At 67.0% G+C, this 111,944-nt stretch carries 110 protein-coding genes and 2 pseudogenes (1 of these 112 running past the window's edge); 47 read left to right on the top strand and 65 right to left on the bottom strand.

Going from position 1 to position 111,944, the window contains the following annotated elements; translation table 11 throughout:
- The 9 genes from BMY25_RS01330 to BMY25_RS01290 form a co-directional block, all read left to right on the top strand.
- Positions 1-493, top strand: the end of a protein-coding gene (locus BMY25_RS01330) for an L-threonylcarbamoyladenylate synthase (protein ID WP_092494782.1). 503 nt of this gene lie to the left of the window's left edge; 493 of the gene's 996 nt are visible here — the last part of the coding sequence; the start codon falls outside the window, past its left edge; it ends in the stop codon at positions 491-493.
- Positions 494-533: 40 nt separating this feature from the next.
- On the top strand, positions 534-1,457 hold the full coding sequence (locus BMY25_RS01325; RefSeq protein ID WP_238858080.1) for a histone deacetylase family protein: 924 nt from the start codon (positions 534-536) through the stop codon (positions 1,455-1,457).
- A gap of 9 nt (positions 1,458-1,466) precedes the next feature.
- Positions 1,467-1,718 (top strand): exodeoxyribonuclease VII small subunit, encoded by a 252-nt coding sequence (locus BMY25_RS01320; RefSeq protein ID WP_092494781.1) that lies wholly within the window; start codon positions 1,467-1,469, stop codon positions 1,716-1,718.
- Between the two features lie 20 nt (positions 1,719-1,738).
- Entirely contained in the window at positions 1,739-2,698 is a 960-nt protein-coding gene (locus BMY25_RS01315; protein WP_092494780.1) for a pirin family protein, read from the top strand.
- Between the two features lie 110 nt (positions 2,699-2,808).
- Positions 2,809-3,042, top strand: coding sequence for a hypothetical protein (locus BMY25_RS01310; protein ID WP_092494779.1), 234 nt, complete (start codon positions 2,809-2,811; stop codon positions 3,040-3,042).
- Positions 3,039-3,668 (top strand): SCO family protein, encoded by a 630-nt coding sequence (locus tag BMY25_RS01305; RefSeq protein ID WP_092494778.1) that lies wholly within the window; start codon positions 3,039-3,041, stop codon positions 3,666-3,668. The genes BMY25_RS01310 and BMY25_RS01305 overlap by 4 nt, the downstream gene beginning before the upstream one ends.
- Positions 3,669-3,705: 37 nt before the next feature.
- The gene (locus tag BMY25_RS01300; RefSeq protein WP_238858079.1) at positions 3,706-4,446 is read left to right on the top strand and encodes a TlyA family RNA methyltransferase; all 741 of its coding nucleotides are present in this window, start codon (positions 3,706-3,708) and stop codon (positions 4,444-4,446) included.
- Complete coding sequence (locus tag BMY25_RS01295; RefSeq protein ID WP_092494777.1) at positions 4,439-5,668, top strand: class I SAM-dependent RNA methyltransferase; 1,230 nt, start codon at positions 4,439-4,441, stop codon at positions 5,666-5,668. The genes BMY25_RS01300 and BMY25_RS01295 overlap by 8 nt, the downstream gene beginning before the upstream one ends.
- Positions 5,669-5,724: 56 nt before the next feature.
- A complete protein-coding gene (locus BMY25_RS01290; protein WP_092494776.1) occupies positions 5,725-6,795 on the top strand; it encodes a class I SAM-dependent methyltransferase in 1,071 nt (356 codons plus the stop codon).
- A gap of 38 nt (positions 6,796-6,833) precedes the next feature.
- On the opposite strand, the gene aroC is transcribed toward BMY25_RS01290, so the two are convergent.
- From aroC to ygfZ, 5 genes are read right to left on the bottom strand one after another with little or no spacing between them, the layout of a single operon-like run.
- Positions 6,834-7,937: a chorismate synthase gene (gene aroC, locus BMY25_RS01285; RefSeq protein ID WP_092494775.1), complete on the bottom strand. Its 1,104-nt coding sequence runs from the start codon at positions 7,935-7,937 to the stop codon at positions 6,834-6,836.
- Positions 7,938-7,991: 54 nt separating this feature from the next.
- Positions 7,992-8,573 (bottom strand): histidine phosphatase family protein, encoded by a 582-nt coding sequence (locus tag BMY25_RS01280; RefSeq protein WP_177176647.1) that lies wholly within the window; start codon positions 8,571-8,573, stop codon positions 7,992-7,994.
- Positions 8,574-8,605: 32 nt separating this feature from the next.
- Positions 8,606-9,124: a tyrosine phosphatase family protein gene (locus BMY25_RS01275; RefSeq protein WP_092495141.1), complete on the bottom strand. Its 519-nt coding sequence runs from the start codon at positions 9,122-9,124 to the stop codon at positions 8,606-8,608.
- 29 nt (positions 9,125-9,153) lie between these two features.
- On the bottom strand, positions 9,154-9,768 hold the full coding sequence (locus BMY25_RS01270; protein ID WP_092494773.1) for a YfbR-like 5'-deoxynucleotidase: 615 nt from the start codon (positions 9,766-9,768) through the stop codon (positions 9,154-9,156).
- 1 nt (position 9,769) lies between these two features.
- Positions 9,770-10,609: a CAF17-like 4Fe-4S cluster assembly/insertion protein YgfZ gene (ygfZ, locus tag BMY25_RS01265; protein ID WP_092494772.1), complete on the bottom strand. Its 840-nt coding sequence runs from the start codon at positions 10,607-10,609 to the stop codon at positions 9,770-9,772.
- Positions 10,610-10,742: 133 nt separating this feature from the next.
- Here ygfZ and BMY25_RS01260 point away from each other — a divergent pair, with 133 nt between their 5' ends.
- A complete protein-coding gene (locus tag BMY25_RS01260) occupies positions 10,743-12,194 on the top strand; it encodes a flippase (protein WP_092494771.1) in 1,452 nt (483 codons plus the stop codon).
- 33 nt (positions 12,195-12,227) lie between these two features.
- On the opposite strand, the gene BMY25_RS01255 is transcribed toward BMY25_RS01260, so the two are convergent.
- The 4 genes from BMY25_RS01255 to BMY25_RS01240 form a co-directional block, all read right to left on the bottom strand.
- Complete coding sequence (locus BMY25_RS01255; protein ID WP_092494770.1) at positions 12,228-13,073, bottom strand: hypothetical protein; 846 nt, start codon at positions 13,071-13,073, stop codon at positions 12,228-12,230.
- Between the two features lie 124 nt (positions 13,074-13,197).
- Complete coding sequence (locus tag BMY25_RS01250; RefSeq protein ID WP_238858078.1) at positions 13,198-13,455, bottom strand: hypothetical protein; 258 nt, start codon at positions 13,453-13,455, stop codon at positions 13,198-13,200.
- 137 nt (positions 13,456-13,592) lie between these two features.
- Positions 13,593-14,075 (bottom strand): TIGR02301 family protein, encoded by a 483-nt coding sequence (locus BMY25_RS01245; protein WP_177176646.1) that lies wholly within the window; start codon positions 14,073-14,075, stop codon positions 13,593-13,595.
- Between the two features lie 44 nt (positions 14,076-14,119).
- Positions 14,120-14,551: an NUDIX domain-containing protein gene (locus BMY25_RS01240; protein WP_092494767.1), complete on the bottom strand. Its 432-nt coding sequence runs from the start codon at positions 14,549-14,551 to the stop codon at positions 14,120-14,122.
- A gap of 57 nt (positions 14,552-14,608) precedes the next feature.
- Here BMY25_RS01240 and BMY25_RS01235 point away from each other — a divergent pair, with 57 nt between their 5' ends.
- The 4 genes from BMY25_RS01235 (at position 14,609) to BMY25_RS21015 (ending at position 20,685) form a co-directional block, all read left to right on the top strand.
- On the top strand, positions 14,609-15,340 hold the full coding sequence (locus tag BMY25_RS01235; RefSeq protein WP_092494766.1) for an SOS response-associated peptidase: 732 nt from the start codon (positions 14,609-14,611) through the stop codon (positions 15,338-15,340).
- A gap of 141 nt (positions 15,341-15,481) precedes the next feature.
- Complete coding sequence (fabI, locus tag BMY25_RS01230; protein WP_092494765.1) at positions 15,482-16,300, top strand: enoyl-ACP reductase FabI; 819 nt, start codon at positions 15,482-15,484, stop codon at positions 16,298-16,300.
- Between the two features lie 213 nt (positions 16,301-16,513).
- Positions 16,514-19,204, top strand: a complete 2,691-nt coding sequence (ppdK, locus tag BMY25_RS01225) for a pyruvate, phosphate dikinase (protein ID WP_092494764.1) — start codon at positions 16,514-16,516, stop codon at positions 19,202-19,204.
- 269 nt (positions 19,205-19,473) lie between these two features.
- Positions 19,474-20,685, top strand: coding sequence for a cell wall hydrolase (locus BMY25_RS21015; protein WP_143061849.1), 1,212 nt, complete (start codon positions 19,474-19,476; stop codon positions 20,683-20,685).
- A 42-nt stretch (positions 20,686-20,727) separates the two neighbouring features.
- Here BMY25_RS21015 and BMY25_RS01215 read toward each other — a convergent pair whose 3' ends face one another.
- Entirely contained in the window at positions 20,728-22,296 is a 1,569-nt protein-coding gene (locus tag BMY25_RS01215; RefSeq protein WP_092494763.1) for an SDR family oxidoreductase, read from the bottom strand.
- Between the two features lie 104 nt (positions 22,297-22,400).
- Positions 22,401-24,527: a glycine--tRNA ligase subunit beta gene (glyS, locus tag BMY25_RS01210; RefSeq protein WP_092495139.1), complete on the bottom strand. Its 2,127-nt coding sequence runs from the start codon at positions 24,525-24,527 to the stop codon at positions 22,401-22,403.
- A 174-nt stretch (positions 24,528-24,701) separates the two neighbouring features.
- Here glyS and BMY25_RS01205 point away from each other — a divergent pair, with 174 nt between their 5' ends.
- Positions 24,702-26,282, top strand: a complete 1,581-nt coding sequence (locus BMY25_RS01205) for a putative bifunctional diguanylate cyclase/phosphodiesterase (RefSeq protein WP_177176645.1) — start codon at positions 24,702-24,704, stop codon at positions 26,280-26,282.
- Between the two features lie 72 nt (positions 26,283-26,354).
- On the opposite strand, the gene BMY25_RS01200 is transcribed toward BMY25_RS01205, so the two are convergent.
- From BMY25_RS01200 to BMY25_RS01185, 4 genes are all read right to left on the bottom strand, one after another.
- Positions 26,355-27,284 carry a glycine--tRNA ligase subunit alpha gene (locus tag BMY25_RS01200; RefSeq protein ID WP_092494761.1) on the bottom strand — a complete coding sequence of 310 codons (930 nt, stop codon included), beginning with the start codon at positions 27,282-27,284 and terminating at the stop codon, positions 26,355-26,357.
- 169 nt (positions 27,285-27,453) lie between these two features.
- Complete coding sequence (locus tag BMY25_RS01195; protein WP_092494760.1) at positions 27,454-28,326, bottom strand: 4-(cytidine 5'-diphospho)-2-C-methyl-D-erythritol kinase; 873 nt, start codon at positions 28,324-28,326, stop codon at positions 27,454-27,456.
- Between the two features lie 12 nt (positions 28,327-28,338).
- Positions 28,339-30,129, bottom strand: coding sequence for a tetratricopeptide repeat protein (locus BMY25_RS01190; protein WP_177176644.1), 1,791 nt, complete (start codon positions 30,127-30,129; stop codon positions 28,339-28,341).
- A gap of 128 nt (positions 30,130-30,257) precedes the next feature.
- The gene (locus tag BMY25_RS01185; protein WP_092494758.1) at positions 30,258-31,274 is read right to left on the bottom strand and encodes a polyprenyl synthetase family protein; all 1,017 of its coding nucleotides are present in this window, start codon (positions 31,272-31,274) and stop codon (positions 30,258-30,260) included.
- Between the two features lie 135 nt (positions 31,275-31,409).
- On the opposite strand from BMY25_RS01185, the gene BMY25_RS01180 reads away from it, so the two are divergent.
- From BMY25_RS01180 to BMY25_RS20660, 4 genes are read left to right on the top strand one after another with little or no spacing between them, the layout of a single operon-like run.
- The gene (locus tag BMY25_RS01180; RefSeq protein ID WP_092494757.1) at positions 31,410-31,643 is read left to right on the top strand and encodes a putative signal transducing protein; all 234 of its coding nucleotides are present in this window, start codon (positions 31,410-31,412) and stop codon (positions 31,641-31,643) included.
- Positions 31,640-32,416 carry a tRNA1(Val) (adenine(37)-N6)-methyltransferase gene (locus tag BMY25_RS01175; protein ID WP_092494756.1) on the top strand — a complete coding sequence of 259 codons (777 nt, stop codon included), beginning with the start codon at positions 31,640-31,642 and terminating at the stop codon, positions 32,414-32,416. The genes BMY25_RS01180 and BMY25_RS01175 overlap by 4 nt, the downstream gene beginning before the upstream one ends.
- Positions 32,417-32,456: 40 nt before the next feature.
- Positions 32,457-33,350, top strand: coding sequence for a S49 family peptidase (locus tag BMY25_RS01170; protein WP_092494755.1), 894 nt, complete (start codon positions 32,457-32,459; stop codon positions 33,348-33,350).
- 10 nt (positions 33,351-33,360) lie between these two features.
- Positions 33,361-33,534: a hypothetical protein gene (locus BMY25_RS20660; RefSeq protein ID WP_177176643.1), complete on the top strand. Its 174-nt coding sequence runs from the start codon at positions 33,361-33,363 to the stop codon at positions 33,532-33,534.
- Positions 33,535-33,537: 3 nt separating this feature from the next.
- Here the strand turns inward: BMY25_RS20660 and BMY25_RS01165 are convergent, their stop codons facing one another.
- On the bottom strand, positions 33,538-33,852 hold the full coding sequence (locus BMY25_RS01165) for a hypothetical protein (protein WP_238858077.1): 315 nt from the start codon (positions 33,850-33,852) through the stop codon (positions 33,538-33,540).
- A 10-nt stretch (positions 33,853-33,862) separates the two neighbouring features.
- On the bottom strand, positions 33,863-35,539 hold the full coding sequence (locus BMY25_RS01160; RefSeq protein ID WP_092494754.1) for an electron transfer flavoprotein-ubiquinone oxidoreductase: 1,677 nt from the start codon (positions 35,537-35,539) through the stop codon (positions 33,863-33,865).
- A gap of 149 nt (positions 35,540-35,688) precedes the next feature.
- On the opposite strand from BMY25_RS01160, the gene BMY25_RS01155 reads away from it, so the two are divergent.
- The 3 genes from BMY25_RS01155 to moaB all read left to right on the top strand — a co-directional run bounded on the left by BMY25_RS01155 (position 35,689) and on the right by moaB (position 38,514).
- Entirely contained in the window at positions 35,689-36,600 is a 912-nt protein-coding gene (locus BMY25_RS01155; protein WP_092494753.1) for a uracil-DNA glycosylase, read from the top strand.
- A gap of 91 nt (positions 36,601-36,691) precedes the next feature.
- Entirely contained in the window at positions 36,692-37,927 is a 1,236-nt protein-coding gene (locus BMY25_RS01150) for an MFS transporter (RefSeq protein ID WP_177176642.1), read from the top strand.
- Between the two features lie 29 nt (positions 37,928-37,956).
- A complete protein-coding gene (gene moaB, locus BMY25_RS01145) occupies positions 37,957-38,514 on the top strand; it encodes a molybdenum cofactor biosynthesis protein B (protein ID WP_092494751.1) in 558 nt (185 codons plus the stop codon).
- On the opposite strand, the gene BMY25_RS01140 is transcribed toward moaB, so the two are convergent.
- Positions 38,504-38,998 carry a hypothetical protein gene (locus tag BMY25_RS01140; protein WP_143061848.1) on the bottom strand — a complete coding sequence of 165 codons (495 nt, stop codon included), beginning with the start codon at positions 38,996-38,998 and terminating at the stop codon, positions 38,504-38,506. The two genes, moaB and BMY25_RS01140, sit on opposite strands and share 11 nt — an antisense overlap.
- A gap of 99 nt (positions 38,999-39,097) precedes the next feature.
- Here BMY25_RS01140 and BMY25_RS01135 point away from each other — a divergent pair, with 99 nt between their 5' ends.
- Both BMY25_RS01135 and rnhB read left to right on the top strand, forming a co-directional pair.
- A complete protein-coding gene (locus tag BMY25_RS01135) occupies positions 39,098-40,261 on the top strand; it encodes a PA0069 family radical SAM protein (RefSeq protein ID WP_143061847.1) in 1,164 nt (387 codons plus the stop codon).
- A 44-nt stretch (positions 40,262-40,305) separates the two neighbouring features.
- Positions 40,306-40,998 carry a ribonuclease HII gene (rnhB, locus tag BMY25_RS01130; protein WP_092494749.1) on the top strand — a complete coding sequence of 231 codons (693 nt, stop codon included), beginning with the start codon at positions 40,306-40,308 and terminating at the stop codon, positions 40,996-40,998.
- Between the two features lie 239 nt (positions 40,999-41,237).
- On the opposite strand, the gene BMY25_RS01125 is transcribed toward rnhB, so the two are convergent.
- From BMY25_RS01125 to BMY25_RS01090, 8 genes are all read right to left on the bottom strand, one after another.
- A complete protein-coding gene (locus BMY25_RS01125; protein WP_092494748.1) occupies positions 41,238-41,732 on the bottom strand; it encodes a F0F1 ATP synthase subunit B family protein in 495 nt (164 codons plus the stop codon).
- A complete protein-coding gene (locus tag BMY25_RS01120; protein WP_177176641.1) occupies positions 41,729-42,331 on the bottom strand; it encodes a F0F1 ATP synthase subunit B in 603 nt (200 codons plus the stop codon). Before BMY25_RS01120 ends, BMY25_RS01125 begins: the two co-directional genes overlap by 4 nt.
- A gap of 66 nt (positions 42,332-42,397) precedes the next feature.
- Positions 42,398-42,625 carry a F0F1 ATP synthase subunit C gene (locus BMY25_RS01115; protein WP_092494746.1) on the bottom strand — a complete coding sequence of 76 codons (228 nt, stop codon included), beginning with the start codon at positions 42,623-42,625 and terminating at the stop codon, positions 42,398-42,400.
- Positions 42,626-42,675: 50 nt separating this feature from the next.
- Positions 42,676-43,437, bottom strand: coding sequence for a F0F1 ATP synthase subunit A (locus tag BMY25_RS01110; protein WP_092494745.1), 762 nt, complete (start codon positions 43,435-43,437; stop codon positions 42,676-42,678).
- Positions 43,438-43,497: 60 nt separating this feature from the next.
- The gene (locus BMY25_RS01105; protein WP_092494744.1) at positions 43,498-43,881 is read right to left on the bottom strand and encodes an AtpZ/AtpI family protein; all 384 of its coding nucleotides are present in this window, start codon (positions 43,879-43,881) and stop codon (positions 43,498-43,500) included.
- Positions 43,882-44,064: 183 nt separating this feature from the next.
- On the bottom strand, positions 44,065-47,526 hold the full coding sequence (locus BMY25_RS01100; protein WP_092494743.1) for an AAA family ATPase: 3,462 nt from the start codon (positions 47,524-47,526) through the stop codon (positions 44,065-44,067).
- Between the two features lie 36 nt (positions 47,527-47,562).
- Positions 47,563-48,294: a DsbA family protein gene (locus tag BMY25_RS01095; protein ID WP_177176640.1), complete on the bottom strand. Its 732-nt coding sequence runs from the start codon at positions 48,292-48,294 to the stop codon at positions 47,563-47,565.
- A 104-nt stretch (positions 48,295-48,398) separates the two neighbouring features.
- On the bottom strand, positions 48,399-48,860 hold the full coding sequence (locus tag BMY25_RS01090) for a DUF721 domain-containing protein (RefSeq protein ID WP_092494741.1): 462 nt from the start codon (positions 48,858-48,860) through the stop codon (positions 48,399-48,401).
- Positions 48,861-48,924: 64 nt separating this feature from the next.
- Here BMY25_RS01090 and mutY point away from each other — a divergent pair, with 64 nt between their 5' ends.
- Both mutY and BMY25_RS01080 read left to right on the top strand, forming a co-directional pair.
- Entirely contained in the window at positions 48,925-50,097 is a 1,173-nt protein-coding gene (mutY, locus tag BMY25_RS01085) for an A/G-specific adenine glycosylase (RefSeq protein ID WP_092494740.1), read from the top strand.
- Positions 50,094-50,705, top strand: a complete 612-nt coding sequence (locus BMY25_RS01080) for an HAD family hydrolase (RefSeq protein WP_092494739.1) — start codon at positions 50,094-50,096, stop codon at positions 50,703-50,705. The genes mutY and BMY25_RS01080 overlap by 4 nt, the downstream gene beginning before the upstream one ends.
- A 378-nt stretch (positions 50,706-51,083) precedes the next feature.
- Here BMY25_RS01080 and BMY25_RS01075 read toward each other — a convergent pair whose 3' ends face one another.
- On the bottom strand, positions 51,084-52,211 hold the full coding sequence (locus BMY25_RS01075; protein ID WP_092494738.1) for a site-specific DNA-methyltransferase: 1,128 nt from the start codon (positions 52,209-52,211) through the stop codon (positions 51,084-51,086).
- Between the two features lie 154 nt (positions 52,212-52,365).
- On the opposite strand from BMY25_RS01075, the gene BMY25_RS01070 reads away from it, so the two are divergent.
- Positions 52,366-53,016, top strand: coding sequence for a hypothetical protein (locus BMY25_RS01070; protein ID WP_092494737.1), 651 nt, complete (start codon positions 52,366-52,368; stop codon positions 53,014-53,016).
- Positions 53,017-53,105: 89 nt separating this feature from the next.
- Here BMY25_RS01070 and BMY25_RS01065 read toward each other — a convergent pair whose 3' ends face one another.
- The 4 genes from BMY25_RS01065 to BMY25_RS01050 all read right to left on the bottom strand — a co-directional run bounded on the left by BMY25_RS01065 (position 53,106) and on the right by BMY25_RS01050 (position 55,116).
- Positions 53,106-53,498: a winged helix-turn-helix transcriptional regulator gene (locus tag BMY25_RS01065; RefSeq protein ID WP_092494736.1), complete on the bottom strand. Its 393-nt coding sequence runs from the start codon at positions 53,496-53,498 to the stop codon at positions 53,106-53,108.
- 177 nt (positions 53,499-53,675) lie between these two features.
- Positions 53,676-54,206 carry a 2'-5' RNA ligase family protein gene (locus BMY25_RS01060; RefSeq protein ID WP_238858075.1) on the bottom strand — a complete coding sequence of 177 codons (531 nt, stop codon included), beginning with the start codon at positions 54,204-54,206 and terminating at the stop codon, positions 53,676-53,678.
- Positions 54,185-54,865, bottom strand: coding sequence for an HAD family hydrolase (locus tag BMY25_RS01055; RefSeq protein WP_092494735.1), 681 nt, complete (start codon positions 54,863-54,865; stop codon positions 54,185-54,187). Before BMY25_RS01055 ends, BMY25_RS01060 begins: the two co-directional genes overlap by 22 nt.
- A 44-nt stretch (positions 54,866-54,909) precedes the next feature.
- Complete coding sequence (locus BMY25_RS01050; RefSeq protein WP_238858074.1) at positions 54,910-55,116, bottom strand: hypothetical protein; 207 nt, start codon at positions 55,114-55,116, stop codon at positions 54,910-54,912.
- A 159-nt stretch (positions 55,117-55,275) separates the two neighbouring features.
- Between BMY25_RS01050 and thrC the strand changes: the two genes are divergently transcribed.
- The 4 genes from thrC to BMY25_RS21335 all read left to right on the top strand — a co-directional run bounded on the left by thrC (position 55,276) and on the right by BMY25_RS21335 (position 61,527).
- Positions 55,276-56,679, top strand: a complete 1,404-nt coding sequence (thrC, locus tag BMY25_RS01045; RefSeq protein WP_092494734.1) for a threonine synthase — start codon at positions 55,276-55,278, stop codon at positions 56,677-56,679.
- 7 nt (positions 56,680-56,686) lie between these two features.
- Positions 56,687-57,982 carry a M16 family metallopeptidase gene (locus BMY25_RS01040; RefSeq protein WP_092494733.1) on the top strand — a complete coding sequence of 432 codons (1,296 nt, stop codon included), beginning with the start codon at positions 56,687-56,689 and terminating at the stop codon, positions 57,980-57,982.
- A gap of 3 nt (positions 57,983-57,985) precedes the next feature.
- A complete protein-coding gene (locus BMY25_RS01035; RefSeq protein ID WP_092494732.1) occupies positions 57,986-58,570 on the top strand; it encodes a GNAT family N-acetyltransferase in 585 nt (194 codons plus the stop codon).
- A 95-nt stretch (positions 58,571-58,665) separates the two neighbouring features.
- The gene (locus BMY25_RS21335; RefSeq protein ID WP_304529028.1) at positions 58,666-61,527 is read left to right on the top strand and encodes an EAL domain-containing protein; all 2,862 of its coding nucleotides are present in this window, start codon (positions 58,666-58,668) and stop codon (positions 61,525-61,527) included.
- Between the two features lie 35 nt (positions 61,528-61,562).
- On the opposite strand, the gene BMY25_RS01025 is transcribed toward BMY25_RS21335, so the two are convergent.
- Positions 61,563-62,162, bottom strand: coding sequence for a YqgE/AlgH family protein (locus BMY25_RS01025; protein ID WP_092494731.1), 600 nt, complete (start codon positions 62,160-62,162; stop codon positions 61,563-61,565).
- A 118-nt stretch (positions 62,163-62,280) separates the two neighbouring features.
- On the opposite strand from BMY25_RS01025, the gene BMY25_RS01020 reads away from it, so the two are divergent.
- The gene (locus BMY25_RS01020; RefSeq protein ID WP_092494730.1) at positions 62,281-63,123 is read left to right on the top strand and encodes a protein-disulfide reductase DsbD domain-containing protein; all 843 of its coding nucleotides are present in this window, start codon (positions 62,281-62,283) and stop codon (positions 63,121-63,123) included.
- A gap of 5 nt (positions 63,124-63,128) precedes the next feature.
- Here the strand turns inward: BMY25_RS01020 and rnhA are convergent, their stop codons facing one another.
- The 11 genes from rnhA to coxB all read right to left on the bottom strand — a co-directional run bounded on the left by rnhA (position 63,129) and on the right by coxB (position 72,141).
- Positions 63,129-63,596: a ribonuclease HI gene (gene rnhA, locus BMY25_RS01015; protein WP_092494729.1), complete on the bottom strand. Its 468-nt coding sequence runs from the start codon at positions 63,594-63,596 to the stop codon at positions 63,129-63,131.
- On the bottom strand, positions 63,597-64,562 hold the full coding sequence (locus tag BMY25_RS01010) for a homoserine kinase (RefSeq protein ID WP_092494728.1): 966 nt from the start codon (positions 64,560-64,562) through the stop codon (positions 63,597-63,599).
- 1 nt (position 64,563) lies between these two features.
- Positions 64,564-65,526, bottom strand: coding sequence for a 4-hydroxy-3-methylbut-2-enyl diphosphate reductase (gene ispH / locus BMY25_RS01005; protein ID WP_092494727.1), 963 nt, complete (start codon positions 65,524-65,526; stop codon positions 64,564-64,566).
- A gap of 32 nt (positions 65,527-65,558) precedes the next feature.
- Entirely contained in the window at positions 65,559-66,308 is a 750-nt protein-coding gene (locus BMY25_RS01000; RefSeq protein ID WP_092494726.1) for an SURF1 family protein, read from the bottom strand.
- Positions 66,305-66,700, bottom strand: a complete 396-nt coding sequence (locus BMY25_RS00995) for a DUF983 domain-containing protein (RefSeq protein ID WP_092494725.1) — start codon at positions 66,698-66,700, stop codon at positions 66,305-66,307. The genes BMY25_RS01000 and BMY25_RS00995 overlap by 4 nt, the downstream gene beginning before the upstream one ends.
- A 57-nt stretch (positions 66,701-66,757) precedes the next feature.
- Positions 66,758-67,597, bottom strand: a complete 840-nt coding sequence (locus BMY25_RS00990; protein WP_092494724.1) for a cytochrome c oxidase subunit 3 — start codon at positions 67,595-67,597, stop codon at positions 66,758-66,760.
- Between the two features lie 50 nt (positions 67,598-67,647).
- Positions 67,648-68,256, bottom strand: coding sequence for a cytochrome c oxidase assembly protein (locus BMY25_RS00985; protein WP_092494723.1), 609 nt, complete (start codon positions 68,254-68,256; stop codon positions 67,648-67,650).
- Positions 68,257-68,269: 13 nt separating this feature from the next.
- Positions 68,270-68,437, bottom strand: coding sequence for a hypothetical protein (locus BMY25_RS21510; protein ID WP_487312989.1), 168 nt, complete (start codon positions 68,435-68,437; stop codon positions 68,270-68,272).
- Between the two features lie 3 nt (positions 68,438-68,440).
- Positions 68,441-69,364, bottom strand: a complete 924-nt coding sequence (locus BMY25_RS00980) for a heme o synthase (RefSeq protein WP_092494722.1) — start codon at positions 69,362-69,364, stop codon at positions 68,441-68,443.
- A 182-nt stretch (positions 69,365-69,546) separates the two neighbouring features.
- Positions 69,547-71,193, bottom strand: coding sequence for a cytochrome c oxidase subunit I (gene ctaD, locus BMY25_RS00975; protein ID WP_092494721.1), 1,647 nt, complete (start codon positions 71,191-71,193; stop codon positions 69,547-69,549).
- A 33-nt stretch (positions 71,194-71,226) separates the two neighbouring features.
- Positions 71,227-72,141, bottom strand: coding sequence for a cytochrome c oxidase subunit II (gene coxB, locus BMY25_RS00970; protein ID WP_092495133.1), 915 nt, complete (start codon positions 72,139-72,141; stop codon positions 71,227-71,229).
- A gap of 320 nt (positions 72,142-72,461) precedes the next feature.
- On the opposite strand from coxB, the gene BMY25_RS00965 reads away from it, so the two are divergent.
- The 3 genes from BMY25_RS00965 (at position 72,462) to BMY25_RS00955 (ending at position 75,289) form a co-directional block, all read left to right on the top strand.
- A complete protein-coding gene (locus BMY25_RS00965) occupies positions 72,462-72,953 on the top strand; it encodes an invasion associated locus B family protein (RefSeq protein WP_428976930.1) in 492 nt (163 codons plus the stop codon).
- A gap of 131 nt (positions 72,954-73,084) precedes the next feature.
- Positions 73,085-74,983, top strand: a complete 1,899-nt coding sequence (locus tag BMY25_RS00960) for a monovalent cation:proton antiporter-2 (CPA2) family protein (protein ID WP_092494719.1) — start codon at positions 73,085-73,087, stop codon at positions 74,981-74,983.
- A gap of 69 nt (positions 74,984-75,052) precedes the next feature.
- Positions 75,053-75,289, top strand: a complete 237-nt coding sequence (locus tag BMY25_RS00955) for a DUF2093 domain-containing protein (RefSeq protein ID WP_092494718.1) — start codon at positions 75,053-75,055, stop codon at positions 75,287-75,289.
- Positions 75,290-75,423: 134 nt separating this feature from the next.
- Here the strand turns inward: BMY25_RS00955 and lpxK are convergent, their stop codons facing one another.
- From lpxK to BMY25_RS00930, 5 genes are all read right to left on the bottom strand, one after another.
- Positions 75,424-76,440 carry a tetraacyldisaccharide 4'-kinase gene (lpxK, locus tag BMY25_RS00950; protein WP_177176628.1) on the bottom strand — a complete coding sequence of 339 codons (1,017 nt, stop codon included), beginning with the start codon at positions 76,438-76,440 and terminating at the stop codon, positions 75,424-75,426.
- Positions 76,424-77,761, bottom strand: coding sequence for a 3-deoxy-D-manno-octulosonic acid transferase (locus tag BMY25_RS00945; RefSeq protein ID WP_238858073.1), 1,338 nt, complete (start codon positions 77,759-77,761; stop codon positions 76,424-76,426). Before BMY25_RS00945 ends, lpxK begins: the two co-directional genes overlap by 17 nt.
- Entirely contained in the window at positions 77,758-78,489 is a 732-nt protein-coding gene (locus BMY25_RS00940) for a lysophospholipid acyltransferase family protein (RefSeq protein ID WP_143061845.1), read from the bottom strand. The genes BMY25_RS00945 and BMY25_RS00940 overlap by 4 nt, the downstream gene beginning before the upstream one ends.
- A 184-nt stretch (positions 78,490-78,673) precedes the next feature.
- Entirely contained in the window at positions 78,674-78,922 is a 249-nt protein-coding gene (locus tag BMY25_RS00935; protein WP_092494715.1) for a DUF4170 domain-containing protein, read from the bottom strand.
- A 19-nt stretch (positions 78,923-78,941) separates the two neighbouring features.
- On the bottom strand, positions 78,942-79,754 hold the full coding sequence (locus BMY25_RS00930; protein ID WP_092494714.1) for a 3'(2'),5'-bisphosphate nucleotidase CysQ: 813 nt from the start codon (positions 79,752-79,754) through the stop codon (positions 78,942-78,944).
- Positions 79,755-79,934: 180 nt separating this feature from the next.
- Here BMY25_RS00930 and BMY25_RS00925 point away from each other — a divergent pair, with 180 nt between their 5' ends.
- The gene (locus BMY25_RS00925) at positions 79,935-80,465 is read left to right on the top strand and encodes a DUF6101 family protein (protein WP_092494713.1); all 531 of its coding nucleotides are present in this window, start codon (positions 79,935-79,937) and stop codon (positions 80,463-80,465) included.
- A 15-nt stretch (positions 80,466-80,480) separates the two neighbouring features.
- On the opposite strand, the gene ubiA is transcribed toward BMY25_RS00925, so the two are convergent.
- Positions 80,481-81,434: a 4-hydroxybenzoate octaprenyltransferase gene (ubiA, locus tag BMY25_RS00920; RefSeq protein WP_092494712.1), complete on the bottom strand. Its 954-nt coding sequence runs from the start codon at positions 81,432-81,434 to the stop codon at positions 80,481-80,483.
- A 58-nt stretch (positions 81,435-81,492) separates the two neighbouring features.
- The gene (locus BMY25_RS00915) at positions 81,493-81,945 is read right to left on the bottom strand and encodes a nucleoside deaminase (protein ID WP_092494711.1); all 453 of its coding nucleotides are present in this window, start codon (positions 81,943-81,945) and stop codon (positions 81,493-81,495) included.
- 54 nt (positions 81,946-81,999) lie between these two features.
- Between BMY25_RS00915 and BMY25_RS00910 the strand changes: the two genes are divergently transcribed.
- Both BMY25_RS00910 and rsmD read left to right on the top strand, forming a co-directional pair.
- Entirely contained in the window at positions 82,000-83,808 is a 1,809-nt protein-coding gene (locus BMY25_RS00910; protein WP_092495131.1) for a pseudouridine synthase, read from the top strand.
- Positions 83,783-84,352 carry a 16S rRNA (guanine(966)-N(2))-methyltransferase RsmD gene (rsmD, locus tag BMY25_RS00905; RefSeq protein WP_092495130.1) on the top strand — a complete coding sequence of 190 codons (570 nt, stop codon included), beginning with the start codon at positions 83,783-83,785 and terminating at the stop codon, positions 84,350-84,352. Before BMY25_RS00910 ends, rsmD begins: the two co-directional genes overlap by 26 nt.
- Here the strand turns inward: rsmD and mutL are convergent.
- The 6 genes from mutL to BMY25_RS00875 form a co-directional block, all read right to left on the bottom strand.
- Entirely contained in the window at positions 84,349-86,229 is a 1,881-nt protein-coding gene (gene mutL, locus BMY25_RS00900; RefSeq protein ID WP_092494710.1) for a DNA mismatch repair endonuclease MutL, read from the bottom strand. The genes rsmD and mutL overlap by 4 nt on opposite strands.
- 127 nt (positions 86,230-86,356) lie before the next feature.
- Positions 86,357-86,968, bottom strand: coding sequence for a hypothetical protein (locus tag BMY25_RS00895; protein ID WP_092494709.1), 612 nt, complete (start codon positions 86,966-86,968; stop codon positions 86,357-86,359).
- Between the two features lie 124 nt (positions 86,969-87,092).
- Positions 87,093-87,593, bottom strand: coding sequence for a signal peptidase II (lspA, locus tag BMY25_RS00890; protein WP_092494708.1), 501 nt, complete (start codon positions 87,591-87,593; stop codon positions 87,093-87,095).
- Entirely contained in the window at positions 87,590-90,514 is a 2,925-nt protein-coding gene (ileS, locus tag BMY25_RS00885; protein ID WP_092494707.1) for an isoleucine--tRNA ligase, read from the bottom strand. The genes lspA and ileS overlap by 4 nt, the downstream gene beginning before the upstream one ends.
- 249 nt (positions 90,515-90,763) lie before the next feature.
- Positions 90,764-91,774 carry a bifunctional riboflavin kinase/FAD synthetase gene (locus tag BMY25_RS00880; RefSeq protein WP_092494706.1) on the bottom strand — a complete coding sequence of 337 codons (1,011 nt, stop codon included), beginning with the start codon at positions 91,772-91,774 and terminating at the stop codon, positions 90,764-90,766.
- 119 nt (positions 91,775-91,893) lie between these two features.
- Positions 91,894-92,739, bottom strand: a complete 846-nt coding sequence (locus BMY25_RS00875) for a TIGR01459 family HAD-type hydrolase (protein WP_092494705.1) — start codon at positions 92,737-92,739, stop codon at positions 91,894-91,896.
- A 180-nt stretch (positions 92,740-92,919) separates the two neighbouring features.
- Between BMY25_RS00875 and BMY25_RS00870 the strand changes: the two genes are divergently transcribed.
- The 3 genes from BMY25_RS00870 to BMY25_RS00860 all read left to right on the top strand — a co-directional run bounded on the left by BMY25_RS00870 (position 92,920) and on the right by BMY25_RS00860 (position 96,199).
- Positions 92,920-94,326, top strand: a complete 1,407-nt coding sequence (locus tag BMY25_RS00870) for a M16 family metallopeptidase (RefSeq protein ID WP_092494704.1) — start codon at positions 92,920-92,922, stop codon at positions 94,324-94,326.
- Between the two features lie 44 nt (positions 94,327-94,370).
- Positions 94,371-95,645, top strand: a complete 1,275-nt coding sequence (locus tag BMY25_RS00865) for a M16 family metallopeptidase (RefSeq protein ID WP_092494703.1) — start codon at positions 94,371-94,373, stop codon at positions 95,643-95,645.
- Positions 95,646-95,737: 92 nt separating this feature from the next.
- A complete protein-coding gene (locus tag BMY25_RS00860; protein WP_092494702.1) occupies positions 95,738-96,199 on the top strand; it encodes an SAM-dependent methyltransferase in 462 nt (153 codons plus the stop codon).
- Positions 96,200-96,334: 135 nt separating this feature from the next.
- Here BMY25_RS00860 and wrbA read toward each other — a convergent pair whose 3' ends face one another.
- Positions 96,335-96,934 carry an NAD(P)H:quinone oxidoreductase gene (wrbA, locus tag BMY25_RS00855; RefSeq protein WP_092494701.1) on the bottom strand — a complete coding sequence of 200 codons (600 nt, stop codon included), beginning with the start codon at positions 96,932-96,934 and terminating at the stop codon, positions 96,335-96,337.
- 262 nt (positions 96,935-97,196) lie between these two features.
- Between wrbA and groES the strand changes: the two genes are divergently transcribed.
- The 3 genes from groES to BMY25_RS00840 all read left to right on the top strand — a co-directional run bounded on the left by groES (position 97,197) and on the right by BMY25_RS00840 (position 99,790).
- Positions 97,197-97,484: a co-chaperone GroES gene (gene groES / locus BMY25_RS00850; protein WP_092494700.1), complete on the top strand. Its 288-nt coding sequence runs from the start codon at positions 97,197-97,199 to the stop codon at positions 97,482-97,484.
- Between the two features lie 53 nt (positions 97,485-97,537).
- Positions 97,538-99,181, top strand: coding sequence for a chaperonin GroEL (gene groL / locus BMY25_RS00845; RefSeq protein ID WP_092494699.1), 1,644 nt, complete (start codon positions 97,538-97,540; stop codon positions 99,179-99,181).
- A gap of 117 nt (positions 99,182-99,298) precedes the next feature.
- Complete coding sequence (locus BMY25_RS00840; protein ID WP_238858072.1) at positions 99,299-99,790, top strand: DoxX family protein; 492 nt, start codon at positions 99,299-99,301, stop codon at positions 99,788-99,790.
- Positions 99,791-99,899: 109 nt separating this feature from the next.
- Here BMY25_RS00840 and hisG read toward each other — a convergent pair.
- From hisG to BMY25_RS00820, 4 genes and pseudogenes are all read right to left on the bottom strand, one after another.
- Positions 99,900-100,601: pseudogene (hisG, locus tag BMY25_RS00835) on the bottom strand (ATP phosphoribosyltransferase); the annotation flags it as partial.
- Entirely contained in the window at positions 100,598-101,737 is a 1,140-nt protein-coding gene (locus BMY25_RS00830; protein WP_092494697.1) for an ATP phosphoribosyltransferase regulatory subunit, read from the bottom strand. The pseudogene hisG and the gene BMY25_RS00830, both read right to left, overlap by 4 nt.
- A 7-nt stretch (positions 101,738-101,744) precedes the next feature.
- Positions 101,745-103,325, bottom strand: coding sequence for a histidine--tRNA ligase (hisS, locus tag BMY25_RS00825; protein WP_092495128.1), 1,581 nt, complete (start codon positions 103,323-103,325; stop codon positions 101,745-101,747).
- Between the two features lie 108 nt (positions 103,326-103,433).
- Positions 103,434-104,072, bottom strand: coding sequence for a DNA-3-methyladenine glycosylase I (locus BMY25_RS00820; protein WP_092494696.1), 639 nt, complete (start codon positions 104,070-104,072; stop codon positions 103,434-103,436).
- Between the two features lie 151 nt (positions 104,073-104,223).
- On the opposite strand from BMY25_RS00820, the gene BMY25_RS00815 reads away from it, so the two are divergent.
- The gene (locus tag BMY25_RS00815; RefSeq protein WP_238858071.1) at positions 104,224-105,147 is read left to right on the top strand and encodes a L,D-transpeptidase; all 924 of its coding nucleotides are present in this window, start codon (positions 104,224-104,226) and stop codon (positions 105,145-105,147) included.
- 43 nt (positions 105,148-105,190) lie between these two features.
- Here the strand turns inward: BMY25_RS00815 and BMY25_RS00810 are convergent.
- Positions 105,191-105,669: pseudogene (locus BMY25_RS00810) on the bottom strand (MarR family winged helix-turn-helix transcriptional regulator).
- Between BMY25_RS00810 and BMY25_RS00805 the strand changes: the two are divergent.
- Complete coding sequence (locus BMY25_RS00805) at positions 105,580-106,350, top strand: quinone oxidoreductase family protein (RefSeq protein ID WP_143061844.1); 771 nt, start codon at positions 105,580-105,582, stop codon at positions 106,348-106,350. The pseudogene BMY25_RS00810 and the gene BMY25_RS00805 sit on opposite strands and share 90 nt — an antisense overlap.
- On the opposite strand, the gene BMY25_RS00800 is transcribed toward BMY25_RS00805, so the two are convergent.
- Both BMY25_RS00800 and BMY25_RS00795 read right to left on the bottom strand, forming a co-directional pair.
- Positions 106,347-107,486, bottom strand: a complete 1,140-nt coding sequence (locus tag BMY25_RS00800; RefSeq protein WP_092494694.1) for an AI-2E family transporter — start codon at positions 107,484-107,486, stop codon at positions 106,347-106,349. The genes BMY25_RS00805 and BMY25_RS00800 overlap by 4 nt on opposite strands.
- Positions 107,487-107,592: 106 nt before the next feature.
- Positions 107,593-109,803, bottom strand: coding sequence for a malate synthase G (locus tag BMY25_RS00795; protein WP_092494693.1), 2,211 nt, complete (start codon positions 109,801-109,803; stop codon positions 107,593-107,595).
- Positions 109,804-109,958: 155 nt separating this feature from the next.
- Here BMY25_RS00795 and BMY25_RS00790 point away from each other — a divergent pair, with 155 nt between their 5' ends.
- Complete coding sequence (locus BMY25_RS00790) at positions 109,959-110,285, top strand: hypothetical protein (RefSeq protein ID WP_092494692.1); 327 nt, start codon at positions 109,959-109,961, stop codon at positions 110,283-110,285.
- Between the two features lie 48 nt (positions 110,286-110,333).
- Here the strand turns inward: BMY25_RS00790 and xseA are convergent, their stop codons facing one another.
- Complete coding sequence (gene xseA, locus BMY25_RS00785; protein WP_092495126.1) at positions 110,334-111,887, bottom strand: exodeoxyribonuclease VII large subunit; 1,554 nt, start codon at positions 111,885-111,887, stop codon at positions 110,334-110,336.
- Between the last annotated feature and the right edge of the window lie 57 nt (positions 111,888-111,944).

Below are 111,944 nucleotides of genomic sequence, written 5' to 3'. Positions count from 1 at the left end.
CGTCTCGCTGGTGATCGATGCAGGCCCCTGCCCGGTCGGCGTGGAATCCACCATCGTCTCGCTGCTTGAGGACGCGCCGCGCCTGCTGCGGCCGGGCGGCGTCGCGGCGGAAGACATCGAGGCGCATCTCGGCCGGCCGCTCCTGCGCAAGGCGCCGGGCGCGACGATCCAGGCGCCGGGCATGCTGGCCAGCCATTATGCCCCGCGCGTTCCCGTCCGGCTGGAGGCGCGGAACGTGGAGCCCGGCGAGGCCCTGCTCGCGTTCGGCCCGGCTCCCCTCCCCGGTCAGGAGAAAGCCTCGGCGACGCTGAACCTCAGCGCGAGCGGCGACCTCGTGGAAGCGGCGGCCCGGCTCTTCGACGGGCTGGCGGAACTCGATTCCGTCGATCCGGTTGCTATCGCGGTCATGCCGATCCCGCAGCACGGGCTGGGCGAAGCCATCAATGACAGGCTGATGCGGGCCGCCGCACCGCGCCCGGAAAGGGAAATTTGATGGCAGACGCGCTTCGCACGAACCGGCCCGGAGTTCAGCCGTGACCCTGCTTCTGCATCATGCCGCCTTTCTGGAGCACCTGACCCCGGCCGGTCATCCCGAGCGGCCGGATCGCATGCGCGCGCTGCACGATGCGCTCGACCACGAGGATTTCTCCGGCCTCCTGCGGGAGGAAGCGCCGGAAGCCGACCTTGCGGTCGCCGAATTCGTCCACGCAGCAGATTACGTCGCCCGCATTCGCGACCGCATCCCCGACAGCGGGCTGGTGGCGCTCTCAGCCGACACGAACCTTTCGCCGGGAACGCTGGAAGCGCTGCTGCGCGGCATGGGCGCGGCGCTTCGCGCGGTGGACGCCGTCGCGAAGCGGGAGGTGGCGAATGCCTTCGTCGCGAGCCGGCCGCCGGGTCACCATGCCGAGGTCTCGGAAGCTATGGGCTTCTGCCTCTTCAACAATGCCGCCATCGCCGCCCGATATGCGCAGAAAACCTACGGCATCGAGCGCGTGGCCATCGTCGACTGGGACGTGCATCACGGCAACGGCACGCAGGACATCTTCTGGTCCGACGCGTCCGTGCTTTATGCCTCCACGCACGAAATGCCGCTTTTCCCCGGCACGGGGGCGCTGGGCGAGACGGGCATCGGCAACATCTTCAATGCGCCGCTGGTTGCCGGCGACGACGGCAGCCGCTTCCGCGAGGCCTTTCGCGAGCGCATCCTGCCGGCCGTGCGCAATTTCGGCCCCGATCTCGTCCTGATTTCTGCCGGTTTCGATGCGCACCATCGCGATCCACTCGCCAATCTCGAACTGGTCGAGGACGATTTCGCCTGGGCGACCGGCAAGCTCATGGATGAGGCCGACCGCTCGGCCGATGGCCGCCTCGTCTCGTTGCTGGAGGGAGGCTATGATCTGCAGGGTCTCGCCTCGTCCGCGGCGGCCCATATCCGCCAGCTCATGGCGGCATAGGAGAGAGTTTTGTCCGAAAACGCGACCGCCGAAGTGGCGACCCTGTCATTCGAGAACGCTCTCAAGGAGCTGGAATCCATCGTGACGCGGCTGGAGCGCGGCGACGTTCCGCTGGAAGAATCCATCGCGATCTACGAACGCGGCGAAGCGCTGAAACAGCGCTGCGATTCGCTGCTGAAGCAGGCGGAAGAGCGCGTGGAAAAGATCCGCACCGGTCCGAACGGCCGCGCGGTAGGCGCAGAGCCGTTCGACGCGGAGTAGACACCGACGGGGGCAAGCGAATGAGCGGGGAAGCCACAGACGACCCGATCGCCGGCAACGCCGCCTCCTGCGAGGCGGTGGAAACCGTGATCGTGCCCCGCACCAGCGAGATCGGCGGCTTCGAGGTCCGACGCGCTTTGCCCTCCGTCGGCAAGCGCATGGTCGGCCCGTTCGTGTTCTTCGACCAGATGGGGCCTTGCGAGTTCCTGCTGGGCGCGGGCCTCGATGTCAGCCCGCATCCCCATATCGGACTTGCCACCGTCACCTATCTCTTCGACGGCGAGATCCTGCACCGAGATTCCATCGGCACGGAGCAGGTGATCCGGCCGGGCGACGTGAACTGGATGACGGCCGGGCGCGGCGTCGCGCATTCGGAACGCACGCCGGAGGGCCTTCGCGCCGCGCCGGGCTCCGTCTTCGGCATCCAGACCTGGGTCGCCCTGCCGGAAGGCGCGGAGGAAAACGCCCCGGCCTTCAGCCATCACGGCGCCGGCGAGCTGCCGGTCATCAGCGACCGGGGGACCGAGGTTCGGCTGATCACGGGATCCCTGTATGGCGCGACCTCGCCGGTCCGCACCTATTCCGAAACGATCTATGCCGACGCCGCGCTTCGGGCCGGGCACAGCCTGCCGCTCGATCCGTCCTTCGAGGAACGCGCGATCTATGTGCTGTCCGGCGAGATAGAGATCGCCGGCGACCGGTTCGAGGCGCCCCGCCTGCTCGTGTTCCGGCCGGGCGACCGGATCACGATCCGGGCCGTCACGGATTCGCGCCTGCTGATCCTCGGCGGCGCCCCCCTGGAAAGCCGCCGCTACATCTGGTGGAACTTCGTTTCTTCCCGCCGCGAACGGATCGAGGACGCGCGCGAAGCCTGGAAGGCCGGCCGCTTCGATCTCGTGCAGGGCGAGGCGCCGGACGATTTCGTGCCCGCTCCCGAAGGTCCTGCCTTTCGCATCCCGGCCCGCGTGAACTATCCTTGAGGGACGCAAGCCATGAGGGGCGTGACCAAAAAGCACGCGGCGACGGGGGATCTGCCCATAAGCCGCCGCAACCTTTAGGCAGGAGAAGGATGTCGCCTGGAGAACCTGACATGCGCCTGCTACTGCCCGTCACCCTCGCCGTCGCCTTGACGATCACGGCCGCGGTGTCGCTCGTCCGCGGGGCCGTCACCTCAGCCGATCCGCTTCCGCGCGGCGAGGAAGACATTTCGTTCAACATGGCCGTGATGCGGCCCGCGCTCCCGGAAAGCGTCTGCCGGCTGGAGCGCGTGCGGATGGATGACAATGGCATGCTGCAGATCCGTGGGGGAATGCTGAAGATATGAACAGCTACCGAGCCGTTCGCGTCGGCCTGTGGGTGCTGATCGTCCTGACCGTGATCGCTTCCGCCGGCATGTTCATCGGCGGCTATATGGGCATGACCCGGCAGGGGCCGCCCCAGAACGACCAGGACGCGCAGGCAACGAAGATCCAGCCGTTTTCCAAGCCGTTCCAACTCGTCGACCAGGATGGCAAGCCGGTCGACCAGTCGATCCTGCAGGGCAAGCCGACCGCCCTCTTCTTCGGCTACACCCACTGCCCCGACGTCTGTCCCGCCACGCTGTCGGAGATGACGATCTGGGCCGACAAGCTCGGCACCGACGCCGACAAGCTGCAATTCGTCTTCGTCACCGTCGATCCAGAGCGCGACACGCCCGCCGTGCTGAAGGAGTACCTGACGGCGTTCGGCGGCAAGGTCACCGCGCTTTCCGGCGAGCCCGACAAGGTGCGAGCCATGCTCGACCAGTCCCGCGTTTATTACAAGAAAGTGCCGGACCAGAGCGGCGGCTACAGCATGGACCACACCGCCTCCGTGTTCCTGCTCGATGCCGAGGGCAGCCTCGTCGGCACGATCGTGCATGACGAGAAAGATGACACGGCGGTCGCCAAGCTGAAGCGGCTCGTGGCATAGACCTCCCTGCCGCGCTGCTCGCGGACGGGGATACCGATTGGAAAAGCTTAGACTGGACGAGGCATTGGTCGCCGGGGGACTGGCGCCCAGCCGCTCGCGGGCACGCGACATGATCCTGCGCGAGACGGTGCGGGTGGATGGCGCGACCGTTTCGCGTCCGAGCCAGCGCGTCGGCGCCGATGCGGCCCTCACGGTAGACGATCCCGGGCAGCATTATGTTTCGCGCGCCGCGCTGAAGCTCGTCGCCGGGCTCGATACTTTCGGCTTCTCGCCCGAGGGGCTTTCCATGCTCGACCTGGGAGCCTCCACCGGCGGCTTCACGCAGGTGCTGCTGGAGCGGGGCGCCCAGTCCGTGGTGGCCGTGGATGTGGGGCACGACCAGATGCATCCGCTGATCGCCGGCGATCCGAGGGTTCTCGTCAAGGACGGCATCAATGCCCGCGCCCTCGTAGCGGAGGATCTCGAAGATCATCCGGTGCAGGCGCTCGTGTCGGACGTCAGCTTCATTTCGCTGAAGCTCGTGCTGCCTCCGGCCCTGGCGATGGCCAAGCCCGGCGCCTGGGCCGTGCTACTCGTGAAGCCGCAGTTCGAGGTCGGTCGCGACGGCGTCGGCAAGGGTGGCATCGTCCGCGACCCCGCCGCCGGCGAAGCCGCTCTGGCGGAAATGGCGCGCTGGATCGGCGAAGAGCAGGGTTGGCGCGTCGTCGGCACCGCGCCCTCCCCGATCAGCGGCGGCGACGGAAACAACGAATACCTGCTTGGAGCGGTAAATGCCTGAGATCCTGACGGTCGAGACTATCGGCCACCGTGGCGACGGCATTGCGCAGGGCGCGCGTGGGCCGGTCTATGTGCCTTTCTCGCTGCCGGGCGAGCGTATCTCGGCGGAGGTGAAGGGCGACCGCGCCAGGATCCTCGATATCGTCGAGCCGAGCCCCGACCGCGTCGCCCCGATCTGCAAGCATTTCGGCATTTGCGGAAATTGCGCGCTGCAGATGATGCCGCTGGAGCAGACGCGCGACCTGAAGCGCAGCTTCGTGCAGGATTCGCTGGATCAGCAGAAGATCGAGGTCGAGGCGGCCCCCACGATCGGGGTGCGCGTCGACAGCCGCCGCCGCGTGGTGCTGACGGTCGCGCAGGTCGAGGGCAAGCTGGTGATGGGCTATCACCGTCGCCTCTCCAACGAGATCTTCAACGTCGAGGAGTGCCCGGTCGCGGTTCCCGCCATCCAGGCGAAGCTCGGGGATCTGCGCACGCTTGTCGGCAAGCTCGGGCTCGGGCGCAAACCGGCGCGGATCAACGTGCTGGCCACCGATAACGGCCTCGACGTTTCCGTGACCGAGGCTCCGAAGGTGCCGTCCAGGCTGGTGAGCACGCTGTTGCAGGCGACGCAGGCGGCGGACTTTGCCCGGCTCACGGTGAATGGCGAGATGATCGCCACCTTCGCCGAGCCGATGCTGATGATTGCCGGCACGCCGATGGTGACCCCGCCCGGCGCCTTTATCCAGGCCTCGGCGGAAGCCGAAGCGGTCATGATCGACCTGATGCTGCCGCACCTTGCCGGTTCCAAGCGGGTCGCGGATCTCTTTGCCGGGTTCGGCACCTTCTCGCTGGCGCTCGCCCGCACCGCCGCCGTTCGCGCGGTGGAAAGCAGCCCCGTGGCGCTCGCGGCCCTTGGCGACGCGATCCGCCGTGCCCAGGGGCTGAAGGCGATCGAGACGGAGCGGCGCGACCTCTTCGAATTTCCCGTGCAGGTGAAGGAGCTGAAGGGCTTCGACGGGGCCGTCTTCGACCCGCCGCGCGTCGGCGCCAGGGAGCAGGCGGCGGTGCTTGCCGGCTCCAAGCTGCCCCGCATCGCGGCGGTCTCCTGCAATCCCGCCTCCTTCGCCCGCGATGCACGCGTGCTGATCGACGGCGGCTACCGGCTGGAGCGCGTGGTGCCGATCGATCAGTTCGTCTATTCCGCCGAGACGGAGGTCATCGGCCTCTTCTTGCGGAATTGAAGCGCGCGACCGTTGCCGGCCTTGAAAGGCGCGGGTAGGGGACCAACGTAGATCCGATGGCCGATACGAATTTCGAGCGCTGGGCGACGCGCCTTTCCTTCGCCGCCCGACAGGGAAGCCGGGTCGCGTGGTATGCGGGACAGGGCGTCGCGATGCGGCGCATGGTCCGGCGGATCGACAAGGAGGCGCCGGACCAGCGGCCGAAGATCCGGCCGCCCACAACGCCCGTGCCCAACCTCCAGCGCCTGCTTCGCGACGTCGCGGCGCTGATGAAGCGCGACCTCGCCAATGTCGAGGCGGGGCTCTATCCCATGCCGCAGGACGAGGAAGGCGGCCTCGCCGGTCTTCTTGCCCGCAGCCGCGCCTTTTTCCGCGACGTGCCGGAAGTGGCGCGCCGACGCCGCACCGGGGCGCATCAGGAGGTGCACGAAGAGGCGCCGGGCAACCGGCCCCGCTATTATCTCCAGAACTTCCACTTCCAGAGCGGCGGCTGGATGACGGAGGAATCGGCGGAGATCTACGACACCCAGGTGGAGGTGCTGTTCAACGGCGCCGCCAACGCCATGCGCCGGCAGGCGCTGGTGCCGCTGGCGGAAGCCATTCGGGGCCGCGACCAGCGGAAAATGGCCTTTGCCGACATCGCCTGCGGCACGGGTTCGTTCATGGCGCAGGTGCGTCGCGCCTTTCCCCGCCTGCCCTCGCTGGCCATCGACTTGTCGGAGCCCTACGTGCAGGAAGCCGGGCGGCGGGTCGGCCGGGCGCCGCGCGCCCACGGCGTGGTCGCCAAGGCGGAGTCCCTGCCGCTTGCCGATGCCAGCCTCGACATGGCGAGTTGCATCTATCTCTTCCACGAGCTGCCGCCCAAGGTGCGGCGCGAGGTGGCCCGCGAGATCGGCCGCGTCATCCGGCCGGGCGGTCTCTTCGTCTTCGTGGAATCGCTGCAGACCGGCGACAATCCCGCTTATGACGGGCTGCTGGAGCTCTTCCCCCAGCTGTTCCACGAGCCCTATTACACGAGCTATCTCGGCGAAGATCTGGAAGCGATCTTCGGCGAGGCCGGTTTCACGCTGGAAAGCTCGACCAACGCCTTCTTCTCGAAAGTCGTGACGTTCCGTCGAGCGGGCTGAGTCCCACAGGCGCCCTCGGCCCGAGCCGAGGGCCTCGATCAGGCGAGCGCGTCGGCGCCGGTCTGGCCGCGATTGCGGAGGTAATGGTCGGCCAGCACGATGGCGAGCATGGCCTCGCCCACCGGCACGGCGCGAATGCCGACGCAGGGATCGTGGCGGCCCTTGGTCATGACGTCCACGTCGTCGCCGCTCCGGGTCACGCTGCGCATCGACGTCAGCATGGATGAGGTCGGCTTCACCGCGAAGCGCGCCACGACCGGCTGGCCGGTGGAGATGCCACCCAGCACGCCCCCGGCATGGTTGGAAAGGAAGAGCGGCTTGCCGTCATTGCCCATCCGCATCTCGTCGGCATTGTCCTCGCCGCGAATGCTCCCGGCCTCGAAACCGTTGCCGATCTCCACGCCCTTGACCGCGTTGATCGACATCATCGCGGCGGCGATGTCCGCGTCGAGCTTGCCGTAGATCGGCTCGCCGAGGCCCACCGGCACGCCTTCGGCGATCACCTCCACCACGGCTCCGACCGAAGAGCCCGCCTTGCGGATTCCGTCGAGGTAATCGGCCCAGCGCTCCGCCATGACCGCGTCCGGGCAGAAGAACGGATTGTTGCCCACTTCATCCCAGCTCCAGCGATTACGGTCGATCTCGTGCTCGCCGATGCGCACCAGTGCGCCCCGGACCGTGACGCCCTTCAGGATCTTGCGGGCGATCGCACCGGCCGCTACGCGCATCGCCGTTTCGCGCGCCGAGGAACGCCCGCCGCCGCGATAGTCCCGCACCCCGTATTTGGCGTCGTAGGTGTAGTCCGCGTGTCCCGGCCGGTAGCGCTCGCGAATGTCGGAGTAGTCCTTGGAGCGCTGATCGACATTCTCGATAAGCAGCGAGATGGAGGTGCCGGTCGTCACCGGGCCGCCGGTCTTGTCATCCTCGAAGACGCCGGACAGGATGCGGACCTGGTCCGGCTCCTGCCGCTGCGTGGTGAAGCGCGACTGGCCGGGACGGCGGCGGTCGAGCTCCACCTGGATTTCCGCTTCCGTCAGCGAAATTCCGGGCGGGCAGCCATCGACCACGCAGCCGATCGAAGGCCCGTGGCTTTCGCCCCAGGTGGTGACGCGGAAGAGATGGCCGAAGCTGTTGTGAGACATGGAGACCGCCGGAAAACTGCCGTCTTCTAGGCAGCCATTCCGGCGCGGTCAAACCTAGATCGTAGCGACCTGCCGCGCGGTGAAGACAAGGATGCGGTCCTGCGGCGCGTAAAGGAAGGGCACGGCATCCGTCGACATGCCGCCGATCAGGTGCAGCAGCACGCGCATGATGCCGCCATGGGCAGCCACGATCGTCGGGCCGTGGAGCTCGGAAAGCCACGCGGCGACGCGGTCGGAGAGCATGGAATAGCTTTCGCCCCCGGGATGCTGGAAGAGCCACTTCTCCTGGTCGCGGCGCTTCATCCGCTCCGGCTCATGCTCGAAGAGATGGGGAAGCGTCATGCCTTCCCACTCGCCATAGGTGATCTCGCGCAGGCGATCGTCGGTGCGGAACGCCTGGTCCGGCCGTCCGGCTTCGCGAAGCGCGATCCGCATGGTCTCCGACGCCCGGTCCAGCGGCGAGGCCCAGAAATCCCAGTCCCGCTGGCCGATGAGCGAGGCCAGAGCGCGGCCGTTCCGCGCCGCCTGCCGCCGGCCCATGGCGTTCAGCGGAATGTCGCGATGGCCCTGCAGCTTGCCGCCCCGGTTCCATTCGGTCTCGCCATGGCGAACAAAGATCAGCGGCAGGTGCTTCAAGGGAGGTCTCCGGCAATCGTTCTGTTGGAAAATCAGGCTTCGTCGAGGGCGAGGGAAAACACCGTGCCTTCGAAGGCGGAGGCGCCGCGCCCGATGCTTTCGATGGCGGCGATCATCCGGCCGTCGCGGCCGAGCAACCGGTCGGCATGGGCCACCAGCAGGGCGTTGGGTGTCGCCTGCGGCGAGCGCTGGCGCAGCCGCGCCGCGACCACCCGCTCGTCGAGATCCGGCCGGAGCGCGCAATAGGCGATATAGGCGCTGGCGGTAGACCTGCTGATGCCCGCCCAGCAATGAATCACGACCGGCGCCTTGCGGTCCCAGCGTTCGATGAAGTCCAGGAGCTCCCGCACATGCTCTTCCGCCGGCAGGATCATGCCGTCCATCGCTTCCACGATGTCGTTGAAGCCAAGCAGGAGATGATTCTCCTTCGGCACCGCGCGCGGCACGTCCTTCAGGGTTTCCCGGTTGATCAGCGTCACGATGTGACTGGCGCCGGTCTCCTTCACGAGATCGGCGACGCGGCCGAGCGGGCAGACATAGATGGCGCTCATCGGAAACTCCTCGCGTCCCGCCGGATCGGTCATGGCTCTGCGGCAACCAGCGCGGCGAACCGGTCCAGATAGAGCGATTCGGCGGATTTCGCAGGCCAGGGATCCAGAAGATCGCCGATTTCCGCCTCCCCCACCCCATCCGGATTGCCGAAGAGGCGAACGGCCTCCGTGCTGGCGAAGCCGGCGAGCCGCACCGCTTCCCAATAAGCGGAAATCCGGTCGGCCTTCTTGATCCGCCTGGTCAGCTCCGCCGAAATCTGCGTCGGCAGGCCGTAGCGGATATGAATCGCGGCCAGCAGCCGCCGCTCCACCGCCTTGTAGTCCTCGCCCAGCACCGCCTTGAAGGGCGAGATCATGTCGCCGATGACGTATTCCGGCGCGTCATGCAGCATGGCGGCGAGCTTCGCCATCCGGCTCGCGGTGGGATCGCGGAGCGACAGGATGCGCTCCACCACCAGCGAATGCTGCGCGACGGAGAAGGCGTGGTCGCCCGAGGTCTGCCCGTTCCAGCGGGCGACGCGGGCAAGACCGTGCGCGATATCGGCGATCTCGATGTCGAAGGGCGAGGGATCGAGAAGATCCAGCCGCCGGCCGGAAAGCATGCGCTGCCAGGCGCGCGGCGGCGCGCCGCGACGGTCCGACATCTCAGCTTTCCGAAGCGTCGGACGGCGGAAACACGTAGGTCGCCCATGGCGGCAGCGCGACGGTGACCTCTTCCGGGCCGATGCGGACGGGAAGCCCCGCCTCCAGCGCGTCGCGAAGCCGGTCGAGGCGCACGAGGCCGATCCCCTTGCCCTCGCTGGACGAACCCAGCCGGCCAAGCGGCCGCTCGCCGGCGACGATCTCCGCCCCGGCTTCGGGCAATGGCCAGTTGGCATGGATGCTGACGATGCGGCGGCGCGCCGTTCCGCGATGGCGCATGCGGCTCACGACTTCCTGGCCGATATAGCAGCCCTTGTCGAAGGCCACGCCATCCAGCGAATCCATCGCCGCGTCGTGGGGGAAGGTGTCGCCGAACTCGAAATCCAGGCCGCCTTCGGGAATGGTCAGCGCGACGCGGTGCTCATGATAGTCGTCGGCGCCGGCGTTGGCCTCGACCGAGCCCACAGGCGCGATCCAGCGAGCGCCCAGCGCTTCCAGCCGGGGATCGGCCGGCCGCCCGGCCTCATCCCCGTCCCAGGCGGTGAAGACGGCCAGATCGGGCGCGGCGGCGATTTCCACCTTGGCGCGGAGCCGATACATGCCGAGCCGCTTCGCCAGCGCTTCCGCCACGTCCGCCCGGCAGTCCAGCGCATAGCCCCTCTGGTGCTTGTGGGCGACGAAGTCGAACAGGATCTTGCCCTGCGGCGAGAGCAGCGCGCCATAGGCGGCGCCGCGCTGATCCGCATCGTCCATGTCCTGCGTCAGGATGTTCTGGAGAAAGGCGTGGGCATCCTCTCCGCTGATGAGGATCACGGCACGATCGTCGAGTTGGGCCACGGGCATGAGTGGAATCTCTCGGTCTGAAACGGAGGCATGGGCCACACGGAACCGTGCGGATGCCCCTGAGATGTGATTACGCGATCTTAAGTCCAAAGGTCTATGCACGGGTGAGCGGAATGACCGCGCGGAGTTCCTGTTGAGCGCTTCCCCCGGTCATCCCGCCGGACACCGACCCAGCCGGCTGCGACGCGGTTTCGCGCAGGCCCGGGCCTTCCTGTCGCAGACGGACGAGCGCGCGGTGGCGCGTCGATCCTCCGCGCTCGCCTTCGGCATCCGCCTGAGCAACGCCGCGCTCGCCTATATCGCCCAGCTCGTGCTCGCCCGGCTGATGGGCAGCTACGAATATGGCATCTTCGCCTATATCTGGGCCTGGTTCCTGGTCTTCGCGTCGCTCTCCACGCTTGGCTTCTCCGATTCGCCGGTGCGCTACATCCCGCAAATGCGCGAGCACGGCGAGATGAACCATCTGCGCGGCTTCCTGCGTGCGGGACCGCTGATCGTGCTGGCGGCTTCGATCGGTTCGGCGGCGCTGATCGAGATCGGGCTCCTGGTCGGTCATCCCTGGATCGACGGGGTTTATTTCGCGCCCATGACCATCATGGCGCTGGCCCTCCCCTTCGGCTGTTTGCAGGGCTTCTTCGAGGGTGTCGGACGCAGCTATTTCTGGACCGTTCCGGCGCTCTTCCCGACCTATATCCTGCGCCACCTGCTGCTCATGCTGGGCATGATCGCCGTGGTCTGGACCGGCTTCGCGCCGACGTCCGTGAACGCGCTCTTCTGCCTGCTCGGCACACTGGTGATCTCCTCGGTCTACCAGACCTTCGCGATCACCGGCCGGGTGAGGCGGACGGTGCCCGTGGGCCCCCGCGAGTTCCGGGTCCGCTCCTGGATCGGCGGCTCCATCCCCTTCTCGGTGATGTACGGAGCCTCGCAGCTCTTCACCTTTTCCGACGTGATCGTGCTGTCCTTCTTCGTCAGCCCGGCGGAGATCGCGGTCTATTTCGCGGCGACCCGCATCATGCAGGTGACGCAGCTCATCCCCTATGCCGCGACGATCGGCACGGCCCACGTCTTTTCCGCCCTGCATGCGCGCGGCGACCGGGAGGGCCTGCAACGCATCGTGCGCGAGGTGAGCTTCTTCACCTTCGCGCTGGCCTTCGTGGTGACCGGCATCCTGGCGCTGGGCGGCCACTGGCTGCTCGCCATGTTCGGCCGGGAGTTCACGCCCGGCTATCCCGCGCTGGCGATCCTGGCGCTCGGCATGATCGCCCGCGTGGCGGCGGGGCCGGCCGAGGATCTCCTCAACATGACCGGACACGGCCGCTTTTCCGCCTGGACGGCGGTGGGCGCGGTGGTGCTGAACCTCGCGCTGAACTTCGCCCTCGTCATCCCTTTCGGCATCGAAGGCTCGGCGCTCGCGACGTCGCTGGCTATCGCCATCCGCGCGGTGTGGCTGACCTTCGCGGTGCGCCGGCTGGTCGGGGTCGAAACGTCGATCTTTTCCTCCCGCCCTTCCCTTTCCGCGCTCCGCCGCCGCTTCGCCAAGCCATCGGGCGACGGCTTCGCGGAAGAACGGCCGGCTGATTAGGACCGTCCGTCGGGAGGCGGGCGAAGCCGCTCCTCAGTCGCCGGCGAGAAAGAAGCGCCACGTCCCGTCGGGGCTGATGCCGACGCGAAAGAAGGTGTAGTTGCCGTAGGACTTCATCTCGTCATAGTCGGACGAGGTCAGGATGGTGAAGAGCTCCACCATCTGCGGCGGCGTCAGCTTGTCCAGCGGATAGTGCGAGAAGTACGGCCAGACGAACACATCCTGCGGCAGGCCGGCATCCACATGGACGAAGCCGCTGCGCAGGATGCCCAGCATGATCGCCAGGATCTCGCGGCCCTGCGGATCGCCCGACAGGCTCTTGAGGTACTCGATGGGATCGCCCACCTCGTCGAAGGACACGGCCGGCGGCTCCGACTGCTTCTGCATCAGCGGACGCAGCTTCTCGATATCGCCAGACTGCGCGGCCTCCACGAGTTCCTGCCACGTCTTGCGCACGGGATCGGGCATGTCGGTCTGCGCGCGCAGGATCGGCGGCGGGGCGGCCTTGCCGGCGTCCGTTCCATCGGCCTGGTCGGGCGTGGTCGCGGAAGGAGCGGCCGGAGCGACGGGTGGCGTGGCCGCAGCCTTGCCCGAGCCGTCAGGCGTGGCGGCATTGCCGGATGACAGAGCGGGAGCCGGCTGCGTCGGCGTCGGCTTGGCCGGCGGGGTCGCGCTGTCCTTGCCCTCGTCGGGGCCTTCGTCGCCGTTGTCGTCATCGGCCTGCGGATTGGCATTGCCGGAACCGGTCACGCTGTCGGCCGCCGGAGCGGTCTGCGCCAGAACGGTTCCCGCGACCGCGGCGGCGGAAGCCACACCGACCAGCGGGGAGGAACCGAGGAAAAGCAGGGCAAGCGCCGCGACAACCGGCTTGGACAACATCGGACTTCCTCGATCGCTGGAATAATTAAGCGCCGACCGGCTTCGGCCCCGCCCGGCCAAGATGCCGGCCTTCGATTGTGGCCTTCGGCTCCGGCCCTTCGATACTGGCCTACGAATCCGGGCCTTAGTTCAGGACCGTTGGGGTCGTGAACTCGCCGCAGGAGATCCGCTCCGGCAGGCGCGCGGCGAACTGCACCACGGCGGCCTCGCCGTACATGTCGATCAGATCGTTGAACGCGGCAAACAGCGCGACATGGGCCAAAAGCTCGGGATCGATGCCATCCTCGATGGCGTCGCGCCAGACTTCGGCGAAGCGGGCATAGACTTCCCGCTTCTGGGAGCCGAGCTCCTCTTCCTCGATGTGTTCGGCCTGTTCCGTCACGAATCGTTCCCGTGTTGCGCCCCGCGCCGGGGTTATCATGCGTGCCAGGGCACCTTACAGGATAATGAACCGATAGTTAATCGGCTTCCCGCGCTTCCTTGCGGTGACGCCGGCGCCTGTTGGGCTCCGACGGCTCTCTATTGGGCGTAGCGCGAGCGGAGCTCGGTGGAGAGTTTCTGCCCCTCCGCCAGGTAGAGTTCCATGGCCCGTTCGGCCGAAGGCGTACAGGTGCGATAGACGGCGTTGTAGGTCTCGAAGCCATAATTGAAGCTGGAGATCAGCCGCGCGCGCTCGGCCGCCTGTGGCTTCTCGCCATCCAGGAGCGCCTGCATCCGGTCGCGCCAGCTTACGGGTTCGTCGACCTTGCAGATGCCGCCGAGGAAGTGCAGCGCGCCCAGGATCTCGGAAAGGCGGAGCAGAGATTTCTCGTAGGCCGGCGGCGGCGGCTCCGCAGGGGGTGGGGGCGGCGGAGCGGGCGTGGCCGGAGCCGCCGGCTTTCCCGAACTTCCCTTGCCGCTGCCGGCCGCGATGGCCACCGCCGGAACTCCGACGGCAAGCCAGCCGGCCAGAAGAGAGGCCAGAATCTTGGTCGGGAGCCGGAGCGCGCTTGGCATGAGCATGGCGGATCTCTGCGCCGGGACGGCACCTGCCCGCAAGAGGAACTTCATGGCCCCCCGCCCGGCAAGCCGGGGCACAGGGCCTGGATCGCGCGCGCGATCCAGCCGGTCGCGCCCGGCGTGGTCCTGAGCCCCCCGACGAGGCCGAATGGCACCAGCGCCACCTCGCGCGCATCGTCGGCAGCGACCGCCTCCCCCGCCGGCAGCGCGCCGGCAAAGACGTCGAGCCACAGGGCCGAGCGCTCGGGCAGTGGCTGGAAACGCCCGATCGGAACGATGTCGCCGGCGACGAGCCCCGTCTCTTCCCGAAGCTCACGCCGCGACGCCGCTTCCGCGCTTTCGCCCGCCTCCACATGACCGCCGGGAAAGCTCCAGAGTTCATCGAAGGGCGGCTTGCCGCGCCGGACCATCAGGACGGCCTGGCTCGAAAGCAGGATGAGGCTGGCGCCCACGAGCCGGCCTGCGTCATTCTGAGGCATCTTGCATTCCAGGCGCGTTGCCCATCTCGTGTGCGAAACCTGTTCCGGAAAGCGATTATGTGCGGACGATACGCGCTGGTCACCAACATGGAAGCGCTTCGCCGCATCTTTGCCGTGGAGCCCTTCGACGAACGGCTCGTCCCGCCGCGCTACAACATCGCGCCGACGCAGCCGATTTCGATCGTCGCGCTCTGGGAGCGCCGGCGCAGGCTGATGCCGGTGCGCTGGGGCCTGATCCCCGCCTGGAGCAAGCAGCCGGACGAGATGCGGGTGCTCTTCAACGCCCGCGCCGACGGGATCACCGAAAAACCCGCCTTTCGCAACGCCATCCGTCGCCGCCGTTGTCTGGTGCCCGCCTCCGGCTTCTACGAATGGCAGGCGCTCGGGATCAAGGCCGGCGCCTCGCAGAAGCAGCCGTTCTGGATCCGCCGCGACGACGAGGAACTCGTCGCCTTTGCCGGGATCTGGGAAACCTGGTGCGGGGCGGACGGCAGCGAGATCGACACGGCCGCCATCGTCACGACGGACGCCAATGCCGCGCTTAGCGGCATCCATCACCGCATGCCGGTGATCATCGCGCCGGAGGATTTCGACGCCTGGCTTTCCTCCGAACTGGACACCGACGCGGCGCTTCGCCTGCTCCGGCCCGCTCCGGACGACGCGCTTTCCTGCGTTCCCGTCTCCGCTCGCGTCAACGCGGCCGTCAATGAGGGGCCCGATCTGTGGACGCGCGAGGAGCCGAAAATCGCCCCCGCGTCTCGCGAACCGGTCCAGCAGAGCTTTTTCTAGCAATTTTATGCAACGCTTTCGGATGAGTTGCACCGATCGCGTCCTGCTTGTGGCCGAGCGGCTTGATGGGCCGCCCCTCTCATGTCATTACCGGCCGAAGGCTCCGGACTCCGCCGGGTGACGTAAGATAAGGTTTTTTGGATGAACGCCGGAAGCGGGATCATGCGCGGCAAACGCGGTCTGGTGATGGGTATTGCCAACAACCGGTCGATTGCCTGGGGAATCGCGAAGGCAGCGCGTGACGCCGGCGCGGAACTGGCGCTGACCTATCAGGGCGATGCGCTCAAGAAGCGGGTGGAGCCGCTGGCGGCCGAACTCGACGCACTGGTCGTCGGCCATTGCGACGTCACCGACGCCGCCTCGATGGACGCCGTCTTCGCCGAAGTGGAGAAGCATTGGGGCAAGCTGGACTTCCTGGTCCACGCCATCGCCTTTTCCGACAAGGACGAACTGACCGGCCGCTACATCGACACCAGCGAAGCCAACTTCACCAAGTCGATGCAGATTTCCTGCTATTCGCTGACGGCGCTCGCCCGCCGCGCCGAGCCGCTGATGAAGGAGGGCGGCTCCATCCTGACGCTCACCTATTACGGCGCGGAAAAGGTGATGCCGCACTACAACGTCATGGGCGTCGCCAAGGCCGCGCTCGAGGCGAGCGTGAAGTACCTGGCGGTGGATCTCGGCCCCTCCGCGATCCGCGTCAACGCCATCTCCGCCGGCCCGATCAAGACGCTGGCCGCCTCCGGCATCGGCGATTTCCGCTACATCCTGAAGTGGAACGAGTACAACGCGCCGCTGCGCCGCACGGTTTCCATCGAGGATGTCGGCCAGTCCGCGCTTTATCTCCTGTCCGACATGGGCAAGGGCGTCACCGGCGAGATCCACCATGTGGATGCGGGCTACCACGTCGTCGGCATGAAGGCCGTCGACGCGCCGGATATCTCCGTCGTCAAGGACTGATCTACCGCTTCGCCGGAGGATCTACTTCTCCGGCGAAGGTTAATTTGTTCAGAAGACGAATAAATCGGCCCGGCGGCTTAAGTCTTGCCGGGTGACTTTCACGCTGTAGACTCTTCCCGGAACATTTCGTCGGCTTACCGCATTGTGCATTGCACAACGAGGTAAGTCTCGCGGCTGGGCATCTCCCCGCCGTGCGGAGACCGGGAGAGTGCCGTGGGGAAGTGGGTCTATACGTTCGGTGACGGCGCGGCGGAGGGCTCCGCCGCGATGCGCGATCTCCTGGGCGGCAAGGGCGCGAACCTGGCGGAAATGGCGAGCCTCGGCCTGCCGGTGCCCCCGGGCTTCACGATCAGCACCGAAGTCTGCACCTGGTTCTATGCCCACGAGCGCGCCTATCCCGACGATCTCCGCGGCCAGATCGCCGCCGCACTCGAAGAAGTCGGCCGCATAGCCGGCCGCCGTTTCGGCGATCCCGCGGCACCCCTCCTCGTTTCCGTCCGCTCCGGCGCCCGCGCCTCCATGCCGGGCATGATGGATACGGTTCTGAACCTCGGGTTGAACGACGAAACCGTCCACAGCATCGCAGAGATGGCGGACGCGCGTTTCGCGTGGGATTCCTACCGCCGCTTCATCCAGATGTATGGCGACGTGGTGCTTGGCGTCGACCACGGCGAGTTCGAGGCGATCCTGGAGATCGAGCGCGAGCGTCGCGGGCTGGAGCAGGATACCGACATGGCGGCGGAGGACTGGCAGCAGGTCGTCGCCCGCTACAAGGAAATGATCGAGGAAACGCTGGGCGCGCCTTTCCCGCAGGATCCGGTGGAGCAACTGCGCGGCGCGATCGGCGCGGTCTTCGGCTCCTGGATGAATTCGCGCGCCGTGACCTACCGCAGGCTGCATGACATTCCGCAGGAATGGGGCACGGCCGTCACCGTGCAGGCCATGGTCTTCGGCAACATGGGCGCGACCTCGGCCACCGGTGTCGCCTTCACCCGCAATCCCTCTACCGGCGAACGGGAGCTCTATGGCGAGTTCCTGGTCAACGCGCAGGGCGAGGATGTCGTGTCGGGTATCCGCACGCCGCAGGAGCTGACCGAGCAGGCACGGATCGCCGCCGCCTCGCCCGGCCCCTCGCTGGAAGCGCTGATGCCGGAGGCTTTCGCGGGCTTCCTCGATGTCGCGCGGCGGCTGGAAGCGCATTATCGCGACATGCAGGACATGGAGTTCACCATCGAGAATGGGAAACTCTGGATGCTGCAGACCCGCTCGGGCAAGCGAACCGCACGGGCGGCGCTGAAGATCGCCGTGGACATGGCGGCGGAAGGGCTGATCAGCCGAGAAGAGGCGATCGACCGGGTCGAGCCCGCATCTCTCGACCAGCTTCTCCACCCGACGCTGGATCCCGACGCCCATCGCGACGTCATCACGCGCGGCCTGCCCGCCTCCCCCGGCGCCGCGGCGGGCGAGATCGTCTTCACCTCGGCCGAAGCGGAGCGGCTGTCCGCCGCCGGGCGGAGCACGATCCTGGTTCGCGCCGAAACGAGCCCGGAGGACATCCAGGGCATGGTGGCGGCGCGCGGCGTCGTCACCTCGCGCGGCGGCATGACCAGCCATGCGGCCGTGGTCGCGCGCGGCATGGGCAAGCCCTGCGTCTGCGGCGCCGGCGCGATGCGGATCGACGTCAGATCCGGCACCATGACTGTCGGCGGCCGGGTCTTCCATGCCGGCGACCCGGTCACCATCGACGGCGGCACCGGCGAGATCATGGCCGGCTATGTCGAGATGATCCAGCCGGCGCTCAGCGGCGATTTCGGCGAGCTCATGGGCTGGGCGGACGACGTGCGCCGTCTCCGTATCCGCGCCAACGCCGAGACGGCGGGCGATGCGCGCACCGCTCGCGAATTCGGCGCGGAGGGCATCGGCCTCTGCCGGACGGAACACATGTTCTTCGAGGGCGACCGCATCCTGTCCGTCCGCGAGATGATCCTGGCGGACTCGACGGAAGGACGCAGCGCCGCGCTGTCGCGGCTCCTCCCGATGCAGCGCAAGGACTTCGCCGATCTCTTCCGGATCATGCGCGGCCTGCCCGTCACGATCCGGCTGCTCGATCCGCCGCTGCACGAGTTCCTGCCGCATACGGACGCGGAGATCGCCGAGGTTGCCGCCAGCATGGGCGTGACGGAAGCGGCGCTTCGCGGGCGCGTCATCGCGCTGACGGAGAGCAATCCGATGCTCGGCCATCGCGGGTGCCGCCTGCTCATCACCTATCCCGAGATCCCCACCATGCAGGCGCGCGCGATCCTGGAGGCGGCGGCCGACGTCTCGGCGGAGACAGGCGAGCCGATCGCGCCGGAGATCATGGTGCCGCTGGTCGCGATGAAAACCGAGCTTGACCGCGTGCGGAAGCTGATCGACCAGGCGGCGGACGCCATCGCCGTGGAGCGCGGCGCCCGCCCGGCCTATAGCGTCGGCACGATGATCGAACTGCCGCGCGCCGCCTTGCGCGCTCACGAGATCGCCGAAAGCGCGGAGTTCTTTTCCTTCGGCACCAACGACCTCACCCAGACGACCTTCGGCATCTCGCGCGACGACGCGGCGTCCTTCCTGGAAGCGTATCGGGACCTCAATCTGCTGGAGGCCGATCCCTTCCGCACGCTCGACGCAGAGGGGGTGGGTGTCCTGATTCGGGTCGCAGCGAACGAGGGGCGCAAGGTTCGTCCGGACATCAAGCTTGGTGTCTGCGGCGAGCATGGCGGCGATCCCGCCTCGGTGCTGTTTTGCGAGAAGATCGGGCTTGATTACGTATCCTGCTCGCCCTACCGGGTGCCCATCGCCCGTCTGGCCGCGGCACAGGCCGCCCTGGCGACCGCGCGGGAGGCCCGGACAGTGGGAGAAGCCGGCTAAGTGATTACAAAGATTTTACAAAGTTGCCGCGCAGTCCAAATCTCGCCCCATTAACACTGGTAAACACACCCTCGTTGCGAGCGGCGACGCCCTGGGGGGCACCATTAACCGCTTATCAACCATGATTTGATTCAGTGGCCTCTGTCGAACGCATGGCCTTCTTTTCGCCATGCGCCTTGCAGTCCGCCAGTCACGAGGGGCGTATCCGCGTAATGGGTCGAATGAAGCCGCAAAGACGTGTGCTCGGAACGCTTCCGGCGATTGGCTTCATGGCCCTTGCTGTAACGGCAACAACGACGACCGCGACTTCGTTCCACGACAGGCCGGATTTTTCCGGCGATGGCGCTCCGGCCAGGCGGCTCGCCGCCGATCTGCAACTGATCTCGGTCGACACGCCCTCCGCGACACTGGCCCGCTTCGAAGACGCGATCCGCGCCCGCACCGCCCGGTCGCGGGTGGAGATGGCGGACAACAACGTCAACCGCGCCGGCAAGTCGGACCTGCAGATCACGCGCAACGCCCGCGTCGGCTTCCGCAACGGCATTCCATCCGCCGGCCAGGTTTTCGACCTGAAGAGCATCTTCTCCAACCAGACCGACGACAAGGCGCTGCCGCGCGTCTCCTTCGCGATCCCCGACGCCGATTTCCGTTCCACGCTGGTCGCCTTTTCCAGCTTCGTGCCGAGCGCCGACCCGGCCTCCGATGCGCCGGTTCGCGTCGCCAGGGCCAGCATCGGCACCCCACCGGCCTCCATCCCCTGGGTCGCCTCGGCGAAGACCGCCGGCGCGCCCGTCGTGCTGGCCAAGGGTGACCGCCCGGCGGCGATCCTCGCCAAGGCCGACGCCGAGGCACCGGTGCTCGCCTATGCCAACCCGGAATCGGAAATCCAGGCGCCCTTCTCCGCCGTGATGCGCGGCTCCGACGAGGCGGCCAGCGCCAACGGCGTCGCCGTTCCGCTCGACCGGCCCGACAAGACCGTGCTGACCGCCTGGCTTGACGGCCGCAGCATGGCGCAGTTCGATCCCAACTATCATGACTGGACGTCGACGGTGCTGCCGGCCAGCGTGCACGAGCCGGAGGAGCAGGCCTGCCTCGCCCGCGGCGTGTATTTCGAAGCGCGGGGCGAGTCGGAGGAAGGTCAGGCGGCGGTTGCGCAGGTGATCCTGAACCGCGTCAAGAACCCCGCTTATCCCAACACGATCTGCGAAGTGGTCTACCAGAACGCCGAATGGCGCGACCACTGCCAGTTCTCATTCGCATGCGACGGCGATCGCAAGCGCATCTACGACTTTGGCGCCTGGCAGACGGCGCAGCGCGTGGCCGAGGAAGTCACCGACGGCAAGACGTGGATCGCCGACGTCGGCGATTCCACCCACTACCATGCCGTCTACGTGAAGCCGCGCTGGGCCCGCACCATGGAGAAGATGGACAAGATCGGCCGTCACGTCTTCTACCGGACGCTGGGCGGCGGCTGGTCCTGAGACCAGCCGGTCACTTTCACCCTTCGACCTGAGGCCTTCGGTTCAGCCGAAGAGGCCGGTCCGCTCGGTGGCCTTGCGGGCCTTGCGGGACCCTTCCGCCCAACGCTTCTCGAACCATGACCGATCCGGCACCTGCTTGGCAGCCTTCTCGGCGCGGCGGGAACCCTCTTCCCAGCGCTTCGCGAACCACGACGTGTCCGGCACGTGGCTGGCGAGCTTGTGCGCGTCGCGTGAACCTGCGGCCCAACGCTTCGCAAACCACGACTTGTCCGGCAGCTGCTCGGCCGCCTTGCGGCCCTGGCGTTTGAGATCCGAGGCGGTGGACTGCATGTCCGACACGCTCGGGATGTAGCTGGCGACCGTGGAGGCACTCGGGATGTAGGACGCGAGCGTCGAGCGGCTCGGCAGCTGCGACTTCACCGTCGAGGCGCTCGGCAGCGCGGAACGGACATCGTGGGCGCTGGGCAGATGCGAGCGAACGTCTCGGGCGCTCGGCACATAGGAACGCAGCGTCGAGCTGTCAGGGATGTAGGAGGCGAGCGTGGAACGGTCGGGCAACTGCCTGCCGAGCTGCCGCATCGTCTTTGCCGAAACCAGCGGTCGCGACGACGAGCGGCTCCGCAGCACCAGGCCGGTGACGACCAGCGCGCCCACGGCGAGACCCAGCGCGGTCAACGTCGGGTGCATCTCCATGGTCGTGTAGACGCTGGTCTTGCGGATCTGCGGATAGTCGCTGCGTTCGCTGCCATCCGCCCCGCCCTTGTAGAGCGAGCGATCCTGCACGCCGGGAGCGGGCTTGTTGGTCTTCTGCGCGGAAGGCATGGTGCGCGAGCCCATCCAGTCGCTGAACTTCGGCATCAGGCCGGCCATCGCCTTCATCATGCGGCCGCCGCCGCCCACCATCATGTCGCGCACGTCGTGCTCGGCGGCATAAACGATGGTGTCGGCCACGATCTGCACGTCATAGACGACCGGCGGCAGCGTCGGTTCCTTGTCCATGTAGTTCTTGGCGTGGTCCTTGAACGGCGTGCCGATGCTGGTGGGCTTGATCAGCGTGATGGAGATCGGCAGGCGCTCGTGCTTCACTTCCATGCGCAGGGCGTCGGTGAAGCCGGCCACCGCGTGCTTGGAAGCGGAATACATGCCCTGCAGCGGGATGGAGACATCGCTGGCGACGCTGCCGAGGTTGATCAGCTTGCCGCCGCCGCGCTGGCGGAAATGCTCCACCGCCGCGCGCGAGCCATAGACGAGGCCCCAGAAATTCGTTTCGAACAGGCGGCGGAGATCCTCCGTGGAGGTTTCCTCGATGGTGCCGAAGATCGACACGCCGGCATTGTTGATCCAGGTGTCGTAATGGCCGAACTCGCCGATCGCGGCGGTGGACGCGGCCTTTACCTGCCCCTCGTCTCCCACATCGGCCACCACGTAGATCGCCTCGCCGCCCTTGGCGCGGATCTCCTGCGTGATTTCCTTCAGCGTTTCCTCGCTGCGCGCGACCAGGACGAGCTTGGCGCCCTTTTCCGCCGCCGTCCGGGCCGTCGCCAGACCGATACCGCTCGTCGCTCCCGTGATGACGATGACCTGGTCGGCGACTTTCTTCAGCTTGGACATGGACGGCTCCTCGGACAGGGAATGGCTGTTGGAGGAGCTAACGGTGAAGCGACGGTTCGGTTGCGGCGCTCAGGTCTCGCGGGGAACCTGAGCGCCGCCTCGTCCTACCCTTCGATGCGGGAGAAGTCGGCAACCGTCAGCGTCGCCTGCCGCAGCCGGTCGAGAAGCTTCAATCGGTTCAGGCGGATCGCCGGATCGTCGGTATTGACCGTCACCTTGTCGAAGAAGGCATCCACCACCGGGCGAAGCTTCGCCAGCGCGCTCATCGCGCCCTCGAAGTTCTCATGCTCCACGTCGGCGCGGGCGGCACGCTCCTCCACGCTCAGCGCCTCATAGAGCCGCTTTTCTTCCGGCAGGCCCGCTTCGGCGATCAGCTTGCCGTCCGGCTCGCCGCCGAAGGCGCCCTCGCCGTCCTTCTTTTCTTCGGCGCGCAGAATATTGGCGGCGCGGCGATAGCCGGTGAGAAGGTTCCTGCCGTCCTCCGTATCGAGGAAGCGACCGAGCGCCTCAACGCGGCGGACGATCATCAGAAGATCGTCCTGCCCCGGTAGCGCAAAGACGGCATCGATCAGATCGTGCCGGGCACCCTCGTCGCGGAGATAGACCTTGAGGCGGTCGGCGAAGAAGGAGAGGAGATCGCGGGCCGCTTCGGGCGTCTGCTTGTCGGCGGCGAGGGTGAGAAGCGGCAGCTTGCGCTCGGCTCCGAGCAAAATGCGGATCACGCCCAGCGCCGCGCGGCGAAGCGCGAAGGGATCCTTGGATCCCGTCGGCTTCTCGTCGATGGCCCAGAAGCCCATCAGCGTGTCGAGCTTGTCGGCCAATGCCACGGCGACCGAAACAGGCTCCGTCGGCACGGCATCGCCCGGCCCCTGCGGCTTGTAATGGTCACGCACGGCATCGGCGATGGCGGCCTTTTCGCCCTGCGCCGTTGCGTAGTAGCGGCCCATCACCCCCTGCAGTTCCGGGAATTCGCCGACCATGCCGGTGCCGAGATCGGCCTTTGCAAGGCGGGCGGCGCGCTCCGCATCGTCGGCATCGGCTCCGACCACGGGAGCGAGTTCTCGCGCCAGCGCCGCGATGCGCTCCACGCGCGCCGCCTGCGTGCCGAGCTTCTCGTGGAACGTCACGGTCTGAAGCTTCTTCGCCCAGTCTTCCAGCCGGGTCGCCTGATCCTGCTCCCAGAAGAAGCGGGCATCGGAAAGCCGGGCGGCGATGACGCGCTGGTTTCCGGCGATGATTTCCTGGCCGCCGTCACGCGCCTCGATGTTGGAGGTCAGCAGGAACTTGTTGGTGAGCCTTCCAGTGGCGGGATCGCGCAGCACGAAGCATTTCTGGTTGGCGCGGATCGTCAGCCGGATCACCTCGTCGGGGATCGCGAGGAAAGCCGGATCGAACGTGCCCATCAGCACGACCGGCCACTCGACAAGCCCCGCCACCTCGTCCAGTAGCGCCTTGTCTTCCACGACTTCCAGCCCCTGCGCGAAGGCGAGGTTCCTGGCCTCCGTCTCGATGATCGCCTTGCGCCGTTCGGCATCGAGCACGACCTTGGCGCGCTCAAGGCTCGGCTGGTAATCGTCGAAGCGGCGGATGCGGATCGGCTCGCCCGACGACATGAAGCGGTGGCCGAAGGTCAGATTGCCGGAGGTCACGCCGCCGATCTCGACGGGAATGATCGTCGGCTCCTCGGTGTCCGGCCCGAAGGTGCAGAGGATGGAGCGGAGCGGCCGCACCCAGCGCAGCGTGTTCGGTCCTTCCGCGTCAGGCCCCGCATAGGGGGTGTCCTTCGGCGCGGACCGCTCGCCCCAGCGCATGGTCTTCGGCCAGGGAAAGCCGCGGATCACCTCCGGCACGAGGTCGGCGATGATCTCCTCGGCACGGCGGCCGGGTTTGTTGATGATCGCGACGTAGAACTCGCCCTTCTTCGGATCGGACTGGATCTGGGCCTGCTCGATCGAGGTGAGGCCCGCACCGCGCAGGAAGCCTTCCAGCGCCTTTTCCGGCGAGCCCACGCGCGGACCCTTGCGCTCCTCGCGCACATCGGCGGAGCGGGCCGTGACGCCTTGCACCGTCAGCGCCAGCCGCCGCGGCGTGGAGAAGGCCTTGGCACCCTCATAGGTCAACCCGGCATTCACCAGACCGTCCGTCACCATGCGGCGCAGATCGTCGGCGGCTTTCTCCTGCATGCGCGCAGGAATTTCTTCGGAAAACAGTTCGAGCAGCAGTTCAGGCATCTTCACCTCGCAGCGTTGCCATACAAAGCGCGGCCGCACTTGTCACGCTCTCGCCTGTTCATCCTTCCTCAACCAATCCGGGAATAGTGATGGAACGGGCGCATAGGGCAGAAGCGCCTGCTTGGGGGCGGCATGTCTTTGGCGACGGAGTTTCAGGATCTGCGGCAGGCGCGCATGTCCCGGCGCCTGTACCTCGATCTCGTGATTATCTTCGGCGCGGCCGCCTTGCTTCGGCTGTGGTTGCTGCGCAGCGACGTCGCCCCGACGTTTTCCGGACTGGCCGGCGAACGCCGTTTGCTCGGCTTCAACGAGCTCGTCCTGACGCTCTGCTTCATCAGCGCGGCCTTTCTCGTCTTCGCCATCCGCTGCATCCGGCGGCAGCGCGCCGAACTGACGCTTCGCGTCGCGGCCGAACTGCATGCCCGCCAGATGGCCTGCCATGACAGTCTGACCGGCCTTGCGAACCGGCGCCACTTCGAGGACGTGCTGAACGCCAAGTTCGCCGCCGGCGAACTCGAAGGGCCCGCGGCCCTCTACACGCTGGATCTCACCGGTTTCCGTTCCATCAACGAAGTCTTCGGTCATGCCGTCGGCGACGAGATCCTCCGGATCATGGCCCGGCGGCTCAACCGCTTCTCCGACGAGGCGACCCTGATCGCCCGGCTCGGCAGCAAGGAATTCTCCCTGCTCTGCCCCGGCCTCGGCAACCGCCACCAGGCCGAGGACCTCGCCAAGCGCATTATCGGCCGGCTGGAAGACCCGGTGCTGATCGGCTCCACCCGGCACGAGGTCGGCACGGCCCTGGGCATCGTGATGCTGCCCTCGACCAACGCCGCAGTCGGCACGGCCAAGAGCGACGTGGCCGCTCAGGAAGCGCTTCGCCGCTCCGAGATCGCGCTGCATGAGGCGCGGCTGGAGATGAAATCCGGCATCTGTTTCTATGACGACGAGATGGACGCAGCGCTGCAGGAACGCGCCGCCCTGCAGGAATATCTGCAGGAGGCGATCGGCACCGACGGGATCGTCCCGCATTTCCAGGCGGTCGTGGAGCTTTCCACCGGCTCTATCGTCAAATTCGAATCGCTCGCCCGCTGGCAACATCCGACGCTGGGCGAGATCCCGGCCGCCCGCTTCATCGCGCTGGCGGAGGATTGCGGCCTAATCGGCCCGCTGACGGAAGATCTCCTGCGCCGGGCCTGCGAGGAAGCGCGGCACTGGCCGTCGCATGTGAAGCTTTCGGTGAACCTTTCACCGGTGCTGCTGCGCGACCGGACGATCGGCCTGCGCTTCCTGCGTATCCTTGGTGAAAGCGGCCTCGCCCCGAACCGGCTGGAGCTGGAAGTGACGGAGCGCGTCTTCGTCCGCAACATCGACAGCGCTCGCGGCATCCTCGACGATTTTCGCGCCGCCGGCATCCACATCTCGCTCGACGATTTCGGCACCGGCTACGCCACCCTGTCGCAGCTGCAGAACTTCCCCTTCGACGGGCTGAAGATCGACCGCAGCTTCGTGCAGACCATGAGCGGCAGCAATGACAGCGCGGCGATCGTCGGCGCCATCCTGAGCCTCGGGCGGGGTCTCGGCCTCACCGTCACGGCGGAAGGCATCGAGGCGGTAGACCAGCAGCAGGCGCTGCTTCTCGATGGCTGTGCGCTCGGCCAGGGCTATCTTTTCAGCCGCGCCGTCAACGCGTCGGAAGCCCGCGCGCTGGTGCTGGCGCAGACTGCCGAAAAGGCCACGGCTCAGGTCGTCTGACCGGCCCGGCTTCAGCGCCCGAAAGGCGGCCCGGAAGGGCGGGCCGGACCAACTCCTCCCCTTTGACGTCCCTCAGGCCGCCTTCTCGACGACGGTGTGGCCGCCGGCGTCCGTCTGCAGCCAAGCCGCGCCGCAGGCCCGCGCCAGCGTGCGGACGCGCAGGATGTAGCTCTGCCGCTCGGTGACGGAGATCACGCCGCGCGCATCCAGCAGGTTGAAGCGATGGCTCGCCTTGATGCATTGGTCGTAGGCCGGCAGCACCATGCGATGCAGGCCGCCCTCGCGCTCCGGCTTGCCGGCTTCCAAGAGCGCCATGCATTCGCGCTCGGCATCCTCGAAGTGGCGAAGCAGCATCTCCGTCGAGGCGTGATCGAAATTGTGGCGCGAGAATTCCTGCTCGGCCTGCAGGAAGACATCGCCGTAGCTGACCTTTTCCGCGCCTTCCCGGCCGTTGAAGTTCAGGTCGTAGATGCTGTCCACCCCCTGCACATACATGGCGAGACGCTCCAGACCATAGGTCAGCTCGCCCGAGACAGGCGCGCACTCGAAACCCGCGACCTGCTGGAAATAGGTGAACTGCGACACCTCCATGCCGTCGCACCAGCATTCCCAGCCGAGGCCCCAGGCGCCGAGCGTCGGGCTTTCCCAATCGTCCTCGACGAAGCGGATGTCGTGCAACGCCGGATCGATGCCGATAGCGGCGAGCGAACCGAGATACAGGTCCTGCAGCTCCGGAGGAGACGGCTTCAAAATGACCTGAAACTGATAATAATGCTGCAGCCGGTTCGGATTCTCGCCGTAACGGCCATCCGTGGGTCGACGCGACGGCTGCACATAGGCGGCCTTCCACGGACGCGGACCGAGCGAACGCAGGGTCGTTCCCGGATGGAACGTGCCGGCGCCCACTTCCATGTCGTAGGGCTGCAGAATCACGCAGCCATAGTCCGCCCAATAACGCTGCAGCGTCAGGATCAGGCCCTGGAAGGACCGGCGCGGGTCCATATGGCTCGGAATGTCGGAAAGGCTCGAACCGCTCAAGGCAGACCCCGGTCAGAATTTCGGAGTTTGGGTGCCATGCCGGGTTGCCGGGGTCAAGACAATCCCCGCCCCGGGCCGGTTTCGATGTCACCGTCCCGACAAGAAGCGGCGTCGCCGACCGGGCACCCGGTCCTCAGGAAGCGAGCGTCGCCCGCACCCACCAGTCAGGATAAGCACAGCCGATTTCCACGGCGGCCGCCCGAGCCTGATCCATGTCCGGATAAATCCCGAAACAGCCGGCTCCCGAGCCGGACATGCGCGCGAGCGCGCAGCCGGATGTCGCCGCGATGGCATCGAGCGCATCGGAAATCGCCGGCTCCAGCGAGCGGGCCACCGGCTCCAGATCGTTGCGGGTGCCTGAGAGATAATCGACGACGGCCGCGGGTGTCCTGAGCCAATCCGCCCCGAGCTTCGGCAGAGGCGGGTTGCTCCGCTCCGTCAGCGCGCGAAACACCGCCGGCGTGGAGACGGATCGTCCCGGCCAGACCAGCAGCATCGACAACGGCGGCATGCCCGGAACGGCCTCGATCGCATCGCCGACGCCGCCGGCCAGCAACGCGCGGGAATGGACGCACATCGCGATATCGGCCCCCAGAGGCGCGCCGATTCCGGCGAGTTCCCGGTTGGAGAGACCGAGATCCCAGAGCGTGTTCAGCGCGATCAGTACCGTTGCCGCGTCGGCCGAACCGCCGCCGAAACCGGTGCCGGCGGGGATCTCCTTGGAAAGCGCGATCGCGGCACCTCGGCCGCCATTTCCCGCCGCACGGTCCAGCGCCAGAGCGGCACGCCAGCCGAGGTTTTCCGGGCCGCCCGGCGCATGGGCGGCGAAGGGGCCGCTGACCTCAAGCGACAGCGTGTCGGCGCGCGATACGGAAACCGCGTCGCCCAGATCGGCGAAGACGACGAGGCTTTCGAGATCGTGGTAGCCGTCCGGGCGCTGCGCGGTGACGTGCAGCGCAAGGTTGATCTTGGCGGCGGCAAGCCACCTTGCGGGAAGCGCAGGCAAGATCGGATGGGATCAGATCTTGTCGGGCGCCGGGGGCGCGTCCGCCGAAGCCTTGCCGGGCGCCGGCTGGGATTGCTGCGGCGGCGTGGCGGGCTGTCCCTGCGGAGCCGGGTCGGCATCCTTCTCGATCAGCTGTCGCGCGGCGATCTTCCGGTTGATCAGCGCGAGGTCCGGCTCCTTGGCGCCGAGGTCGCGCGCGTGACGCCACTGGAACTGCGCCTCCAGCACCCGGCCCGTCTTCCAGTAGGCATCGCCCAGATGGTCGTTGATCGTCGGATCCTCCGGCCGGAGGGCGACCGCGTTCTCCAGCTGCTCCACCGCTTCCGGATAGCGCCCGAGCTTGTAGAAGGCCCAGCCCAGGCTATCCACGATGAAGCCGTCCTTGGGGCGAAGCTCCACGGCCTTGCGGATCATGTCGAGCGCCGGCTGCATGTTCAGGCCGCGATCAACCCAGGAATAGCCGAGATAGTTCAGGACCAGCGGCTGGTCGGGAAAGAGCTCCAGCGCCTTCTTGAAATCCGCCTCGGCCTTCGGCCATTGATTGTCCCGCTCGTAGTCGATGCCGCGGAAATAGAAGATCGTCCAGTCCGGCTTGCCGGGATTGGGGATCTTGGAAATCGCGGAGCTGTAGAGATCGGCCGATTCCTTGAAGCGCTCGTGGCTGCGCAGCATGTTGCCGAAGGCGATGCGCGCCTGGATGTCGTCCGGATTGCGCTCGATGGATGCCTTGAAGGCGGTCTCCGCCTCCCCGGCCTTGTCCATCTGGTCCAGCGCCAGCGCCGCGCGCAGCAGGCCCAGCGAGCGGAAGGGCTCGGCCGGATCGACGCTTTCAAGCAGCTTGATGCCGGTATCGCCATTGCCATTGTCGACGAGCAGGCTGCCCAGCGTCACGGCGGCGAGGCCGTCGGAAGCATTGGGGTCGAGATGCATGGCGAGGCGCAGGAACAGGGTCGGCACCTCGATGCCGCCATCGTCGCCCAGCGCCGCGCCGATTCCCGCCAGCACTTCCGCCGCGCCTTGCGCCGGCGTGCCCACGGAGGGCTTCACGGGCTTGCCGGACTTGATCTCGGCCAGCGTGGCGGTGGCCAGCGGATTGTCGGGGAAGCGCGTCAGATATTCGTCCAGCACCTGCACCGCCTCGTCGCGGCGGTTCAACTGCGCCAGCACGCGCGCGTAGCCCTCGGTGATGCGTACGGCGTTCTGGTCGGCGTCACGCGCCTGCTTCAGGAGCTTGAGCGCATCCTCGCTGCGGCCGGCCAGCGTCGCGATATAGGAGGAATGAAGCAGCTTGAAGGGCTCGAACCATGCCTCCCCCTTGAGGCTCTGGATGCGGGCCAGCGCCTGGTCGGTGTTGCCACGCCCGAAATCGGCCCAGGCGTTCAGCAGCCCCTTGGTGAGCTCGCCCAGCGCATCCGTGCCCTTCGTCCCGAGCACGAGCTGCGCATCCGGATACTTGCCTTCCTTGAAGTCGGCGACGGCGAGCACGAGGCGCGCGGCGCGACTGTCGGGCGCACGGCGCAGCATCGTGTCGGCATAACGTTGCGCATCGGCCATCTCACCGGTGGAGGCGCTGAGAACCAGCGCACGCTCCAGGAATAGGAGATCGTCGGGGTCCTGATGCAGCGAGCGCTGATAGAAGAAGGATGCCTTGTCGAGATCCTTCTCCGCATCGGCATTCAGCGCGGACAGGAAATCGCCGGCCAGCGTTTCCTCGCCGAAATCTTCGGTGACGACGGTGGCGGCGTGGGCCGCATGGCCGAGCAGCAGTACGGCGAGGGCAATGGCCGGCACTGAACGGCCCATTCGCATCCCCCTCATGACGCGTCCCATTCTTTTTCCGCTCCGCTGCATTTGATCAGAACAATAGCTTCAGAAGGCCGTGGGGCAACAGCCCCTTGGCCTGAGGGTCACCCGACCGGGGTGTGCACCCATCAATGGGCACGCTCGATGGAGAACCGGACGGCCTCCAGAAGGGCGGACTTGCTGGCCGATTCCGGCAGCCAGGCGAGCGCATCGGTGGCCATCGCGCCATAATGGCGCGCCCGCTCGATCGTGTCGGCAATCGCCTTGGTACGGTCGAGAAGAGAGATGGCCCGCTCAAGGTCGCCCTCCTCGATGGAGCCCTCGATCAGGCTGCGCTGCCAGAACGCACGATCGTCGGCGGTGCCGCGCCGATAGGCGAGCACGATCGGCAGCGTCACCTTGCCCTCGCGGAAGTCGTCGCCGACATTCTTGCCGAGCTGCGCCGACGTGCCGCCGTAATCCAGCGCGTCGTCGATGAGCTGGAAGGCGATGCCCAGATTGGCGCCGTAGGAGCGGAAGGCGGCGCGCACGGAACGGTCGGACCCGGCGAGGATGGGGCCGACTTCCGCCGCGGCGGAAAAGAGCGCCGCCGTCTTGCCGCGGATCACGTCGAGATATTCGTCTTCGGTCGTGTCGGTGTTCTTGGCCGTGCCGAGCTGCAGGACCTCGCCCTCGGCGATCGTGCAGGCGGCGGTGGAAAGCACGTCCAGCGCTTCCAGCGAGCCGACCTCGACCATCATCTTGAAAGCCTGGCCCAGCAGGAAATCTCCGACCAGCACGCTTTCCTGGTTGCCCCAGACGAGCCGCGCCGTCTGCTTGCCGCGCCGCGTGTTGCTTTCGTCCACCACGTCGTCATGGAACAGCGTGGCGGTGTGCATGAACTCCACGGCCGTCGCGAGCTTCACCGCGGCATCCGCCGGCGCATCGCAGGCCTGGGCCGCGGCAATGGTCAGCATCGGGCGCAGGCGCTTGCCGCCGGAATCGATTAGGTAGCGCGCCACTTCGGGGATGAGCTTGACGTCGGAGCCGGTCTTTTCGACGGCGATCCGGTTCACCTCTGCCATGCCGGCAGCGGTGACCTTCAGCAGCGGCTCGATGGAGGCGCGACGTTCCTCGGAATCCTCGAAAGACAACACTACTCCCACACCAATTCTCCTTCGAGGCGACCCTCGGACCCGGCATCGGCGACATAAACAGCATAAAGAGGGTCAAGGGTGCAAATGTTGCGTCCAAAGGCTAAACGCACTTCGCCGCACCCCTTCTCCCGACTAGGCTTGCTCATGGACGAACTTCTGCGCACCAACGATCCGGTTCTCTTGTCCTTCATTCAGGCCCTGCTTGCCGAAGCCGGTATCCGCTTCGCCGTCGCGGACCAGAATATGAGCATCGTCGAGGGCTCGCTCGGCGTGATCCCGCGCCGCTGCCTCGTCGCCCGGGATGAGCTTCCGCGCGCCCGCCGGATCCTCGAGGAAGCCGGCCTCGCCGCCGAACTGCCCGCGGCGCGACGGGAATGAAGCCCGTCGATTCGGGCGATACCACGACCGACGCCTTCCTGGGCGGCCGTGTGCGCCTGCTGCAACCCCGGCGGGGCCACCGCGTCGGTCTCGACGCGGCGTTGTTGCAGGCCCTAGTTCCGGCTGAAACGGAAGGCCTCCTCGTCGATCTCGGCACGGGAGTGGGCGCCATCGCCTTTTCGCTGGCCGCGCGCCTCTCCCACGCGAAAGTGATCGGGGTGGAAAACAATCCGGCGATGATCGCGCTCGGCCGCGCCGCGCTCGACCTGCCGGAAAATGCGGGATTCGCCGGCCGCGTCACCCTTCTTGAAGGTGACGTCACGGCGCGAAGGCCGGAACGGGAAACCTACGGGCTGGCCGATGGCGGCGCGTGCTGGGTCCTCATGAACCCGCCCTTTGCGATGCCGGACGAGGGCCGCGTCTCACCCGATCCGCACCGCGCCGCCGCGCATGTGGGCGACGCCGACACGCTGGCGAACTGGATCCGAACCGCATCCGGCCTGCTGGGCCAGGGTGGCCGGCTCGGCATCGTTCATCGGGCCGATGCCCTGCCGCGGCTCCTGCAGGCGCTGGGTCAGGGCTGGGGCGCCATCGCGGTCATTGCCGTGCATCCGCATGCCGACGAGCCGGCCAACCGCGTTCTGGTGACGGCCACCAAGGGCAATCGCGCCCCCTTCCGCCTCGCGCCACCGCTGGTGCTGCACGAGAGCGACGGCAGATGGACGGAAGCCGCCGGGCCGGTGCTGGCCGGCGAGGCTTCGTTAACGCTGTAGAGCGCGGGACTAGCCAAAGCCGCACCGGGGCGTCATCTTCATGAGAAGAAACGAGATTTCGGAAGGACTTGGCGTGCAGGACGGCTTTTGGCAGCGGGTGAGATCGTGGTTTCCGGGCGGCAAGGATGCGCCCGTCATCCCCGTGGTCCGGCTTTCCGGCACGATCGGACAGGGCGGGCGTTTCCGTGCGGGCCTGACGCTGCAAGGCACGGCGGCGACGCTGAAGAAGGCCTTCGACATCAAGTCCGCCCCCTGCGTCGCCATCATCATCGATTCGCCCGGCGGTTCGCCGGTGCAGTCGCACCTGATCTACCGCCGCATCCGCGCGCTGGCGGAGGAAAAGGAAAAGGGCGTTCTGATCTTCGTGGAGGACGTGTGCGCCTCCGGCGGATACATGATCGCCTGCGCCGGCGACGAGATCATCGTGGACCCGGCCTCCATCGTCGGCTCCATCGGCGTGGTTTCCGCCGGCTTCGGCTTTGTCGGAGCGATCGGGAAGCTCGGCATCGAGCGGCGCGTCTACACGTCCGGCGAAAGCAAGGTGATCCTCGATCCCTTCCAGCCGGAAAAGGCGGAAGACGTGCAGCGCCTCAAGGCGATCCAGGAAGAGGTGCACGACATGTTCATCGACCTCGTGCGATCGCGCCGCGGCGACGTGCTGGCCAACAATCCCGATATCTTCTCCGGCATGTTCTGGTCGGGCCGCACCGCCGTCTCATTGGGCCTCGCCGACCGGACTGGCGACATGCGCACCGTGCTGCACGAGCGCTTCGGCAAGAAGGCCCGGCTGAAGGTCATCGGCTCGGAAAAGGGTTTCCTCGCCCGCCGCCTCGGCCTTTCCTCCGGTGCCCCCGCCATGGCCGGGCAGGCTCTCGCGGACGGCTTCGTCACGGAACTGGAAGAGCGGGCCAGCCGTTCGCGCTTCGGTCTGTAGAGGAGGAACCATGCCCCAGTTCATCCTGCTTGGCGTCATCGTCGCCGGCGGCGCCTACGCCTGGAAGGCGCTGAAACGCGAGATGACGCGAGTCGACCGCGAGATGACCAGCGTGCGCGAGCGGCCGACCGACACGCTGGAACTCGACCCGGCCACCGGCCGCTACACGCCGAAGAAGCGCTGAGGCTTACGCCTCTTCCGCCTCATCCTCGGTCGCCAGGTGTTCGGCACCGATCGCCTGATAGAGTTCCACCAGCGCTTCGTGCGCCCGGTATGCCAGCTGGTACCATTCGGAGTTCAGCGCCACCGCCGGGTGCGACATCAGATTGTCCGAGACGGACTGCAGCTCGATCGATGAGACATGCAGCGCCTCGTGGCAGCCGAAGGTGCCGGGACCGTACCGCTCCTGCAGGGCGGACACGTCCGGCACTTCCAGATCCTCCAGGATTCCCTCCACGGTGACGATCCTGAAGCCTTCGATTTCCTGATCCGTCGTTTCCACGACATCCCCCTCACATGTTCGGATAGACCGGCCCCTCGCCGCCTTGCGGCGGCACCCAGGTTATGTTGGCGTTCGGATCCTTGATATCGCACGTCTTGCAGTGGACGCAGTTCTGCGCGTTGATCACGAAGCGCGGCTGGCTCGCCTCCTCCACCCACTCGTAGACGCCGGCCGGGCAGTATCTCTGCGACGGCCCGGCATAGATGTCGTGCTCGCTGGTCTTCTGGATCACCGGATCGGCGACGCGCAGATGCACCGGCTCGTCTTCCGCGTGATTGGTGTTGGAGAGATAGACCGAGGAAAGCCGGTCGAAGGTGAGCACGCCGTCGGGCCTGGGATAGTCGATCGGCTTGCACTGGCTGGCGGGCTTCAGCGTCGCGCTGTCCGGCTTGCCGTGCTTCATCGTGCCGAACGGCGAGAAGCCGAAGATCTCGCCCAGCCGCATGTCGAGGCCGCCGAGCGCGATGCCGGCGAAGCTGCCGAAGCGCGACCAGAGCGGTTTGACGTTGCGCACCGGCTTCAGGTCCGCCCCGATCTCCGAGGTGCGCCAGCCCGCGTCGTAGCCGGTGAGTTCGTCCTGCGCCCGTCCTTCCGCGATCGCCGCCGCCGCATGCTCGGCGGCCATCATGCCGGAGAACATGGCGTTGTGCGTGCCCTTGATGCGCGGCACGTTGAGGAAGCCGGCCGAGCAGCCGAGCAGCGCGCCGCCGGGGAACACCAGCTTCGGCACGCTCTGCCAACCGCCTTCCGCGATGACGCGCGCGCCATACGAGATCCGCCGCCCGCCCTCGAAGAGGTCGCGCACCGCCGGATGCGTCTTGAAACGCTGGAATTCCTCGAAGGGCGAAAGATAGGGATTGGCATAATCGAGGTGGACGACGAAGCCGACCGCCACCTGATTGTCTTCCAGGTGATAGATGAAGGAGCCGCCGCCCGTGCGGGCATCGAGCGGCCAGCCGAAGGAATGCTCGACGCGGCCGAGCCGGTGGCGCGCCGGATCGACTTCCCAGAGTTCCTTGAGGCCCAGGCCGAACTTCGGCGCGTCGCGGCCCTCGTCGAGGCCGTAGCGGGCGATCAGCGTCTTGGCGAGCGAGCCGCGCGCGCCTTCCGCGATCAGCACGTATTTGCCGAGAAGCGCCATGCCGCGCGCATAGTCCGGCCCGGGCTCGCCCTTGCGGCGCACGCCCATGTCGCCGGTGGCCACACCGGTCACGCGGCCCTCCGCATCCGTCAGGATCTCGGCACCGGCAAAGCCCGGATAGATTTCCACGCCCAGCGCTTCCGCCTTGGTCGCGAGCCAGCGGCAGACATTGCCCAGAGAAACGATGTAATTGCCGTGGTTCCCCATCAGCCGCGGCATCAGCGCGTTGGGCAGGCGCACCGAGCCGGAACGCCGGAGAAAGGTGAAGCGGTCCTCGGTGACGGCCGTCCTGATCGGCGTCTCCTCGGTTCGCCATTCCGGCAGCAGACGATCGAGCGCGACGGGGTCGATCACCGCGCCGGACAGGATGTGCGCACCGACTTCCGCGCCCTTTTCCAGCACGACCACGGATAGGGTCTCGTCGAGCTGCTTCAGCCGGATCGCGGCGGCGAGACCGGCCGGGCCCGCCCCGACGATCACCACGTCGAATTCCATGCTTTCGCGCTCCGGAAGCTCGGCGCCCGCGTGCTGTTCGTTCTCGCTCATCCGCTCTGCCTGCCGGGGCAGGCTCCTTTCTTGCTGCCCGAGGGTTAGGGGCTCCGCGCTTGCCTGTCCACCGCCCGGCTTTCCAAGCTCGCGCGGAATCGGAGCAAGAACCCTTCACCCGGACGGCCAGATGTGGAACATGGCGCTCCATGTCGGACCAGCAGGCTCAAGTGCGCGAGGCTTTGGCCGCCCTTCTCGAATTCTATCGGGATGCGGGCGTCGACATCGCGCTGGCCGAAGAGGCGCTGGACCGCCTCGCATTGCAGCCAGAGCACGAACGGGAACCCGCGCCTGAACCTGGCCTGGAGCGCGGAGAACCGGAGCGCCGGTTCCCTGATCGTGCCCCTTCCCCCGCTGGCGAACCCCGGCCATCGGCCCCTCGCTCCGAGCCACAGCGGGCAGCTCAGCCGGCCGCCGTCCCCGTCTTCCAGACCGGTTCCGTCACCGTTCCTTCCGAGGCGGCGGCGGAGGATGCGCGAGAAGCTGCCCGTTCCGCCGCGAGCCTGGAGGCCCTGCGCGAGACGCTCGCCCGCTTCGAGGCCTGCAATCTCCGCCACACCGCCACCAATCTCGTCTTTTCGGACGGCAATCCGCAAGGCCGCGTCATGTTCGTGGGCGAAGCTCCGGGGCTGGAGGAAGACCTGCAGGGCAAGCCCTTCGTCGGGCGCTCCGGCCAGCTTCTCGACCGCATGCTGGCCGCCATCGGGCTCGACCGCGAGAAGGTCTACATCGCCAACGTCATTCCCTGGCGGCCGCCGGGCAACCGGACGCCGACCCCGCAGGAAACCGAGATCTGCCGCCCCTTCATCCAGCGCCAGATCGAGCTCGTGAACCCGGAGTTCCTGGTTCTGCTCGGCGGCGCCTCGGCCAAGCAATTGCTGGAAACCAGCGAAGGCATCCTGCGGCTGCGCGGCAAGTGGAAGACCTATCGCGCCGGCGACCGCGAGATCCCGGCGCTGGCGACGCTCCATCCCGCCTATCTCCTCCGCCAGCCGCTGCAGAAGCGACTTGCCTGGCGCGACCTTCTGACGCTGAGGGCGGCTTTGGAACAACAAAGCTGATCTGGCGTCAAAAGCGTCATCGTGTGACCGCAATCCGGGCAGAAGGATCGCTTGTTCCCTCTGATTCGACCTTCTTCCCGGAGTGCCCCTCGTGGCCGCACAGCTCCTGCCGATCTTTGCCCTTCTCGTCAGCACCACCTTTCTTCTGATCGGCAACGGACTGCACGGCCTGCTGCTGCCCCTACGCGGCACGGCCGATGCCTTCACCACGACGCAACTCGGCCTGCTCGGCGCGGGCTATGCCGTCGGCTTCGTTGCCGGCTGCATCCTCACGCCGCAGATCGTGCGCCGCGTCGGCCATGTCCGCGCTTTCGGCGCCGCCGCTTCCTGCGCTTCCGTGGTGGTCCTGCTGAACGGCATGCTGGTCCAGCCGGAGCTCTGGATCGCGCTCCGCGTCGTCTCCGGCTTCTGCATGGCCGCCTCCTTCATGATCATCGAGAGCTGGCTGAACGAGCGCGCCAGCAATGCCAGCCGCGGCACCATCTTCGGCCTCTACCTCACGGTGAACTACGTCGCCGTCATGGGCGGGCAGTTCCTGGTCGCCGCTTCCGATCACCGCACCATGATGCCCTTCATGCTGGGCGCTATCGCCTTCTCGCTGGCCGTCGTGCCGACCTCGCTCAGCAAGGCCGCCTCGCCCAAGCCGCTGGAAGCGGTGAAGATCGACCTCCGCCGGCTGCATCGGGTGTCGCCCGTTGCGGTCGTCACCGTGCTGCTCGTCGGCCTCGTCAACGGCGCGTTCGGCACGCTGGCCCCCGTCTTCGGCGCGCAGGTCGGGCTTTCCACCACCCTGATCGCCACAATGATGGGCGTCGCCATCGTTGCCGGCGCCGTCATGCAATTGCCGGTCGGCCGCTTTTCCGACAGGCTCGACCGGCGCACCGTGATCGCGGCCGGCAGCATGGGCGCCGCATTTTCCGGCCTGCTGATCCTGCTGGTGCGGCCCGATGCGCCATGGCTGCTGCTGGCGCTGGTCGGGATCTACGGGGCGCTGAGCTACCCTCTTTACGGGCTGGCGATCTCGCATGCCAACGACCTGGCCAAGGGCGAGAATTTCATCGGCACCTCGGCCGCCATGCTGCTTCTCTACGGCATCGGCACCATCATCGGCCCGGTGGTGGCGAGCTGGGCTATGTCGACCATTTCGCCCTTCGGTCTTTTCGCCGTGACGGCGGGCGGCCATGGCGCGATGGCGCTCTACACGGTCTATCGCACCTATCGCCGCCCCGCGGCCCTTTCGGACCAGCCGGGAAGCCCCATATTCCTCGGCACCTACAACCGGCTGTCCCGCCTCTTAAACCGTCCCACCTCCCGCTTCGGCGCGTGAGGGAAGCGGGCAACATCAACGGAGCCAGAGTGTCGAAAACGGATCCCGCCCGGAGCTTCATCCCCGTCCGCATCGCCGTGCTCACGGTGTCCGACACGCGGAACCGGGAGAACGACAAGTCCGGCGACACGCTCACCGCGCGCATCCGCGACGCCGGCCACATCCTCGCCGATCGCGCGATCTGCCGGGACGACGTGCCCGCCATCCAGGAGATCGTGCGGGACTGGATCGCCAATCCGGAAGTCGACGTGGTGATTTCCACCGGCGGGACCGGCTTTACCGGCCGGGATGTCACCCCGGACGCGGTGGAAGCGCTCTTCGACAAGCGAATGGACGGCTTTTCCGCCATCTTCCACCGCGTGTCCTTCGACAAGATCGGCACCTCGACGATCCAGTCGCGCGCCACGGCAGGTCTCGCCGGCACGACCTTTATCTTCGCCCTGCCCGGCTCGCCCGGCGCCTGCCGCGACGCCTGGGACGGTATCCTGAAGCAGCAGTTCGACTACCGGCACATGCCCTGCAATTTCGTGGAAATCATGCCGCGTCTCGACGAACACCTGAAGCGCGGCGCGTCCGTCAGGTCCTGACCCGCGCGGGATAGCGGCTGATCCGCACCGGCAGTCGCCGCGCGCGGACCTTGCGCGCGAGGCGGCCCAGGTCTTCCGCCTGCCGCGCCGACGCAATTGCCGCGGCCCGCTCGATCAGCAGACCCTGAGCGAGCCCCCTGCGGCCCGGGACCACTCGCCGGAACACGCCGCCTTCGAGCCGGAAGCAGCCGGGGCCGCGCCCGTCCTCCAGCCAGTGCCGGACACTATCCACCCAACCCGGCTCCAGCCTTGACCCGGCCTCGAGCAGAAGGATCCACGGCGCCCGCGTCGCCGCGATGATCTCGGCGGGACGCGCGCCCGTGAGCAAGGCCGCACCGGCGGCGCTGGCGACCTCGGCGATTTCGGCTCTCTCCGCCGCCTGCACGATCAGTGCGTCCGACACGGCGCCTTCCACGACAGCCGGCACGAAGCCCGCCAGCGTACGCGCCAGCGCTTCGGGGTCTTCCGTACTCTGAAGGATCAAACTGATCATTCCGGCATTGATAATGGGTCAGGGACAAAAAACCAGAGTAACAACGCTGTTGTTCTTGCTTTGTTCTGTATCTTGACCTATGTCTGGATCATGCTTCACGAACGCAGCACCGACGCGTATCCGATGACCGCCCGGCAGGCGCCCGCCAGCTTCCGGGGCAGACGCGCCGGTCCGCCCGGTGAGCCCGACATCCTGCAGGAACAGCGACGCGGACGCGGAGCGCAGACGAATCTCTCCGGTCGCTATGAGACCGAGGAGAGGGAAACCCTCGACGACGGCTGGAACTCGCTCGACGACCTGCCGCCGATCAGGACCGTCGTTCAGGTGGAACGCGCGAAGCGCATCATCACGCGCAACAATTCACCGGACATTTCGTTCGACCGCTCGATCAATCCCTATCGCGGCTGTGAGCACGGCTGCTCCTACTGCTTCGCCCGGCCGACCCACGCCAATATGGGCCTGTCGCCGGGGCTGGACTTCGAATCCAGGCTCTTCGTGAAGCCCGATGCCGCGCGGCTCCTGGAGAAGGAGCTTGGCGAGCCCGGCTACGATCCGCGCACGATCGCGATCGGCACCAACACCGATCCCTACCAGCCGATCGAGCGGCAGTACCGGTTGATGCGCGAGATCCTGCAGGTGCTTTCCGACGCCAACCACCCCGTCGGCATCGTCACGAAGTCGGCGCTCGTGACGCGCGACATCGATATTCTCGCGCCGATGGCGGAACGCGGGCTGGCCAAGGTCGCGCTGTCGCTGACATCGCTCGACCGCAAGCTCGCCCGCGCCATGGAGCCGCGCGCCTCCACGCCCGCAAAGCGGCTGGAGGCTATGAAGGAGCTTTCCGAAGCCGGCATTCCCGTCACAGTGATGACGGCGCCGGTCATCCCGGCGCTCAACGACATGGAACTGGAGCGCCTGCTGGAGGCAGCCTACGTTTCGGGCGCGCGCAACGCCGGCTACGTACTCCTTCGCCTGCCGCTGGAGGTCAGCCCCATCTTCCAGGAATGGCTGCAGGCGAACTATCCCGACCGTGCCACCCATGTCATGTCGGTGATGCGCTCCATGCGCGACGGCAAGGATTACGATGCCAGCTGGGGCAAGCGGATGAGGGGGGCCGGCCCCTATGCCTGGTCCATCGGGCGGCGCTTCGAGCTCGCTTCCAAGCGCCTCGGCTTCAACAAGGAACGGCATCCTCTGCGGACCGACCTCTTCAAGGCGCCCGTGCCCGTTGGCGGGCAATTGTCCCTGATCTGAACGGTCGCATTGCCCGGTGCAGGCTCCGGCGCTATCCGGGTGGCATGGTTGCAGCAGCCGAATCACTTGCCCAATCTCGAGCGAACCCGCATTTCCACGTGGAACTCGGCCTACACGCCGATGGCTTCCGCAGGGTGGCCGGCATCGACGAGGCGGGGCGCGGCCCTCTCGCCGGACCTGTCGTGGCGGCCGCCGTCGTGCTCGATCCGCGCTGCATTCCGCCGGGTCTGGCCGATTCCAAGCTCCTGAAGCACGAGCAGCGGGAAGCCTTGTTCGCGGCGATCTGTGACTGCGCCGACATCTCCTTCGCCTTCGGCTGCGTTTCCACGGTGGACCGCATCAACATTCGGGAAGCGACGCTCGCCGCCATGCGACGCGCCCTGAAGGGCCTCTCCCATCGCGCCGACATGGCGATCATCGACGGCCGCGACGTGCCGAAACGCCTCGGCGTGGACGCCCGGGCCATCATCGATGGAGACGCGATCTGCCTTTCGATCGCAGCCGCCTCGATCATCGCCAAGGTCATTCGCGACCGGCTGATGACCCGCTGCGACACGATCTACGAGGGCTACGGCCTGGCCTCGCACAAGGGCTACTCCACCAAGGCGCACCAGAGCGCGCTGACGACGCTCGGCCCCACGCCCCTGCACCGGCGCAGCTTCGCCCCAGTCAGGGCCTGTTTCGAAAAGATGGAGCCGGTGCTGGTTCCGGAAGAGCCGACGCTTCTCTTCGCCTGAGGACGGCCGCGCCGCATCTCCCAGACTGAAACGCCCCGTTCACGCCTTCCTTTCGGTGCTGGCCGCGACTGAGCTATTCGGTGAGGCCCCGGCAGCAAGCCGCCCGGCTAGCCTCGGATAGGTCCGACTAGCCTCGGCTAGGTCCGAGCCGCGTCGCGCACATCCGCCCAAACAAAAAACCGCCCCGTCGCGAGACGGAGCGGTTCGGATAGAACTTACCGGCAGGTGGGCCGGAAGCGTCAGTTCAGGTTCGTGCCGACGGCAGCGATGGAATTGTCGATGAGCTGGGTGCCAACAGGACCCTGGGCCTTCTCGGCAACGATGCTGGCGGCTGCCTGCGCGGCGAGATCCACGGCACGGCTGCGAACTTCGGCGATCGCCTGCGATTCCGCCTGTGCGATCCGCTGCTCGACGGCACGCGTGCGACGCTCCACGTATTCCGCCATCTTGGTCTGCGCCTCGGCTGCAAGGGCGGCGGCTTCGCGCTGCGCCTGCTCGACGAGGTTGCGGGCCTCGATCTCGGCCTGCTCGCGCCGGCGCTGGTACTCCGCCAGAAGCTGTTGAGCTTCCTCACGCAGACGCTGCGCCTCGTTCAGCTGGTCCCGGATCTTCGCCGAGCGATCGTCCAGGGCCTTGTTCATCTTGCCCGGGATCTTCATGAAGACCAGGATGCCGATGAAGACCACGAGGCCCATCAGGGCCCAGAATGTGGCCCATGCGGTTGCGCTGTTCATGCTCCGCTTCCTTTCGCAGCCGAACTCGCGACGGCACGCTTGGCTTCCTCGGCGGTGATGTTGCCGCCGATTAGCACGGAGACGAGAGCCTCCGTGGCGTCGCGGGCAATGGCATCCACGTCACCGAGCGCACGGCCCTTGATCTCGGCAATTCGCGCTTCAGCCACTTCGAGACGGCCGGCGAGGTCACCCTCGGCGCGCTTGCGGTCTGCCTCGGAGGCGGCTTTCGCCTGATCGCGGGCTTCCTGGGCGATGGTCTGCGCGCGGCGGCGCGCATCGGCCAGAGACTGTTCATAAGCCGCAACGGCGGCGTCGGATTCCTGCTTCAGCCGGGCAGCCTCGGCAAAATCCTTCTGGAGCCGATCCTGGCGATCCTCGATCACCTTGCCGACGCGCGGCAGCGCCACGCGGCTCATCACAATGTAGAGTGCGATGAAGGTGATCACCAGCCACAGGATCTGTGACGGGAAGGTCGAGGCATCGAACGGCGGAAAGGCCGCGTGATGGCCCGCTTCGGCCGCGGTGCTCTCGTGCGTCACAGGAGCCGCCGTGGTGTTTCCCGGGACGGCGCCCGGTTCCGTGTTCGTGGATGTCTCCACCTGAGTCTCCAAAATCGGCCCGCCACCGGAAAGACCGGTGGCGGAAATCAACCCAAAACTTCGGTCTTAGACGGCGAAGATCAGGAGCAGCGCGATCAGCAGCGAGAAGATGCCCAGAGCTTCCGTGACGGCGAAGCCGAACACGAGGCGGCCGAACTGGCTGTCGGCAGCGGACGGGTTGCGCAGGGCGCCTGACAGGTAGCTACCGAAGATGTTGCCGAGAGCGACAGCAGCGCCACCCATTCCGAGACAGGCGATACCAGCACCGATAAAGGCAGCGGCTTGGGGATCCATGGTTTAACTCCTTCAAAGATCAAGTTGGATTGATTACGAGCCGGCGACCATCAGTGAGACGGATGGAGCGCGTCGTTCAGGTACATGCAGGTCAGGATGGCGAACACATAGGCCTGCAGGAAAGCAACCAGCACTTCCAGTGCGGTGAGCGCGACGGTCATCAGGAACGGCAGCACCGCTCCGGCCGTGCCGAGCGCGCCGGCAGCGCTGAGGGTCACGACAAAGCCGGCGAAAACCTTCAGCGTGATATGACCTGCCAGCATGTTGGCGAAGAGACGGACGGACAGGCTGACCGGCCGCGACAGGAACGAGATGACCTCGATAGGCAGCACGATCGGGATCAGATAGCCGGGAACGCCGGCGGGCACGAACAGGCCGAGGAACTTCGCGCCGTTCTTGTAGAAGCCGTAGATGATGACGGTCAGGATCACGGACAAAGCCAAGCCGAACGTCACGATGATCTGGCTGGTGATCGTGTAGAAATAAGGGATCAGGCCGAGGAGGTTGCCGACCAGCACGAACATGAACAGCGAGAAGACGAAGGGGAAGAACTTCATCGCCTCGGGGCCAGCGGCCTCGCGCAGCATGTTGGCGATGAACTCGTAGGCGATCTCGCCCAGCGACTGCAGGCGGCCCGGAATCACCGCGCGGCGGCTGGAAGCCAGCAGCATGAAGGCGATGACCAGCAGCACCACGACTACCATGAAGAGGCCGGAATTCGTGAATCCGAGATGGATGCGGCCGAAATTGCCGAGACCGAAGATGTCGTGGATCCCGAACTGGTGAACCGGGTCGACCTTGTTCGATTCCACTGCTTGGGCGACTGCTTCGTCCACGCTCTCAACCCTCTTTCAGCCCCGAAGGGCATCCGTTCAGTGCGGCTTGCCGCCGCCATGCCCGTCCGCGTCAGCGGACGATTGCGTCAAATTCGATGCCGACCGGATGGCGTTGACCACGCCGGCAGCAAAACCGAGCAGAAGGAAAATCACCAGACCCCAAGGCGCAGTGCCCGCCAGCCTGTCGACCCCCCATCCGAGGCCGGCACCTACCAGAACACCCGCCACGAACTCGCTCGCCAGTCGATAGGCGGCGCCGTAGCTGGCCGAACCGGTCTCTCGCGACCTGGCGACTTCCGCATGTTCACGACGCTCCACGTCGAGCGTCTGCGAGAGCCGTTCCAGCCGCCGGGCCAGATCAGCGTCGGAAGAACGGGCCCCTTCCCCTGCGCCGTCAGCCTGCCCCTGTTCCCTGTTCATCCGAGCATCCCTAAAGAGCCCCGAAACGGGAGCGGCCAGTGCGTCGCGCGAAAGCGATCCTTCCGAAACCGCCGGCACCATAGTTTCGCCCAGAACGGCTGTCAAGCAGAAGAGCCTCCCACCTAAGTCTCTGATTCCGCTCAGGATTAACCACCCTGTAGAAAATGGGCGGGATAGACCGGTTCAACTTGCTTCCCGAAAGGCTTCCGCGGTCTCGAGGTCAACCGAGACCAGCTGGGAGACGCCCCGCTCCGCCATGGTGACGCCGAACAGGCGATCCATGTGGGCCATGGTGATCGGGTTGTGCGTGATCACCAGGAAGCGGGTCTCGGTGCGCTTGCGCATGTCCTCCAGAAGCGCGCAGAATCGCTCGACATTCGCGTCGTCCAAAGGCGCGTCCACCTCGTCCAGCACGCAGAGCGGGGACGGATTGGTGAGGAAGACGGCGAAGATCAGCGACATGGCCGTCAGCGCCTGCTCGCCGCCGGAGAGCAGCGTCATGATCTGGGGCTTCTTGCCGGGCGGGCGGGCGATGATCTCCAGTCCCGCGTCCAGCGGGTCGTCCGATTCCGTCAGCGCGAGTTCCGCCGTGCCGCCGCCGAAGAGATGGGTGAAGAGGCTGCGGAAGTGGGCGTCCACCTCGGTGAAGGCGGCGAGCAGACGTTCGCGCCCCTCGCGGTTGAGATCCTGAATTCCCTGGCGCAGACGCCGGATCGCGGCTTCCACATCGCCGCGTTCGCTGGTCATGGTGGCAAGCCGCGTGTCGATTTCGGCCGCTTCTTCCTCGGCACGAAGATTGACGATGCCGAGCTTCTCGCGCTCGCTCTTCAGCCGCTCGATACGGGCTTCCAGCCCGGCGGGCTCCGGCAGCGGCGCGCTGTCGTGCCTGAGGTCTGCGATGGCCGCCAGTTCCTGCGGCGCCTTGCCGAAGGCGCCGTGGATCTGCGCCGTGATCTCATCGCGGCGCTGGCGGGCCGATTCCGCCCGCTCCTCGTCGCGGGCTCGCTTTTCGCGCGCTCGCGAGAGGTTTTCCAGCGCTTCCCGCGCTTTCTCCACCGCCTGCTTATGCGCCTTCTCGGCGTTGTTCGCGGCTTCCGAGGCGAGCTGGGCCGCAAGCTCCGCCGTGCCGGTTTCCGTCAGGAGCTTCCGCCGGCGCTCGTCGAAGAGCTCGGGCTCGCGGTCGAGCGTGAAGATCTCGGTGTCCAGACCGGTCAGGCGCTCGGTGAGTTCGGCAACGCGCGTGGTGGCGCGCGCGACCCGCTGCTTCCAGCGCTCCCGGTCGGCCGCGAGATCGCCAAGACGGCGCTCCGCCACCCGGTCTTCACCGGTAAGGCGGTCGAGCGCCAGCCGCGCCTCGCCGGCCTTGAGCCGAAGTTGTTCGACCTGGGACAAGGCGGCACGGCGCGCCTCCTCCAGGGCCGGGGTTTCAGGCGTGGCGTCCAGCGCCTCGCGCGCCGTTGCGAGATCGGCTTCCGCGCGGGCGGTATCGGCTTCGATGCGGGCAAGCGCGGCGGCAAGCGCCGAGAGACGCTCCCCGAAGCGGCCTGCGCGGCGCTCGGCCTCCGCCAGATGGGCCCGCGCGGCGTCGAGAGCCTGACGCGCCGAACGCGACGCGTTGCGGTTTTCCTGTTCGCCCCGCTCGGCAGAGGCGCGCGCCTGACGCGCGGCTTCGAACGCCTCGCCGGCCTCCTTGACCTTGTCCTGGGCAGAGCGGATTTCGCCGATCAACGCGGAAAGCCGGTTCTTTTGTTCAAGCCGTCTCGCCGCGGCGGTCGGCGCCCCCGCGCGGACACGGAAGCCGTCCCAGCGCCAGAGCCCCCCCTCGCGCGAAACGAGCCGCTGCCCGGGCCAGAGCTGCTCGACCAGCGCCTCGGCCTGAGCGTCGTCGATCACCGCCACCTGCTTCAGGCGGCGCGCCAGCACATCCGGGCCGCGGACATGATCGGCCAGACAATCGGTATCCGCCGGCAGATTGCGGTCGAGCCACCCCTTGGCGACCGGGCCCCAATGGCTCGGCGCGGCGGGATCGAGCGAGGCTTCCAGGTCGTCGCCGAGGGCCGCGACAAGAGCCTGTTCATAACCCTCGTCGACGTCGAGCGCATCGATCACCGGCGCGAAGCGGCCGGGACGCTCGGCTTCCAGCATGCGCGACAGGGTCCGGGCTTCCGTCTGCAGCGCGGCAAGCGCCCGGTCCGCCTCATCCTTTGCCGGACGGGCCCGCTGCTCGGCCTGGCGAGCCTCGGCAAGCCCCGTTTCCAATGCCTGCTGGGAGGCTTCAAGGCCGGCCAGCGCTTCCTCGGCGGTGGCGAACCGCGCTTTCGCCTGCTCCAGTGCCGTGTCGGAGGCACGCTCCGCCTCGATCTTCGCGCATTCGCGCCGGGCGCTTTCCCCTTCCGATTTCAGGCGGGAAAGCTTGGCTTCCGCCTCGCTCAGGGCACGCTTGCGAGCGGCACGCTCGGCGGCAGCGGAGGCGAGCGCCGCCGTCGCCCCGGCCAGCGCGGTTTCCCCTTCGCGAAGCTGGAGCGCCGCCTGGTCGGAATGGCCGGTGGCCTCGGTCATCCGGTCTTTGAGGCCGGCACGCTCGGCGACGAGACGTTCCTCCTCGGCATCGATCTGCCCGGCAGCAGCCTTCGCCTCGTCCTCGATTTCCGTTTCATGCGCGAGGTCGGAGACCGCTTGCGTGCGCCGCTGCCTGAGCTCGGCGCGGCGTTCCTTCTGCCGCGTCTCCTCGCGGTCCAGTTCCTCGCGGAAGGATCGAAGGCGATGAACGGCAGCACGCGCGCCTGCGGCCTTTTCCCGGAGCGACGGAAGCCTTGAAGCGGAAACCGCCTCGTTGCGGGCGGCTTCCGCCTGCGCGGCCGTGGCCGTCGCGACATCGGCGGAGAGGCTGGAAAGCACGGCTTCCGCCTCGCCGACGCGGGCACAGGCCGCCTGCCAGCGAACCAGAAAGAGCGCCGCTTCCGTCTTGCGGATCTCGTCGGACAGATTGCGGTAGCGGACCGCCTGTCGCGCCTGCCGCTTCAGCCCGTCCAGCTGGCCGGCGATCTCGCTCATCACATCGTCGAGGCGTTCGAGATTGGTCTCGGCGGCCTTCAGTCGGCCTTCCGCCTCGTTGCGGCGGGAATGCAGGCCGGAAATGCCGGCCGCGTCTTCAAGAATGCTGCGACGCTGGGTCGGCTTGGCCGCGATCAGTTCCGCGATCTGTCCCTGCCGCACCATGGCGGAGGAACGCGCGCCGCTGGCAACGTCCGCGAAGAGCAGTTGCACATCCCGGGCCCGGACCTCGCGGCCGTTGACGCGGTAGGTGGAGCCCAGCTCCCGCTCGATCTTCCGGCTGATCTCCAGCGCGTCGGCATCCGGGGCGATGCTCGCGGAGCGCACGCCTTCCCGGTCGGCATAAAGCGTCACCTCGGCATTGTTGCGCGACGGACGCTTGCCGGAGCCGGAAAAGATCACGTCGTCCATGCCGGAGCCGCGCAGCGCCTTGTACGAGCTTTCGCCCATGACGAAGCGCAGCGCTTCCACCAGATTGGACTTGCCGCAGCCGTTCGGGCCGATGATACCGGTCAACCCCGGCTCGATCGGCACCTGGGTCGGCTCCACGAACGTCTTGAAGCCGAGAATGCGGAGCCCGGTGAACTTCATCGCCGGATTTCGCCGGCAGGACCGGGCACCGGGCGCTTACTGCAGCAGCGGCTGGATCTGCTTGTCCAGGTCCTCAATCGTCATTTCCCCGACGGTGCGCTTGCCGTTGATGAAGAAGGTCGGGGTGCCGGAAACGCCGAAGTTCTGGCTCGCCCGTTCCTTCTCGGCATTCATGCCATCGAAGAGTGCCTGATTCGACAGGCAGGCGTCGAAGCTTTCCTTGGTAAAACCGTAAGGCTTGGCCATATCGAAGATCGCGGAATAGGGGTCCTTGGCCACGACCCAGTCCTTCTGCTTCTTGAAGTAGAGGTCAACGATCTCATAGAACTTGTCGGCGGGGGCGCAGCGGCCGAGCATGGCGACGGCATAGGCGCCGGCATCGAGCGGGAACTCGCGGAAGATGAACTTCACCTTGCCGCTGTCCACGTACTTCTCCTTGAACTTATCGAAGGTGGTTCGGTAGAAGTCACCGCAATGCGGGCAGGTCATCGAGGCATATTCAATGACCGTGACCTTGGCGTCCGCGTTCCCCAGCACCTTGTCGCCGAGCTTGCTCGGGGAATAGAGCGCCGTGGTGCTGACGACATCGCTGCCGCCCTGGCCGGCATCGGCACCCTGCGCCGCGCCGGGGGCCTGCGTCGCCGCGCCGCTCGCCGCATCGGTCGATGCACCCTGGGCGAATGCCGTGGCGGGGCCGACCAGAGAGGTGACCGCGCCGAGGGCGAGGACACAGCCGGCGAAGAGGGTCCGGCGATGAAGAAAGCTCATGGATTCATCCTTGTCTGATCCGCCGGCATCGACCGGCCCGGACGGCATCTGTGCAGCGAACAAAGGCGATTTCTAGCCACAGCGCCCCCGGATTGCCGGTTCTCTTAGCGCGCCAGCACGGCGCGGCCAAGTTCCAGCAGCGAGTCCTTCAGCGGTCCATCCACCGCTGAAACGGCGCGGACAAGCCGTGCTTCGTCTTCCGGCCGCACGCGCGGCCTGGGTGGCGGCGGTTCGCTGCGCCCGACGCGCTGCTGCAGGATCTTCACCACGCCGACGGCGGGATAGCCGAGGAAGGTGTTCAGCCGCTCGCGGATGCGATCCTTCTCATAGGAAAGCTGCAGGGCCAGCGAGGGATCGCATTTCAGCGTGAGCGTCGCCGCCTTGCCGTCGCGCGGCCAGCGGATGCGGTCGGGGATCGTATGCGCGGCATAAGCGGGACCGACGATATCCGGCCACCAGCTCAGGAGCTCGACGCGCGCCAGCCCGCGCTTGCGGATCACCGGATCCAGCGTGCCGCCGATCAGCTGGGCGAGCGACTTGGACTGAGGGGCACGCGGACTGGCCATGGAGCGACGATCGAACCTTGCGGGCGGCCTTGCGCTAAGGCTGCGCTGCCGCCTACTGGAATGGATGAACCCGACCTTAGCGGAAGCCCGATCCCGGGGAAAGCCGTCGCCCCCTCCCCCACCGCCGAAAGCGGCCGACCTGCTTTCATGGTACGACCGCCATGCCCGGGCCCTGCCCTGGCGGATCGGTCCCGCCGCGCGGCGGGCGGGCGAACGCGCAGATCCCTACCGGATCTGGCTTTCCGAGGTGATGCTGCAACAGACGACGGTGAAGGCCGTCGCTCCCTATTTCCTCAAGTTCACGACCCGGTGGCCCACGGTCGGCGACCTCGCGACCGCAGCGGAAACCGATGTGATGGCCGCGTGGGCGGGGCTCGGCTATTATTCCCGCGCCCGCAATCTGCATGCCTGCGCCCGCACTGTCGCGGAACAGCACGGCGGCGCGTTTCCGCCCAATGCCGCCGACCTTTCCACCCTGCCCGGCATCGGCGCCTATACCTCGGCCGCGATCGCGGCGATCGCTTTCGACGAGCCGATCGCGGTGGTCGACGGCAATGTGGAGCGGGTGATCAGCCGGGTCTTCGAGGTGGGCGAGCCGCTTCCGGCGGCCAAGGCCGGGATCCGCGCGCTGCTCCAGCCGCTGGTGCCGCAGGACCGGCCGGGCGAGTTCGCGGAAGCGACCATGGATCTCGGCGCGACTATCTGCACGCCGCGCAAGCCCGCCTGCATTCTCTGCCCCTGGTCGGCGAACTGCCGGGCGCATCTCGCGGGCGAGGAGGAAGCCTATCCCGTAAAGGCGGCGAAGAAGGAACGTCCGGTGCGCCGCGGCCTCGCTTTCGTCGCGCGGCGCACGGACGGCGCACTGCTGCTGCGCCGGCGCGAGGGACGAGGCCTCCTTGGCGGCATGACGGAAGTGCCTGGCTCGGACTGGACGGCGCGGAGCGACGGCGAGGCGGTGCAGCCGCCGCTTGGCGTCGACTGGCAGGAAGTGGCCGGCACGGTGGAGCATACGTTCACGCATTTCCACCTGATCCTCACGGTTCACCGCGCCGAGATCGATCGCGACGTCCCGGCGCCGGATGGCACGTGGTGGTCGCCTGTCGCCGACACTCCGGACGAGGCGCTGCCGAGCCTGATGAAGAAGGCCATCGAAGCAGCCTATCCCGGAGCGACGCGCCCCCGTCCCTCACAAAGCCCCCTCGCCGACAGGGCCGCAACAAACAGGAAAGCCAAATGAACGAGATCCGCCACATCGTCTTCGACATCGGCAATGTCCTGCTGCACTGGGAGCGCGAGCGTCCCTATCGCCGGCTGATCCCGGACGCGGTGAAGCGGCGGCACTTCCTCACCGAAATCTGCTCCGATGCATGGCATCACCGGCTCGACGAAGGCGTGCCGGTGGACGAGGCGATCGCGGAACTCGTCGCCAGGCATCCCGAGCACGAGGACCTGATCCGCGCATACAAGACGGAGTGGCTGGAGATGCTGCCGGGCGCGATCGGGGGGACGGTGGAGATTCTGGAGCGACTGGTGGCGGACGGTCGCGACGTCACGGCCCTCACCAACTTCAACCAGGACTTATTCCAGATCACCGTGCCGGAATATCCATTCCTGCGGATTTTCCGCGGCGTGACCGTGTCCGGCGAGAAGCGGCTGATCAAGCCGGATCCGGCGATCTACGAAGAACATGCCCGCGCATTCGGGCTGGAGCCGTCCGCGACGTTGTTCTTCGACGATATGGAGCGAAACGTGGCGGCGGCGCGCGCCGCCGGGTGGAACGCGGAAGTCTTCACCGATCCCGAGGGCCTGCGCCGCGATCTCGCCCGCTACGGCATCGCAATCTAAGGAACGCCCTCTGCTGCACGGTCACCGTCATTGCGGCGCCGTTCAGTTCGACGTGCCGGATCAGGCGGTCTCCGCGGCCCTCTGCGATCGCGAGGATCGCCGCCGGCAGTCGGGCGTACCGATGCTCGCATGGGCGGCGATACCGGCCGATCAGGTTTCGGTCCTTGACGAGGTGAAGCTCTACGAATTGGCCGACGGTCCATCTGCGGCACCGGCCTGTTTTTCACCAACGAACAGTTTCGCGGCATGGAAATGATGCAGGTGCAGGTAGCCGAGCGGATCGGCTGGATGGCCAGAGCGCAGGACCTGCCCTCCTGCGCACGTTTTCCGCGCTGAGGCTCAAGCCGGGACCGACAGGAAAGCCGGTCCCCTCCGCGTTCAGGGACCCATGCCGCGGCGGACTTCTTCGCGAAGCGCGTCGATCGGCTGGAAGGCGCCGCCGGTTTCCGTGTGCCAGAAGGTCCAGCCGTTGCAGGCCTCAAGCCCCTGAACCGCCGCGCCGACGCGATGGATGGAGCCTTCGTGGCTTCCCCGCCCGGACTCGCAAACCAGCGAGCCGTCGGCGCGCACCGTCGCCTTGTGCTTCTTCTTGGGGTCGGTCAGCGTATCGCCCACCGCGATCAGCCCCGCTTCCAGGAGCGAGCCGAAGGGAACGCGCGGAGCGGCGCGCTTGCCTTCCACGACCTTCAGGACCGCGCCGGAGGCCGGGACCACGGCATCGATCCGCTTCCGGGCCGCTTCGATATAGGTGCTGTCCCGCTCCACGCCGATGAAGTGGCGGCCGAGCTTCTTGGCGACGGCGCCGGTCGTGCCCGTGCCGAAGAACGGGTCGAGCACAACCTGGCCCGGCCGTGTCGTGGAGAGCAGCACGCGATAAAGCAGCGATTCCGGCTTTTGCGTCGGGTGCACCTTCTGCCCCGCCTCGTCCTTCAGCCGCTCCTCGCCGGTGCAGATCGGCAGCACCCAGTCGGAGCGCATCTGCAAGTCGTCGTTGAAGGCCTTAAGGGCGTCGTAGTTAAAGGTGTACTGCTTGGCGCTTTGCTGGGGTGCTGCCCAGATCAGCGTCTCATGCGCGTTGGCGAAACGCCGGCCCCGGAAATTCGGCATCGGGTTGGTCTTGCGCCAGACGATATCGTTCAGCACCCAGAAGCCAAGATCCTGCAGGATCGCGCCGACGCGGAAGATGTTGTGATAGGAGCCGATGACCCAGAGCGTGCCCGTCGGCTTCAGCACCCGGCGGCAGGCGAGCAGCCAGGCGCGGGTGAAAGCGTCATAGGTGGCGAAATCGGCGAAACGGTCCCACTCGTCGTCCACGGCATCGACCTTGGACTGGTCCGGCCGGTGCAGGTCGCCGGCAAGCTGGAGATTGTAGGGCGGATCGGCAAAGACGAGGTCCACGCTGTTGGCCGGGAGCCGCTCGAGCGTGCTGATGCAATCGCCTTGAAGAATGGTGTCGAGAAGAGGATTCGCGGTGACTTCATTCCGCTGCACGGCTTCGAAACGCATGAACTCTGGGCTCCGTGGTGACAGGAGCATGGTTACCGAACAGGGTGAAGGATCGGTTGAAGAACAGGGTAAAGAGAAAGTTAATGACGGAGCGGCCTTAAAATACCGAACGCGGGCTGATATAGAGCCTCGGGAATGTCACGGGGGTCTGTGCATGCGTAAGACGAATTCGGTTCTCCTGTCCGGTCTGAAGGTCGCCGTTCCGGCGGCCATGGCGATGTCGCTCGCGGGCTGCATGGGCATGGGCAGCGGCGGAACCGGCACCGCGGCGACGCCGACGAAGACGGCGGACAAGCAGGTCGATCCGCGTACCTATCTCGGTCCCGATTATTGCCCGGCGGTGCAGATCCGCGAGGGCACGCAGATCCTGCAGCGCTTCCCGACGGGCAAGCAGGGCGATCCCAACTCTCTGGTCTGGCAGGCCTCCATCGGCGACGCCGTGCGCGAGTGCCTCTACAATCCCGACGGCACGCTGACGCTGCGGATCGGCGTTTCGGGCCGTATCATCTCCGGGCCGAAGGGCACGCCCGGGCATGTGTCCGCACCGCTGCGCGTGGCCGTGGTGAAGTACCAGGAGAAGGTCTTCGCCTCCAACATCTACCCCGTTGCGGCGGACCTGGCGGCGGGCGGCAACACGGTCTTCCGTGAGGTCCACGAGGTCACCGTGCCCAGCCCCGGCGACGCGCGCGACTACCTGATCTATGTCGGCTTCGACGAGTCCTCGCACGGGCTGGATCCGACCGGCAAGATCGCGAAGTCGACCAAGGCGGTGACGTTCTCCGACGTCACGCGCGGCAACGACTGAGAACAGAAACGGCCGCGAAAGCGGCCGTTTTCATATTCCGATGATGTCGCCGGGCACGGACCCGGACCTGTCGGTTGGGTTCCCCTGGTTCAGGCTTCTTCCGGCACCGGCTCCTGCGCCAGCGGCGGCACATAGGCCTCGCGGGCGGCACGGACGGCGTCGTGGTTTTCCTTGGCCCAGTTGATCAGCGCCTCAAGCGGGCCCAGCGCGGAGCGGCCGAGCAGCGTCAGCTCGTAGTCCACGCGCGGCGGAATGCTCGGATGCACCGTGCGCGTGACGAACCCGTCCTGCTCCAGCCGGCGCAGCGTCTGGGCCAGCATGCGCTGCGAAATATCCCCGATCTCGCGCTTGAGCACCGTGAAGCGAAGCCGTCCCGGCGCGAGCGTCTGGAGGATCAGGAGGCTCCAGCGGTCCCCGATCCGGTCGAGCACGTCCCGGATGGAGCATTCACTCACTGTCTCGCCCTGCTTCCGCATAGCCATTTTCATCTTCCCTCTCGCCGTCCGGGCGGTTCTTCGTCTGCTCCGGAGTGACAATCTCTAGACAGAACCTAGTGTTTTCGGAGGAAAGATTCGAGTCTTTGAATAGAATTATTTTCTAAGGTCGCCTTATTAACCGGCGGCGGCAGGCCCGAATACCGGTGGATGGTAGCGAAAAAATTACCGGGCGAAGCGGAAAAGCTTCACGCTTTCCCACGGACCGTTCAGATATCGCCAAAGATGCAGGCCGGTTCCCGTCACGGTTTCCGGCCAGCTTTCGGCCGACAGCGTTTTCCTGAGCGCCTCCGCCTCCAGATGCGAAACCTTGTTCTGGACCGTCACATGCGGATGCAGGCCGCCCCCGTCCTGCGGCACCAGCCAGGGCGCGAACTCCGCCTGCAAACGGCGATGCAGCGACAGGAGCGCCGGCGAAACCAGATTGAAGGCGACGCCCCGGCCGATGGATTTCGGCCCGGCATTGCGCAGGTCGATAGGCGCCTGCCCGGAGGCGGCGAGCGCCAGCAGATGCTTGACCTCGCGGGCGCGGGCGGCGGGAAGCTGATGAAACAGCGTGAGATGCGCCGGAATCAGGTTGCGCCCGGCGGGGAAATGCGCCCGCCGCAGCGCGTCGAAAAAGCCGAAGCTGCGGGGATCCAGCTCCAGCGTCAGGACGAAAGGCTGGTTGGCGCTCAGACCGCCTGCGGGTTCCAAGCCTTGAGCGCCTCGATGGTGGCGGGCAGCTCGGCCAGCCGGTTGATGACGGTGACCGCGCCCGCTTCCGTCAGCGCATCCGCATGGCCGGGCCAGGAATGCGACGCGCCGGTGAAGCCGATCACTCGCATGCCGGCGGTGGTCGCCCCATGCACACCGTGCACGGAATCCTCGATCACGATCGTGTCGGCCGGCGACGAGTCGAACTGCGCGGCGCCGTAGAGATAGACGTCGGGCGCCGGCTTCGGCCGCCCCTCCGCCACTTCGCGCGCGGAATAGATATAGGGGCGGAAGCGATCGTAGAGCCCGGTGCGCGTCAGCGAAAGGCGCAGCCTGTCCGACCGCGAGTTGGAGCAGATGCAGCGGGGGTCGTCGAGCATGTCGAGCATTTCCTGCACGCCCGCGACAGGCTCCAGCTCGGCATCCAGTCGCGCATCGACGCGACGCTCGGCTTCGCGGACCTTCTCCTCCGGGATTTCGATGCCCATCTCCACGCCGATGATCTTGAAGATCTGCTCGTTGGTGAGGCCGGCGAAGCGGTGGCTGACCTCGACGGCCGAAATCTCGTAGCCGATTTCCGTCAGGATCTCCGCATCGACCTTCGCCGCCAGGATTTCGGAATCGACGAGCACGCCGTCGCAGTCAAAGATGATAAGCATGGGCCGGGTTTATCAGGCTGAACGTGCGCGGCAAGCCCTTCCGCTCAGCCACCGCCAATTCCCTCGATGATCTTGCCCGTGCCGCCGCAATTCGGGCAGGGATCGTCGGTGCCCACCATGCCGGTGCCGTTGCAGGCGGGGCAGAGCGACTCGCCGCTGCCGATCGTGCCTGCCGCCGTTTCGTCGCCGGGCGCGAGGTCCCCGACATCGGCCGGAACCCGGATCACGCCCTCTTTCTTCGCGTCGCTCAATCGTCATCTCCCGTTTGCCGTCAAACGTTCCGGCCCTGAGGAAGTTGCAGGGCGCGCTCGATTGTCCCGCCGATTCAGGACCACCCGCCGCCCGAGAGTTGCTTGCCGCACCGGCGGCCGGGCGTTAACATGACGGGAAAATTTCGGGAGTTTGCGCCCTTGCGATATGTGTCGACCCGCGGTGAAGCACCGGTTCTCGGTTTCCGCGATGTCGTTCTGACCGGGCTGGCCCGCGACGGCGGCCTTTACCTGCCGGAAAGCTGGCCGGAACTCACGAAGGCCGAGATCGCGGACCTCGCCGGCCTGCCTTATCCGGAAGTGGCGTTCCGCATCATCAGCCGCTTCGTCGGCGGCGAGATCGCGGACGACGTCTTGCGCGGATTGCTGGACGACGCCTATTCGACGTTCCGCCACCGGGCGGTGACGCCGCTGACGCAGCTCGCGGAAAATCACTTCCTGCTGGAGCTCTTCCACGGCCCGACGCTCGCCTTCAAGGACGTGGCGATGCAGTTTCTGGCCCGGTTGATGGATCATATCCTGGCCGAACGCGGCCAGCGCGCGACCATCGTCGGCGCCACATCCGGCGACACGGGCGGCGCGGCGATCGAGGCATTCCGTGGCCGCGAGCGGGTGGATATCGCGATCCTCTTCCCCGATGGCCGCGTTTCGGCGGTGCAGCGCCGGCAGATGACGACCGTGGCGGACTCCAACGTGCAGGCGATCGCCATCGAAGGCACGTTCGACGATGCGCAGGCGCTGGTGAAGGCGATGTTCAACGACTTCGCCTTCCGCGAGGAAGTGCATCTTTCCGGCGTCAACTCCATCAACTGGGGCCGTATCGTCGCGCAGGCTGTCTATTATTTCTATTCCGCCGTGGCGCTCGGCGCGCCGCACCGGCCCGTCTCCTTCACCGTGCCCACCGGCAATTTCGGCAATGTCTTCGCCGGCTATGTCGCGATGAAGATGGGCCTGCCCATCGAGCGGCTGGTGATCGCCACCAACACCAACGACATCCTGCACCGGACCTTCGCCAGCGGCCGCTACGAGGTCCGTGGCGTGGTGCCGAGCTCGTCGCCGTCCATGGACATCCAGGTCTCCTCCAATTTCGAGCGACTGCTCTTCGAGGCCGAGATGCGCGAAGGCGAGACGGTTCGCCGTCACATGGCGGGGCTCGGCCAGTCCGGCGCCTTCACGCTGGGCCAAGCCGCGCATGAGGCGCTTGGCCCGGTCTTCGCGTCCGGCGCCTGCGACGAGGCGGAAACCGCCAGCACCATCAGCCGCGTCCACGCCGAAACCGGCATGGTGATCGATCCGCATACGGCGGTCGGCGTCGCGGTGGCCGAGCGGAACCGCGAACCGGCGACCCCGATGATCACGCTTTCCACCGCGCACCCCGCCAAGTTCCCGGACGCGGTGAAGGCGGCCTGCGGCATCCACCCGCCGCTGCCGGAATGGGCGGAGCCGATGATGCACCGCGACGAACGCTACGACGTGCTGCCCGCCGAACTCGGCCGGATCAAGGACGCCATTCTTGCGCAGACCCGCGCCGTTAAAACCCACTGAGGTTGGCATGACAGTCAGGGTCACCCGGCTCGACAACGGCATCTCCGTCGCCACGGAAAACATGCCGCATCTGGAAAGCGTCGCGCTCGGCATCTGGGTGGGCACCGGCGCCCGGTTCGAGACGCTGCGCGAGCACGGCATCTCCCACCTCCTGGAGCACATGGCCTTCAAGGGGACGAAGACGCGCAGCGCCCGCGAGATCGCCGAGGCCATCGAGGCGGTCGGCGGCGAGATCAACGCGGAAACCAGCGTCGACCACACCGCCTATTACGTCCGGCTCCTCAAGGACGACCTGCTGCTCGGCCTCGACGTTCTCAGCGACATCGTCCGCAACGCGACCTTCGATCCGGGCGAACTCGTGCGCGAGCAGCGCGTGATCATCCAGGAAATCGGCGCGGCGCTGGATACGCCCGAGGACCTCGTCTTCGATTATTTCCAGCAGGCGGCGTTCCCGGATCAGCCGATCGGCCGCAGCATCCTCGGGACACCGGACTCCGTCCGCGCTCTCCGCGCCAAGGATCTCCGCAAGTTCCTGGGCGAGCATTATCGCGGACCGCAGATCATCATCTCGGCGGCCGGCAACCTCGACCACGACGCGATGGTGAATTTCATCGTCAAGGCGCTGGGCGACGTTTCCGGCGAGCCTGCGCCCGCCGCCGAGCCCGGGGTCTACAAAGGCGGCCAGTGGGTCGAGGAAAAGGAGCTTCAGGAAGCGCAGATCCTGCTCGGCTTTCGCGGCCCCTCCTTCCGCGAGAAGGACCTTCATCCCGCCCACCTGCTCTCGTCGATCCTGGGCGGCGGCATGGCCTCGCGGCTCTTTCAGGAAGTGCGAGAGAACCGCGGCCTCTGCTATTCGATAAGTTCGTTTCACTGGCCTTTCGCCGATACCGGCCTCTTCGGCATCAGCGCCGCGACGTCGGAAGACGTGCTGGGTGAAATGGTCCCCGTCATCGTCGACGAACTGCGCAAGCTCACCGACGGTGTGACGGCGGAGGAACTGGAGCGCGCGAAGGCGCAGACTCGTGCCGGCCTGCTGATGACGCTGGAAAGCCCGATCGCGCGCGCGGGCCAGATCGCCCGTCATCTCCTGATCCATGGCCGGCCTTTGCCGCTGGAAGAGATCGTGAGCAAGATCGAGGCCGTCACCGCCCGGGATATCGCTGAGATGGCGGCCGGCATGCTCGGCACCACGCCGACGCTGGCGGCGATCGGCCCGGTCGCACCGCTGCCGGACATGGAGTCGATCGCGCATCAGCTCCGCGAGTTCCGCACCAGCGAGATGGCGCAGGCAGAGTCGCATTGACCCATGGCCTTCCTGCGCGCCACCTCGTCCTACGAGATGCCGGTCGTGTCCGGGAAGGGTGTCTATCTTCGCGCGCCCAACCTGACGGATTACTCCGTATGGGCGCAGGCGCGAGAGGAAAGCCGGCAGTTCCTCACGCCGTGGGAGCCCACCTGGCCGGCGGACGACCTCACCCGCGCCTCATTCCGGCGCCGGATCCGGCGCTATCACTTCGAGATCAGGGAAGACCGGGCCTATCCCTTCCTGCTGCTGCGCGAAGCCGACCACGCCCTGCTTGGTGGCCTGACGCTGTCGTCGGTCACCCGTGGCATGACGCAGACGGCGACGGTGGGCTACTGGATGAACGTCCGCCACGCCAACAGGGGCTACATGAGCGCGGCGCTGAGGGCCGTCGTGCCCTTCGCCTTCAACGTCCTCCACCTCCACCGGCTGGAGGCCGCCTGCCTCCCGCATAACGGCCCTTCCATCCGGCTCCTCGAAAAGGTCGGATTTGGGCGCGAAGGACTGGCCCGTGGGCTGGTCTGCATCAACGGCCAGTGGCAGGACCATCTCGTCTTCGGACTCCTCGCCAACGACCCAAGGCTGTGAGCGCGGAATTTCCTCGCTTGTGATACTGCTGCCACACCATTACTGACTTCTTAGCAGCCTCAATTCGGGAGTTCGCGGTGCACGTCGGCCCGATCGTGAAACGCCTTCTTGTTCTTTTGTTCCTGGTCGGGCTGAGCGGTCACGCGGTCGCGCTTGAGGCGATCTCCGTTCCTCTGGACGCCAAGACGATCGACCTCACCCACGCGGTGGAACGCCATTCCGAGCAGACCGACAAGGTGCAGGTTTCCACCGCACCCGGCGCGGACGGCATCGTGCGGCGCATCGAGGTCCATTCCAGCCGGCCCGACGGTCCGTCCGACTGGGCGGTCTTCGCGCTGTCCAACCCGTCCGACGAGCAGATCGACCGGCTGCTGGTCGCGCCCCATTACCAGCTGATCCGCTCCGGCGTCCTGTGGCCGGATCTCGGTTCGCAACGCGTCGTCGCCGTCACGCCGAGCGAGGGCTTCCCTCCCGAGCAGGTGCAGAGCGGGCAGGCCGACATCTACCGCATCACGCTGGATCCCGGCGCGGTCATCACCTTCGTCGTCGAGTTGCACAGCGAGGCGCTTCCCCAGCTGCATCTCTGGCAGCCGGACGCCTATGAGGACAGCGTCAACAGCTACACCCTCTATCACGGCATCGTTCTCGGCATCGCCGGCCTGCTGGCGCTGTTCCTGAGCGTGCTCTTCGTGGTCAAGGGCACGGCCATGTTCCCGGCGACGGCCGCTCTCGCCTGGGCGGTCTTCGCCTATACCTCGATCGATTTCGGCTTCTGGAACCGCATCTTCGCGCTGGCGCCGGCCAACGAGCAGTTCTGGCGGGGAGGCACGGAGGTGCTGCTCGCCGGCGCGCTCGTCGTCTTTCTCTACACCTATCTCCACCTGCATCGCTGGCACGTGCGCTACAGCCACATCGCCATCCTCTGGCTGCTCGGCCTGATCGTCGCCTTCGGCATCCTCGTGGTCGATCCCTCGGTGGCGGCCGGCCTCGCCCGCATGTCGCTCGGGCTGACCGCCGTGGTCGGTCTCGCCGTGATCCTGTTCCTGGCGCTCCGCAATTTCGACCGTGCGATCATGCTGATCCCGGCCTGGGCAGTACTGGTCTTCTGGGTGGTGGGCTCCTGGCTCGCCGTCACCGGCAAGATCCATTACAGCGCCGTGCAGCCCGCGATCGCCGGCGGCCTCGTGCTGATCGTTATGCTGATCGCCTTCACCATCATGCAGCACGCCTTTGCCGGCGGTGCCCTTGCGCAGGGGCTGATCAGCGATGCCGAACAGAAGGCGCTCGCCATGGTGGGCGCCGGCGACGCCGTCTGGGACTGGGACGTCAGCCGCGACCGCGTGGAGGCGAGCCGACAGGTCGAACACTCGCTGGGCTATCCGCCCGGCGGTCTGGAGGGGCCGGCGCGGCATTTCCTGAGCCTGCTCCATCCCGGTGACCAGGAGCGCTTCACCGCCGTGCTGGACGCCGTGGTGACGCAGCGTCGGGGCCGCATCAACCAGGCGTTCCGACTGCGCTCAGCCGACGGCCATTACCTCTGGTTCACGCTCCGCGCCCGCCCCATCGTCGGCACCGACGGCGAGGTGATGCGCTGCACCGGCACGATCTCCGACATCAACGACGCCAAGATCGCCGAAGAGCGCCTGATGCAGGATGCGATCCACGATAACCTGACCGGCTTGCCGAACCGCCAGCTCTTCCTGGATCGCCTGCAATTCGCGCTGGCCCGCAGTCGCGCGGAAGGCGTGGCGGAGCCCACGGTGCTCGTCTTCCTGCTCGACCGCTTCAAGTCGGTGAACGAGCGCTTCGGCCATTCGGTCGGCGATTCCGTGATGCTCGCGGTGGGCCGCCGGCTGTCGCGCCTCTTGCGCGAGCAGGACACGCTGGCGCGCCTGCAGGGCGATGCTTTCGCCGCCATCATCCTCTCGGAAACCAGCCAGGACGGGCTGGATGCCGTGGCGGCCGAAATGATGTCGGCGCTGAAGACGGCGATCTCCGTCGGCGAGCACGACATCTTTCTCAGCGCTTCCGTCGGAATGGGTTTCACCGATCCACAGCAGAGCGCCGAGGCGCAGTTGCAGGGCGCGGAAACCGCCGCCTACAATGCCAAGCGGCAAGGCGGCGACCAGATCGAGACCTATTCCGGCGCCGCTGCCACCAATATCCGCGCCAGCCGCTTCGAGCTTGAGGCGGAGCTTCGCAAGGCGCTGGACGGCGGCGGCATCGAGCTTGCCTATCAGCCGATCATCAAGCTCTCCGACCGCCTGCCGGCCGGCTTCGAGGCGCTGCTGCGCTGGGAGCATCCGACGCGCGGCAAGATCCCGCCGTCCGAGTTCATCCCGGTCGCGGAGGAAAGCGGGCTCATCGTGCAGCTTGGCCTCTTCGCCATGGAACGCGCGGCGCGTGAGCTTGCGGGCTGGCAGGCGATGGTGGAGGGCGAGAACATGCCTTTCGTCTCCATCAACGTGTCCAGCCAGCAGCTTCTGCGGCACGATCTGATCAACGACGTGAAGGCCGTGATGACGCGCACCGGTGTCGCGCCGGGAACGCTGAAGCTGGAAATCACCGAGACCATGGTGATGCAGAACCCGGAATATGCCTCCAAGGTGCTGGCCCGCATCAAGGAGATGGGCGCCGGCCTGTCGCTGGACGATTTCGGCACCGGTTATTCCTCGCTCGCCTATCTGGAGCGCTTCCCCTTCGACACGATCAAGATCGACCGCAGCTTCGTGCATTGCGGCGAATCCCAGACGCGGCCGATCATCCTGCGCTCGGTCATCGCGCTAGCCCACGAGCTCGGCATGGAAGTGATCGCGGAAGGCGCGGAAACGGAGAGCGATACGGAACAGCTCCGCCAGCTCGGCTGCGAATACGTGCAGGGCTTCTATTACGGCCGGCCGATGACGGCGCAGATGGTGCAGCAACTCGTTCGCCGCCCCGTCGCACGGGCAAGCTAGGGACAGCGCCAAGGCCCGCTGCGGGTCAGCGCCGCTCAGGCGTGGCCGGCATCGGCGGACAGCATGCCGGGGTCGATCCCCATCTGGGCGAGTGCGGTGTCGTACCGGCGCTCGACGGCTTCCTCGAACAGGATGCGGCGGTCGGCCGGGCTGTGCAGCCAACCATTGGCCTGGATCTCGCTTTCCAGCTGCCCCGGTCCCCATCCGGCATAGCCGAGCGCCAGCAGCGCCTTGTCCGGTCCCCGCCCCTCCGAGATGGAGCGAAGGATATCCAGCGTCGCGGTCAGGCAGATCCCGCCTGAAATCTGCAACGTCGCGTTCTCCACGATGAAATCGGCGGAATGCAGCACGAAGCCGCGACCGGTCTCGACCGGGCCGCCCCTATGCACCTTCAGCGACCGAACCTTGCGCGGCAGGGTATCGACACGGTCCGACCGAACGAGCTCAAGCTGCACCAGCAACTCGGAAAACTCGATCTCCGGCAGGAGCTTGTTGACGATGATGCCCATGGCGCCATCGGACGAATGGGCACAAATGTAGACGACCGAGCGGGCGAAGCGCTGGTCTTCCATGAAGGGCATGGCCAGCAGCAGGTGCCCTTCGAGCGAAGGATTATCCGGGAGCATGTTCTTCATCGCAGCGACCGTAGAACGAGCGTCCCCTCCCGGACAAGCCGCCTTCGGCTGATCGCACGGGCCGGGAAGCGCCGTGAGAGGCTTGATACCGGCTGCGGCCAGCTGGCAGGATAGACGAATGATCGCACGTGTCCTTGCCTTCCTGATCGCTGCCGGTTCCGTCACGGCGGCCCATGCGGCCCGCTCGCAATGGGTGCGGATCGATAATGCCCAGATGCGTCTCCTCGTTGCATCGCCGAGGACGAATGAGGCGGGGCCGGCCTCGCCCGAAACCGGAATCGATGGCGGCATCGATATCGCGCTGGAGTCGGGCTGGCACACCTACTGGCGCTTTCCGGGCGACGCGGGCATGGCGCCGGAGTTCGACTTCTCCGGATCGAAGAACGTCGCGTCCGTCGAGGTGCTTTATCCCACGCCTGAGCGCCACACGGACGGCGACAGCGTCTCGCTGATCTACGAGGACGAGGTGGTCTTCCCGCTCAGGATCAAGCCGGCCGATCCGGCCCGCCCGGTGACGCTGCGCGTCAACGCCTTTTTCGGCGTCTGCGCCGACACATGCCTGCCCGTCCGGGCTTCCGCCTCGGTCGATGGCGGCCCGGGCCAGCCGGCCGATCCGCTGACCGACAGCCTGCTTTCCACCTATGTCGCGCGCCTGCCCGGCTTGCCGGACAAAAACGGTCTTTCGGTCATGACCGCGAAAGTCGAGGGGGACGCCATCGCCTTCCAGGCCCGTGTTCCCCCGACGGCGGACGGCGGCGGCGGCGAGGCGGAACTGATGTGCGAGCCGCCGGCGAGCCTGCCGCTGGGGCAGCCCGGTCCCGCCCGCAAGCAGGGTTCGGAAGTTCGCTTCCAACTAGCCCTGCCCGAAGGCAATCCCGCATCCGCAGTGGAGGGACAGAGCTTCCGCTGCATCCTCTCCGGCGGCGGTCGAGCCGTGGAGCAGCAGGTTACGGTCGAATAGCGCCCTCAGGCCGCGGGGAAAGCGCGGGGCCGCCGCGTCATGAAGGGCTGCATGCCCTGCCGCGCGAGTTCGTCGGCCCGCTCGTTCAGGTCATGGCCGGCGTGACCCTTGACCCAGTGCCAGGTCACGGTGTGCTCGGCCATCAGCGCGTCCAGCGCCTGCCAGAGCTCGGCGTTCTTGACCGGCTTGCGATCGGCGGTCTTCCAGCCGTTGCGTTTCCAGTTGCGGATCCACTCGGTGATGCCCTTGCGGACATATTGTGAGTCCGTGTGGACCTCCACCGGCACCGTCCATTTCAGCGCCGTCAGCGCCTCGATCGCGGCCTTCAGCTCCATCCGGTTGTTGGTGGTCGCCGGCTCGCCGCCGCAGAGTTCCTTGGTCGTGCCGTTATATTCCAAGATGGCACCCCAGCCGCCGGGGCCGGGATTGCCCGAGCAGGCCCCGTCGGTATGGATGATCACGCGTTCCGACATCTAGAGTTCCATTCCATAATCGCCGGGCTTCGTCGCGCGCTGGTGGAAGCGCAGGCGCCGGACGTATTCCAGGGGATCCTTCGGCGTGACCAGAGCGCCCGGCGGCACGTTCACCCAGTCGAAGAGCCGCGTCAGCAGGAAGCGGATCGCCGAACCGCGCGCCAGGATGTGGAAGGCGTCCCGCTCCTCCGGCTCCAGCTTGCGCACGCTCTCATAGCCGTCGATCAGCGCCTTGGCCTTGGTCACGTTCAGCGTCATGTCCGGCTCGAAGCACCAGGCATTGACGCAGATGGAAAGGTCATAGGCGAGGAGGTCGTTGCAGGCGAAGTAGAAGTCGATCAGGCCGGACAACTCTTCGCGCAGGAAGAACACGTTGTCGGGGAAGAGGTCGGCGTGGATGACGCCCGTCGGCAGGCCGGTCGGCCAGTTCGCCTCGAGGAAATCGAGTTCGGCGGCGAGAAAGGCCTCCAGCCCCGGCTCGATCCCGTCAGCCCGGGCACGCGCCGTCTCGAACAGTGGCCGCCAGTTCGGCATGGCGAGCCCGTTGGCGCGGGTGATGGTGAAATCAGCCGCCGCCTCGTGCATGCGCGCCAGCGCCACGCCGACAGCGTGGCAATGCGCCGTGCGCGGCCGGCGCACCCACATGCCTTCCAGGAACGATACGATCGCGGCCGGGCGGCCCGCGAGCCGGTGCAGCGCCTCTCCGTCGCGGGCGCGAACCGGCAGCGGACAGGAAAGCCCGCGCGCGGCCAGGTGCTCCATCAATCCGATGAAGAAGGGCAGGTCGCCTTCCCTGACCCGCTTTTCGTAGAGCGTCAGGATGAAATTGCCGGCCTCGGTGCGCAGCAGGAAATTGGAATTCTCCACCCCTTCCGCGATGCCCTTGAAGGAGAGCAGCGTGCCGAGGTCGAAGGCTTCGAGAAACGCCACCAGGTCGGCGTCGGTCACATCGGTGTAAACGGCCATGTCAGGCTGCGGCGTCGCGGAGGATCTTGGGAAGGTTGAAGGTCACGTCCTCATGCGCGGTCTGCACCAGATGAATCGTGAAGTCATAGCGCTCGGCCAGCGCGTCGAGCACTTCCTCGACGAGCACTTCTGGTGCGGAGGCACCGGCCGTGATGCCGATGCTCGTCACGCCCTCGTCGAGGTCGGTCCAATCGATGTCGGAAGCCCGCTGCACCAGCGACGCCTTCGGGCAGCCGGCCCGCTCGGCCACTTCGCAGAGGCGGACGGAATTGGAAGAATTCGGCGCGCCCACGACCAGCACGCGGTCTACCTTGCCGGCCATCGCCTTGACCGCTTCCTGCCGGTTGGTCGTGGCATAGCAGATGTCGTTGCGATGCGGACCGACGATGGTGGGAAAGCGTTCCGACAAGACGGCGACGATCTCACTGGTGTCGTCCACGGACAGCGTCGTCTGGGTGATCCAGGCGAGATTGTCGGGGTCGCGCGGCGTGAAGCTCCGGGCATCCTCGGCCGTCTCGATCAGCGTGACACCGCCCACGGGCAGCTGGCCCATGGTGCCGGCGACCTCGGGATGGCCCGCATGGCCGATCAGCACGATCTCGCGGGCGCGGCGATGGTGCAGCACGGCTTCCTTGTGTACCTTGGAAACGAGCGGGCAGGTCGCGTCCAGCGCGAACATGTTGCGCGACGCGGCGCTCTCCACCACCTCGCGTGCGACGCCGTGGGCGGAAAAGATCACCGGCTGCGTGGTCTCGGGGATCTCGTCCAGCTCGTTGACGAAGATCGCGCCCTTGGCCCGCAGGCCCTCCACGACATAGCGATTATGAACGATTTCGTGGCGCACATAGACCGGCGCGCCGTAGCGCTGGAGCGCTTCATCGACGATCTGGATCGCCCGCTCCACACCGGCGCAGAAACCGCGCGGTGCACAGAGATATATGTCGCGCTTCGGTCTCTCACCCATGGTCGGCAGTTAGGAAGCGAAGGGGCGCGCCGTCAAGCCGCGTCGCCCCGATTACGCACCTGCCGGGCAACAAAGCCGACAAAGACGGCGATCAGGCCGATGGCGAGCCCGTACCAGGTCAGCGCATATTGCAGGTGGCTGTTGGCGAACAGCATCCGCGTTTCCCCGGCTTGCGGCAGGCCGGAGGCGGGCGTTTCCGACGCGACGAGGTCGATGGTGAACGGCGCGGTCGGCCCGGTCAGTTTCTGCGCCTCGGCGATCGGGGCGATCTCGCGGGTAAAGAACATCTCGCCCGGCTTGTGCGCCGGGGTGAAGAACCCGTGCGAATCGTCCGGGCGAAGGAGGCCGGTGACGGTGACCTCGCCCGCGGGTTCTTCCGAGCGCTGGGAGGCGTCCCGCTTCTCCTGGGGCACGAAGCCGCGATTGACCAGCACGGTGCCCCCGCCAGAAAGCGCGAAAGGCGTCACCACCCAATATCCCGGCCCGCCGAAATGGCCTTTCGGGTCCGGCAGGCTGGTGAAGACCGGCACCTCGCGGTCGAACAGGAAATGGCCGGTCATCCGGAACGGCCGATAGGTCAGCGGATCGACCGACAGCCCCGGCCATTCGGCCGGCGCGGGAAGCACCGCCACCGCCATGTGCGGCCGCTCGTTCGCCGCCGCGATCAGCCCTTCCTTCCAGGCGAGCCGACGCAGTTGCCAGTTGCCGAGGCCGACCAGCACACCAGCCACCAGCAGCGTCAGGATAGCCGGAAGCACAAGCCCCCGCAGCCGCAACGTCATAGCGGATCGCCGGAGCGGTCGATCGAGCCTTCCTCGGCCTTGTTGGTGTATTGCACCGCCATCAGCACGCCCTTGAACGGGCGCAGGCCGCCGCAGCAGAGGATGAAGATCAGCGGCACCCAGAGCACGACGTGGACCCAGATCGGCGGGGAATAGGCGAGTTCCACGATCATGGCCGCCGCCACGACGATGAAGCTCACGAGCGTCATCACGAAGAAGGCCGGCCCGTCGGCCGTGTTGGCGAAGGAATAATCGAGACCGCAGACCTCGCAGCGTTCCCGGAACGTCAGGAAGCCCTTGAACATGTGGCCGTAACCGCAGCGCGGGCAGCGGCCCCTCAGCCCGGTCGAAACCGGGTTCAGCGGCGGAAAATAGGTCGGTTTGTCCGGCATGGTGCAGGGCGTGGCGTGGGCTCGGGGCTTGAGGGACGGCCGGGACCGTCCCGCGCCTCAGCCCGCCGTCGCCGCCACTCCGGCCGAGCCCCAGACATAGATGCTGGCGAAGAGGAAGAGCCAGACCACGTCCACGAAATGCCAGTACCAGGCTGCCGCCTCGAAGCCAAAATGGTGCTCCGGCGTGAAGCCGCCATTCTGTGCCCGCACCAGGCAGACGATCAGGAAGATCGTGCCGACGATGACATGGAAGCCATGGAAACCGGTCGCCATGAAGAAGGTGGCGCCGAAGATGTTGCCGCTGAAATGGAAGCCGACATGCAGATACTCATAGGCCTGCACGCAGGAGAAGATGATTCCGAGGACGATCGTGAGCGCCAGGCCCGCCTTCAGCCCACGCCGGTTGTTGTGGAGCAGCGCATGGTGCGCCCACGTGATCGTCGTGCCGGAGGTAAGCAGCAGCAGCGTATTGAGCAGCGGCAGGTTCCAGGGATCCAGCGACTCGATGCCCTTGGGCGGCCACATGCCGCCGGTGACGGCCAGCCGCGCCGTCTCGTTCGCCTGCCCGACGAAGAGGCTCGTGTTGAAGAAGGCCCAGAACCAGGCGACGAAGAACATCACCTCGGAAGCGATGAACAGGATCATCCCGTAGCGCAGATGCAGCTGCACGACGCGGGTATGGAAACCCTCGCGCCCCTCGATGATGACGTCCCGCCACCATCCGAACATGGTGTAGAGGACGCCCAGGGCGCCCGGGATCAGCCAGAGATAGCCGTAATGGTGCATGCCGGCGATGAAGCCGAGCGCCAGGAGAAACGCGGAGACCGAGGCGATGAATGGCCATGGGCTCGGTGAGACCAGATGGTAATCGTGATGTTTAACGTGCCCGTCAGCCATAGCGAAGTCTTCCATCCCCCAGTGGCGGCGCAAGGTGCACCGGTTCTATGCTACAACTTGCTCGGCAGCACTGCGCTGCCGGCTTGTGCGACCGGTTGTCCCTCGGCCTTGGTATCGCCCGGCTCTTCGGCCGGATACATCGTGTAGGACAGCGTCACCGCCCGCGTTTCCTTGAGCTGCCGCTCCTTGTCGAAGTCCGGCGAGACGAAGAAGGTCACGGGCATGGTGACGCGTTCATGCGGCTTCAGCGTCTGCTTGGTGAAGCAGAAGCACTGGATCTTGTTGAAGAACTGCCCGACCGCATCCGGCGCCACGTTGAACACGGCTGAGCCAGTGGTTTCATGGTCGGACGTATTCTCGGCGAGATAGTAGATCGTCGTGGGTTCGCCGAGCCTGACGCTCACCGCCGCCTGGGCAGGCATGAACTTCCAGGGCAGGCCCTGCACGTTGCCGTCGAAGCGGACGATGATCCGCCGGTCCAGCACCGTACCGCTTGCCGCCACCGCGCGCCGCGTCGTGCCGTTATAGCCGGTGGCCTGGCAGAAGATCCGGTAGAGCGGGACCGCCGCATAGGCCGCTCCCACCATTCCCGCGCCGACCAGCGCCAGCACCAGCCCGAGGACCAGGTTGAAGCGGCTCTTCTGCGCGGGTTTCACCATGGCTGGCCTTCCGTCACATCAGGTGGCTGGGAGGCGTGACGCCGGCCCCGCCGAGACGAACGAGTGTAATGATAAAGAACAGAATGACCAGAGCGCCGAGCGCGAGACCCATTGCCACGGATCGGCGGCGGCGCGCACGCTCCTGCTGAGGCGAAAGCTTGACCAGTTCGGGTCCGCGCACCCGTCAGGCTCCGAGGACAGCCGACAGGCCTGCCTGGACCAGCAGCACGGCGAAAAGGGTGAAGAGATAGACGATGGAGAAGCCGAAGAGTTTCTTGGCCGCCCGGTAATTGTCGGCATCCCCCTGTCGTAGCAGCACGACCGCGCGGCGGATGAACTCCGCGCCGAGCAGCGCGGCGATCACGCCATAGGCCAGACCGCCGAAGCCGAGCACCCAGGGCAGCAGGCCGACGCCGGCGAGCAGCACGGAATAGGCCAGGATCTGCCGGCGCGTGGAAGCGTCTCCCGCCACGTTCGGCATCATCGGAATGCCGGCCTTGGCGTAGTCCTTGGAGGCGAAAAGGGCGAGCGCCCAGAAATGCGGGGGCGTCCAGGTGAAGATGATGGCGAAGAGCACCAGCGGCTCGTAGCTGAGGCCGCCCGTGACGCAGGCCCAGCCGACCACCGGAGGCAGCGCGCCGGCCGCGCCGCCGATGACGATGTTCTGCGCCGTCCAGCGCTTCAGCCAGACCGTGTAGACCACAGCATAGAAAAAGATGGTGAAGGCGAGCAGCCCGGCCGCCAGCCAGTTCACGGCAACGCCGAGCACCAGCACGGAAAAGACGGACAGGATCAGGCCGAAGGTCAGCGCCTCGGAGGGCAGGATGCGACCGGAGGGAATCGGACGCCCCGCGGTACGCTTCATCACCGCGTCGATATCGGCGTCATACCACATGTTGAGCGCGCCCGACGCGCCGGCCCCGACGGAGATGCAGAGCAGCGAGACGACGGCCAGCACCGGATGGAGGCCGCCCGGCGCGACCATCATTCCGACCAGCGCCGTGAAGATGACGAGCGACATCACGCGCGGCTTCAGAAGGGCGATATAATCGCCGACCTCCGCGCCGCCCCATTGCTCATCCGTCAGTTCAAGCCTGGCATCGGTCATTCAGCCGGCCCATCCTTCTCTGTCTGCGGCGCCAGAAGCGCGAGCGGCAACCGGTTCGTCCGGTTGCCCCGATCCCGTCTGTCCCAAAGGGGCAATCCGGCGGACCCTCGTCCGCCGGCACCTTCTACCCGGTCGCCGAGCCATTTGCAGCCCCCGTTGAGGTCGCAGGCCGGTGAGCCGCTCTAGCGGATGCGGGGCAGCTCTTCCCACTGATGGAAGGGCGGCGGGGACGGCAGCTGCCATTCCAGCGTGGTCGCGCCCTCGCCCCACGGATTGTCGCCGGCGACCCGCTTCTTCTGGAAGGCCTCGATCACCCCGTAGAGGAAGATCAGGACGCTGACCGCGGAGATGTAGGAGCCGATGGAGGACACGAAGTTCCAGCCGGCGAAGGCGTCGGGATAGTCGATGTAACGGCGCGGCATGCCGGCGACGCCGAGGAAATGCTGCGGGAAGAACACGAGGTTCACGCCCACGAACATCACCCAGAAATGCACCTTGCCGACCAGTTCGTTGTACATGTACCCCGAGATCTTCGGGAACCAGTAGTACCATCCGGCGAAGATCGCGAAGATGGCGCCGAGCGACAGCACGTAGTGGAAGTGCGCCACCACGAAGTAGGTGTCCTGCATCGACCGGTCCAGACCGGCATTGGCGAGCTGCACGCCGGTGACGCCGCCGACCGTGAACAGGAAGATGAAGCCGATCGCCCACAACATCGGCGTGCGGAACGAGATCGACCCGCCCCACATCGTCGCGATCCAGGAGAAGACCTTAACGCCCGTCGGCACCGCGATCACCATCGTGGCGAAGACGAAATAGGCCTGCGTGTCGACGTCGATGCCGGTCGTGTACATATGGTGCGCCCACACCACGAAGCCGACGACGCCGATCGCCACCATGGCATAGGCCATGCCGAGATAGCCGAACACGGGCTTGCGCGAGAAGGTCGAGATGATGTGGCTGATGATGCCGAAGCCCGGCAGGATCAGGATGTACACCTCGGGGTGACCGAAGAACCAGAACAGGTGCTGGAACAGGATCGGATCGCCGCCGCCTGCCGGATCGAAGAAGGTCGTGCCGAAGTTGCGGTCCGTGAGCAGCATCGTGATCGCGCCGGCCAGCACCGGCAGCGACAGGAGCAGAAGGAACGCCGTCACCAGCACCGACCACGCGAAGAGCGGCATCTTGTGCATGGTCATGCCGGGCGCGCGCATGTTGAAGATCGTCGTGATGAAGTTGATCGCGCCGAGGATCGAGGAAGCGCCGGCGATGTGGATCGCCAGGATCGCGAAGTCCATCGCCGGGCCCGGATTGCCGGTCGTGGAGAACGGCGGATACATGGTCCAGCCGCCGCCGGTGCCGTACAGGCCGGAAGGGCCTTCCACGAAGAGCGACATGATCAGCAGCAGGAAGGCGACCGGCAGCAGCCAGAACGAGATGTTGTTCAGCCGCGGGAACGCCATGTCGGGCGCGCCGATCATGATCGGGATGAAGTAATTGGCATAGCCGCCGATCAGCGCCGGCATGACCACGAAGAAGATCATCACCAGGCCGTGCGCCGTGGTGAAGGTGTTGTACATCTGCTTGCCGGCATCCAGCGCCGCCCCGGCATCGACGCCGTAGACCATCTGCGCCAGGCCGTGGAAGATCTGGATCCCAGGCTCCTGCAGCTCCATGCGCATGACCACGGAGAGCGCCGCGCCGATGATGCCCGCGATGATCGCGAACACCAGGTACATGACGCCGATATCCTTGTGGTTGGTGGAGTAGACGTATCGCTTCCAGCCCGTCGGATGGGCGTGTGAGTCGTGTGCCAATGCGTTGGCCATTGCGATCAGCTCCCTCGCCTCAATGCTCAGCCGTCAACGGACGGCAACCTTTTCGTTGCTGCCGCCGTGAACCGCCTCGGCGAGCGTCTTGTTGGCACCGGGGAGATCCGTTGCCGCCTGCCCCGCCCAATGGCGGAACTGATCCTGCGAGACCACCTGCACCACGATCGGCATGAAGGCGTGGTCCTTGCCGCAAAGCTCGGAGCACTGGCCGTAGAAGACGCCCTCCCGCTCCGCGCGGAAATACGTCTCGTTGAGGCGGCCGGGCACGGCGTCGACCTTCACGCCGAAGGGCGGCATGGCGAAGGAGTGGATCACGTCCGCGCCCGTCACCTGCAGCCGCACGAAGGTGCCGACCGGCACGACCATCGCGTTATCCACAGAGAGGTTGCGAAGCTGATCGGTCTTCAGCTCGCTATCAGGCACCAGCAGCGAATCGAAATTCACCGCGTCGACGACCCCGTTGTCCTTGCTGTCCTGATCGGTGGCGTAGGAATAGCTCCAGTACCATTGCGAGCCCGTCGCCTTGACGGTCAGGAACTTGGTCGTCTGCGGATTGTAGTCCGCGTAGAGCTTGGTCGGATCGTATTCCGCATAGAGCAGGCGGAACGAGGGAATCGCGATCGCCAGAAGGATCAGCACCGGGATGATCGTCCACAGCACCTCGATCAGCGTGTTGTGCGAAACGCGCGACGGCACCGGGTTGGCGCGCTCGCGGAAACGCCAGACCACGTAGGCGATGAGCAGCGTCACGAAGAGCACGACCGCGGTCATGATCGACAGCGTGTACCAGCCGAACCACGTGATATCGGCCATCACCTTGGTGGCCGCGGGCTGGAAATGCGTCTCCCAGGCATAGGGCCCGGTCTTGACGTCGGCCGCGTGAGCCAGGCGCGGCAGCACCGACCCGGCAGCAAAAAGAATAGACCCCGTCGTCCACTTCGCCATGAAACGGCTTTCCCGCATCGCGGACGCCCCCCGTCATTTCAGAGCCGCACGGGTCCACTCTTCTTCTCTGGCCGCGGTTACCCGCTTGTTCCCCGTCTTGTCGAGTAACCACAGAGAGCTGGAGGGCGCAACGCGCGCGAACTGTGTATTTATGCGGCATAATTGCACGCGGAACATGGCAGCGTCCAGCATCGTACCTGCCACTTTCTTGACACGACGGGAGGGTCTGTTACCGGTTCTCGACGACCCGCCTGCCGCCGGAAAGCGCTTTTCGGAAAAACCGGCCGCGCGGACAGTCTGCCGTCGCCGGAGGCCATTTATTGCGCGCTTTGTTTTGTGTTCTCGCCCTGATCGCCGGACTGGCGCCAAGCCTCGCCTATTCGCAGGGAGCGGTGCGTTCCACGCATGGCGACTGGGAACTGCGCTGCGACACCCCGCCGGGCGCGCAGAAGGAGCAATGCGTCATCATGCAGTTCGTCACGGCGGAAGACCGCCAGAATGTCGGACTGACGGTAATCGTGCTCAAGACGGCCGACCAGCAGACCCGCATCCTGCGCGTGCTGGCGCCGCTCGGCGTCCTTCTGCCGCGCGGGCTGGGTCTCCATATCGATGACAAGGACGTGGGCTCGGCCGGCTTTGTGCGCTGCCTGCCGAACGGCTGCGTCGCCGAGGTGATTCTCGACGACAACCTCATCAACCAGCTGCGCAACGGCAAGCAGGCGACCTTCATCATCTTCCAGACCCCGGAAGAAGGGATCGGCATCCCGATCTCGCTGAAGGGCTTCGGCGAAGGCTACGACGCCCTCCCCTGAGCCTCGCCGAGCACGGGAACGGGAACGGACGATCACGCCGGATTTTTTAGTCGGCGTACCGCTCTGCCATGCCCGCGCCCAGTTCGTGCCCCCTTTAGGCGGGGGCGACACACAGGGAAGCGAGCGTATCCATGTCGGGGGCTTCAGCGATCACGAGCGGACCGGGACTGTTCACCGAGCCGCTGATCCTGCTGATTGCCGCGGTGATCGCCGTGCCGATCTTCAAGCGGCTGGGCCTCGGCTCCGTGCTCGGCTATCTCGCCGCCGGCGTCGCGATCGGGCCGGTGGCGCAAATCATCACCGATTCCAGCGCGATCTTCGACGTGTCGGAGCTGGGCGTCGTCTTCTTTCTCTTCATCGTCGGTCTGGAACTGAAGCCGGCGCGGCTCTGGGCCATGCGCGCCGACATCTTCGGGCTGGGCCTGGCGCAGGTCGCCCTCACCGGAACGGTGCTGACGGCGGTCTTCTGGGCCGTGGGCTGGGCAATCCAGCCGGCGATCATCATCGGCTTCGGGCTGGCCATGTCGTCCACGGCCTTTGCCATGCAGATCCTGCAGGACAACAACGAGATCGCCACGCCCTACGGTGAAAAGTCCGTGGCGATCCTGCTGGCGCAGGACCTGGCCGTCGTGCCGCTTCTGGCGATCGTGCCGATCCTGTCGCCCATGACCGGCACCAGCCTTGCCTCCGCAAGCGGCGTCGCGCTGCTGAAGGGCGTGGCGGCGCTGGCGATCTTCGTGCTCGCGGGCCGCTACCTGCTGAACCCGCTGTTCCGCCTGATCGCGCTCGCCCGCGCCCGCGAGATCATGACGGCGGCCGCGCTCCTGGTGGTGATCGGCGCGGCCATGCTGATGGAGGAGGTCGGCCTCTCCATGGCCATGGGCGCCTTCCTCGCCGGCGTCATGCTGGCCGATTCGTCCTTCCGGCATGAGCTGGAAGCCAATATCGAGCCGTTTCGTGGCATCCTGCTCGGCCTGTTCTTCATTGCCGTCGGCATGTCCATCAACATAGACGTGCTCGCCCACAGCTGGTGGCGCATCCTGCTGGCCGTGCCGGCCGTCATGGTGATCAAGGCCGCCCTGCTCTATGGTTTGAACCGGCTCTTCGGCGCCTCGCACAACGATGCCGTGCGCACCTCCATGCTCCTGCCGCAGGGTGGAGAGTTCGCCTTCGTGCTGTTCGCCTCGGCGACCGCCGCCCGGACCCTCTGGCCTTCCGAGACGCCGCTCGTGGCCGGTATCGTCACGGTCACCATGGCGCTGACGCCGCTGTCCGTCTGGCTCGGGCGCTTCCTGATCCGGGGCGAGGCGGAGGATACGATCGAAGAGGATTTCGAAGGCGCCGGGGGCAGCGTGCTGGTGATCGGCTTCGGCCGCTTCGGACAGATCGTGTCGCAGATCCTGCTGGCGCGAAGCCTCGACGCGACCATCATCGACGCCAATCCCGAGCGCATCCGTCAGGCGGCCCGCTTCGGTTTCCGCATCTATTTCGGCGACGGAACGCGGCTCGACATGCTGCGCGCGGCCGGTGCCGAGCAGGCTTCCATCATCTGCATCTGCGTCGACCAGCCCGCGATCACCAACCAGATCGCCGACCTTGTCCTCGATGAGTTTCCGGCCGCCAAGGTGTATGTCCGCTCCTGGGACCGGGCCCACACGCTGGAACTGGTCGGGCGAGGCGTGCACTACGAGATCAGAGAGACCTACGAATCAGCCCTGGCCTTCGGGGCCGATACGCTGAAGGGGCTGGGCTTCGCCCCCGCCGACGTACAGGCGACGCTGGCCGACGTGCGCAGGCGGGACGCGGAGAGGCTGGCCTTGCAGGCCGCCGGCGATCTCACCTCCGGCCGCGAGATCTGGAAGCCCGTCGTCGTGCAGCCGGAGCCGTTGATGCCCCCCAAGCCACCCGGCGCGCGCCATCGCCCGGCTGGCACGGTCACGCCGCCCGCCGATGGATCGCCGGTCCCGGCCTCGCCATCCGCCGAACCAGCGGCGGAGAAGCCTGAGCGGCAGCTGGAGCCGAACCCGTAAGGACGGGAACCCGCTCCTCACCGTTCGGAGACGGTTGGCGAAGCGGCTCGGCTCGCCTACAATAGGGGCATGAACAGACACGAACGGATCGTCCAGCAGGGCGAGGCTCGCCTCCGCTATCTCGACGGGGACTATCAGGTCCTTTCGCCGGGCTCCTACGTCATTTGCGCGGTGACGGAGATGCGCATCCCGCTTTCCGAGCTTCGATACTGGAGCGTTGACCGGCAGGAGCCCTATGTGGATGCCAAGGCATCCCTGACGCGCGAACTGGAAGCGATGGGACGCACGCCGAAGCAGGCCGGCTGAACCGGGCGGCTAAGCCGGGCGGCACGCGCCAGCCTCAGACCGGCGCAAGCGTCCAGCCTGTTTTCAAGACTCGGACGCGAAGGACCTGCTTGCATCCCGAGCGTCCTTTCCTTGGCGTCCCTGGTCCCGAGCGCCTATCGAAGCCGGCGCTGCTCCAGCGCCGCCGCGATCATGCTGACCATGCGTCGGCCGTCATCGAAGACCATCCGAACCGGCAGCACCCGGCAGATCTCCCTCAGCCGCGCCGCGCCGGCGCCTTCCAGGCTGGCCAGCCTGACGTGATCCTTCTCGGTCGTGACCGGGACGAGCTTTCGCCGGTCGGCCTCGAAGAGGATCCGCTCCACGTCGCCATTGGTAAAGGCGTGGTGGTCGGGAAAGGCGATCAGCCGCTCCACGTTCGCTCCCGTCTCCGCGAGGGAACGCTCGAACTTGCGGGGATCGGCGATGCCGGCAAAGGCCAGGCAGTTCTTGCCCCGGAAAGCATCGGCCGGGGCAGACGTGACCACGCCCGCCCGCAGCACCGGCAGTCCGGCGCGGGAAGCAGCCCGCACGACATCCATCGCCGCCTCGCCGCGCCCGGTGACGATCACCGCATCGGCCCTGCCGAGTTGCAGCCTGAAAGGCGCGCGAAGCGGGCCGGCCGGCATGACCCGGCCATTGCCGATCCCGCGCGCGGCATCGACCACCACCAGCGACAGATCCTTGGCCAGCGACGGGCTCTGGAAGCCGTCATCCATGACGATGAGATCGAGGCCCATCTCCGCCAGCAGGAGCGCGCCCTCGCTCCGCCTTCGCGCCACGACGGTGGGCGCGTGACGGGCGAGCAGCAGCGCCTCGTCGCCAACCTCGCGGAAGCCGTGCAGGGTCGGATCCACCAGGAGCGGCCCGGCTTCCCGCCCGCCATAGCCGCGCGTCAGGAAGCCCGGATTCAGCCCCTCGGCGCGGCACAGCGCGACAATTTCGATGGCGGTCGGCGTCTTGCCGCCACCGCCGGCCACGAAGTTGCCGATGCAGACCACGGGAAGCGGTGAAGCGGCCCCGCTCCGGCCCATGCGTCGGCCCGAAGCGAGACCGTAGAGGAGGCCCGCGGGTGCGAGGGCCAGCGCGCGCAGGCTGCGCCGCCGCCACCAGAAGTCAGGCGCGCGCGGCAAGGTTCTTCCGGGGGTCCGGCGTGAGATCGTCGAGATAGGGCGCAAGCTCGGCGACCGTTCGCTCCAGCGCGCCCGACAGGCCTTCGATGCAGGCGCGCGCGTTGGAAACCTGCGCTTCCCGCTGGGCGGCATCGGCGAGAAGCTCGGCGACACGGCTTTCCAGTTCGCCCGCGCCGTCGATCAGCAGCGAGGCGCCGGATCCGTCGAACTCGCGATAGATATCGACGAAGTTGCCGGTGTGCGGTCCATGCAGGATGGCGACGCCCAGCTTCGCCGCCTCGATAGGGTTCTGGCCGCCATGGGGGACCAGAGAACCGCCGATGAAGGCGAGATCGGCCAACCGGTACCAGAGCCCCATCTCACCCACGGTATCGGCGATATAGATGCCGGTGCCCCGCACGATTTCGGGCTCGCGCGAGCGCAGGACGCAGGCCGTTCCATCCGGCGCGAGGGACGCGGCGAGTTCGTCGGCCAAGGCCGGCCCCCGTTCGGGATGGCGCGGGGCGATCACCGTCAGCAATCCCGGAAAGCGGGGAGCGAGACGGACATGGATCTCGCCCAGGATCGCTTCCTCGCCGGGATGGGTGCTGGCGGCGAAAAGGATCCGCCGCCCCGCAGTCTGCCGGCTCAGCGCCGCCAGGGATTCCGCGTCCACCGGCGGAGGCGGCACGTCGAACTTCAGATTGCCCGTAGTGCGGACATGCGGCGCGCCGAGCGCCTTCAGCCGGCCAGCGTCGCGGGTCGACTGCGCGAGGCTTCGGTCGGTGAGCCGCAGCATGGCGCGGGCCAGCGGCTGGAAGCGCTTCCAGCCGCGATAGGAGCGTTCAGACATCCGTGCGTTGACGAGCACCAGCGGCACCCGGCGGCGGCGCAGTTCGCGCATCGCGGTCGGCCAGAGTTCGGATTCCGCGAAGAGTGCGAGATCCGGCCGCCAATGATTCAGAAAGGGGATAACCGCCGATGGCACGTCGAGCGGCACGAACTGATGGACCGCGCCGGAGGGCAGCCGGCGGGCGGCAATTCCGGCCGAGGTGACCGTCACCGTGGTGAGCAGAACCGAAAGGCCGCGCTCGCAGAGCAGTTCGACCAGCGGCAGGATGGAATTGGTTTCGCCCACGCTGGCGGCATGGACCCAGACCAGCGCCCCGGCCGGGCGGCCGAGCCGCGCCTCGCCGAAACGCTCATGGATGCGGCTCGCATCCTCCTTGCCGCGCTGGACGCGGCGCGACAGGAAAACGCCAAGCGCCGGCCGAATCAGCCGGCCCGTCATGCCGTAGAGGCCGAGCGCCGCGCTGCCGATCCATGGCGAGCCGGCCGTCAAGCGCCGTCCTTTTCGAGCACCCGTCGGTCGGAGGCAGATTCACGCACCGATTCACGACCCCTTCGCGCCAGAAATTCGGCCCGATCCTGAACCGCGTTGAGGCTCGCCTCAACCTCCTGCCGCTTGATTTCCAGAAGTTCGTCGTCGGCATCCGCCGGCACGTAGATCGGTTCGCCCGTCACCGCGCCGCCGCGACCGAACGGGAACGGGATCCGCGTGCGGTCCCAATTGTCGAGAGTGACGCCGCGCGCGGTCACGGCGGCGGCAGGCAGGACAGGGCGGCCGGAAAGCTTGGCCAGCGTCACCACACCGAGGCCGCAGCGCCGGGCCTTGCCGCGGGGCACGTCCGCCGTCTGGCCGACCGAGATGCCCTCGGAAAGTTCGCCCAGCATGCGCAGGACGCCCTGCGCCCCGCCCTTCTTTGCCGCCTTGCGCCGGTTGCGGCCGCCGGAGCCACGGATGACCTTGAGGCCAAGCCCACGCGCCGCGATCGCCGTGGTTTCCGCATCGTCGGAACGGGAAACCAGCACGGCCAGAGGCTGCTTGCGCGCCTGCATCAGCGAGATCAGCAAATGCTGCCCATGCCAGGAGGTGATGATCAGCGGGGAATGGGCGGCCAGCATGTCGCTGCCCGCCGGCTCATAGACGAAGCGCGTCGTGCGCCGCACAAAGCGCAGATAGAGCGCCAGCAGGCGGCCGAACACGGCGGCGACCCACCTGGAGCGCACGAGGCGCTGCGAAATTCGGAGAAGGCGATTCACAGATGCGGGACCGCGACCGGGCAGCGCTGGCAGCCGGATGCGCCGAGGGGCCGCCCGGCGGCCCGCCCCACGTTCTCGCTGCCTACAATCTCATCCAAGAAAGATCGAATCATACCCGCCAGCAGAATCCGCCGCTGTTCCTTGCGCCGGCTTACTTGCCCGGCAGCTCCGGTTCCAGCAGGCGATGGAGATGCACGACGAAATACCGCATCTCCGCATTGTCGACAGTGGCCTGCGCCTTGGACTTCCAGGCGCCGTAGGCCTCCGCGTAGTTGGGGAAGATCCCGACGATATCAAGCCCGGAGAGATCGCGGAACTGGATGTGATCCAGATCCTTCAACTCGCCGCCGAAGACCAGGTGAAGAAGCTGTTCCTTGCCGCCTGTCACCGAATTCGCCATCGTCCGTGTCCTCATCCAATCAGGTGCGGGAACCTGCCCTGCCGCGCTCCGAGGTGACGCGTCGGATGGCTGCCAGAACCTTCGGCTGAAGATCCGCGTTGGCGGCCGCCACGGCGTCGTGGCTGACGCTCTCCCTGTTGTAGCAGAGCTGGCTGCCGTCGAGTGTTGTCAGCACGCCGCCCGCTTCGTGCACCAAAAGGTCACAGGCCGCAAGGTCCCAGTCATGCGCGTTGGGGCTGGCAAAGGCGGATTCCACGGCGCCGGAAGCCACCATGGTCACGCGGTAGGCGAGCGACGGCACATGCGGCTGCGGCAAAAAGCCTTCCCGCTCCAGCGTGCCGCTCTTGAACCAGCCGCGCGGGCCGGCAAGGCGGGCGCCATCGGTGCCGGGCTTGCCGGGCACCGCAAGCCGCCGGTCGCCGAGGAAGGCGCCCTCTCCGGCCGCCGCCGTGTACATCTCGTCCAGCGCCGGGGCAAAAAGCGCGGCCGCCACGGGACGGGTCTCGCGCACCACGGCGACGCTGACGCACCAGCGCCGGTCGCCCTCGATGAAGCCGCGCGTCCCGTCGATGGGATCGACCACGAAGATCGCGTCCTTCTGCCGCTCGGCCGGCACGTCCACCGTCTCCTCCGAAAGCCAGCCGTAATCCGGCCGGGCGGCGAGAAGCTCGGTGCGCAGGAAAGCGTCGACCGCCATGTCGGCCTCCGTCACCGGCGAACCACCTTCCTTGGACCACGCATTCGGGTTCTTCTGGAAATAGCTCATGGCCAGTTCGCCGGCCTTCAGCGCGGCGTCACGCAGGAGATCTCGATCGGCTTGATAGGACGTCATGCTGCTTCAATGGCCCCGATCACCAGACTTTGCCACCCCCCGGGGCTCATTTAGTCTTCGATTACCGTAATCGCCGGATGCATTTGCTTAACTACGATCCTTAAGCCGGCGCGGTGAATCCGGGGCGTATCTCTCGTCACAACAGCCGGCGACGGCAACGAACGACCCCGCGAGAAAACCATGCGTCAGACGGATCTGCACGACGTCCTTGCCCTGAATGCCCACGGCATCGCGGGACGAGATCCCCACCCGGCCAACGCCCGCAGCGGCGACGGCGCCGCGTGCTTCACCACCTTCGACCGCCGCACCGTGGTGCTGGTCCGCCCCGTGGCTGGCGTGAACTGCATGCTGCGGGTGGGCGCCAACCTCTACGAAGGCGTCAGGTTGCTTGAGGAAGACGGCCTTTATGTGGTGCGTCTCGTCCATCGCGATCCCGGCCTCACGGTCGACGTGCTCGCAACCGACGATGCCGACGAGGCGGTCGAGCGCTGCGAGCGGCTGGCCCGCGCGCTGGCTCTTCCCGCGCTCGGCGCCGATGGCACGGCGGAAACATCCGTGCGTCGCATCGGCCGCGTGATCGCCACGGCTCCCGAGGCGCGCCGGCCGAGCGGCATGGCCCGTCGTCCCCGCTTCCTCGCCCGCCGCCGCACCGGTGACGCAGCCGCCCGCTTCGAGCGCATCGAGCCCACCGACATCCTCGACCGCCACTGACGGCCGAGCCGGCGGTCAGAGCACGCCGGAAAAGCGGATCAGCGCATCCAGCACCAGTCCGGCGAAGACGATCCAGCCGGTATGGCTGTTGGCCTTGAAGCGGAAGAGGCAGTTCTCCGGGTTTTCCGGATCGAGCGTCACCAGCTGCCAGGTGATATGGACGGCGGCCACGACCAGCCCCGCGAAAGCCACAGACCCTGCCCCGGCCAGGGCGAAGGCCACCGCCAGCAGCACGATCGCCCCGGCATCGAAGCCGGCGATAGCCGCCCGGCTCCGGTCGCCGAAGAGCCGCGCGGTGGAGCGGATGCCGATCAGCGCATCGTCTTCCTTGTCCTGCAGCGCGTAGATCGTGTCATAGCCGATGGTCCACAGGATCGCGGCGAAATAAACGAGGACGGGCGCCCAGTCGAGCCGGCCGAAGACGGCGCTCCAGCCCAGGAACGCCCCCCAGGAAAAGGCGAAGCCGAGAAACAGCTGCGGCCAGTCGGTGACCCGCTTCATGAAGGGGTAAACCGCGACGGTGACGAGCGACCCGATGCCGAGCAAGACCGTGAAACGGTTGAACTGCAAGAGCACCACCAGCCCGAGCAGCGCCTGGCAGACCAGGAACAGCACGGCCTGCCGCGACGTCACCGCGCCGGAGGGGATCGGCCGCATGCGCGTGCGCTCGACGCCCGCGTCGAGATCGCGGTCGACGATGTCGTTATAGGTGCAGCCGGCGCCCCGCATCGCGATGGCGCCGATCATGAACAGCACGAGATGCCAGAGATTCGGCCAGCCCTGCCCGCCGGCGATAGCGGCAAGGGCGGCCGACCACCAGCACGGCCAGAGCAGCAGCCACCAGCCGATCGGCCGGTCCCAGCGCGCCAGCTTGCCATAAGGCTTCAGCCAGTCCGGCGCGTAGCGGTCGAGCCAGTTGGCGGGGCGGGCATCGGGAAGCACCCGGTCGGCGAGAGCGATCTTGACCATGCCCACTGCTCGCCTGCCGCTGGCTCCGGGTCAAGATCCCCGACGACGCCGCGACGCCTCATCCACGCCGCCCGGCGAAGAAATCGCGCAGAAGCTGGGCTGCCGCCGCCTCGCCGATGCCGGAATAAACCTCCGGCGCATGGTGGCAGGTGGGCGCGGCATAGAAGCGGACGCCGTGCTCGACCCCGCCGCCCTTGGGGTCGGGGGCCGCGAAATAAAGCCGCCGGACGCGGGCGAACGAGATCGCGCTGGCGCACATCGTGCAGGGCTCCAGCGTGACGTAGAGGTCGCACTCCGTCAGCCGTTCCGCCGCCAGCCGCGACGCGGCCTCGCGAATCGCCAGGATCTCGGCATGGGCGGTGACGTCGTTGAGCTCGCGTGTCCGGTTGCCGGCCCGCGCGATCACCGCGCCGTCCGCGACCACCACAGCGCCTACGGGCACCTCGCCGCGCGCTGCCGCCCCGGCCGCTTCGGCCAGCGCGATGTCCATAAAGCTCGGCCTGTTGCGCATCTTCTCGCTTCGGTTCCGCGGCTTTGATAAGAGCAAGGAATGAGTGGCGGCAAGATGACTGAAAAACAAGACGGCGGCGACGCCGAAAGCGGTGATAACGGGCGCGGCGAGCGGATCGCGAAGGTGATCGCGCGGGCGGGCGTCTGCTCGCGTCGCGACGCGGAGCGCTGGATCGAGGACGGGCGCGTGACGCTGAACGGCAAGGTGCTGACCACACCGGCCGTGACGGTGACGGAAAGCGACACGATCACCGTGGACGGCAATCCGCTCGCCACGCGCGAGCGGACGCGGCTCTGGCTTTTCCACAAGCCACGCGGGCTCGTCACCACCAACCGGGATCCGGAAGGGCGGCCCACCGTTTTCGAAGCGCTGCCTCGCGACATGCCGCGCGTCCTCTCCATCGGCCGCCTCGATATCAACACCGAGGGGCTGCTGCTCCTCACCAATGACGGCGGGCTCGCCCGCGTGCTGGAACTGCCCTCCACGGGCTGGCTGCGCCGCTACCGCGTTCGCGCCTTCGGCACGATCGAGCAGCCGCAGCTGGATGCCCTGCAGCAGGGCGTCACCATCGAAGGCATGATCTATGGCGGCGTCGAAGCGACGCTGGACCGCAAGCAGGGCCAGAATGTCTGGCTGACCGTCGGCCTGCGCGAGGGCAAGAACCGCGAGGTGAAGCGGGTGCTGGAGCATCTGGGCCTCAGCGTAAACCGGCTGATTCGCGTCTCCTACGGTCCCTTCCAGCTGAACGACCTGCCGGAAGGCGCCGTGGACGAAGTGCGTGGCCGCGTGCTCCGCGACCAGCTGGGCGAAAAGCTGGCGGAAGCCGCCGACGCCGATTTCGAGGCGCCGATCCGCCAGGGCAAGGCGGGTGAGCGGCCCGAAGGGGCTCCCCGGCAGGCGGTTGACGGCTCTCGCGGTGCCGCACGATCGACCAGAGGCCGCCGCGAAACGCCGGAGGCCGACGGCGACCGGGACGGGGGACGGGGTAACGCGCAGCGTTCGCCGCGCGGACGTGGCGGCGACGAGGTGCCGGAAAAGCGACGCGGTCGCCATGCACCCGGCCTGCGCTTCGCGCCGGAAACGGCTGATGACGGGGCCGCCAACCGTCGCGGCGTGAGACGCGCGGGCGCGGAACGGCCGGTGACGGGCCGGTCCGATCGCCCGGATTTCGGGGGACCGGGAGCCCGGCGCGGTTCGGGCGGAAACTCCGAACGCGAGCCCGAACGCCGCGAATCGCGTCAGTGGGACGCCCCTCGTCGGGACACTCCCCGCCGGGAAACGGAAGACAACGGCAACCGGCCTCGCCGTCCCGACCGGTCGGACACCGCCGGGCGCGCCGGCTCAAACCGGCGCACCGAAGAGAACGGGCCCGCCTCCCAGCGCGCGAATCGGTTCGGCGGTGAGCGGCCGGAAACAAGCGGACGCGGCGCGACCAGACCGGGAGCGACAAAGACGGCAGCTGCCAGACCGAGATTCGGACGAAACCGCGACGATGCGGCCGAGGGCGAGACTCCTCGGCGGGCCGCTCCTCGTGGTCCTCGCGGCGGCCTCGTGCGCGATGAGTCGCGCGGCAATGGCCCGCGCAATGCGCCTCGCGGCGGTTCCCGAAGCGAGAGCCCCCGCGGTGCGGGTCAACGGAGCAACCCCCGGAATGGCGCCGAAGACGGTCCACGGGGCGGCCCCGGCGGAGATCGGCCGTCGAGAGGCGGGGGCGGCGACCGGCCGTTGAGAGGCGGCCCTGGGGGCGATCGCCCCCCAAGGGGCGGCCCTAATGGCGATCGGCCGCCGAGAGGCGGCGGCGGCGGTGGCGGCAAGACACGAGGCGGAAGGCCGGGCAATGCGGATCGTCGGCGGCCGTCTTAAGGGGCGCGCGCTGGCCGGACCGAAGACGGGCGAGATTCGCCCCACTTCCGACCGCCTGCGCGAATCGCTCTTCAACATCCTCCACCATTCCTACGACCTCCCGGTCGAGGGAACGCGCGTGCTCGACCTCTTCGCCGGCACGGGCGCCCTCGCCGTCGAAGCGATTTCGCGCGGCGCGGCGCATGCGACCTTCGTGGAGACGGGGCCGGAAGGGCGCGGCATCATCCGCACCAATGTCGAGGCGTTCGGGCTTTCCGGCGTCGCAAAGATCCTGCGCCGCGACGCAACCGATCTCGGCGCAGCCGGCACCATCACGCCCTTCGACCTCGTTTTCTGCGATCCGCCCTATGGCAAGGGACTGGGCGAGCGAGCACTGGAAAGCGCGCGTTCGGGCGGCTGGCTGAAGCCGGAGACGGTCTGCGTCCTGGAGGAGCGGGCGGGTCTCGAGGTCGCGCTGCCGCCCGCGTTCGAACAGGTCGACCATCGCGAGGTCGGCGAAAGCCAGATGTTCCTGCTGCGCCTCCGGGACGCCGCAGCCCCTTAACGTCGGCCGAACAGGCGTTCGATGTCGGACAGCTTGAGTTCCACGTAAGTCGGCCGGCCGTGATTGCACTGGCCGGATTGCGGCGTCGCTTCCATCTCGCGAAGCAGAGCGTCCATCTCTTCCGGCCTCAGCCGGCGACCGGAGCGGACCGAGCCGTGGCAGGCCATGGTCGCCGCCACATGGTCCAGCCGCTCGCGAATGCGGGTGGAAGCATCCCATTCGGCGAAATCGTCGGCGATGTCGCGCACGAGCTTCGGGGCGTCGACCCGGCCGAGAATGGCCGGGGTTTCGGTGACGGCCACCGCGCCCGGCCCGAAGCTCTCTACCACCAGGCCGATCTCCGCCAGCTCGTCAGACCGCGCGAGCAGCCGCCCGACATCCTCTTCCGGCAGCTCCACGACCTCCGGGATGAGGAGCATCTGCCGCTGCACCGCCCTGCCCTCCAGCCCAGCCTTCAGCCGCTCGTAGACGATCCGCTCATGCGCGGCGTGCTGGTCGACGATGACGAGCCCGTCCCCCGTCTGCGCGACGATATAGTTCTCGTGGATCTGCGCCCGCGCCGCGCCGAGCGGACGGGCCAGCAGATGCTCCGGCGCCGGCTGGACGTGTGCCCGCGCATCGGCGGAGGGCCGGTCCAGCACCGCAAAGGCGGAAAGCGCCTCGGCGAAGCCGGCCTCCGCCATGGCCGGCCGGGGCGCCTCCGCCTCCGGGGACGCGCCGTAGGCGGCTGATGAGACGTCGGGCGCGACGGTCTGCGCGGGATCGGCCCAGCTCCGCCACGCGGGGCTCGTGCCCGGCTCCGGCGGCCGCGTGAAGCTGCCCGCGGCGGCGCGGTCGCGCAGTGCGTCCAGCGTGGCGAGCCCGCCGGTCGACGCGGAGCGGAAGCCCTCCCGCGCCAGCGCATCGCGGATCGTGCCGATGATCAGGCCCCTGATCATGCCGGGGTCGCGAAAGCGCACCTCCATCTTGGCCGGATGGACGTTGACGTCGACGTCAGCCGGATCGAGGTCGATGAAGAGCGCGAGCACGGGATATCGGTCGCGGGCAAGAACGTCGGAATAAGCGGCGCGCAGCGCCCCGGCCAGCACCGGATCCTTCAGCGGGCGACCATTGACGAAGATGAACTGTTGCAGCGAGTTGGCGCGGTTGAAGGTCGGCAGCCCCGCATAGCCGGACAGGAGAACGCCTTCCCGCTCGCCACCGATCGGCATGGCGTTATCGCGAAATCCCGCGCCCAGGATCTGCGCCATTCGCTCAAGCGCGCCGCTCTCGCCCCGCGCCGCGGACAAGTCCAGCGTCGTGCGATCGGAGCCGGACAGCGTGAAGCGGATCTCGGGATGGGCGAGCGCCAGGCGCTTGACCGCCTCGGTGATCGCGGTCGCCTCGGCGCGGTCGGAGCGCAGGAACTTCAGCCGCGCCGGGGTCGCGAAGAAGAGGTCGCGCACCTCGATCTGGGTGCCGCCGGAATGGCTGGCCGGGACGGTCTCGCTGCGCCGGCCGCCTTCCACCGCGATCTGCCAGGCATGCGGCTCCTCGGCATGACGCGACAGGATGGACAACCGCGCCACGGAGCCGATGGAGGCCAGCGCCTCGCCGCGAAAGCCGAGCGTGCCGATCTGGCTGAGGTCGTCCTCGGGCAGCTTGGAGGTGCAGTGCCTCTCCACCGCCAGCGCGAGATCGGGCTCGCGGATGCCGCAACCGTTGTCGGAGATGCGGATCAGGCTCTTGCCGCCGCCCGCCGTCGCGACCTCGACCCGAGTCGCACCGGCATCGATCGCATTCTCCACCAGTTCCTTCACGACGCTGGCAGGCCGTTCCACCACCTCGCCGGCGGCGATGCGGTTGATGACGTGGTCGGGAAGAATGCGAATGCTCAAGAGATCCGTCCCTGAGGGCTCTCCGCTGTTCTCGCCGAGTCCCGCCCTCAGTTAAAGCCAAAACGAGGGGAAGCCGAAACGCAAACGGCGGCCGAAGCCGCCGTGCAGGATATTCGGTTCGAGCCGTCTAGAAGAGGTGCGAGAAGAACCCGCCATTCTGCTTCTTGACGTCCTTGAAGTCCGTCGGCGCGCCGGGGGCCGGCTGCTTCAGGGTGTCCGGCGGATCGGTCAGGTAGCGGCGGTGCTTCGCCACGTTGTTCTGCTGCGCGAGCGCGGCCTTGAACTGCTTGCGCTGCGTCTGCTGCGAATTCAGGCTGCGCGCGGCGTCGATTTCGTCCTGGCGGGTGAAGGCGCGCCCGCCGGCACCGATGCCGGGATTGCTGCTCGCGTCGTTGTCGCTCGTCCCGCGCGGCAGGTTCTTCGTCCGCTCATAGGATTCGCGAATATCGACGTTCGCTTCGTCGTAACGGCTCTTCTTGACCCGGCGGTCCGGATCGTCGGGCCACTGCGCATTGGCGGTTTCCGGAGCCGCGGCCGGCGCAGGCAGCTGATCGCTCGGGGGAACCACCAGCGGCGCCCGGGGAGAATAGTCGATCTTGGCCTTTTTCGACCCGGTCAGCGTGCCTCCCACTTCGTGGAAGATCGCCGATTCGGGACGCTCACCCGTACCATAGGTGGAGAAGCCACTGCTGCAGCCGCCGAGACCCGCTGCCGTCACGAGCACCGCGGCGAGCGACATCGCCTGCGGCGCCAAAATCCTACGCACCATTCCAAGTCCCCTTCCCGAGGCCGGCGGCCTTATAGCACGATCGTTCCGGACGCGCGACCTGCGACGGAGCCTGCTTCGATGCCATCCCGCGGTGTCACGCGACCGTGGCGTTTTCGCGGCGCTCCGTCATCCACGACAGCGCCATCCCCACGACGCCCGCGCAAATCCAGACATCTGCGAGATTGAAGACGTACCATTGGAAGCTGCCGACATGGAACAGGAAGAAGTCGGCAACCGCCCCATAATGCAGCCGATCGATGGCATTCGACAGCGCGCCGCCCGCGATCAGGCCCAGCGACAGCGCCGGCAGCACGCGATTCGTCGTGGCGAGCCACCAGAGAAAGGCGAGCGTGCCCAGAACGCCGACCGCGATCAGCGCATAGCGCCCGCCGGTACTATCCTGCGTGAAGAGGCCGTAGCTGACGCCGTGATTCCACGTCATCACCATGTCGAGCCAGGGCAGAAGCGCCACGCGGCCGCGATCGGCGAGATCGAAGGATCCCACCATCCACCATTTGTGCAACTGGTCGAGCGCAAGCCCGACCAACGCGACGAGAAGGCCCCAAGCCTGCGGTCCCCGGAAGGAAAGCTTCATTCCGCCGCCTGCTTCATCGCCTGATATTCGCGCATGGCGGCCGCGTCGCGGGGCGTCAGGTCCGGGAAGTCCGGATCCGCGCCTACCTCCGGCAGGACCTTCCAGGAGCGGGCGCAGCGCCGGCCCTCGGCCTTGTCCGGCACCACGGCAACGCCGGGCACGTCGGAAAGACGGAAGGCTTCCGCCGGGCCGACACCTGCTTCCAGCACCAACTGGCTGGTGATGGCCATCTCGGCGAGGTCGATCCCCTCCACCGCCTGACGCAGGCTTTCGTCGGCAATGAAGACGCGCGGAGCGGCTTCCAGCGAGGAGCCTATGCGCTTTTCCCGACGCTCGACTTCCAGCGCGCCGGTGATCACGCGACGAACCGTGCGGACACGCTCCCACTTCCCTTCCAGGGCTTCGTCGCGCCACTCCGCCGGCACGTCGGGAAAGGGCGTGAGATGAACCGAGCGATCCTCCGGATGGCGGTCGAGCCAGGCTTCCTCGCAGGTGAAGGGCAGGAGCGGCGCCAGCCACGCCACCAGCGTGTCAAAGAGCCGGTCAACCACGGTCAGGGCCGCGAGCCGGGTCTTCGAAGAAGCCGGATCGCAATAGAGCACGTCCTTGCGGACATCGAAGTAGAAGGCGGAGAGGTCCACCGTCATGAAGTTGAAGAGCGCGAAGGCGATGCGCTTGAAGTCGAAGACCTCGTAGGCTTCCCGCACCACTCCATCGAGCCGGGCCAGCTCGGACAGCATCAGCCGCTCCAGCTCCGGCATCTCGGCCGGCGCGACCGTGTGCGCGGGATCGAAGTGGGCGAGTGTGCCCAGCATCCAGCGGACCGTGTTGCGGAGCTTGCGGTAGGAATCGATGCTGGTCTTCAGGATTTCCGGGCCGATCCGGAGGTCTTCCGAATAGTCCGAGGTGACCACCCAGAGGCGCAGGATATCTGCGCCGGACTGATCGATCACCTGCTGCGGGGTGACGACGTTGCCGAGCGACTTCGACATCTTGCGGCCTTCCTCGTCCATGACGAAGCCGTGCGTCAGTACGCCGTCATAGGGCGCGCGGCCGCGCGTTCCGCAGCTTTCCAGCAGCGAGGAATGGAACCAGCCGCGATGCTGGTCGGAGCCTTCGAGGTAGAGATCCGCCGGCCATTTCAGGTCCGGCCGCTGCTCCAGCACGAAGGCGTGGGTGGAGCCGGAATCGAACCAGACGTCGAGAATGTCGTCGACCTTGTCCCATTCATCGACGGAATATCCGTTGCCGAGGAACCGCTCCTTGGCGCCAGCCGCGAACCACGCATCGGCGCCCTCGGCGCGGAAGGCCTCCACGATCCGCTGGTTGACCCCTTCATCCTTCAGGACCTCGCCGGTTTCGCGCTTGATGAAGACGGCGATCGGCACGCCCCAGGCGCGCTGGCGCGAGACGACCCAGTCCGGACGGTTGGCGATCATCCCGCGCAACCGGTTCTGGCCGGCGACGGGCGTGAAGGTGGTGTCCTCGATCGCCTTCAGCGCGCGGGCGCGCAGCGTGTCGCCCTCGCCGGCAATGTCGCGGTCCATGTGGATGAACCATTGCGGCGTGTTGCGGAAGATCACCGGCTTCTTGGAGCGCCAGGAATGCGGGTACTGATGCTTCAGGCGACCGCGGGCGACCAGCCGTCCGGCCGCGCTCAGCGCCTCGATGACCGCGCCGTTGGCGTCGCCCTTCTCGCCCTTGTCGTTGAGCACGCGGCGGCCCTCGAAGCCCGGCGCGTCTTTCGTCAGCGCGCCGTCGCCATCGACGGTATAGGGAATGGTGGTGTCGACGCCGCTCGCCTCCAGCTCGCGCCGGTTCGACATCCAGACCTCGAAATCCTCGCGGCCGTGGCCGGGCGCGGTGTGCACGAAGCCGGTGCCCGCATCCTCCGTCACATGCTCGCCTTCCAGCAGCGGCACGTCGAAGCCGTAGCCGCCGAGGCCGGCGTCACGCAGCGGGTGGGCGCACACCATCGTGGTGAAGTCTTCGGCCGTCACGTCGCCGACGCGCTTGAACGCCTCCACGCGCGCCTGCTTCATCACGTCGGCCGCCAGCGCATCGGCAAGGATCAGCCGGTCGCCGACCTTGGCCCAGTTCTCCGGGGCCGCCTCCGTCACCTCGTAGAGGCCATAGGCCACGCGGCCGGAATAGCTGATCGCCCGGTTGGCGGGGATCGTCCACGGCGTCGTTGTCCAGATCACCACCGAAGCGCCGCGCAGATGCCGGGGGCCGGAGGTGACGGGGAACTTCACCCAGATCGTGTCGGACTGGTAGTCGTGGTACTCGACTTCCGCTTCCGCCAGCGCGGTTTTCTCCACGACCGACCACATGATGGGCTTGGAGCCGCGATAGAGCTGGTCGGAAAGCGCGAACTTCATCAGTTCCCCGGCGATCACCGCCTCGGAGGCGAAGTCCATCGTCTTGTACGGATGCTTGAAGTCGCCGACGACGCCGAGGCGCTCGAACTCGGCCGCCTGCACGCCCACCCAATGGGCGGCGAACTCGCGGCACTCGCGGCGGAACTCGTTGACCGGAACCTCGTCCTTGTTGCGGCCGCGGGCGCGGTACTGCTCCTCGATCTTCCATTCGATCGGCAGGCCGTGGCAGTCCCAGCCCGGCACGTAGTTGGAATCGAAGCCCGACATCTGGCGCGACCGGGTGATCACGTCCTTCAGGATCTTGTTCAGCGCGTGGCCGATATGGAGGTTGCCGTTGGCGTAGGGAGGACCGTCGTGCAGGACGTATTTCGGCCGTCCCACCGCGTTCTTCCTGAGTTCGCCGTAGAGGTCCATCTCCTCCCAGCGCTTCAGGATCTGCGGCTCCTTCTGCGGCAGGCCCGCCCGCATCGGGAAATCGGTCTTGGGAAGAAACAGGGTCTCGGAATAATCGGGGCCGGTGGCCGCCTTCTTGTCGCTCATCGTCAGGCCTTGAAGCTCAAATTCGCTCGGGGTCCGCAGTGCCGAAGGCCGGCACATGCGCGCATGGCTTCACCCGGTCCCCGCACCCAAGGCTCGTTCGAGCCGATCAGGCCGAGGCCGGGCCCGTAATTCGCGAGAAAAGGGGCGCACAGCGCATCATGCCCGGGCTTTTATCCGAGCGGAGGTGCCGTGAAAAGCCTCTCTGCCACAATGACGGCCTCAATCGCCCAAAGCCGCTGCGAATGATTGTCAATCCGCCTTCGCGGCGCGCGGCCAGAGCGCATAGATGCCCTTGTCGATCGCATTCGGCCGGTCGTTCTGCAACGTCGCCCGGCATTGCAGGCTGTCCGCGTCCATCTGCGTGACGAGATCCTCGATCCGTTCGAAGCGGAGTTCCGGCCGGACATAATCCACGAGGGAGACGAGAGCCCGCTGGTCGTAGAGATCGCCGGAAAAGTCGAAGAGAAACGTCTCCAGCAGGATGCGGCCGTTGTCGAAGGTGGGCCGGCGGCCGAAGCTCGCCGCGCCGCCATGGACGTGACCGTCGGCGGTGACGAAGCGGACGGCATAGATGCCATGCTGCAGTTCGCAGCCGGGATCCAGCGCCATGTTGGCCGTTGGGTAGCCGAGCACGCGGCCGCGCTTGTCGCCGTGGATCACCGTTCCCGCCGCCGACCAGCGCCAGCCAAGGAGCTCGTTGGCACCCCGGATATCGCCGTGGCTCAGCTTCTCGCGGATGCGGGTGGAGGAGACCGGGCCCGTCTCGTCGCCGAATTCTTCCACGATGGTGACGCCGAAGCCCTGCCGCGCGCCGGCTGCCTGAAGGAATTCCGGCGTGCCCTGGCGGCCGTGGCCGAAATGGAAGTCGTGGCCCGCGACGGCATGGCGGACATCGAGGTGACCGACCAGGATGTGACTGACGAAGTCGTCCGCCGACATCAGCGAGAGGTCGCGGTCGAAGGGTACGACGATGGTGCCGTCGACGCCGCAGGCCTTGGCGACCGCCGCCTTCAACGGTCCTGGCGTCAGGCTGAAGAACGGTTTGCCCGGCGCGAAGAAGGCGCGCGGATGCGGATCGAAGGTCAGCATTATCAAGCGGCTGCCCAGCGCGTCCGCCTCTGCCCGCGCGCGGGCCAGCACGGCGCGGTGGCCGCTATGCACCCCGTCGAAATTGCCGATCGCCACGACCGCGCCACGCCAGCCCGGCGGGGTTGCGTCATAGGGCGCGCTGATCGGCTCGGGGGGTGAATCAGAATGCATGTGTCATCCAGCAAGGATCGCTGCCACGGCGACAGGCGGCGTCCCGGACCGCGCCGGGCGCTGCTGCGCTGCAACGCGGCGGACGGTGCCTCTCCCCGGCATGCGGGTCAAGCCGCGACCTACCAGGCCAGCCGAGGCAGGAAACCCACGGCCGACAGCTTTTCCGCTTCCAGCCTTGCGCTCACCCGCTCCGCCTCGGGCTGGTCCTCCGGGCCGAAATCGCCCGCATGGATGCCGCCGGTGATGAAGAGAACGTCGATCCCGGCGCGCGTGGCGCCGAGCACGTCGGTCGGAATGCCGTCGCCCACCGCCAGCGGCTTGGCCCGGCCGAGCAGGCGCATTTCCGTCAATACGGCCTCGTAGATCGGCGCATGCGGCTTGCCCACCAGCACGACCTCGCCGCCCAGCTCCTCGTAGAGCCTGGCCAGCGCGCCGGCGCAGTAGACCATCTTGCCGCGCCGCTCCACCACGAGATCGGGATTGGCGCAGACCATGCGGAGGCCCCGCGCCACCAGCCGCGTCAGCAATTCCCGGTAGTCGTCCGGCGTTTCCGTCTCGTCGTCGAACAGCCCCGTGCAGCTGATCAGGTCCGCATCGGCCTCGTCGGCGAACACGACGTCCAGCCCCTCGTAGAAGGGCAGGTCGCGCTCGGCGCCGAGATGGAAGAGCCGCACGCCGGGATTGGCGCCGATGACGCCCCGCGTCACATCGCCCGAGGTGACGATCACGTCATAGGCCTCGTCGGGAACGCCGAGACTCTTGATCTGCGCCTTGATCCAGTGGCCCGGACGGGGCGCGTTGGTGATCAGGATCACGGGGCCGTTTGTCCCGCGAAAACGCATCAACGCGTCGACCGCTGGCACAAACGCCGCCGCGCCATTATGTAAGACACCCCAGACGTCGCAAAGAAGCGTGTCATAGGATCCGGCGATCTCCTGCAGCCCTGCGACCTGCTTCACGATCATGGATGCTCCCGCTCCCTGGCAACTGATGGGATGCGCGTAACCTGCCGACGGTGTGGCGTCAACGACACCTGCACGCGGATCGCGCCCGAGGATTAAGCGATTTCAGAAGAGAAGCATTCCGTCCCGGCCGGGACACCAGACACCCGCCATCCCTTGCCGCCATTGACCCCCGGAGTTTCCATGTCCGCCTCTTCCTCTCCCGCGCCGCACCCCGACAAGGGCGCGAATGCCGCCCCGCTGCCGAAGATCGCGCCGAACGCGGTGGAGTTCCGGCTCGGCAACGGCATGGACGTGGTGGTCATTCCCGATCATCGCGCCCCCGTGGTCACGCACATGGTCTGGTACAAGGTGGGCGCCGCCGACGAGCAGCCCGGCCAGTCGGGCCTCGCGCACTTCTTCGAACACCTGATGTTCAAGGGCACCAGGAACCATCCGGAAGGCCGGTTCTCCGAGGCGGTATCGGACATCGGCGGCGAGGAGAACGCCTTCACCACGCTCGACTACACGGCTTATTTCCAGCGTGTCGCCAAGGAGAACCTCGGCGAGATGATGGCCTTCGAGGCCGACCGCATGAGACATTTGACGCTGGCCGACGAGCAGGTCGCGACCGAGCGCGACGTGGTGATCGAGGAGCGGCGCCTGCGGATCGACAACGATCCCGGCGCGCAGATGAGCGAGCAGCTCGCACGCATCCTCTACATGAACCACCCGTACGGAAAGCCGGTGATCGGCTGGATGCATGAGATCGAGGCGCTGAACCGCACCGCGGCTCTGGATTTCTACAATCGCTATTACACGCCCGCCAACGCGGTGCTGGTGGTGGCCGGCGACGTGACGGCCGAAGAGGTGCGCCGCCTCGCGGACCTGACCTACGGCCAGATCGCCGGCCGCACCGACCTGGAGCGCGCGCCGCGCCCGGCCGAACCGCCGTCCGCCGGCGCACGCGCGATCACGGTCCGCGACGAGAAGGTGCGCGAGCCGCAGGTGCAGCGCGTCTACATCGTGCCGTCCAAGCGGACCTCGGAAAAGCACGAGGCGGAAGCGCTGACGATCCTCGCCGAGATCCTCGGCGGCAACACGACCAGCCGTTTCTACGACAATCTCGTGCGCGGCAATGGCCCGGCCACCTATGCCGGCGCCTATTACCAGTCGTCGGGCATCGATAACACGCGCTTCATCGTCTACGGCGTACCGAAGGCCGGGGTGACGCTGCAGGCGCTGACCGATGCCATGCAGGCCGAAATCGCCAGGCTGGCGACAGGCGGGATCAGCGACGACGAGCTTCGCCGCGCCCGGAACGCGGTGCTCGCGCAGGCGATCTACGCGCAGGACAGCCAGCAGGCGATGGCCCGCATCATCGGCACGGCGCTCGTCACCGGCAGCACGCTGGCCGAGATCCAGAACTGGCCGTCGCAGATCGACGCCGTCAGCGCCGACGACGTTCGCGACGTCGCCCGGCGCTACCTCCGCGAGGACCAGACCGCCACCGGCTATCTGGAGCCCCTCGCCGAGCCGGCCGATTCCGGCGCGCCGCAGAACGGGCCCCACGGCGAGTCCCTGAGCGAGCCCCAGAGCGAAGCGGCCTGAACGCCGCTTCCCGCCCCTTCTTCCCATCCGGATTGCAGAGCATCATGAACAGCCCCGCCCACGGCCTTCCCCATCGAACCGGCTCCGTCACCGTGCAGGAGGTGACGAGCCCGGGCGGTCTCAGCGCCTGGCTGGTGGAGGACTACACGGTCCCCATCGTCACCGTGAACATCGCCTTTCGCGGCGGCGCGGCGCAGGAGCCGAAGGAAAAGTCGGGCCTGACCAACATGGTCTCCGCGCTGCTGGACGAAGGCGCCGGCGATCTCGACTCGCAGGCGTTCCAGATGCGCCTCGCCGATCTCAACATAAACCTGTCCTTCGACGCCGGGCAGGATACGTTTCACGGCAATCTCCGCACGCTGAAGCTGAATGAGGACGCGGCTTTCGATATGCTGCGGCTGGCGATCACCCAGCCGCGCTTCGACGCGGAGCCGCTGGAGCGCATCCGCAACCAGATGCTCTCCAACCTCCGCAGCGCGGAGACCGAGCCGCACGAGATCGCCTCGAAGGCCTGGTGGGAAAGCCTCTTCGCCGAGCACCCCTATGGCCGGCAGACGCATGGCACGCCGGAAACGGTGGCGGCGATCGACGCGGAGGATTGCCGCCTCATCCACCGGCGTCTCCTGGCGCGCGACAACCTTTACGTGGTGGTCGTCGGCGCCATCGACGCCGCTTCCCTCGGGCGGCAGCTCGACCATGTCTTCGGCGACCTGCCGGCGGCGAGCCAGCTCACCCACGCCGGGTTCGTGACGCCGACGGCGGGACAGGTCCTGCACCTGCCGCTCAGCGTGCCTCAGACCACGATCCACATCGGCGGCGCGGGCATCAACCGCGACGATCCCGATTTCATGGCCGCCTATGTCGCCAACCACATCATCGGCGGCGGCACCTTCTCCTCGCGCATGTTCAAGGAAGTGCGCGAGAAGCGCGGCCTCAGCTATTCCGTCGGCACCGGCCTCGTGCCCCTGGAGCATTCCGGCGCCTGGATCGGCTCGGCCGCGACGCGCACGGACAAGGCCCGCACCGCCATCGACGTGATGCTGGAACAGGCCGGCGACGTGGCGGCCTCCGGCCCGACGGACGAGGAACTGGCCAAGGCCAAGCAGTACCTGATCGGCAATTACGCGCTCCGCTTCGACGCTTCGCAGAAGATCGCGCGGCAGCTGATCCACATCTATCTGGACCGGCTCGGCGTCGATTACATCAACCGGCGCAACCAGCTGATCCGGGACCTCACCCATGAGGACGTGAAGCGCGCCGCCTCCCGCGTGTTCGGCGGCCCCGTCACGATCGTCACCGTGGGCGAACAGGCGCCCTGAACGGGACGCCGCTCAGGATCGGCCACAGGAGACCTGTCGACGCCGCAGCGCTTCGCCCGCGGCATCGTCGATTACCGCACGGAGAGTGTCGGATGAGCTTCACGATCGAACCGATCGGCTCCGTAAGGGGCGGGAGGGCCGAGCCCGTCGATGACGATTGGGGCTCTTCCCGCTCGGTCGTCCAGCTCGACGAGAGCCTGTTCACCGCCGACGCTCTTGCCGGGCTGGAGGCCTTCAGCCATGCCGAGGTCACCTTTCTTTTCCACCTGGTGCCGCCGGAGGAAATCGAACGCGGCTCCCGCCATCCGCGTGGCCGCAGGGATTGGCCTCTGGTCGGCATTTTCGCCCAAAGGGGCAAGAACCGTCCCAACCGGATCGGCGTCACCATCTGCAGGATCCTCGCCGTTGAAGGAACCCGGCTGGAGGTGGAGGGACTGGATGCGATCGACGGCACTCCCGTGATCGACATCAAACCGGTGATGCGCGAGTTCCTGCCGCGCGCGGAAGTTCATCAGCCGGAATGGGTGTCCGAGTTGATGGCGCGGTATTGGTAGGGGCGGCAATGGGGGCCGGGGCCGATTGACGGCTGACGCTCAGGATGCCCGGCGGCCCCGATTTCCCCAAACCACGCTCAAAGAAAAACCCGGCGCCGCAGCGCCGGGTTTCTTTTATTCGAAAAAGCCAGAGGCTCAGGAAGCGAGCTTGCCCGCGATCTGGGCGACGTGCTTGCCCTGGAAGCGGGCGCCGGCCAGTTCGTTCTCGCTCGGCTGGCGCGAACCGTCGCCGCCGGCCAGCGTGGAAGCGCCGTAGGGCGTGCCGCCGGAGACTTCGTCGAGACCGACGAGGCCGGCGAAGCTGTAGGGCAGGCCGACGATCACCATGCCGTGGTGAAAGAGCACGGTCTGCGTGGAGGTGATGGTCGTCTCCTGGCCGCCATGCTGGCTGGCCGTGGACGTGAACACCGAGCCGACCTTGCCGATCAGCTTGCCGGCGAACCACACGCCGCCAGTCTGGTCCCAGAAGTTCTTCATCTGGGAGGCCATGTTGCCGTAGCGGGTCGGGGTGCCGACGATGATGGCGTCGTAGGTTTCCAGCTCGCCGACCGTCGCGATCTCGGCGGTCTGGTCCATCTTGTAGCCCGACTGCTCCGCAAGCTGCTGGGGAACCAGCTCGGGAACGCGCTTGACGGCGACTTCGGCGCCGGCTTCACGCACGCCGTCGGCGACGGCTTGGGCCATCTTCTCGATGTGGCCGTAGCTGGAATAATAGAGTACGAGAACCTTGGTCATCAGGGACCCCTTTCAAGGCGTAGGCGCACAACCTACTTGGGAGAGCGGAGAAGTCCACGGCGTGAACAGAGTGTAGCGCCCCGGTGGACGACGTTTGTTCCCTGCGACCCTCCTCCGGGCTTCAAAATCGCCCCTCTCCCTTGACTCTGCAGGGTGCCCTGCTTATCTGCACCATGCCTGTTAGCACTCCCCTCGGGTGAGTGCCAAGGCACGGTTTCAACGGGTGCATTTACGCGCCATAGCCGAAGGACATGAGGCAGCGATGCAGTTCCGCCCTCTCCATGATCGTGTTGTTGTCCGCCGCGTCGACTCTGAGGAGAAGACCAAGGGCGGCATCATCATTCCGGATACCGCCAAGGAAAAGCCGCAGGAAGGCGAAGTGATCGCCGTCGGCCCGGGCGCTCGCGACGAGTCCGGCAAGGTCCAGGCGCTCGACGTCAAGGCCGGCGACCGCGTTCTGTTCGGCAAGTGGTCGGGCACGGAAGTCAAGATCGACGGTGAGGATCTCCTGATCATGAAGGAATCCGACATCATGGGCGTCGTCGCGTAAAGCGACCGCCCTTCCCCGTCCTCCCCCAAATTTCTTTGCAGGAGCCTTAAGCAATGGCTGCGAAAGACGTACGTTTCTCCTCCGATGCCCGTGAGCGCATGCTCCGCGGCGTCGACATCCTCGCCAACGCCGTCAAGGTGACGCTCGGCCCGAAGGGCCGCAACGTCGTGATCGACAAGTCCTTCGGCGCTCCGCGCATCACCAAGGACGGTGTCACGGTCGCCAAGGAAATCGAGCTTGAAGACAAGTTCGAGAACATGGGCGCCCAGATGGTTCGTGAGGTCGCTTCCAAGACCAACGACATCGCTGGCGACGGCACGACCACGGCAACCGTTCTCGCCCAGGCGATCGTGAAGGAAGGTGCCAAGTACGTCACCTCCGGCATGAACCCGATGGACCTGAAGCGCGGCATCGACATCGCCGTCGCCGAAGTCGTCAAGGACCTGCAGGCGCGCTCCAAGAAGATCAACGCTTCCAGCGAAGTCGCCCAGGTCGGCACGATCTCCGCGAACGGCGACAAGGCCGTCGGCGAGATGATCGCCGAGGCGATGCAGAAGGTCGGCAACGAGGGCGTCATCACGGTCGAGGAGGCCAAGAGCCTCGAGACCGAGCTTGAAGTCGTCGAGGGCATGCAGTTCGACCGCGGCTACCTCTCCCCCTACTTCATCACCAATGCCGAGAAGATGATCGCGGATCTGGAAGATCCCTACATCCTCCTGCACGAGAAGAAGCTCTCCAACCTCCAGGCGATGCTGCCGGTCCTCGAGGCCGTCGTGCAGTCCTCGCGTCCGCTGGTGATCATCGCCGAAGACGTCGAAGGCGAGGCCCTGGCCACGCTCGTCGTCAACAAGCTGCGCGGTGGCCTGAAGGTCGCTGCCGTCAAGGCTCCGGGCTTCGGCGATCGCCGCAAGGCCATGCTGCAGGACATCGCCACCCTCACGGGCGGCCAGGTCATCTCCGAAGACCTTGGCATCAAGCTTGAGAATGTCACCCTCGACATGCTTGGCCGCGCCAAGAAGATGACGATCACCAAGGAAGAGACCACGATCGTCGACGGTTACGGCGACAAGGCCGACATCGAAGGCCGTGTCTCGCAGATCAAGGCGCAGATCGAGGAAACCTCCTCCGACTACGACCGTGAGAAGCTGCAGGAGCGTCTGGCCAAGCTCGCCGGCGGCGTCGCGGTGATCCGCGTCGGCGGCGTGACCGAGATGGAAGTCAAGGAAAAGAAGGACCGCGTCGACGACGCCCTGAACGCGACCCGCGCGGCCGTGGAAGAAGGCATCGTCCCCGGCGGCGGCACCGCTCTGCTCCGCGCCAAGAAGGTCGTCGAGGGTCTCTCCTCCCCGAACCCGGACGTCCAGGCCGGCATCAAGATCGTCCTCAAGGCGCTTGAAGCCCCGATCCGCCAGATCGCCGCGAACGCTGGCGTCGATGGCTCGATCGTGGTCGGCAAGGTGCTGGAAACCGAAGGCAACTTCGGCTTCGACGCCCAGACCGAGGAATACAAGGACCTCGTCCAGGCCGGCATCATCGACCCGACCAAGGTCGTCCGTACCGCCCTGCAGGACGCGGCTTCGGTCGCCGGTCTGCTGGTCACCACGGAAGCCATGATCGCCGACGCTCCCCGCAAGGAGTCTGCGGCCCCGGCGATGCCCGGCGGCGGCATGGGCGGCATGGGCGGCATGGACTTCTAAGAAGTCCGGTCCTCATCGAGTGAATGCGAGCGGGGCCCTCTGGGCCCCGTTTTGCTTTTCAGCGGGTTCCTTCCGCTGCGAGGCGCTGAACAATAACGGCCTTGACGAGCAGAATTGATGAACAATGCGTTCGTCGCGATCCGCGTCTCGCGCGATCCTGTAGGAGTGGTCCATCACTGGATGGAGATCCCCATGGACTCGCTGAGAGCACCGCTCGTTCTGATCGGCCGAATTTTGATTGCCTACATCTTCGTCGTGTCCGGCTGGGGCAAGCTGACCGGCTATTCCGCGACGGCCGCCTACATGGCATCGCACGGCGTGCCCGGCGCCCTGCTGCCGCTCGTCATCCTGACGGAACTCGGCGGCGGGCTGCTGATCGTCTTCGGTCTCGGCACGCGCGTGGTGGCGTTCCTGCTCGCCGGCTTCACCATCCTGACGGCGCTGTTCTTCCACAACGACATGGCCGACCAGGGCCAGGCGATCAACTTCATGAAGAACGTCGCGATTGCCGGCGGCTTCCTGTTCCTGACCGCCTTCGGCCCCTGCGCCTGGTCGCTGGATAGCTGGATCGCCAGCCGCCGCCGCGTCGGCGTGCGCCTCGGCGCCTGACCGATCCCGCAGATCGCATGAGAGGGGCGTCGCTCCGGGAGCGGCGCCCTTTTTCGTTTCAGCCGAAGACCGCTTCCGCCGCCTGCAGCGAGACGGGATAATGGCTGCCGGAGAGCGCCTCCAGAAGCGCCCTCGCCGCCCCGGCCGTACCGCCGGACCAGTCCGCCCCGCGCGATATCACGAGATTGGCCTCCGAGCGCAGGACGACCCCGTCCTGCAGGATCTTGAGGTGGTTCGCCACAAGGGTGGATCCCGTCGAGGTAATGTCGACGATCAGGTCCGCCTTGCCGGCCGCCGGCGCTCCCTCCGTGGCGCCGAGGCTCTCCACGATGCGGTAGAGCGCGATGCCGTGGCGCGCGAAGAACCCCTGCGTCAGCGTCCAGTATTTCGTGGCGATTCGCAGCCGTCGCCCATGACGCGCCAGGAATCCCGCCGCGACATCGTCCAGATCTTCCATGGTGTGGACGTCGATCCACGCATCCGGCACGGCAACCACCACGTCGGCATGGCCGAAGCCCAGCCGGCAGACGAGGGACACGCGCCGGTCGGAATCCACGATGGTCTCGCGCACGAGATCTTCGCCGGTGACGCCGATATGGACCTGCCCGGTCGCCAGTTCATGGGCGATCTCGGAGGCCGACAGGAAAGCGATCTCGATATCGTCGCGCCCGATGACCCGACCGCGATAATTGCGGCTGCCCCCGAGCTTCTCGATCGGCAGCCCGGCCGCGGTGAGGACGGCAGCCGCCTGTTCCTGCAATCGCCCCTTTGAGGGCACGGCGATGACCAGGCAGTTTCCCGAGCCGCTCATGCGTTCTCTCCAGCGCCTGCCGCCTGGGCACCGACGGGTGACGGTTCGTCCAGCCGGATGGTGAAGCCGATGGCAGGGATCGACGCGGGGGCGCCCAGCACCTGCATGAGCCGGTCGTAACGACCGCCTCCGGCGAGCGGATAGGGATAGTTCTGCGCGCGTACGTCGAAGACAAGGCCGGTATAATAATCGAGAGGGCGGCCGAACCCGGCGGCGAAGCGGATGCGAACGCCGGGGGAGCCCGTGCCGATCGCCTCCGCCGTGGCGGCAAGCGCTTCCAGCGCCGGGCCGAGATCCACGCCGGCGCCTTGCGCAAAACGGTTCAGCTCATCGGCGGCGCGGTCGACCTCCGCTTCCAGCGACAGGAACGCCCTGAGCGCCTCGATGACGCGGGGGGAAAGGCGCGTCTCGGTGAGAGCCTGCTGGTCGAGGTAACGCTCGGCGATCTCGGTGGCCGAACGGCCGGGATCGAGATAGCCCTGCGCCGCGAGCCGCGCTTGCAATGCGCCGGTCAGCGCATCGCGGTCGCCCGCCTCCGCCGCCTTCCGAAGTTCAGCGTCGAGCGCCGGGCGGCCCTCGCGCGGCGAGGAAAGACGGGCGAGATGGGCCGCCATGCGGGCGGGCAGGCCGAAGGCCCGGCGCAGCCGCCGCTGCCAGGCGGGCGGGATTTCCAGCGCCTGCAACAGCGCGGTGAAGAGCGCGATGTCGCCGACCTGCACATTGATATCGCCCGCGCCCAGCGAAGAGACGCCGGAAACCGCGAGCTTCAGGATTTCCGCGTCGACTTCGGGCGCGCTGGCGCGGCCGATATCCTCGTACCCCGTCTCCAGCCGCTCCGGCGAGCCGGTATCGTGGCGACGGAAAACCACGCCTTCATAGGCGTAGCACCTGGGCGCCGCGGCGTGGGCGAGATGGTGCAGGCAGACCGGAATCGTAAAGTCGGGGCGGAGCGCCAGCCGTTCGCCGGTGGGACCTTCCGTCACGAACATGCGGCGGCGGATATCCTCGCCGGCCGTTTCCAGGAACGGATCGGCGGGATGCAGGACCGGCAGGTCCAGCCATTCCGCTCCCACCGCGTCGAAGAGCGCCTTCAGGCGCCCCTCGCCCACTCCAAAGTCTGCCCCGGATGCTGGCATTTCAGGATCAGCCTTCCGTCTGCCGGGCCAGCAGATCGCGCACGGCCTGCACCAGCGTGTTCCGGTCGGCGTCGAACTGCGCCGGGCGCTCGGCTCGCCAGGTCTGGTTGTCGGCAATGGTCTCGGAAAGGCGCTTGCCCTCCACGAGATCCTTGATCTGCACCTTGCCCTCGATCGCTTCCTGGCTGCCCTGGATGATGACGCAGGGCGCATTGCGGCGGTCGGCATATTTCAGCTGCGCCTTCATGCCGGAGCCGCCGAGATAGAGCTCGGCGCGAATACCGGCCTCGCGAAGCTCGGACACCATGCGCTGATAGTCACCCATGCGATCGCGATCCATCACGGTGACGACCACCGGGCCGGTCGCGCCCTCGCTGCCCAGCTTGCCCAGGGCTTTCAGGGCCGAGGCCAGACGCGAGACGCCGATGGAGAAGCCGGTCGCCGGCACGTCCTCGGAGCGGAAACGCCCGACCAGCCCGTCATAGCGGCCGCCGCCGGCCACCGAGCCGAAGCGCACGGGCTCGCCCTTTTCGTTGGTTACCTGGAAGGTCAGCTCGGCCTCGTAGACGGGACCGGTGTAGTATTCCAGGCCGCGCACCACGGACGGATCGATGCGGATACGGTCCGCCTCGTAGCCCGCCGCGTGGATCAACTCGGCGATCTGTTCGAGTTCGCCGATGCCTTCCAGATAAAGCGCGTTGTCGAAAAGCGAGCGCAGCGTCTTCAGCGTATCGGCGTTCTCCGTCAGCTTGAGCTCGTGGTGGCTGCCTTCCAGCTCGATCACCTCGTGACCGCCCGCCAGAAGCTCGGCCGCATGACCGGTCACGTCCGCCGCCTGCCCGGCCTCCACGTAGGAGAGCAACTTCTCGATCTGCTCGGGGGCGAGGCCGGCGCCCTTGGTGAAGTCGCCGCTCTCGTCCTTGCGACCGGCGCCCAGCAGCAGGCGAACGCCTTCCGGCCCAAGCCGGTCCATCTTGTCCACGGCACGCAGCACCGTCAGGCGCGTGGCGGCATGCTCGTCGCCGGCGAGCCCGATCGCCTCCATCACGCCATCCAGCACCTTGCGGTTGTTGACGCGGATCACGTAGTCGCCGCGCTTGACGCCGAGCAGCTCCAGCGTGTCGGACGCCATCATGCAGATCTCGGCATCGGCCGCGGCGGAGGGCGCGCCGACGGTGTCCGCGTCGAACTGCATGAACTGGCGGAAGCGGCCGGGACCGGGCTTCTCGTTGCGGAAGACCCAGCCGAAGCGGTAGCTGCGATAGGGCTTGGGCAGCGCCTCGAAATTCTCCGCGACATAGCGGGCGAGCGGCGCGGTCAGGTCGTAGCGCAGCGACAGCCACTGCTCGTCATCGTCCTGGAAGGAGAAGACGCCCTCGTTCGGGCGGTCGAGATCGGGCAGGAACTTGCCCAAGGTCTCTGTCAGCTCCACGAACGGCGTCTCGACCGGCTCGAAGCCATAGCGCTCGTAAACGGCCCGGATCGCATCCGTCATGCGGGTGACCGCACGGATATCGTCGGGGGTGCGATCGGCAAAGCCGCGCGGGAGACGCGGCTGCAACTTCTGCTTCTTGGATTGGCCGGCCATGATCACGTCAAAAACTGGGAAAAGCCCGCGGAAACGAGCCTGCCTTCCCCTTAAGACAATGCGGCGCGGGCAACAAGTTTTCGCTGCAACTCGGGCCGTCCGCCGATTCTAGATCGGTCGGGCGAAACCGGCGCGCGCGGCCTCGACCGCCTCGCGGCAGCAGCAGCCTTCGAGATGATCGTTGACGAGCCCCATCGACTGCATGAAGGCGTAGCACGTCGTCGGGCCGACGAAGCTCCAGCCGCGCCTGCGGAGTTCCTTCGATAAGGCCACCGATTCCGGGCTCTGGGTGATGGCGCGCAGTGTTTCCGGCCCGACATGCGTCGGCCGCATTTCCGGCTTCGGCTCGTAGCGCCAGATGAACGCGGCGAGCGAACCCTCCCGCTCGACAAGCTCCAGCATGCGTCGCGCATTATTGACGACGGACGCGATCTTGCCGCGATGGCGGACGATGCCGGCGTCTCCGAGGCACCGCTCGACCTCCGCCGGGCCGAAGCGCACCACGGTTTCCGGGTCGAAACCGGCGAAGGCGGCCCGGAAGGCTTCCCGCTTTCTCAGGATCGTCAGCCAGGAAAGGCCGGACTGGAAGCCCTCCAGGCAGATCTTCTCGAACAGCCGGCGATCGTCGCCGACGGGCCGGCCCCATTCCTCGTCATGGTAGTCGCGGTAGATCGGGACATTGCCCTGCCAGGAGCAGCGAAGCCGGCCGTCCTCGCCCGCCACCAGCCCGTCCGTTCGCTCGGCCATCGCCACCGCATCCCCACTTCAACCCTTGATTCACCTTAGCCGGAGGAATCCCGTCCGCCAGACCGGAAGCGCGCCGGAATTTACCCTTCGGAGGGACAAGCCGGACCAAGCTCCAGCAGAACCGCCGTGCCCCGGCCTTCCCGAGAAGAGCATGTTTCCCTCGATGAAGAAGATCCCCACTCTCGCGCTCCTGGCTCTTGGCAGCCTTGCCGGCGCAGCCGCTCCCGGCGTCGCCTCCGCGCAGCATTACGTTCATCCCGATCCCCGGGTCGAGCAGCAATGGATCGACCAGCTGCAGCCCCTGCCGACCTGCGAACCGACGGTCCGGGCCGCGCCGGTGCGCTACCAGCAGCCGGTCTATGCTGCTCCGGTCTACGCGTCTCCCGTTCGCGAGCGGGCCTATGTCACGCCCGTTGCGGAAATCCGCCCGGTCGACCAGCGGCGCGGGTTGCTGCAGGTCATGTTCGCGCCCCAGCCGGACGCGGTCGTGATCGCGCCGCCCCCGCGCGCCATCTATGTGGTGCCGAACGGGCCGACGGCGATCCGACCGGCCATGCAGCCGGTGTCGCTGATCTCGCCGGGCGCACCCTCCGTCCAAGCCGCCCCCGCCCGCACGGTGGCGCCGGAATTCCTGCCGACGGTGGTGAACTACAACACCAGCCAGGCGCCGGGCACGATCGTGATCGATACGTCCTCGCGCCACCTTTACCTTGTCATGGCCGGAGGCAAGGCACGGCGCTATGGCGTCGGCGTCGGCCGCGAAGGCTTCGCCTGGTCCGGCACCGCCCATATCGGCCGCAAGGCGGAATGGCCGACCTGGACGCCCCCGTCCGAAATGCGCAAGCGCCAGCCTTATCTGCCGGCCTCCATGGCCGGCGGCACGCGCAATCCGCTCGGCGCCCGCGCCATGTATCTCTACCGCAACGGACAGGACACGCTGTTCCGCATCCACGGCTCCAACGAGCCCTGGACCATCGGCCACGCGGTTTCCTCCGGCTGCATTCGCATGCGCAACGAGGACGTGACGGACCTTTATTCCCGTGTCGGCGTCGGCACCACGGTCGTCGTCCGCTGAATCGAGAAGCGCCGGAGGCGACAGCCTCCGGCAGCCCGACCGATCAGGCCTCTGTCGAGGTGACCTGCTTCATCGCATCATAGAATTTGCGCATCAGCCGCACCAGTTCGTCCATCTCTCCGGCGTCCCAGGTTTCGAAGATCGCCCGACCGAACCGCTCGCGTGCGGCATCCACCAGATCGGTCATCGCCTTGCCCCTGGGAGCGATGACCGCCTCCCGGACCCGGCGGTCGACCTGACTTCCCCGCCGCTCCACGAGATCAAGACTTTCCAGCTTCGCCACCTTCCGACTGACGGTCGTGTAGTCGCGCCCCACGCGGTCGGCCAGATCGACCACGCCGGTCGGTCCGAAACGCTCGATGCTGACGAGCAGTGGAAACAGCACGCGGTCGAGCGGGATGCCGGCGGCCTCGATCAGCATGTCATTCGCGCATGCGGCCGATTCAGCATGCCCACGATATCGAGAACGGCTCCGTGAAGCTCGCGCAGCTTCTCCGAGCGGACGTGGTGCCCTCGGCACAGTGCATTCCCCTGCCGGACGAGATGGATGACATCACCGCCGCGTCCATCGCCAATCCCGGCATGTCCTCCTGGGCGGCACTCACCGAACGCGCAAAGCTGAGGACCGGCGAACCCGTTCTGGTCAACGGTGCCACGGGGGCCGCGGACTCCTTGGCCGTGCAGATCGCCCGCCATCTTGGCGCGGCGAAGATCATCGCGACGGGCCGCGATCCCGAGGCGCTGCATTCCCAGGGGGAACTCGGTGCGGATGTGACGATCGCGTCGACGGCGACGAGGCCGCATTGGAAGGGGCGCTTCGCGAGCCGTTCGCCGGGGGTTTCGATGTCGTACTCGATTATCTCTGGGAAAAGCGCGGAACGGCTGCTGGTGGCCGGCGCGAAAGCCGGAGCGGACGCGGTGCCGATCCGCCTTGTGCAGTTCGGATCGATCAGCGGTCCGAAAATCACTCTGCCCGGTGCCGTGCTCCGATCCTTCGCTATCGAATTGATGGGCAGCGGCAGCGGCAGCATCCCCCTGCCTCGCATGATCAAGGCCATGGAGGGCGTTCTGCAGGCGCGGTGCCGGCGGGCCTGCGGATCGCCACCACGCCCGCGCCGCTGGCGGAGGTCGAAGCGGCCTGGAGACGGGACGACAGCAAGCGCCGCACCGTCTTCACGCTGCCCGGCGCCTGAGTCGGCCTAGACGCGTTCGCCGCTGCGATTGTGGCCCGTGCGGTGAATACGGCGGAGATTGCGGCGGCTCTTCTCTTCCTCCTCCGCCTCGTCCTCCGCCTTCCACGCGCCGCCGAGCCCGTCTTCCACGTAGAGTTCCAGCACCAGCGTCTTCACCGCCGCGCTGATCGGCACGGCGAGCGCCAGGCCCGGAATGCCGAAAAGCGCCCCGAAGAGAAGCTGGAAGCCCAGCGTATAGGCCGCCGGCAGGCTCACTACCCGCTCCTGCACCATCGGCGTCACGATGTTGCTCTCCAGTGCCTGGATGACGAGATAGGCGCCGAGGCCGTAGAGCGCCATGGACGGGCTCTGCGCCAGCCCGGCGAGGATGATGATACCGCCGGCGACCGTCGGACCGATGGTCGGGATGAAGACCAGGAGGCCGGACATCACCGCCAGCAGCAGCGGGAACGAGAAGCCGAGCACCCAGAGGATCAGCAGCGTCGCCACGCCGACGATCGCCATGCTGACGAGCTGGCCGAGAAACCAGCCGCGCATCGCCACACCCGCCTCGTCCAGCGCCTCGCCGACGCGCTCCCGCTTCTCCTTCGGCAGGAGGCTCAGGAAGCCCATCTTGTAGGTTTCGGGCTCCCAGGCGAGAAACGCGCCCAGGAACAGCATCAGCACGAAATTGCCGACCACGCCGAAGCCGGCGACCACGGCATTGGTGGCGCCGCCGAACATCGCACCGCCCGAGGGCAGCAGGTTCTTCAGGCTCTCGCCGGACAGGAACGGCAGGTGGCTGGAGGCGATGAGGTCGTTCAGCTTCTTGGTCTGTTCGGAAAAGGTGGAGGTGAACCGTCCCGCCTGATCGACGAGCGTGGCACCGCCCCAGGAAACCGCGCCACCCAGCACGATCATCAGGATCAGGAACAGGGCGACCAGCAGGATGCTCCGCCTGACATGCAGGATGCGGCCGAGAGCGGAGGCGCCGGCATCGAGCACCACGGCCAGAAGCAGCCCGCCGAAGATGACGAAGAAGGCGGCCGAGCCCTTCCACAGGATGAAGCAACCCGCGGCCAGCGCCACGAAGATAGAGGCAACCAGCACCGTCAGTCGGGCGACGGCGCCCGGCGACCAGGCATTCTCCGGGGTTTCAGACGCCATCAAGCCACTCCATCGAAAGATGTGGGCTCAAACGAAAAGCCGGCCCACCGCGGTAGCAGTGAACCGGCATCGCATGTTCCTGTTCCCGAAGCCGGGTAAGTTTTCTCTAGAGCGGTGAACGCTTGGCGGACACTTGGGTCGGCGTGGCGTTGCGGGCCTTGGCCTCCGCGCGGCGGGCATGCAGCACCGGCTCGGTGTAGCCGTTCGGCTGCTCGCGTCCCTTGAAGACGAGGTCGCAGGCGGCCTGGAAGGCGACGCTGCCCTCGAAATCCTCCGCCATCGGCCGGTAGAGCGGGTCGCCCTCGTTCTGCCGGTCCACCACCGCCGCCATGCGCTTCATGGTCTCCATCATCTGATCGTGGCTGGCGACCTTGTGGTGCAGCCAGTTGGCGATGTGTTGGCTGGAGATGCGGAGCGTGGCGCGGTCCTCCATCAGACCGACATCGTGGATGTCAGGCACCTTGGAGCAGCCGACGCCCTGATCGACCCAGCGCACGACATAGCCGAGAATGCCCTGCGCGTTGTTGTCGAGCTCCTGCTGGATCGCGTCTGCCGGCCAGTTCGGCCTGGTCGCGACCGGGATGGTCAGGATCGCGTCGATATCGGCGCGCTTGCGGCTCTTGAGCTCGGCCTGCCGCGCGGCGACATCCACCTTGTGATAGTGGATCGCGTGCAGCGTCGCGGCGGTCGGCGACGGCACCCAGGCGGTGTTCGCGCCGGCCATCGGATGGCCGATCTTGGCCTCCAGCATGTCGGCCATCCGGTCCGGCATCGCCCACATTCCCTTGCCGATCTGCGCATGGCCCTGCAACCCGCATTCCAGGCCGACATCGACGTTCTGGTTCTCGTAGGCGCCGATCCAGGCGGCGGCGCGCATGTCGCCCTTGCGGATCATCGGCCCGGCCTCCATCGAGGTATGGATCTCGTCGCCGGTGCGGTCGAGAAAGCCCGTATTGATGAAGACCACCCGGTCCCTCGCGGCGCGGATCGATTCCTTGAGGTTCAGCGTCGTGCGCCGCTCCTCGTCCATGATGCCGATCTTCAGCGTGTTGCGGGCAAGGCCCAGCGCGTCCTCGATCCGGTCGAAGAGATCGTTGGCGAAAGCCACCTCCTCCGGCCCGTGCATCTTGGGCTTGACGATATAGACGGAGCCGGCGCGGCTGTTCAGATGCCGCCCTTCCGGCCCGATATCGTGCAGCGCGATCGCGGCGCTGATCATGCCGTCCATCAGCCCTTCGAACACCGGCGCGCCCTCGCCGTCGAGGATCGCGTCGATGGTCATGAGGTGACCGACATTGCGTACAAGCATGGTACTGCGGCCGGGCACGGTGACCTCGCCCCCATCCGGCGCGGTATAGGTGCGGTCGGGATTCAGCTCGCGCCGAACGGTGCGGCCGCCCTTGTCGAAGGTCTCGATCAGGTCGCCCTTCATCAGGCCCAGCCAGTTGCGATAGGCGAGGACCTTGTCCTCGGCATCGACGCAGGCGACGGAATCCTCGAAGTCCATGATCGTGGTCACGGCCGATTCCAGTACGAGATCGGAAACGCCGGCCGGATCGTCGCGGCCGATCTGGCTTTCCCGGTCGATGCGGATTTCCGCGTGGAGGCCGTTGTGGCGGATCAGGATCGCCTCGGGAGCTTCCGCCGGGCCGCGATAACCGGCGAAGACGCCCTCGTTCGCCAGGCCCGTCTCGCCGTCGCCCTTCAGCGAAACCGCGAGCTTGCCGTTCTTCACGGCATAGCCCGTCGCATCGCCGTGGTGCCCCTTGGCCAGCCGGGCCGCTTCGTCGAGGAAGTCGCGCGCGAAGGTGATCACCCGCTCGCCGCGGGCCTTGTTGTAGCCCTTGCCGCGCGCCGCCTCGCCCTCCTCGGGGATGGCGTCGGTGCCGTAGAGCGCGTCATAGAGGCTGCCCCAGCGGGCGTTCGCCGCGTTCAGCGCGTAGCGGGCATTGGTGATCGGCACCACGAGCTGCGGGCCGGCAATCGTGTTGATTTCCGCATCCACGCCGGACGTCGAGATGCTGAACTCGCCGCCTTCCGGCACGAGGTAGCCGATAGAGGTCAGGAACGCCTTGTAGGCGTCGATGTCGGAAACCTTGTCGCGGTTGTCGCGATACCAGCGGTCGAGCTGTGCCTGGAACTCGTCGCGCTTCTTCAGGAGATCGCGGTTGCGGCCGGTGAAGTCGCGGACGATCCCGCCCATCGCGTTCCAGAATGCGTCCGGCTCGATGCCGGTGCCCGGCAGCGCTTCGCCATTGACGAAATCGTAGAGCTCCTCGGCCACCTGCAGCCCGCCTGCATTCACCCGCTCGGTCATCTCACGCTCCCGCTCTCATCGTCGTCATGGATCCTTGCCTTGCTGATAGAGCAGATGCCGCCGGGAGGCAAAGATCCGCTGCGTCGCTCCCCCATGCGACGGAACGACCCTTCGCAGGCCGCGTTTCAGATGGCGAAGAGGAGAGGACTCGCAAGATGAGCAATCTGAACACGGCAGTCGGAACTCCGGGCGGAGCGAAACCAGGCTGGCAGGCCTCTGGCCTTGCCGCGGCTCCCGGCGAAGACGTGACCCCGACGGGCATTCCCGAGCCGGCCCCGGATGTCACCGAGGGTGACGGCGGGATCGACATCCAGCCGGGAACGCAGACCCCCGGCAAGTCCTGGCATTCCGAAGATCACGAGCCCGGCCAGTCGGAAGGCAATCTCGACAAGAGCCTGGAAGACAGCTTCCCGGCCAGCGACGTTCCCGCCGCGGTCCAGCCGCCCAAGGAAGCGCCGGACAAGTCGAAGTTCAATTACTGATTTGCAAAAGGCATTCCCAAAGGGCCGGCGCTTCGCCGGCCCTTTTCATCAGAAGAGGCTGCCCTGCCTGGAGCCCGGCACGGGCACCCGGGCTTTCGTCGGCTTCGGAAGCTTCTGCGCACGCGGCTTCGGGGAAGCGGACAGAGCCGGAGGCTCGGAGCTTTCCCCGGTGATCGAGGCCGCGACCGCGCCGTCGGCGAAGCGGATGGCGATGCTGTCACCGAGCCGCAAATCTGCCGCCGAGCCGATCCGGCCCCCATCGGCGTCGGTCACCAGCGCGAAGCCCCGCGCCAGCATCGCCTCTTCGGAGAAGAGCTGGCCGTAGGATTGCAGCAGCCGCGACGCCTGCTCGAAGCGTTCGCGCTGCCGGCGCACGATGCGGCCGACGCAGCCGATCTGCAGCCGCGCACCCGTCCGGTCGAGATCCCGCCGTTCCTGCCGCAGCCGCGCCGCATGGGCCGCCACAAGCCGGCGATGGACGGCCTCCACCCGCTCCCGGCCCTGCGCGGCGGAACGGGTGAGGAGCATCGGCGACAATCGCGCCGTCACCGCGTCGGCGCTTCGGCGCTTCAAAGCGACTTCCGAGCCGAGCGCCCGACCGAGGCGGCTGCCGACATGATCGAGCCGCTGCCGGGGCATGGCCAGAAGGCCGGAGAGCGACGGCATCGCGCGCGACAGCGCCAAGAGCTCCCGGCGGCGAGCTTCCATGCAGCGCCAGAACACGGCCTCGTGGCGGGAGGCGAGATCGCCGGTAACCGCCAGCAGCTCGGAGCGAACAGGCACGGCCTTTTCAGCGGCACCGGTCGGCGTCGGAGCGCGAAGATCGGCGGCGAAATCGATCAGCGTCCAGTCCGTCTCGTGACCGACGGCGGCGATGGTGGGGATCCGGCTCTCCGCCACGGCGCGGATCGCGACTTCCTCGTTGAAGGCCCAGAGATCCTCGATGGAGCCGCCGCCCCGCGCGACGATCAGGAGATCCGGCCGGGGAAGCGCCCCGGAGCCGTCGATGGCGTTGAAGCCGCGCACGGCATTGGCGACTTCGTCCGCCGCGCCCTCGCCCTGCACCCGCACCGGCCAGACGAGCACGCGGCTCGGGAAACGGTCGCGCAGCCGATGCAGGATATCGCGGATCACGGCGCCCGTCGGGGACGTGACCACGCCGATCACGGACGGCAGGTAGGGGATCGGCCGCTTGCGGCTCTCGTCGAAGAGACCCTCGGCCTGCAGCTTGCGCCGGCGCTCTTCCAGCAGCGCCATCAGCGCGCCCTCGCCCGCCGGCTCCAGGCTTTCGATGACGATCTGGTACTTTGAGCGGCCGGGGAAGGTCGTGAGCTTGCCGACGGCGATCACTTCCAGGCCTTCCTGCGGCTTGAAGCGCAGGCGGGTAAAGGTCGTCTTCCAGACCACCGCGTCGATGCAGGCCTTGTCGTCCTTCAGCGTGAAGTAAGCGTGGCCCGAGCCGACCGTGCCGCGAAAGCCGGAAATTTCGCCGCGCACGCGGACGTGCTCGAAATTCTCCTCCACCGTCCGCTTCAGCGCGAAGGAGAGTTCCGAGACCGTGAATTCGGCGACGTTGGTGGCAGGCGCGACTTGCTGGCTCATGCGTGCAGTCTTGACGCCCGCGCGTTCCCCGTTCAAGTCCACGATCGAGACAAACTC

It is taken from the genome of Faunimonas pinastri (assembly GCF_900110915.1).
Taxonomy (GTDB): domain Bacteria; phylum Pseudomonadota; class Alphaproteobacteria; order Rhizobiales; family Afifellaceae; genus Faunimonas; species Faunimonas pinastri.
The sequence above is the reverse complement of the archived record's forward strand: the minus strand, read 5'-3'. Positions and strand labels throughout refer to the sequence as shown.

What these genes read in the sequence shown, in the direction of transcription:
- ileS (WP_092494707.1), bottom strand. Translation starts at nt 90,514, where the DNA reads ATGAGCGACAAGAAGGCGGCCACCGGCCCCGATTATTCCGAGACCCTG.
- BMY25_RS00790 (WP_092494692.1), top strand. Translation starts at nt 109,959, where the DNA reads ATGAGCAATCTGAACACGGCAGTCGGAACTCCGGGCGGAGCGAAACCA.
- BMY25_RS00840 (WP_238858072.1), top strand. Translation starts at nt 99,299, where the DNA reads ATGAACAATGCGTTCGTCGCGATCCGCGTCTCGCGCGATCCTGTAGGA.
- BMY25_RS01235 (WP_092494766.1), top strand. Translation starts at nt 14,609, where the DNA reads ATGTGCGGACGATACGCGCTGGTCACCAACATGGAAGCGCTTCGCCGC.
- BMY25_RS00880 (WP_092494706.1), bottom strand. Translation starts at nt 91,774, where the DNA reads ATGCATTCTGATTCACCCCCCGAGCCGATCAGCGCGCCCTATGACGCA.
- BMY25_RS01075 (WP_092494738.1), bottom strand. Translation starts at nt 52,211, where the DNA reads ATGCGTTTCGAAGCCGTGCAGCGGAATGAAGTCACCGCGAATCCTCTT.
- BMY25_RS20660 (WP_177176643.1), top strand. Translation starts at nt 33,361, where the DNA reads ATGCCCCAGTTCATCCTGCTTGGCGTCATCGTCGCCGGCGGCGCCTAC.
- BMY25_RS01105 (WP_092494744.1), bottom strand. Translation starts at nt 43,881, where the DNA reads ATGAACAGGGAACAGGGGCAGGCTGACGGCGCAGGGGAAGGGGCCCGT.
- BMY25_RS01270 (WP_092494773.1), bottom strand. Translation starts at nt 9,768, where the DNA reads ATGTCGGACCGTCGCGGCGCGCCGCCGCGCGCCTGGCAGCGCATGCTT.
- fabI (WP_092494765.1), top strand. Translation starts at nt 15,482, where the DNA reads ATGAACGCCGGAAGCGGGATCATGCGCGGCAAACGCGGTCTGGTGATG.
- BMY25_RS01315 (WP_092494780.1), top strand. Translation starts at nt 1,739, where the DNA reads ATGAGCGGGGAAGCCACAGACGACCCGATCGCCGGCAACGCCGCCTCC.
- BMY25_RS01175 (WP_092494756.1), top strand. Translation starts at nt 31,640, where the DNA reads ATGAAGCCCGTCGATTCGGGCGATACCACGACCGACGCCTTCCTGGGC.
- BMY25_RS01100 (WP_092494743.1), bottom strand. Translation starts at nt 47,526, where the DNA reads ATGAAGTTCACCGGGCTCCGCATTCTCGGCTTCAAGACGTTCGTGGAG.
- BMY25_RS01095 (WP_177176640.1), bottom strand. Translation starts at nt 48,294, where the DNA reads ATGAGCTTTCTTCATCGCCGGACCCTCTTCGCCGGCTGTGTCCTCGCC.
- BMY25_RS00955 (WP_092494718.1), top strand. Translation starts at nt 75,053, where the DNA reads ATGAACAGACACGAACGGATCGTCCAGCAGGGCGAGGCTCGCCTCCGC.
- rnhA (WP_092494729.1), bottom strand. Translation starts at nt 63,596, where the DNA reads ATGTCGGAACGCGTGATCATCCATACCGACGGGGCCTGCTCGGGCAAT.
- BMY25_RS00985 (WP_092494723.1), bottom strand. Translation starts at nt 68,256, where the DNA reads ATGGTGAAACCCGCGCAGAAGAGCCGCTTCAACCTGGTCCTCGGGCTG.
- ispH (WP_092494727.1), bottom strand. Translation starts at nt 65,526, where the DNA reads ATGGGTGAGAGACCGAAGCGCGACATATATCTCTGTGCACCGCGCGGT.
- hisS (WP_092495128.1), bottom strand. Translation starts at nt 103,325, where the DNA reads ATGGCCGGCCAATCCAAGAAGCAGAAGTTGCAGCCGCGTCTCCCGCGC.
- BMY25_RS00815 (WP_238858071.1), top strand. Translation starts at nt 104,224, where the DNA reads ATGTTTCCCTCGATGAAGAAGATCCCCACTCTCGCGCTCCTGGCTCTT.
- BMY25_RS01305 (WP_092494778.1), top strand. Translation starts at nt 3,039, where the DNA reads ATGAACAGCTACCGAGCCGTTCGCGTCGGCCTGTGGGTGCTGATCGTC.
- BMY25_RS01090 (WP_092494741.1), bottom strand. Translation starts at nt 48,860, where the DNA reads ATGGCCAGTCCGCGTGCCCCTCAGTCCAAGTCGCTCGCCCAGCTGATC.
- BMY25_RS01025 (WP_092494731.1), bottom strand. Translation starts at nt 62,162, where the DNA reads ATGAAGAACATGCTCCCGGATAATCCTTCGCTCGAAGGGCACCTGCTG.
- ubiA (WP_092494712.1), bottom strand. Translation starts at nt 81,434, where the DNA reads ATGGTCAAGATCGCTCTCGCCGACCGGGTGCTTCCCGATGCCCGCCCC.
- groES (WP_092494700.1), top strand. Translation starts at nt 97,197, where the DNA reads ATGCAGTTCCGCCCTCTCCATGATCGTGTTGTTGTCCGCCGCGTCGAC.
- BMY25_RS01245 (WP_177176646.1), bottom strand. Translation starts at nt 14,075, where the DNA reads ATGCTCATGCCAAGCGCGCTCCGGCTCCCGACCAAGATTCTGGCCTCT.
- BMY25_RS00980 (WP_092494722.1), bottom strand. Translation starts at nt 69,364, where the DNA reads ATGACCGATGCCAGGCTTGAACTGACGGATGAGCAATGGGGCGGCGCG.
- BMY25_RS01295 (WP_092494777.1), top strand. Translation starts at nt 4,439, where the DNA reads ATGCCTGAGATCCTGACGGTCGAGACTATCGGCCACCGTGGCGACGGC.
- rsmD (WP_092495130.1), top strand. Translation starts at nt 83,783, where the DNA reads ATGCGGATCGTCGGCGGCCGTCTTAAGGGGCGCGCGCTGGCCGGACCG.
- rnhB (WP_092494749.1), top strand. Translation starts at nt 40,306, where the DNA reads ATGGTTGCAGCAGCCGAATCACTTGCCCAATCTCGAGCGAACCCGCAT.
- BMY25_RS00995 (WP_092494725.1), bottom strand. Translation starts at nt 66,700, where the DNA reads ATGCCGGACAAACCGACCTATTTTCCGCCGCTGAACCCGGTTTCGACC.
- BMY25_RS01125 (WP_092494748.1), bottom strand. Translation starts at nt 41,732, where the DNA reads ATGAACAGCGCAACCGCATGGGCCACATTCTGGGCCCTGATGGGCCTC.
- BMY25_RS00820 (WP_092494696.1), bottom strand. Translation starts at nt 104,072, where the DNA reads ATGGCCGAGCGAACGGACGGGCTGGTGGCGGGCGAGGACGGCCGGCTT.
- lspA (WP_092494708.1), bottom strand. Translation starts at nt 87,593, where the DNA reads ATGAAGCTTTCCTTCCGGGGACCGCAGGCTTGGGGCCTTCTCGTCGCG.
- BMY25_RS21015 (WP_143061849.1), top strand. Translation starts at nt 19,474, where the DNA reads ATGGCCCTTGCTGTAACGGCAACAACGACGACCGCGACTTCGTTCCAC.
- xseA (WP_092495126.1), bottom strand. Translation starts at nt 111,887, where the DNA reads ATGAGCCAGCAAGTCGCGCCTGCCACCAACGTCGCCGAATTCACGGTC.
- ctaD (WP_092494721.1), bottom strand. Translation starts at nt 71,193, where the DNA reads ATGGCCAACGCATTGGCACACGACTCACACGCCCATCCGACGGGCTGG.
- BMY25_RS01080 (WP_092494739.1), top strand. Translation starts at nt 50,094, where the DNA reads ATGAACGAGATCCGCCACATCGTCTTCGACATCGGCAATGTCCTGCTG.
- BMY25_RS00800 (WP_092494694.1), bottom strand. Translation starts at nt 107,486, where the DNA reads ATGGCGTCTGAAACCCCGGAGAATGCCTGGTCGCCGGGCGCCGTCGCC.
- BMY25_RS00865 (WP_092494703.1), top strand. Translation starts at nt 94,371, where the DNA reads ATGAACAGCCCCGCCCACGGCCTTCCCCATCGAACCGGCTCCGTCACC.
- BMY25_RS00875 (WP_092494705.1), bottom strand. Translation starts at nt 92,739, where the DNA reads ATGATCGTGAAGCAGGTCGCAGGGCTGCAGGAGATCGCCGGATCCTAT.
- BMY25_RS00860 (WP_092494702.1), top strand. Translation starts at nt 95,738, where the DNA reads ATGAGCTTCACGATCGAACCGATCGGCTCCGTAAGGGGCGGGAGGGCC.
- BMY25_RS01115 (WP_092494746.1), bottom strand. Translation starts at nt 42,625, where the DNA reads ATGGATCCCCAAGCCGCTGCCTTTATCGGTGCTGGTATCGCCTGTCTC.
- BMY25_RS00915 (WP_092494711.1), bottom strand. Translation starts at nt 81,945, where the DNA reads ATGCGCAACAGGCCGAGCTTTATGGACATCGCGCTGGCCGAAGCGGCC.
- BMY25_RS01275 (WP_092495141.1), bottom strand. Translation starts at nt 9,124, where the DNA reads ATGAGCGCCATCTATGTCTGCCCGCTCGGCCGCGTCGCCGATCTCGTG.
- glyS (WP_092495139.1), bottom strand. Translation starts at nt 24,527, where the DNA reads ATGCCTGAACTGCTGCTCGAACTGTTTTCCGAAGAAATTCCTGCGCGC.
- BMY25_RS01065 (WP_092494736.1), bottom strand. Translation starts at nt 53,498, where the DNA reads ATGGCTATGCGGAAGCAGGGCGAGACAGTGAGTGAATGCTCCATCCGG.
- groL (WP_092494699.1), top strand. Translation starts at nt 97,538, where the DNA reads ATGGCTGCGAAAGACGTACGTTTCTCCTCCGATGCCCGTGAGCGCATG.
- BMY25_RS00990 (WP_092494724.1), bottom strand. Translation starts at nt 67,597, where the DNA reads ATGGCTGACGGGCACGTTAAACATCACGATTACCATCTGGTCTCACCG.
- BMY25_RS01010 (WP_092494728.1), bottom strand. Translation starts at nt 64,562, where the DNA reads ATGGCCGTTTACACCGATGTGACCGACGCCGACCTGGTGGCGTTTCTC.
- BMY25_RS00935 (WP_092494715.1), bottom strand. Translation starts at nt 78,922, where the DNA reads ATGGCGAATTCGGTGACAGGCGGCAAGGAACAGCTTCTTCACCTGGTC.
- BMY25_RS01160 (WP_092494754.1), bottom strand. Translation starts at nt 35,539, where the DNA reads ATGAGCGAGAACGAACAGCACGCGGGCGCCGAGCTTCCGGAGCGCGAA.
- BMY25_RS00960 (WP_092494719.1), top strand. Translation starts at nt 73,085, where the DNA reads ATGTCGGGGGCTTCAGCGATCACGAGCGGACCGGGACTGTTCACCGAG.
- BMY25_RS01290 (WP_092494776.1), top strand. Translation starts at nt 5,725, where the DNA reads ATGGCCGATACGAATTTCGAGCGCTGGGCGACGCGCCTTTCCTTCGCC.
- BMY25_RS01170 (WP_092494755.1), top strand. Translation starts at nt 32,457, where the DNA reads ATGAGAAGAAACGAGATTTCGGAAGGACTTGGCGTGCAGGACGGCTTT.
- BMY25_RS01055 (WP_092494735.1), bottom strand. Translation starts at nt 54,865, where the DNA reads ATGCTTATCATCTTTGACTGCGACGGCGTGCTCGTCGATTCCGAAATC.
- BMY25_RS01000 (WP_092494726.1), bottom strand. Translation starts at nt 66,308, where the DNA reads ATGACGTTGCGGCTGCGGGGGCTTGTGCTTCCGGCTATCCTGACGCTG.
- ygfZ (WP_092494772.1), bottom strand. Translation starts at nt 10,609, where the DNA reads ATGCCCGTGGCCCAACTCGACGATCGTGCCGTGATCCTCATCAGCGGA.
- BMY25_RS01200 (WP_092494761.1), bottom strand. Translation starts at nt 27,284, where the DNA reads ATGGACCCGCGCCGGTCCTTCCAGGGCCTGATCCTGACGCTGCAGCGT.
- BMY25_RS00895 (WP_092494709.1), bottom strand. Translation starts at nt 86,968, where the DNA reads ATGTCGCTCGCCGCGGTGCTCGTGACGGCAGCGGGTCTCGGCGGCTGC.
- BMY25_RS01190 (WP_177176644.1), bottom strand. Translation starts at nt 30,129, where the DNA reads ATGGGCCGTTCAGTGCCGGCCATTGCCCTCGCCGTACTGCTGCTCGGC.
- BMY25_RS00930 (WP_092494714.1), bottom strand. Translation starts at nt 79,754, where the DNA reads ATGACGTCCTATCAAGCCGATCGAGATCTCCTGCGTGACGCCGCGCTG.
- BMY25_RS01240 (WP_092494767.1), bottom strand. Translation starts at nt 14,551, where the DNA reads ATGCCTCAGAATGACGCAGGCCGGCTCGTGGGCGCCAGCCTCATCCTG.
- BMY25_RS01020 (WP_092494730.1), top strand. Translation starts at nt 62,281, where the DNA reads ATGATCGCACGTGTCCTTGCCTTCCTGATCGCTGCCGGTTCCGTCACG.
- BMY25_RS00910 (WP_092495131.1), top strand. Translation starts at nt 82,000, where the DNA reads ATGACTGAAAAACAAGACGGCGGCGACGCCGAAAGCGGTGATAACGGG.
- BMY25_RS00795 (WP_092494693.1), bottom strand. Translation starts at nt 109,803, where the DNA reads ATGACCGAGCGGGTGAATGCAGGCGGGCTGCAGGTGGCCGAGGAGCTC.
- BMY25_RS00925 (WP_092494713.1), top strand. Translation starts at nt 79,935, where the DNA reads ATGCGTCAGACGGATCTGCACGACGTCCTTGCCCTGAATGCCCACGGC.
- wrbA (WP_092494701.1), bottom strand. Translation starts at nt 96,934, where the DNA reads ATGACCAAGGTTCTCGTACTCTATTATTCCAGCTACGGCCACATCGAG.
- BMY25_RS00830 (WP_092494697.1), bottom strand. Translation starts at nt 101,737, where the DNA reads ATGCCAGCATCCGGGGCAGACTTTGGAGTGGGCGAGGGGCGCCTGAAG.
- BMY25_RS01205 (WP_177176645.1), top strand. Translation starts at nt 24,702, where the DNA reads ATGTCCCGGCGCCTGTACCTCGATCTCGTGATTATCTTCGGCGCGGCC.
- BMY25_RS00805 (WP_143061844.1), top strand. Translation starts at nt 105,580, where the DNA reads ATGCGGCCGATTCAGCATGCCCACGATATCGAGAACGGCTCCGTGAAG.
- coxB (WP_092495133.1), bottom strand. Translation starts at nt 72,141, where the DNA reads ATGGCGAAGTGGACGACGGGGTCTATTCTTTTTGCTGCCGGGTCGGTG.
- mutY (WP_092494740.1), top strand. Translation starts at nt 48,925, where the DNA reads ATGAACCCGACCTTAGCGGAAGCCCGATCCCGGGGAAAGCCGTCGCCC.
- BMY25_RS00870 (WP_092494704.1), top strand. Translation starts at nt 92,920, where the DNA reads ATGTCCGCCTCTTCCTCTCCCGCGCCGCACCCCGACAAGGGCGCGAAT.
- BMY25_RS01255 (WP_092494770.1), bottom strand. Translation starts at nt 13,073, where the DNA reads ATGTTGTCCAAGCCGGTTGTCGCGGCGCTTGCCCTGCTTTTCCTCGGT.
- BMY25_RS01070 (WP_092494737.1), top strand. Translation starts at nt 52,366, where the DNA reads ATGCGTAAGACGAATTCGGTTCTCCTGTCCGGTCTGAAGGTCGCCGTT.
- BMY25_RS01155 (WP_092494753.1), top strand. Translation starts at nt 35,689, where the DNA reads ATGTCGGACCAGCAGGCTCAAGTGCGCGAGGCTTTGGCCGCCCTTCTC.
- aroC (WP_092494775.1), bottom strand. Translation starts at nt 7,937, where the DNA reads ATGTCTCACAACAGCTTCGGCCATCTCTTCCGCGTCACCACCTGGGGC.
- BMY25_RS01040 (WP_092494733.1), top strand. Translation starts at nt 56,687, where the DNA reads ATGACAGTCAGGGTCACCCGGCTCGACAACGGCATCTCCGTCGCCACG.
- BMY25_RS01310 (WP_092494779.1), top strand. Translation starts at nt 2,809, where the DNA reads ATGCGCCTGCTACTGCCCGTCACCCTCGCCGTCGCCTTGACGATCACG.
- BMY25_RS01215 (WP_092494763.1), bottom strand. Translation starts at nt 22,296, where the DNA reads ATGTCCAAGCTGAAGAAAGTCGCCGACCAGGTCATCGTCATCACGGGA.
- BMY25_RS01135 (WP_143061847.1), top strand. Translation starts at nt 39,098, where the DNA reads ATGCTTCACGAACGCAGCACCGACGCGTATCCGATGACCGCCCGGCAG.
- BMY25_RS01035 (WP_092494732.1), top strand. Translation starts at nt 57,986, where the DNA reads ATGGCCTTCCTGCGCGCCACCTCGTCCTACGAGATGCCGGTCGTGTCC.
- BMY25_RS01180 (WP_092494757.1), top strand. Translation starts at nt 31,410, where the DNA reads ATGGACGAACTTCTGCGCACCAACGATCCGGTTCTCTTGTCCTTCATT.